The sequence below is a fragment of the Aestuariibius insulae genome (genome assembly GCF_040783535.2).
GTDB lineage: Bacteria > Pseudomonadota > Alphaproteobacteria > Rhodobacterales > Rhodobacteraceae > Aestuariibius > Aestuariibius insulae.
Genome location: NZ_JBFONW020000001.1, coordinates 550001 through 661025, shown reverse-complemented (window position 1 = coordinate 661025; position 111025 = coordinate 550001). Strand labels below are relative to the sequence as shown.

General features: G+C 62.9%; 106 protein-coding genes, 2 tRNA genes and 2 rRNA genes (1 of these 110 only partly in view). 36 read left to right on the top strand and 74 right to left on the bottom strand.

Annotation, left to right across the window (positions count from 1 at the left end; all coding sequences use genetic code 11):
• The first annotated feature begins 164 nt into the window (after positions 1-164).
• The 3 genes from AAD018_RS03170 (at position 165) to AAD018_RS03160 (ending at position 2300) form a co-directional block, all read left to right on the top strand.
• Complete coding sequence (locus tag AAD018_RS03170; RefSeq protein ID WP_367313584.1) at positions 165-458, top strand: DUF1244 domain-containing protein; 294 nt, start codon at positions 165-167, stop codon at positions 456-458.
• Positions 458-694 carry a hypothetical protein gene (locus AAD018_RS03165; protein ID WP_367313585.1) on the top strand — a complete coding sequence of 79 codons (237 nt, stop codon included), beginning with the start codon at positions 458-460 and terminating at the stop codon, positions 692-694. The genes AAD018_RS03170 and AAD018_RS03165 overlap by 1 nt, the downstream gene beginning before the upstream one ends.
• A gap of 130 nt (positions 695-824) precedes the next feature.
• A complete protein-coding gene (locus AAD018_RS03160) occupies positions 825-2300 on the top strand; it encodes a calcium-binding protein (RefSeq protein ID WP_367313586.1) in 1476 nt (491 codons plus the stop codon).
• A gap of 63 nt (positions 2301-2363) precedes the next feature.
• On the opposite strand, the gene AAD018_RS03155 is transcribed toward AAD018_RS03160, so the two are convergent.
• From AAD018_RS03155 to dgcN, 3 genes are all read right to left on the bottom strand, one after another.
• Positions 2364-3221 carry a D-amino-acid transaminase gene (locus AAD018_RS03155; RefSeq protein ID WP_367313587.1) on the bottom strand — a complete coding sequence of 286 codons (858 nt, stop codon included), beginning with the start codon at positions 3219-3221 and terminating at the stop codon, positions 2364-2366.
• Between the two features lie 217 nt (positions 3222-3438).
• Positions 3439-4401: an N-acetyl-D-Glu racemase DgcA gene (gene dgcA / locus AAD018_RS03150; protein WP_367313588.1), complete on the bottom strand. Its 963-nt coding sequence runs from the start codon at positions 4399-4401 to the stop codon at positions 3439-3441.
• A gap of 52 nt (positions 4402-4453) precedes the next feature.
• Positions 4454-5455, bottom strand: coding sequence for an N-acetyltransferase DgcN (gene dgcN, locus AAD018_RS03145; RefSeq protein WP_367313589.1), 1002 nt, complete (start codon positions 5453-5455; stop codon positions 4454-4456).
• 177 nt (positions 5456-5632) lie between these two features.
• Here dgcN and AAD018_RS03140 point away from each other — a divergent pair, with 177 nt between their 5' ends.
• Positions 5633-6592, top strand: coding sequence for an L-malyl-CoA/beta-methylmalyl-CoA lyase (locus AAD018_RS03140; protein ID WP_367313590.1), 960 nt, complete (start codon positions 5633-5635; stop codon positions 6590-6592).
• A 52-nt stretch (positions 6593-6644) separates the two neighbouring features.
• On the opposite strand, the gene AAD018_RS03135 is transcribed toward AAD018_RS03140, so the two are convergent.
• The gene (locus AAD018_RS03135; RefSeq protein ID WP_367313591.1) at positions 6645-7481 is read right to left on the bottom strand and encodes an AraC family transcriptional regulator; all 837 of its coding nucleotides are present in this window, start codon (positions 7479-7481) and stop codon (positions 6645-6647) included.
• A 120-nt stretch (positions 7482-7601) separates the two neighbouring features.
• Here AAD018_RS03135 and AAD018_RS03130 point away from each other — a divergent pair, with 120 nt between their 5' ends.
• Positions 7602-8564, top strand: a complete 963-nt coding sequence (locus AAD018_RS03130) for an acetyl-CoA carboxylase carboxyltransferase subunit alpha (protein ID WP_367313592.1) — start codon at positions 7602-7604, stop codon at positions 8562-8564.
• An 82-nt stretch (positions 8565-8646) separates the two neighbouring features.
• Here the strand turns inward: AAD018_RS03130 and AAD018_RS03125 are convergent, their stop codons facing one another.
• The 3 genes from AAD018_RS03125 to AAD018_RS03115 are packed head-to-tail and all read right to left on the bottom strand — an operon-like array spanning position 8647 to position 10942.
• Entirely contained in the window at positions 8647-9396 is a 750-nt protein-coding gene (locus AAD018_RS03125; protein ID WP_367313593.1) for a lysophospholipid acyltransferase family protein, read from the bottom strand.
• Positions 9393-10268: a cell division protein FtsX gene (locus tag AAD018_RS03120; protein ID WP_367313594.1), complete on the bottom strand. Its 876-nt coding sequence runs from the start codon at positions 10266-10268 to the stop codon at positions 9393-9395. The genes AAD018_RS03125 and AAD018_RS03120 overlap by 4 nt, the downstream gene beginning before the upstream one ends.
• A complete protein-coding gene (locus tag AAD018_RS03115) occupies positions 10265-10942 on the bottom strand; it encodes a cell division ATP-binding protein FtsE (protein ID WP_367313595.1) in 678 nt (225 codons plus the stop codon). Before AAD018_RS03115 ends, AAD018_RS03120 begins: the two co-directional genes overlap by 4 nt.
• 158 nt (positions 10943-11100) lie before the next feature.
• On the opposite strand from AAD018_RS03115, the gene AAD018_RS03110 reads away from it, so the two are divergent.
• Entirely contained in the window at positions 11101-11997 is an 897-nt protein-coding gene (locus AAD018_RS03110) for a zinc-ribbon domain-containing protein (RefSeq protein WP_367313596.1), read from the top strand.
• A 9-nt stretch (positions 11998-12006) separates the two neighbouring features.
• On the opposite strand, the gene AAD018_RS03105 is transcribed toward AAD018_RS03110, so the two are convergent.
• The gene (locus tag AAD018_RS03105) at positions 12007-14685 is read right to left on the bottom strand and encodes a DUF4175 domain-containing protein (protein WP_367314209.1); all 2679 of its coding nucleotides are present in this window, start codon (positions 14683-14685) and stop codon (positions 12007-12009) included.
• A gap of 87 nt (positions 14686-14772) precedes the next feature.
• Positions 14773-16038: a diaminopimelate decarboxylase gene (gene lysA / locus AAD018_RS03100; RefSeq protein ID WP_367313597.1), complete on the bottom strand. Its 1266-nt coding sequence runs from the start codon at positions 16036-16038 to the stop codon at positions 14773-14775.
• A 358-nt stretch (positions 16039-16396) separates the two neighbouring features.
• On the opposite strand from lysA, the gene AAD018_RS03095 reads away from it, so the two are divergent.
• Positions 16397-17071, top strand: coding sequence for a hypothetical protein (locus AAD018_RS03095; protein WP_367313598.1), 675 nt, complete (start codon positions 16397-16399; stop codon positions 17069-17071).
• A gap of 152 nt (positions 17072-17223) precedes the next feature.
• Here AAD018_RS03095 and AAD018_RS03090 read toward each other — a convergent pair whose 3' ends face one another.
• The 6 genes from AAD018_RS03090 to dctP (AAD018_RS03065) form a co-directional block, all read right to left on the bottom strand.
• On the bottom strand, positions 17224-18744 hold the full coding sequence (locus AAD018_RS03090) for a malonate--CoA ligase (protein WP_367313599.1): 1521 nt from the start codon (positions 18742-18744) through the stop codon (positions 17224-17226).
• Complete coding sequence (locus AAD018_RS03085; protein ID WP_367313600.1) at positions 18741-19997, bottom strand: malonyl-CoA decarboxylase; 1257 nt, start codon at positions 19995-19997, stop codon at positions 18741-18743. Before AAD018_RS03085 ends, AAD018_RS03090 begins: the two co-directional genes overlap by 4 nt.
• Positions 19994-21310 (bottom strand): TRAP transporter large permease, encoded by a 1317-nt coding sequence (locus AAD018_RS03080; RefSeq protein WP_367313601.1) that lies wholly within the window; start codon positions 21308-21310, stop codon positions 19994-19996. The genes AAD018_RS03085 and AAD018_RS03080 overlap by 4 nt, the downstream gene beginning before the upstream one ends.
• Complete coding sequence (locus AAD018_RS03075; protein ID WP_367313602.1) at positions 21310-21864, bottom strand: TRAP transporter small permease; 555 nt, start codon at positions 21862-21864, stop codon at positions 21310-21312. Before AAD018_RS03075 ends, AAD018_RS03080 begins: the two co-directional genes overlap by 1 nt.
• Before the next feature lie 112 nt (positions 21865-21976).
• Positions 21977-22963, bottom strand: a complete 987-nt coding sequence (gene dctP, locus AAD018_RS03070; protein WP_367313603.1) for a TRAP transporter substrate-binding protein DctP — start codon at positions 22961-22963, stop codon at positions 21977-21979.
• Between the two features lie 139 nt (positions 22964-23102).
• Positions 23103-24089: a TRAP transporter substrate-binding protein DctP gene (dctP, locus tag AAD018_RS03065; RefSeq protein WP_367313604.1), complete on the bottom strand. Its 987-nt coding sequence runs from the start codon at positions 24087-24089 to the stop codon at positions 23103-23105.
• Between the two features lie 141 nt (positions 24090-24230).
• Here dctP (AAD018_RS03065) and AAD018_RS03060 point away from each other — a divergent pair, with 141 nt between their 5' ends.
• Positions 24231-24887 carry a GntR family transcriptional regulator gene (locus AAD018_RS03060; RefSeq protein WP_367313605.1) on the top strand — a complete coding sequence of 219 codons (657 nt, stop codon included), beginning with the start codon at positions 24231-24233 and terminating at the stop codon, positions 24885-24887.
• Positions 24888-24897: 10 nt separating this feature from the next.
• Here the strand turns inward: AAD018_RS03060 and AAD018_RS03055 are convergent, their stop codons facing one another.
• Together AAD018_RS03055 and AAD018_RS03050 are read right to left on the bottom strand one after the other, a co-directional pair.
• Positions 24898-27015, bottom strand: a complete 2118-nt coding sequence (locus AAD018_RS03055; protein WP_367313606.1) for a TRAP transporter permease — start codon at positions 27013-27015, stop codon at positions 24898-24900.
• 63 nt (positions 27016-27078) lie between these two features.
• Positions 27079-28086 carry a TAXI family TRAP transporter solute-binding subunit gene (locus tag AAD018_RS03050; protein ID WP_367313607.1) on the bottom strand — a complete coding sequence of 336 codons (1008 nt, stop codon included), beginning with the start codon at positions 28084-28086 and terminating at the stop codon, positions 27079-27081.
• Positions 28087-28228: 142 nt separating this feature from the next.
• Between AAD018_RS03050 and AAD018_RS03045 the strand changes: the two genes are divergently transcribed.
• The gene (locus AAD018_RS03045; protein ID WP_367313608.1) at positions 28229-29602 is read left to right on the top strand and encodes a sulfotransferase family protein; all 1374 of its coding nucleotides are present in this window, start codon (positions 28229-28231) and stop codon (positions 29600-29602) included.
• Between the two features lie 8 nt (positions 29603-29610).
• Here AAD018_RS03045 and AAD018_RS03040 read toward each other — a convergent pair whose 3' ends face one another.
• The 3 genes from AAD018_RS03040 to argH are packed head-to-tail and all read right to left on the bottom strand — an operon-like array spanning position 29611 to position 31525.
• Entirely contained in the window at positions 29611-29934 is a 324-nt protein-coding gene (locus AAD018_RS03040; RefSeq protein WP_367313609.1) for a DUF2834 domain-containing protein, read from the bottom strand.
• Between the two features lie 5 nt (positions 29935-29939).
• The gene (locus tag AAD018_RS03035; RefSeq protein ID WP_367313610.1) at positions 29940-30143 is read right to left on the bottom strand and encodes a hypothetical protein; all 204 of its coding nucleotides are present in this window, start codon (positions 30141-30143) and stop codon (positions 29940-29942) included.
• A complete protein-coding gene (argH, locus tag AAD018_RS03030) occupies positions 30140-31525 on the bottom strand; it encodes an argininosuccinate lyase (protein WP_367313611.1) in 1386 nt (461 codons plus the stop codon). The genes AAD018_RS03035 and argH overlap by 4 nt, the downstream gene beginning before the upstream one ends.
• Before the next feature lie 22 nt (positions 31526-31547).
• Between argH and AAD018_RS03025 the strand changes: the two genes are divergently transcribed.
• Both AAD018_RS03025 and AAD018_RS03020 read left to right on the top strand, forming a co-directional pair.
• The gene (locus tag AAD018_RS03025; RefSeq protein WP_367313612.1) at positions 31548-32090 is read left to right on the top strand and encodes a TlpA disulfide reductase family protein; all 543 of its coding nucleotides are present in this window, start codon (positions 31548-31550) and stop codon (positions 32088-32090) included.
• A gap of 323 nt (positions 32091-32413) precedes the next feature.
• Positions 32414-32498: transfer RNA gene (locus AAD018_RS03020), tRNA-Tyr, on the top strand.
• Positions 32499-32704: 206 nt separating this feature from the next.
• Here AAD018_RS03020 and AAD018_RS03015 read toward each other — a convergent pair.
• Positions 32705-33256 carry a DNA-3-methyladenine glycosylase I gene (locus AAD018_RS03015; protein WP_367313613.1) on the bottom strand — a complete coding sequence of 184 codons (552 nt, stop codon included), beginning with the start codon at positions 33254-33256 and terminating at the stop codon, positions 32705-32707.
• Positions 33257-33355: 99 nt separating this feature from the next.
• Between AAD018_RS03015 and AAD018_RS03010 the strand changes: the two genes are divergently transcribed.
• The 5 genes from AAD018_RS03010 to gcvA all read left to right on the top strand — a co-directional run bounded on the left by AAD018_RS03010 (position 33356) and on the right by gcvA (position 38359).
• The gene (locus AAD018_RS03010) at positions 33356-34192 is read left to right on the top strand and encodes an EAL domain-containing protein (protein ID WP_367313614.1); all 837 of its coding nucleotides are present in this window, start codon (positions 33356-33358) and stop codon (positions 34190-34192) included.
• Between the two features lie 111 nt (positions 34193-34303).
• Positions 34304-35479, top strand: a complete 1176-nt coding sequence (locus tag AAD018_RS03005) for an acetyl-CoA C-acetyltransferase (RefSeq protein WP_367313615.1) — start codon at positions 34304-34306, stop codon at positions 35477-35479.
• A gap of 90 nt (positions 35480-35569) precedes the next feature.
• The gene (locus tag AAD018_RS03000) at positions 35570-36421 is read left to right on the top strand and encodes a patatin-like phospholipase family protein (protein WP_367313616.1); all 852 of its coding nucleotides are present in this window, start codon (positions 35570-35572) and stop codon (positions 36419-36421) included.
• Between the two features lie 19 nt (positions 36422-36440).
• The gene (phbB, locus tag AAD018_RS02995; protein ID WP_367313617.1) at positions 36441-37166 is read left to right on the top strand and encodes an acetoacetyl-CoA reductase; all 726 of its coding nucleotides are present in this window, start codon (positions 36441-36443) and stop codon (positions 37164-37166) included.
• 254 nt (positions 37167-37420) lie between these two features.
• Positions 37421-38359, top strand: coding sequence for a transcriptional regulator GcvA (gene gcvA / locus AAD018_RS02990; protein WP_367313618.1), 939 nt, complete (start codon positions 37421-37423; stop codon positions 38357-38359).
• On the opposite strand, the gene AAD018_RS02985 is transcribed toward gcvA, so the two are convergent.
• From AAD018_RS02985 to AAD018_RS02975, 3 genes are all read right to left on the bottom strand, one after another.
• Positions 38356-38523 carry a YdcH family protein gene (locus AAD018_RS02985; protein ID WP_367313619.1) on the bottom strand — a complete coding sequence of 56 codons (168 nt, stop codon included), beginning with the start codon at positions 38521-38523 and terminating at the stop codon, positions 38356-38358. The two genes, gcvA and AAD018_RS02985, sit on opposite strands and share 4 nt — an antisense overlap.
• Positions 38524-38644: 121 nt before the next feature.
• Positions 38645-39412 carry a tRNA1(Val) (adenine(37)-N6)-methyltransferase gene (locus AAD018_RS02980; protein ID WP_367313620.1) on the bottom strand — a complete coding sequence of 256 codons (768 nt, stop codon included), beginning with the start codon at positions 39410-39412 and terminating at the stop codon, positions 38645-38647.
• The gene (locus AAD018_RS02975) at positions 39409-39624 is read right to left on the bottom strand and encodes a putative signal transducing protein (protein WP_367314210.1); all 216 of its coding nucleotides are present in this window, start codon (positions 39622-39624) and stop codon (positions 39409-39411) included. Before AAD018_RS02975 ends, AAD018_RS02980 begins: the two co-directional genes overlap by 4 nt.
• 58 nt (positions 39625-39682) lie before the next feature.
• Between AAD018_RS02975 and AAD018_RS02970 the strand changes: the two genes are divergently transcribed.
• Positions 39683-40681 (top strand): polyprenyl synthetase family protein, encoded by a 999-nt coding sequence (locus AAD018_RS02970; RefSeq protein ID WP_367313621.1) that lies wholly within the window; start codon positions 39683-39685, stop codon positions 40679-40681.
• Here AAD018_RS02970 and AAD018_RS02965 read toward each other — a convergent pair.
• The 3 genes from AAD018_RS02965 to AAD018_RS02955 form a co-directional block, all read right to left on the bottom strand.
• Positions 40657-41541: a 4-(cytidine 5'-diphospho)-2-C-methyl-D-erythritol kinase gene (locus tag AAD018_RS02965; RefSeq protein WP_367313622.1), complete on the bottom strand. Its 885-nt coding sequence runs from the start codon at positions 41539-41541 to the stop codon at positions 40657-40659. The two genes, AAD018_RS02970 and AAD018_RS02965, sit on opposite strands and share 25 nt — an antisense overlap.
• A gap of 12 nt (positions 41542-41553) precedes the next feature.
• A complete protein-coding gene (locus AAD018_RS02960; protein ID WP_367313623.1) occupies positions 41554-43266 on the bottom strand; it encodes a tetratricopeptide repeat protein in 1713 nt (570 codons plus the stop codon).
• Between the two features lie 159 nt (positions 43267-43425).
• On the bottom strand, positions 43426-45075 hold the full coding sequence (locus tag AAD018_RS02955; protein WP_367313624.1) for an electron transfer flavoprotein-ubiquinone oxidoreductase: 1650 nt from the start codon (positions 45073-45075) through the stop codon (positions 43426-43428).
• A 238-nt stretch (positions 45076-45313) separates the two neighbouring features.
• Between AAD018_RS02955 and greA the strand changes: the two genes are divergently transcribed.
• Together greA and AAD018_RS02945 are read left to right on the top strand one after the other, a co-directional pair.
• A complete protein-coding gene (gene greA, locus AAD018_RS02950) occupies positions 45314-45784 on the top strand; it encodes a transcription elongation factor GreA (RefSeq protein ID WP_367313625.1) in 471 nt (156 codons plus the stop codon).
• 13 nt (positions 45785-45797) lie between these two features.
• Positions 45798-46709 carry a hypothetical protein gene (locus tag AAD018_RS02945; protein WP_367313626.1) on the top strand — a complete coding sequence of 304 codons (912 nt, stop codon included), beginning with the start codon at positions 45798-45800 and terminating at the stop codon, positions 46707-46709.
• On the opposite strand, the gene AAD018_RS02940 is transcribed toward AAD018_RS02945, so the two are convergent.
• The 5 genes from AAD018_RS02940 to fdhD are packed head-to-tail and all read right to left on the bottom strand — an operon-like array spanning position 46706 to position 51363.
• On the bottom strand, positions 46706-47290 hold the full coding sequence (locus tag AAD018_RS02940) for a GNAT family N-acetyltransferase (protein ID WP_367313627.1): 585 nt from the start codon (positions 47288-47290) through the stop codon (positions 46706-46708). The two genes, AAD018_RS02945 and AAD018_RS02940, sit on opposite strands and share 4 nt — an antisense overlap.
• Entirely contained in the window at positions 47287-49398 is a 2112-nt protein-coding gene (locus AAD018_RS02935; protein ID WP_367313628.1) for a molybdopterin-binding protein, read from the bottom strand. Before AAD018_RS02935 ends, AAD018_RS02940 begins: the two co-directional genes overlap by 4 nt.
• Positions 49395-49886: a molybdopterin-guanine dinucleotide biosynthesis protein B gene (mobB, locus tag AAD018_RS02930; protein WP_367313629.1), complete on the bottom strand. Its 492-nt coding sequence runs from the start codon at positions 49884-49886 to the stop codon at positions 49395-49397. Before mobB ends, AAD018_RS02935 begins: the two co-directional genes overlap by 4 nt.
• Positions 49883-50488 (bottom strand): molybdenum cofactor guanylyltransferase MobA, encoded by a 606-nt coding sequence (gene mobA, locus AAD018_RS02925; RefSeq protein WP_367313630.1) that lies wholly within the window; start codon positions 50486-50488, stop codon positions 49883-49885. The genes mobB and mobA overlap by 4 nt, the downstream gene beginning before the upstream one ends.
• Positions 50485-51363 carry a formate dehydrogenase accessory sulfurtransferase FdhD gene (fdhD, locus tag AAD018_RS02920; protein ID WP_367313631.1) on the bottom strand — a complete coding sequence of 293 codons (879 nt, stop codon included), beginning with the start codon at positions 51361-51363 and terminating at the stop codon, positions 50485-50487. Before fdhD ends, mobA begins: the two co-directional genes overlap by 4 nt.
• A gap of 62 nt (positions 51364-51425) precedes the next feature.
• Between fdhD and AAD018_RS02915 the strand changes: the two genes are divergently transcribed.
• Together AAD018_RS02915 and AAD018_RS02910 are read left to right on the top strand one after the other, a co-directional pair.
• Positions 51426-52121: an AzlC family ABC transporter permease gene (locus tag AAD018_RS02915; RefSeq protein WP_367313632.1), complete on the top strand. Its 696-nt coding sequence runs from the start codon at positions 51426-51428 to the stop codon at positions 52119-52121.
• Entirely contained in the window at positions 52118-52453 is a 336-nt protein-coding gene (locus tag AAD018_RS02910; RefSeq protein WP_367313633.1) for an AzlD domain-containing protein, read from the top strand. Before AAD018_RS02915 ends, AAD018_RS02910 begins: the two co-directional genes overlap by 4 nt.
• Here the strand turns inward: AAD018_RS02910 and AAD018_RS02905 are convergent.
• The 5 genes from AAD018_RS02905 to AAD018_RS02885 all read right to left on the bottom strand — a co-directional run bounded on the left by AAD018_RS02905 (position 52450) and on the right by AAD018_RS02885 (position 56882).
• Positions 52450-53037 carry a hypothetical protein gene (locus AAD018_RS02905; RefSeq protein ID WP_367313634.1) on the bottom strand — a complete coding sequence of 196 codons (588 nt, stop codon included), beginning with the start codon at positions 53035-53037 and terminating at the stop codon, positions 52450-52452. The two genes, AAD018_RS02910 and AAD018_RS02905, sit on opposite strands and share 4 nt — an antisense overlap.
• 1 nt (position 53038) lies before the next feature.
• Positions 53039-53176, bottom strand: coding sequence for an aa3-type cytochrome c oxidase subunit IV (locus tag AAD018_RS02900; RefSeq protein WP_367313635.1), 138 nt, complete (start codon positions 53174-53176; stop codon positions 53039-53041).
• 59 nt (positions 53177-53235) lie between these two features.
• On the bottom strand, positions 53236-53715 hold the full coding sequence (locus AAD018_RS02895; RefSeq protein WP_367313636.1) for a hypothetical protein: 480 nt from the start codon (positions 53713-53715) through the stop codon (positions 53236-53238).
• A 259-nt stretch (positions 53716-53974) separates the two neighbouring features.
• On the bottom strand, positions 53975-55003 hold the full coding sequence (locus AAD018_RS02890) for an MBL fold metallo-hydrolase (RefSeq protein WP_367313637.1): 1029 nt from the start codon (positions 55001-55003) through the stop codon (positions 53975-53977).
• A 175-nt stretch (positions 55004-55178) separates the two neighbouring features.
• Positions 55179-56882 carry an acyl-CoA dehydrogenase gene (locus tag AAD018_RS02885; protein ID WP_367313638.1) on the bottom strand — a complete coding sequence of 568 codons (1704 nt, stop codon included), beginning with the start codon at positions 56880-56882 and terminating at the stop codon, positions 55179-55181.
• Positions 56883-56933: 51 nt separating this feature from the next.
• Between AAD018_RS02885 and AAD018_RS02880 the strand changes: the two genes are divergently transcribed.
• Positions 56934-57938 (top strand): L-threonylcarbamoyladenylate synthase, encoded by a 1005-nt coding sequence (locus AAD018_RS02880; protein WP_367313639.1) that lies wholly within the window; start codon positions 56934-56936, stop codon positions 57936-57938.
• Positions 57939-57963: 25 nt separating this feature from the next.
• On the opposite strand, the gene AAD018_RS02875 is transcribed toward AAD018_RS02880, so the two are convergent.
• The 10 genes from AAD018_RS02875 to AAD018_RS02830 all read right to left on the bottom strand — a co-directional run bounded on the left by AAD018_RS02875 (position 57964) and on the right by AAD018_RS02830 (position 69995).
• Positions 57964-58896 carry a type IV pili methyl-accepting chemotaxis transducer N-terminal domain-containing protein gene (locus tag AAD018_RS02875; protein ID WP_367313640.1) on the bottom strand — a complete coding sequence of 311 codons (933 nt, stop codon included), beginning with the start codon at positions 58894-58896 and terminating at the stop codon, positions 57964-57966.
• A 198-nt stretch (positions 58897-59094) separates the two neighbouring features.
• Complete coding sequence (locus tag AAD018_RS02870; protein ID WP_367313641.1) at positions 59095-59892, bottom strand: hypothetical protein; 798 nt, start codon at positions 59890-59892, stop codon at positions 59095-59097.
• 33 nt (positions 59893-59925) lie between these two features.
• Positions 59926-60306: a hypothetical protein gene (locus tag AAD018_RS02865; RefSeq protein WP_367313642.1), complete on the bottom strand. Its 381-nt coding sequence runs from the start codon at positions 60304-60306 to the stop codon at positions 59926-59928.
• Positions 60307-60377: 71 nt separating this feature from the next.
• On the bottom strand, positions 60378-61436 hold the full coding sequence (locus AAD018_RS02860; RefSeq protein WP_367313643.1) for a dynamin family protein: 1059 nt from the start codon (positions 61434-61436) through the stop codon (positions 60378-60380).
• Positions 61437-61439: 3 nt separating this feature from the next.
• On the bottom strand, positions 61440-63527 hold the full coding sequence (locus AAD018_RS02855; RefSeq protein WP_367313644.1) for a dynamin family protein: 2088 nt from the start codon (positions 63525-63527) through the stop codon (positions 61440-61442).
• 168 nt (positions 63528-63695) lie between these two features.
• Positions 63696-65150: a hypothetical protein gene (locus AAD018_RS02850; protein ID WP_367313645.1), complete on the bottom strand. Its 1455-nt coding sequence runs from the start codon at positions 65148-65150 to the stop codon at positions 63696-63698.
• Positions 65147-66400: a PP2C family protein-serine/threonine phosphatase gene (locus AAD018_RS02845; protein WP_367313646.1), complete on the bottom strand. Its 1254-nt coding sequence runs from the start codon at positions 66398-66400 to the stop codon at positions 65147-65149. Before AAD018_RS02845 ends, AAD018_RS02850 begins: the two co-directional genes overlap by 4 nt.
• Positions 66384-67214, bottom strand: coding sequence for an FHA domain-containing protein (locus AAD018_RS02840; RefSeq protein ID WP_367313647.1), 831 nt, complete (start codon positions 67212-67214; stop codon positions 66384-66386). Before AAD018_RS02840 ends, AAD018_RS02845 begins: the two co-directional genes overlap by 17 nt.
• A 60-nt stretch (positions 67215-67274) precedes the next feature.
• Positions 67275-69203 (bottom strand): serine/threonine protein kinase, encoded by a 1929-nt coding sequence (locus AAD018_RS02835; RefSeq protein ID WP_367313648.1) that lies wholly within the window; start codon positions 69201-69203, stop codon positions 67275-67277.
• 240 nt (positions 69204-69443) lie between these two features.
• Positions 69444-69995, bottom strand: a complete 552-nt coding sequence (locus tag AAD018_RS02830) for a YqgE/AlgH family protein (RefSeq protein WP_367313649.1) — start codon at positions 69993-69995, stop codon at positions 69444-69446.
• A gap of 93 nt (positions 69996-70088) precedes the next feature.
• On the opposite strand from AAD018_RS02830, the gene AAD018_RS02825 reads away from it, so the two are divergent.
• Positions 70089-70874: a protein-disulfide reductase DsbD domain-containing protein gene (locus AAD018_RS02825; protein WP_367313650.1), complete on the top strand. Its 786-nt coding sequence runs from the start codon at positions 70089-70091 to the stop codon at positions 70872-70874.
• Here AAD018_RS02825 and AAD018_RS02820 read toward each other — a convergent pair.
• From AAD018_RS02820 to AAD018_RS02805, 4 genes are all read right to left on the bottom strand, one after another.
• Entirely contained in the window at positions 70871-74452 is a 3582-nt protein-coding gene (locus tag AAD018_RS02820; protein ID WP_367313651.1) for an efflux RND transporter permease subunit, read from the bottom strand. The two genes, AAD018_RS02825 and AAD018_RS02820, sit on opposite strands and share 4 nt — an antisense overlap.
• Positions 74453-74455: 3 nt before the next feature.
• Positions 74456-75907 (bottom strand): efflux RND transporter periplasmic adaptor subunit, encoded by a 1452-nt coding sequence (locus tag AAD018_RS02815; protein WP_367313652.1) that lies wholly within the window; start codon positions 75905-75907, stop codon positions 74456-74458.
• Between the two features lie 121 nt (positions 75908-76028).
• Entirely contained in the window at positions 76029-76568 is a 540-nt protein-coding gene (gene moaB / locus AAD018_RS02810) for a molybdenum cofactor biosynthesis protein B (RefSeq protein WP_367313653.1), read from the bottom strand.
• Positions 76565-77362, bottom strand: coding sequence for a uracil-DNA glycosylase (locus AAD018_RS02805; protein ID WP_367313654.1), 798 nt, complete (start codon positions 77360-77362; stop codon positions 76565-76567). Before AAD018_RS02805 ends, moaB begins: the two co-directional genes overlap by 4 nt.
• Positions 77363-77442: 80 nt before the next feature.
• On the opposite strand from AAD018_RS02805, the gene AAD018_RS02800 reads away from it, so the two are divergent.
• The 7 genes from AAD018_RS02800 to AAD018_RS02770 are packed head-to-tail and all read left to right on the top strand — an operon-like array spanning position 77443 to position 82203.
• Complete coding sequence (locus AAD018_RS02800; RefSeq protein WP_367313655.1) at positions 77443-78393, top strand: aspartate carbamoyltransferase catalytic subunit; 951 nt, start codon at positions 77443-77445, stop codon at positions 78391-78393.
• A complete protein-coding gene (locus AAD018_RS02795) occupies positions 78390-78935 on the top strand; it encodes a hypothetical protein (protein ID WP_367313656.1) in 546 nt (181 codons plus the stop codon). The genes AAD018_RS02800 and AAD018_RS02795 overlap by 4 nt, the downstream gene beginning before the upstream one ends.
• Before the next feature lie 13 nt (positions 78936-78948).
• Positions 78949-80235: a dihydroorotase gene (pyrC, locus tag AAD018_RS02790; protein WP_367313657.1), complete on the top strand. Its 1287-nt coding sequence runs from the start codon at positions 78949-78951 to the stop codon at positions 80233-80235.
• On the top strand, positions 80228-80842 hold the full coding sequence (gene plsY, locus AAD018_RS02785; RefSeq protein ID WP_367313658.1) for a glycerol-3-phosphate 1-O-acyltransferase PlsY: 615 nt from the start codon (positions 80228-80230) through the stop codon (positions 80840-80842). Before pyrC ends, plsY begins: the two co-directional genes overlap by 8 nt.
• Positions 80843-80902: 60 nt before the next feature.
• Positions 80903-81424 (top strand): GbsR/MarR family transcriptional regulator, encoded by a 522-nt coding sequence (locus tag AAD018_RS02780; protein WP_367313659.1) that lies wholly within the window; start codon positions 80903-80905, stop codon positions 81422-81424.
• 50 nt (positions 81425-81474) lie between these two features.
• Positions 81475-81885: a hypothetical protein gene (locus AAD018_RS02775; protein WP_367313660.1), complete on the top strand. Its 411-nt coding sequence runs from the start codon at positions 81475-81477 to the stop codon at positions 81883-81885.
• A 12-nt stretch (positions 81886-81897) separates the two neighbouring features.
• Complete coding sequence (locus AAD018_RS02770) at positions 81898-82203, top strand: hypothetical protein (RefSeq protein ID WP_367313662.1); 306 nt, start codon at positions 81898-81900, stop codon at positions 82201-82203.
• 15 nt (positions 82204-82218) lie between these two features.
• Here AAD018_RS02770 and AAD018_RS02765 read toward each other — a convergent pair whose 3' ends face one another.
• The 3 genes from AAD018_RS02765 to AAD018_RS02755 are packed head-to-tail and all read right to left on the bottom strand — an operon-like array spanning position 82219 to position 84881.
• The gene (locus AAD018_RS02765; RefSeq protein ID WP_367313663.1) at positions 82219-83589 is read right to left on the bottom strand and encodes a glutamate--cysteine ligase; all 1371 of its coding nucleotides are present in this window, start codon (positions 83587-83589) and stop codon (positions 82219-82221) included.
• Between the two features lie 60 nt (positions 83590-83649).
• A complete protein-coding gene (locus AAD018_RS02760) occupies positions 83650-84165 on the bottom strand; it encodes a hypothetical protein (RefSeq protein ID WP_367313665.1) in 516 nt (171 codons plus the stop codon).
• Complete coding sequence (locus AAD018_RS02755; protein WP_367313666.1) at positions 84162-84881, bottom strand: 16S rRNA (uracil(1498)-N(3))-methyltransferase; 720 nt, start codon at positions 84879-84881, stop codon at positions 84162-84164. Before AAD018_RS02755 ends, AAD018_RS02760 begins: the two co-directional genes overlap by 4 nt.
• A 12-nt stretch (positions 84882-84893) precedes the next feature.
• Here AAD018_RS02755 and ubiA point away from each other — a divergent pair, with 12 nt between their 5' ends.
• From ubiA to AAD018_RS02740, 3 genes are read left to right on the top strand one after another with little or no spacing between them, the layout of a single operon-like run.
• Positions 84894-85859 (top strand): 4-hydroxybenzoate octaprenyltransferase, encoded by a 966-nt coding sequence (ubiA, locus tag AAD018_RS02750; RefSeq protein ID WP_367313667.1) that lies wholly within the window; start codon positions 84894-84896, stop codon positions 85857-85859.
• 58 nt (positions 85860-85917) lie between these two features.
• Positions 85918-87861 carry an OmpA family protein gene (locus tag AAD018_RS02745; protein ID WP_367313668.1) on the top strand — a complete coding sequence of 648 codons (1944 nt, stop codon included), beginning with the start codon at positions 85918-85920 and terminating at the stop codon, positions 87859-87861.
• On the top strand, positions 87848-88177 hold the full coding sequence (locus AAD018_RS02740; RefSeq protein ID WP_367313669.1) for a hypothetical protein: 330 nt from the start codon (positions 87848-87850) through the stop codon (positions 88175-88177). The genes AAD018_RS02745 and AAD018_RS02740 overlap by 14 nt, the downstream gene beginning before the upstream one ends.
• Here the strand turns inward: AAD018_RS02740 and AAD018_RS02735 are convergent.
• From AAD018_RS02735 to AAD018_RS02695, 9 genes are all read right to left on the bottom strand, one after another.
• Positions 88174-88623 (bottom strand): molybdenum cofactor biosynthesis protein MoaE, encoded by a 450-nt coding sequence (locus tag AAD018_RS02735; RefSeq protein ID WP_367313670.1) that lies wholly within the window; start codon positions 88621-88623, stop codon positions 88174-88176. The genes AAD018_RS02740 and AAD018_RS02735 overlap by 4 nt on opposite strands.
• Before the next feature lie 4 nt (positions 88624-88627).
• Positions 88628-88873 carry a molybdopterin converting factor subunit 1 gene (moaD, locus tag AAD018_RS02730; RefSeq protein ID WP_367314211.1) on the bottom strand — a complete coding sequence of 82 codons (246 nt, stop codon included), beginning with the start codon at positions 88871-88873 and terminating at the stop codon, positions 88628-88630.
• A 2-nt stretch (positions 88874-88875) separates the two neighbouring features.
• The gene (gene pgsA / locus AAD018_RS02725) at positions 88876-89541 is read right to left on the bottom strand and encodes a CDP-diacylglycerol--glycerol-3-phosphate 3-phosphatidyltransferase (RefSeq protein WP_367314212.1); all 666 of its coding nucleotides are present in this window, start codon (positions 89539-89541) and stop codon (positions 88876-88878) included.
• A gap of 170 nt (positions 89542-89711) precedes the next feature.
• A complete protein-coding gene (gene uvrC, locus AAD018_RS02720; RefSeq protein ID WP_367313671.1) occupies positions 89712-91607 on the bottom strand; it encodes an excinuclease ABC subunit UvrC in 1896 nt (631 codons plus the stop codon).
• A gap of 298 nt (positions 91608-91905) precedes the next feature.
• Positions 91906-92682 (bottom strand): SDR family oxidoreductase, encoded by a 777-nt coding sequence (locus AAD018_RS02715; protein ID WP_367313672.1) that lies wholly within the window; start codon positions 92680-92682, stop codon positions 91906-91908.
• Positions 92682-93647, bottom strand: a complete 966-nt coding sequence (locus tag AAD018_RS02710) for a calcium/sodium antiporter (RefSeq protein WP_367314213.1) — start codon at positions 93645-93647, stop codon at positions 92682-92684. Before AAD018_RS02710 ends, AAD018_RS02715 begins: the two co-directional genes overlap by 1 nt.
• A 154-nt stretch (positions 93648-93801) precedes the next feature.
• Positions 93802-94590, bottom strand: coding sequence for a S49 family peptidase (locus tag AAD018_RS02705; RefSeq protein ID WP_367313673.1), 789 nt, complete (start codon positions 94588-94590; stop codon positions 93802-93804).
• 42 nt (positions 94591-94632) lie between these two features.
• Positions 94633-95394 carry an ABC transporter permease gene (locus AAD018_RS02700; protein WP_367313674.1) on the bottom strand — a complete coding sequence of 254 codons (762 nt, stop codon included), beginning with the start codon at positions 95392-95394 and terminating at the stop codon, positions 94633-94635.
• Positions 95391-96317: an ABC transporter ATP-binding protein gene (locus AAD018_RS02695; protein ID WP_367313675.1), complete on the bottom strand. Its 927-nt coding sequence runs from the start codon at positions 96315-96317 to the stop codon at positions 95391-95393. The genes AAD018_RS02700 and AAD018_RS02695 overlap by 4 nt, the downstream gene beginning before the upstream one ends.
• Positions 96318-96464: 147 nt before the next feature.
• Here AAD018_RS02695 and AAD018_RS02690 point away from each other — a divergent pair, with 147 nt between their 5' ends.
• Positions 96465-97007 carry a CBS domain-containing protein gene (locus AAD018_RS02690; RefSeq protein WP_367313676.1) on the top strand — a complete coding sequence of 181 codons (543 nt, stop codon included), beginning with the start codon at positions 96465-96467 and terminating at the stop codon, positions 97005-97007.
• Here the strand turns inward: AAD018_RS02690 and AAD018_RS02685 are convergent, their stop codons facing one another.
• From AAD018_RS02685 to AAD018_RS02665, 5 genes are all read right to left on the bottom strand, one after another.
• On the bottom strand, positions 97008-97778 hold the full coding sequence (locus AAD018_RS02685) for an endonuclease III domain-containing protein (protein WP_367313677.1): 771 nt from the start codon (positions 97776-97778) through the stop codon (positions 97008-97010). It lies immediately after the preceding gene.
• Between the two features lie 142 nt (positions 97779-97920).
• On the bottom strand, positions 97921-98709 hold the full coding sequence (locus AAD018_RS02680) for an IclR family transcriptional regulator (RefSeq protein WP_367313678.1): 789 nt from the start codon (positions 98707-98709) through the stop codon (positions 97921-97923).
• Between the two features lie 9 nt (positions 98710-98718).
• On the bottom strand, positions 98719-100077 hold the full coding sequence (locus AAD018_RS02675) for a TRAP transporter large permease (RefSeq protein WP_367313679.1): 1359 nt from the start codon (positions 100075-100077) through the stop codon (positions 98719-98721).
• A 1-nt stretch (position 100078) separates the two neighbouring features.
• Entirely contained in the window at positions 100079-100747 is a 669-nt protein-coding gene (locus AAD018_RS02670; protein WP_367313680.1) for a TRAP transporter small permease, read from the bottom strand.
• A 55-nt stretch (positions 100748-100802) separates the two neighbouring features.
• Positions 100803-102038, bottom strand: a complete 1236-nt coding sequence (locus AAD018_RS02665; RefSeq protein WP_367313681.1) for a TRAP transporter substrate-binding protein — start codon at positions 102036-102038, stop codon at positions 100803-100805.
• A gap of 114 nt (positions 102039-102152) precedes the next feature.
• Between AAD018_RS02665 and AAD018_RS02660 the strand changes: the two genes are divergently transcribed.
• Both AAD018_RS02660 and xsc read left to right on the top strand, forming a co-directional pair.
• Positions 102153-103784, top strand: coding sequence for a GMC family oxidoreductase (locus AAD018_RS02660; protein WP_367313682.1), 1632 nt, complete (start codon positions 102153-102155; stop codon positions 103782-103784).
• 35 nt (positions 103785-103819) lie between these two features.
• Positions 103820-105598 carry a sulfoacetaldehyde acetyltransferase gene (gene xsc / locus AAD018_RS02655; protein WP_367313683.1) on the top strand — a complete coding sequence of 593 codons (1779 nt, stop codon included), beginning with the start codon at positions 103820-103822 and terminating at the stop codon, positions 105596-105598.
• Between the two features lie 48 nt (positions 105599-105646).
• Here the strand turns inward: xsc and betA are convergent, their stop codons facing one another.
• The 6 genes from betA to AAD018_RS02625 all read right to left on the bottom strand — a co-directional run.
• Positions 105647-107311, bottom strand: a complete 1665-nt coding sequence (betA, locus tag AAD018_RS02650; protein WP_367314214.1) for a choline dehydrogenase — start codon at positions 107309-107311, stop codon at positions 105647-105649.
• 5 nt (positions 107312-107316) lie between these two features.
• A complete protein-coding gene (gene betB, locus AAD018_RS02645) occupies positions 107317-108768 on the bottom strand; it encodes a betaine-aldehyde dehydrogenase (RefSeq protein ID WP_367313684.1) in 1452 nt (483 codons plus the stop codon).
• Positions 108769-108846: 78 nt separating this feature from the next.
• Positions 108847-109437: a choline-binding transcriptional repressor BetI gene (gene betI, locus AAD018_RS02640; RefSeq protein WP_367313685.1), complete on the bottom strand. Its 591-nt coding sequence runs from the start codon at positions 109435-109437 to the stop codon at positions 108847-108849.
• A 179-nt stretch (positions 109438-109616) separates the two neighbouring features.
• A tRNA-Met gene (locus AAD018_RS02635) sits at positions 109617-109693 on the bottom strand.
• Positions 109694-109768: 75 nt separating this feature from the next.
• A 5S ribosomal RNA gene (gene rrf / locus AAD018_RS02630) occupies positions 109769-109883 on the bottom strand.
• Between the two features lie 85 nt (positions 109884-109968).
• A 23S ribosomal RNA gene (locus tag AAD018_RS02625) occupies positions 109969-111025 on the bottom strand; it runs 1775 nt beyond the window's last position.

Sequence of the window (111025 nt, the reverse complement as noted above, 5' to 3'; positions counted from 1 at the left end):
ATTCCTGCTTTTAAAGGGCGAGTATGCCGACACCTTTATTAGGTTGTCGGACATTAAGGACAGACTTGCCGTTCTTGCCGCGCTCAGTTCCAGCGAAGACATCTTTGTTTTCCCGGCGATGTAACCCATATCAAGGAAAGAGATCGAAGCGCGAGGAGCCCGGCATGGATGATCAGACGCAACTTGAGATAGAGGCCGCTGCGTTTAGGCGCCTGCGCGATCATCTGGCCGAGCGGACGGATGTCCAGAATATTGACATGATGAACCTGGCCGGGTTTTGCCGGAACTGCCTGAGCCGCTGGGTGCAAGAAGCCGCTGCCGAACGCGGGATCGAGATGTCCAAGGAGGAGGCTCGCGAGGCGTTCTATGGGATGCCTTATGCGGAATGGCGAGAGCGGTATCAGACGGATGCGAGCGCCGAACAGGCGAAGGCCTTTACCGCGCAGGAGCACACCTGATGAGACGCCTCGCCATAGTCCTTTGTGTTATCAGCGGTCCGGCCCTGGCAGAGCCTAACCCCCAGCTGTTGCGGCAGATCGAGCATAATCTGAGGGTCTTCGACGTCTCTGTCGATACCAGTCAGCTGACGACAGCGCAGGCCGCGCAGCTTCACCTGCTGCTGACATCGGATTCAGACAAGCTGGGATATACGCGGACGCGCAGCCGGATCCGAGCGATCCTGCGCCAGGACTGATCGGGCGGAATACCGCTTATCTCTCATGATCGGTTAACGATATCTTAAGACTTTAAGCTCCGGAGGTTCTTGACCTTCCCGGTGCGGTCCGAGAAGTCTTCCCTCATATTTCAACCGAGGGATGATTTTCATGGATCCGACCTATTTGCTTCTTCTTCTGGCTCCTCTTGCTTTGATCGGTCTCGCGGGAGGGGGCGGCGGCGGTGGAGGCGGAGGCGACGATGAGCCTTCCAACAGCGGTGACGACGAGGTGAGCGGGACAACCGGCAACGATCTTCTCGAACTCGGCGATGGCGATGACGTGATCCTGAGCGTTTTCTTCGACGGCGAGACCGCAGGCAACGATATCGTTCGGGGGCAAGGCGGCGACGATATCCTTTTGGATCCGGACGGATCGAACGAGCTGGATGGCGGAGACGGCGATGATGTTCTGGTCGGTTTCGATCGCGATGGAACCGAAGGCGCCGATCTTCTGATCGGCGGCGACGGCGAAGACCGGTTTTATGCCGATGATGGCGATACCGTGCGTGGCGGCGATGGAGATGATAGGATCTCGGTGCTGTTCGACCCGGACGAGGATCCTGTGATTATCGAAGGATATGATGAGGGCGGGGATGTTGATCGTATCACTTTCGTCCTGCCCAGCGGAACGCTTCCAAGCGACGACGGCGTCAGAGGAACCCCCGATGGTTCGACAACCGATTTTGTGCAGAACGGCGCGGATGTAGAGTTTACCCTGGACGGCGAGACGCTTGCTGTCTTTCGGGATATGGATGCCGAGGATCTTCGTGAAAAGGCCGGTTTCAACGATCCCGAGATCCTCAATAACCGATTCATCTTCATTAATACCCCCGAGAATATCTCGATCCCGGATCTCTATATCGAGACGGTCCAGCTGGAGGATGGAGGCGATCGGTTCGGGACAGTGGGTCTTGGGTCGGGGCCTGCCTTTGATATTCGCGGCGGCGATGGAGATGATAGGATCAACACCCTCGGTATCGGGGACAATCGTGTTCAAGGCGGCGAGGGCGATGACAGGATCGGCGGCTTCTCTGGCGACGATGTTCTCTTCGGTGAGGCCGGCAACGACATCATAAGCGGTGGCGCCGGCGATGATGAGATCCGTGGAGGCAGTGGTGACGACCGGCTGAGCGGCGGATCGCAAGGTGTGGATCTTCTGGTGGGAGAGGATGGAAACGACTTCCTGAGCGCGAGCGATCAGGCCGACGAGCAGGTCGGGCCGATCACATCGTCGGCCCAATATGCCGACCGTCTGATCGGCGGCGCGGGCGATGATGAGCTGACCGGGGACAATGGCGATATCCTGAACGGCGGATCCGGCGCCGATTTGTTTGCTGTCTCCGAAAGCGGTTTTGCCGAAGAGCTGGGGATCGAGGATGAGGCGGTCGTTATCCAGGATTTCAATCCCGCCGAGGACAGGCTGGATATCTTCGACAACAGGGACTCTTTCGATCGCCTGACGAACGAGGAACTGTCCTTTCGCCAGTCCGGCACCAGCGTCGAGATCGTGGCCAGGGGACGTGTCTTTGCGATCCTTGAAGGCGTGACCGTGGCCGATCTGGAGGGCGCCGATATCAGGACCTGATCGGCCCTGCCCAAAGCCGCGAAGCGGCGCCGCCCGGTATCAGGGGTTCAGGCGCCGCTTCGATCAGACCGCGGCCTTGCGGCTTTCGTCAAGATAGATCTCGCGCAGGCGCTTTGCGACCGGACCAGGCGTGCCGTCTCCGATATCAGTGCCGTCGATCGAGACGACCGGCATGACGAAGGTCGAGGCGGAGGTGATGAAAGCTTCGTCGGCGGCCAGCGCCTCGTCCAGGGTGAAGGACCGTTCCTCGACCTTCATCTGCGCCTCGCGGGCAAAGCGCAGGACGGCGGCGCGGGTGATGCCGTGCAGGATCTCGGTGCCGAGGTGACGCGTGATGAGTGTGCCGTCCTTGACGATATAGGCGTTGTTCGACGTCCCCTCGGTCACGTGCCCGTCCTCGATCATCCAGGCATCGTCAGCGCCTTCGGCCTTGGCCTGCATCTTGCCCATCGACGGATATAGAAGCTGCACCGTCTTGATATCGCGGCGGCCCCAGCGTTCGTCGGGGATCGAGATAACCTTGATCCCCTTTTTCGCGACGGGGCTATCGGCGAGGCCTGGCTTGGTCTGGGTGAAAAGCACGACCGTCAGCGGAGTGTCCGGCGCCGGATAGGCGAAGTCGCGGTCGGCGGCGCCGCGGGTGATCTGAAGATAGACGAGGCCGTCCTCGATCCCGTTGTCGTCGACAAGGCGGCGATGGATGGCGAGCAGATCCTCCTCGGTCATCGGCATGTCCATCCCGAGCTCGGTCAGGGATCGTTCGAGCCGTTTCGCGTGGCCCGCGAAATCGATCAGCTTGCCGCCGAGAACCGACGTGACCTCGTAGACGCCGTCGGCAAAGAGAAAGCCGCGATCGAAGACCGAGACGGTGGCCTGATGTTCGGGCAGGTACTCTCCGTTGACATAGACGGTGCGGGTCATGGCGGGGCTCTCCTTAGGGTCGGTTCCTTCACCTGAGCGAGAGGGCGAAAGCTGTCAAGCGATGGCGGCGGGCGGTTATGCGACGCCGGTATGATTCCCACTAGCCTTGTTGTGACGGGCGGGTCTCCGACCATTCGGCCCGGAAACGCTCCACGTTCGGAGGCGCATCGTTCCTCGAACGATGCTCAAATCCTCCTCACCGTTTCCGAGACGGGCCTCATCCCCATAGCTCCGGCTCGGGCGGGTGAACGAGGCTGCCGTCGTAGTGGAGCGGCGGATCTCGATCCTCGGCCAGCAGGAGCGGGCCGTCGAGGTCGGTGATCTCGGCGCCCTGGGCCAAAAGGACAGCAGGGGCCATGGCGAGGGAGGAGCCGACCATGCAGCCGACCATCACAAGGTAGCCCTCGGCGCGGGCGGCCTCGCGCAGGGCCAGCGCCTCGGTCAGGCCGCCGGTCTTGTCGAGCTTGATGTTCACCATGTCGTATTTGCCCTTGAGCAAAGGCAGGGAGACGCGGTCGTGGCAGCTTTCGTCGGCGCAGACCGGCAAGGGACGCTCGATCCCGGCGAGCGCCTCGTCGGCGCCGGACGGCAGAGGCTGTTCGACCATAGCGACGCCAAGGCGGAGCAGATGGGGCGCCAGGTCGGCGTAGATGTCGGCGGTCCAGCCTTCATTGGCATCCACGATAATCGTCGTGTCGGGCGCGCCGCGCCGGATCGCCTCGAGCCGGGCCATATCGCCCTCGCCGCCAAGCTTGATCTTCAGAAGCGGGCGATGGGCGTGGGCGCGGGCCTTGCGCTCCATCTCCTCCGGCGTCTCGAGCGACAGTGTGTAAGCCGTCGTCACCGGGGCGGGATCGGGCAGGCCCGCGATGTCCCAGGCGCGATGGCCGGTCTGTCTGGCCTCCAGATCCCAGAGCGCGCAATCGACGGCATTGCGGGCCGATCCCGGCGGCAGGGCCTCCTGCAGCGCGGCGCGGGAGATATCGCCGGGCAGAGCTTCGATCTGGGCGGCGACGCTATCGACCGTCTCGTCATAGCGGGCGTAAGGCACGCTTTCGGCGCGGCCGGTCGCGCCGTCCCGGGTGATCTGAACCGTGATCACCTTGGCTTCGGTGCGGCTGCCGCGCGCGATGGTAAAGGTCTCGGCCAGCCGGAATGTGTCTTTCGAGACGGTGATCATCGGGCGGCTCTCTTCATCTTGTCATAAATATGCACTGGCGCTCCACTCGCCGTCAGAGCGACAGCAACGCATCGACAAGCCGGCCCGCCCCGTGCCGGACCGGGTCGGCGGTGGGAAGGCCCATCCGTGCCTCGATCTCCTCGACGCAGGTCTGTGCGGCCTCGGGCGTCAGGGCCCGGGTGTTGACCGAAATGCCCGCGACCTGGCAGTCCGGATTGGCCACGCGCGCCAGCGGCAGGGCCGTATCGCGCAGCGTCTCGAGGCTTGGCAGGCCGTAATCGGGCAGACCGCGCATATGAGTGCGCGTCGGCTCGTGGCAGAGGATCAGGGCGTCGGGCTGGCCGCCATGGATCAGCGCCATCGTCACGCCCGAATAGGAGATGTGAAACAGACTCCCCTGCCCTTCGATGTGATCCCAGTGATCGGGATCGTTGTCGGGGGTCAGCCATTCCACGGCCCCGGCCATGAAATCGGCGATCACCGCATCCAGCGGGATGCCCGCGCCGGTCACCAGAATGCCGGTCTGGCCCGTCGCGCGCATCGTGGATTTGAGGCCACGGCTTTGCATCTCGCGGTCCATCGCCATGGCTGTGTACATCTTGCCGATGGAGCAATCGGTGCCGACGGCCAGACAGCGTTTGCCCGTGCGCTTGCGCCCGTCAGCGATGGGGAACGCGGTTGAAGGGATCCGCACGTCGTATAGCTGGCGGCCTGTCCGGGCCGCGGTATTGGCCAAGAGCGGCTGGTCGCGCAGCAGCGTATGCAGGCCGCTGGCAAGATTGTAGCCCTGCTCGAGCGCGTCGGCGAGGACATCCAGCCACAGATCCGAGATGACGCCGCCGCGATTGGCGACGCCGACGACGAGGGTCTTGGCACCTGCGGCGAGCCCCTCCTCGAGGCTCATGTCGGGCAGGCCCATATCGGCCTGACATCCCGGCAGGCGTAGCTGGCCGACGGCGACATCGGGGCTCCAGTCGCGGATGCCTTGGGCGACCTTTGCCGCAAGCGGATCGGGCGCATCCCCGAGAAAGAGGAGATAGGGCGTTGGAATCATTGGACGCTCCTGGGCTGACTTTGAGGGGGAGGATGGCCAGATTTTTCGCGCGGGGCTAGGTGGATTCTGCGCCGGGAGAAATGCTGCATATGCGAAAAGTCGCTTGCCGGGGTCTGCGCAATAATCTACCCGTTGGCGCAACTCTTGCGACAGATCCTTACCCGGAGACCCTGCCTCATGTCCTTCCGCATCCAGCCTGCGCCGGTGGCGCGTCCGAACCGGTGTCAGCTTTTCGGGCCGGGCTCGCGGCCTGCCATCTTTGAAAAGATGGCGGCGAGCGCGGCGGATGTGATCAATCTGGATCTGGAGGACAGCGTGGCGCCCTCAGACAAGGAGAGCGCGCGGGCCAATGTGATTGCGGCGATCTCTGAGGTTAACTGGGGCGACAAGACGCTGAGCGTGCGGATCAACGGGCTGGATACGCCGTTTTGGTATCGCGATGTCGTGGATCTGCTGGAACAGGCGGGAGAGCAGCTCGACCAGATCATGATCCCGAAGGTCGGCAATGCGAGCGATGTCTATGCGGTGGATGCTCTGGTGTCCGCCATCGAGGCGGCGAAGGGGCGGTCCAATCGGATCACCTTCGAGGTCATCATCGAAAGCGCTGCCGGGATCGCGCATGTCGAGGAGATCGCGGCGGCCTCTCCGCGCATGGCGGCGATGAGCCTCGGGGCGGCGGATTTCGCAGCCTCGATGGGGATGGCGACGACCGGGATCGGGGGCACGCAGGAAGACTACTACATGCTGCGCGGAGAGGACCGGCACTGGTCCGATCCCTGGCATTGGGCGCAGGCGGCGATCGTCGCGGCCTGCCGGACGCATGGGGTTCTGCCGGTCGATGGGCCGTTCGGGGATTTCTCGGACGACGAGGGCTACCGGGCGCAGGCGCGGCGCTCGGCGGTGCTGGGCATGGTTGGCAAATGGGCGATCCATCCCAAGCAGGTGGCGCTGGCCAACGAGGTTTTCACCCCCTCCGAAGAGGCGGTGACCGAAGCGCGGGAGATCCTCGCGGCGATGGAGGAAGCCAAGGCCAAGGGAGAAGGCGCGACCGTTTATAAGGGGCGGCTCGTCGATATCGCCTCGATCAAGCAGGCCGAGGTCATCGTGCGGCAGTCCGAGATGATCGGCGGCGCCTGATGCTGTTCGGGCGGCCTCCTTCGGGGAGGAGGGAGGCCGCCGGGGATGCGCGTTACTTGAGCGGCAGGCAGATCTCGGTCTTGAGATCCTCTGGCCGGGTGTCGAGCGGGGAGTTCAGGTAAAGCTCGAAGGACGGCGTGTCGGACGGCTCTTTGCCCGATCCCTCGAGCCAGTCGCCATAGAGGTGGTGGTAGGCCTGTTGCAGGCCGGAATAGGGGCCGGTGAAGTCGAGGACGGCATGGCTCCCGGCAGGCAGCGTCACCTCTTCGAACCCGTCCGGAAGCGGCGCATCTTCGGTCAGCACCACACCGGCGTGGCTTCTGAGGTCTTCGGGCGCCACGCTCATCGGGTCGTCGTAATAGACGCCGACCATGCCCCGGGTCTGCGGCCAGAGGTTGCGGCCCGAGATGATGGCGCTGGCCTTTTCGAACGCGCGTCCGATCTTGTCATAGGCCCCTCGGTGCGGGATGGCGGCGAGGCGGTGGGCCGGCAGGGTGCGGATCTCGATTGGATACACGGGATAGTCTCCTTGTGGGTCTGGAGGGTCGGGATGTCTGAGCTGGCCGCGACGGCGATAGGCGCCGGGCGGCAGGCCGTGGTGGTCGCTGAAGGTCCGGGTGAAACTGGCGATATTCTGGTAGCCCACATCGGCGGCGATCCCGGCCAGAGGTCGGTCGGTCGTCACCAGCCAGACGGCGGCGCGCGTCATCCGGACGCGCCGAACCGCCTCGGCCACAGTCTCTCCGGTCAGGGCGCGAAAGACGCGGTGCCAGTGAAACCGCGACATGGCGGCGACATCGGCGAGCCGGTCGAGCGACAGGTCCTCGGCCGGGTGATCGTGGATATAGTCCAGAACGCGGCAGATCCGGTTCTCGTAAGCGCCTTGCATGTCACCCTTCCCTTCGGTCGTGATCCGGCTATCGCATGGAAGGACATTGCAGATCTTGCCGAGTTGCAAATCTGGCGGGTCGCCGCGATATAGAAGGCCACCCGAGACGAAAGAGCGCCGATGACCCACTATCTCGACTTCGAAAAATCCCTGGCCGAGATCGAGGGGAAGGCCGAGGAGCTGCGCGCGCTGGCGGCGGGCGATCCGGAAATGGATATCGAAAAGGAAGCCGTCGCGCTGGACGAGAAGGCGGGCAAGCTTCTGAAGGATCTTTATGGTAGCCTGACGCCCTGGCGGAAATGCCAGGTCGCGCGCCATCCTGACCGGCCCCATTGCAAGGATTATATCGGCCAGCTGTTCACCGATTACACGCCGCTGGCCGGGGACCGGAACTTTGCCGACGATCATGCGGTGATGGGCGGTCTGGGGCGGCTGAACGGCCTGCCTGTCGTGGTGATCGGGCATGAAAAGGGGCACGACACGCGCACCCGGATCGAACGGAATTTCGGCATGGCGCGGCCCGAAGGCTACCGCAAGGCGATCCGGCTGATGGATCTGGCGGACCGGTTCCGCCTGCCTGTCGTGACGCTGATCGACACGCCGGGCGCATATCCCGGCAAGGGCGCCGAAGAGCGCGGCCAGTCCGAGGCGATTGCCCGCTCGACCGAGCGGTGTCTGGCGCTGGGCGTGCCGCTGGTGTCGGTCATCATCGGCGAAGGGGGATCGGGCGGCGCGGTGGCGTTCGCGACCGCCGATCGCGTGGTGATGCTGGAGCATTCGATCTATTCGGTGATCTCGCCCGAAGGCTGCGCGTCGATCCTGTGGAAGGACGCCGAAAAGATGCGCGAGGCGGCCGAAGCGCTGCGGCTGACGGCGCAGGAGCTGCATGAGCTGGGCGTCTGCGACCGGATCGTGACCGAACCTTTGGGCGGTGCGCACCGGGACGCGCCCGCGACGATCGCGGCGGTGGGACGCGCGATCGAGGATCTGCTGGCGCAGCTTGGATCCGGCTCCCGCAAGGAGCGGCGCGCGGCGCGGCGGCAGAAATATCTCGATCTCGGCTCGAAAGGGCTCGCGGCCTAGGCCCCCTCACCTTCCTCCGTTTCAACGCGCGCCGGACCGGCTGGGCGCCAAACGAAAAATGTCGTGCGGCGCAGCCGCTCCGTCAGGTTGCGTCCGGTTCGGGGAGGGCTGTGAAGCCCGCCTCGGCCAGAAGCAGGTCAGAGGCGGCCTCCACCTCCTGCTCGAGCCGGGCGGTGAAGTCGGCCACCTCAAGACCTGCCGGGATCGTCGGCAGGAACTCCACGACCGCCAGCCCCGGTTTGCGCATGATCCCGATGCGGGGCCAGAAGACGCCGACATTGGTGGCGACCGGCACGCAGTCCTGGCCCGTCTCCTTATAAAGGATCCCGGCCCCGACCTTGTAGGGCTGCTTGACGCCCGGAGCCACGCGGGTCCCCTGGGGATAGATGATCAGTTGCCCCGGCTCGAGCCGCCCTTTGTCGACGTCCGCGACCATCTTGCGGATCGCCTCGGACCGCTTGCCGCGATCGACGGGAATGCAGCCGATCCGGAGCCCGTATTGGCCGATCACGGGCATATACATGATCTGGCGTTTCATGATGAAGCGGCCCCGGGGGATCGCGCCGAAGATCATGAGAATGTCGAGAAAGCTTTGATGTTTGGCGGCGACGATCACCTCGCCGGTGGGCGGCGTGCCCCGCACCTCCGTCTTCAGCCCGACCATCCAGCGGGCGGTCCAGCGCACCCAGCGGCAATAGGCATGGCAGCCCGCATAAGCGCCCTCCTTCGAGATCAGGACCCAGGGCAGGTAGGCCAGTCCGATCACGACCATCATCAGGTACATCTGCCCGACAAAGACGAGCGACTGGAGATATTGCAGGGCGTCTTTCATGTCATTTCCTTCAGAACGGACAAGGCGGCGGCGCGGGTCGCGGCAAAGGCGGCGAGCGCGGCCAGGATCGGGATGAGAAGCGGTAGCAGCCAGCCTGCGCCGCGAAAGCCGAGGCCGGGCAGCACGGCATCGCCTGCTGGCAGCAGCAGGATGGCGGTGCAGCCCAACACGGTGCCCGACGCCGCGCCTAGAAGCGCGCGCAGGGTGAAGCGACGCACGAAGGCGCGGGCGATCGTCACGTCGCGCGCCCCGACAAGGCGCAGGACGCCGATGACCTGATTGTTGGCGGCCAGCGACGCGCGCACGGCAAGTGTGATGATCGCGACCGTGACCCCGGCGATGAGGGTCAGGCAGATCCAGCCCAGAAGCCGCAGCCGGTCCGCCGCCGCGACGAGCGGGCCGCGCCAGGCATCGTGGGTGTCGAGGACGGCGCCGGGAAGCTCTCCGGCGAGGCGGGCGCGGAGACCTTGAAGGTCGGCGCCGTCCTCCGTGATCTCGATCAGTGTGGGCAAGGGCAGATCGTCCAGAGGCAGATCGGGGCCGAACCACGGAGCGAGCAGCGCCTGTTGTTCCTCGGGCGGGATGAGGCGCGCCTGCGCGATGCCGGGCGTCGCCTGCAGGAGGGCGAGCGCGGTTTCGGCGGCGTCCGCATCGGGAAGACGCAGGGTGGCAGTGCCTTCGAGCTCTCCGGCCCAGTCGGCAGCTAGACGTCCCATCGACAGCGACAAGGCCAGCGCGAAGACGGCGAGAAAGGCCATCGCGGCGGCGGATAGGATCGTGAGCCGCGCGGTGAAGCCGCTGGGCGGGACGATGCGGTCGGCCTGCGGATCGCCTTTGAGAAAGGCCGCGACCTGGGCAAGGAGCGCTTTCACAAGGCAGCTCCGGCCATGTCGAGCTGTCCGTCTTTCAGGCGCAGGATGCGGGCATCGACGGCGCTTTTCGCCTGCCGGATCAGCGCCAAATCGTGGGTCGCGATCAGTACCGCCTTGCCGCTGCGGTTCAGCTCGATCAGAAGCTGGAGGAGGCGCTCGGACATTTCCCAGTCGATATTGCCCGTCGGCTCGTCGGCGAGCACAATCTCGGGCGACATGATGACGGCGCGGGCGAGCGCCGCACGCTGACGCTCTCCACCCGACAGCTCCGGCGGGCGCTGGTCCTGCTGCTGGGTCAGGCCGACCCAGGCGAGAAGATCGCCAAGCTGCGCCTCTTCCTCGCCGCCCATGCGATCGGCCATGGCGAGCGGCAGCGCGACGTTGTCGCGCAGCGGCAGGTGATCGAGGAACCGCGCCTCCTGATGGACGACACCGATGCGGCGGCGCGAGAGGGCCAGCCGGTCGCGGTCCATCCCCGCCAGATCGCGGCCAAAGAGCTGCACGGCGCCTTCGGTGGGCGTCAGATCCCCATAGCACAGCCGGATAAGCGTCGTTTTCCCCGTCCCGGATGCGCCGGTGAGGATGTGGAACGAGCCGGGTTCCAGCGTCAGGGAGACGCCCGCAAAGAGCACTCGCCCGCCATATCCATAGGCGATATTTTCGAGCTCTATCACGGGGCGGGCCTTTCTTGCGCTGGAGGTGTTGTGCCCGAAGGCCTCATAGGTTTCAATCGGAGGGTTGGTTTGCCTTTGCGCGGGTCTTTTAAGTTGTTAAGATTTCGTTGGAGTTGCTGGGGAGTGCGCGACGTTTCTCGCGTAACACGTGGAGCGCTATGAGGCTGACCTGTCCGAATTGCGGGGCAAAATACGATATCGCTGATACCGTGCTCGCGAAACGGGGCAGAGACGTCCAGTGCTCGAACTGTGGCAAGACCTGGTATCAAGAAGCGATCAAGGCTGAGCCTGAGAGCAAGGCCGAAGCGCCCAAATCGAAGAAATCAGTGGAAACGGCGGTGCCTGCGACAAGTGCAGCAACGGCTGCCGCCGAGCCCGCCGAAGATGTGATCAGGCGCGCTATGGCCGGATCGATTGCCGTGGAGGAGCAGGAGCCCGAGCCGACTGAGGCCGAGCAGCGCAAGAAGCGCGTGGCCGAGGCGATCACGCGAATCGAGAAGCATGGCGAGGAGACCGACAAGGAGCTGGCCCGCGAATTGGGCGAGGTTCTGGATCCGGAGCCGGAGCCGCCCTCCATCGATCCGGCGGTCGCGGCGATCCTGCGTCAGGAGGCCGAATACGAGGCCGAGGCGCGGCGTCAGGACGCGCTCGAGGCGTCGGGCGGTTCCGGGAAGGTCAAGCGCAACGGCGTTTTTGGATCCGGCAGTTCAAAGCTGCCCCGGATCGAGGATATCAATCCCACTCCGCGCATCGACGATGACGAGGAAGACGACGACGATATCGATATCGAAATGGGCGATCCTGAAAGCCTGCCGCGCAGTTCGGGGTTCCGGCTTGGCTTTGCGCTGACGGTCATCATCTTTGGGCTGCTGGTGGGGGTCTATGTCTTCCACGGCAACCTGACCGAGGTCTTTCCCGCGCTGAGCCCGGTCCTGTCCGATTATGTGGGCACCGTGGACACAGCGCGGATGTGGATGACGGACAAGATGCAGGCCGTCGTCGACAATGCGAACACGGGCGGCGGCGCGCCGCGTCAAAGCAACATCACCGAATAGCGAAGCGCTTTAGAAGCGGTCGAGGAGGCGGCGCAGGTAGTCGCGTTCGATGATCGAGCGGTCCTGTTCGGAGGAGCGGCGGCGGATCTCGTCGAGCAGCTCCCCGGCGCGGCGGGCGATCTCCTGGCGTCCTGTCAGCTCTTCGTTGGTGCCGAGCTGGCCGTTGCTGCCTGCCTCGCGGCCCAGCGGATCGGTCCGGTTGGCCTGCTGCTGCGGATTGGCCTGTCCGCGGGCCTCGCCCTGTCCGGGCTGGCCGTTTTCCTGCTGGTTGTTGCGGGCCATCTGCTCGCCCAGACTGCGGATCCCGTCGCGCAGAGCGTCCATCGCCTCGGCTTGGCGGTCGATGGCTTCGGCCAGATCGTTGTTGCGCAGTGCGTCCTCGGCATCGTCCATGGCGCCTTCGGCCCGGCCCAGCGCATCGCGGGCGGCCTGACCTTCCGGGCTGTTACCACCGGGGAGCCCGTTGCGCTGGCGTTCGAGCTCTTGGCGGAGGGCCTGCTGGCGGCTGGCCAGATCGCCTTCGGATCCGGCGCCGGGGCGCTGACCCTGACCTTGCTGGGTGCCCTGCCCCTGCTGCTGGTCTTGCTGGCCCTGTTGCCCGGGCTGTTGTCCCGGTTGCTGGCCCTGACCCTGCTGGCCTTGGCCTTGTTGCTGGCCTTGCTGACCCTGTTGCCCTTGTTGGCCCTGCTGACCTTGCTGGCCGGGTTGCTGACCTGGCTGTTGGCCGTCCTGTTGACCCGGCTGCTGGCCCTGGTCGCCTTGCTCGCCGTCCTGGCCGAACTGCTCTTGCAGATCGCGGAAGGCCTGATCCGACAGGTCCTGCTGATCACGGAGCGTTTCGGCCAGATCCTCCATCGATTGCTGACCGGGGGTCTGGGGGCCGCCCTCGCCCGGCTGGCCCTGGGTGATCTGCAGGTTCTCCATCAGCTGATTGTATTGCTCCATCAGCTCGGCGGCTTCGGCCATGCGGCCTTCTTCCATCAGTTCTTGTATGCGGTCCATCAGGGCCTGGAGTTCGTCCTGAGTGAATTCGAAGCTTTCGCCGTCGTTATTGTTGGCCTGATCGGTGCCGTCGCCAGGTTCCATCTGGTCGGCGAGCATCTGCATGTAATCATTGGTGGCATCGCGCAGCTCTTGCATAAGCTCGGCGATTTCCTCCTGGCTGGCGCCGTTGCGCATGGCTTCGGAGAGACGCTCCTGCGCGCGGCGCAGGCGTTCGCGGGCATCGGCGAGGGTGCCATCCTCGAGCTGGATCGCCAGCTCCCAGAGGGCTTCGGCGATCTCCTCCTGCGCTTCGGTATCGAGGCCATCGGCGCGGACCATCGTTTCGAGGCGCCGCAGGATGAAGCGCAGGCGCAGATAGGTCGTGTCGGAGCGGAAGAGCTCCTCGGGGCGGTTGGAGACAGCCTTGAGGACCTGCAGAACGCGGGGGGCGTTGTCGCGCGACCAGAGCAGGTCGCGGCGCTGTTCGATCACGGCGCGGGCGACGGGCTGGAAGAAGCCGCGGCCCGGCAGGACGAGGTCGATCTCCTCGGTACGGCCGGTCTGGCCGGTGCCATCCTCGACCTCGAGCACCATGGTGACGGGCATGCGGGCGAAGGAATGTTGGCTGAGATTGTCGATCAGCTCCTGATCGAACTGCGATAGATCGCCGGTGAAGGGCATCGGCAGATCAAGGACCACTGGCTCGCGCGGGTCGGGATCGATCTCGAGGCCATAGCGGCGGTCGGTGGCGTCCAGATCGCGGGTGAAGGTCGCGGTGCCGGCGAGGACGGCATAGTCGTCGCTGGCGGTGAAGGGCTGGTTCAGCTCTCCCATCGCGTCGGATTGGATCGGGCCGTTCGCGGCGATCTGCGGCGGCAGGTCGGGCAGAAGCGTGATGTTCCAGGAGGCGCCGCCTTGCCCGTCGATGGCAAGGACCCCGGCCTGCGTGACCTCGAAGCTTTGCATCGGGTCGGCGACGCTTCCGACATCTTCGGTGCGGCCCGAGACGGTTTCGTTGACGGTGAGCGCGCCGACCTCTCCGTAGACGCGCAGGGTGATGCGGCTGCCGACGGGCACCTCGAGCGGGCCGGGCGGGATGTCGGCGAGGTACAGCGTGGGCTTGCCGGTATAGCGCGGCGGCTCGACCCAGCCTTCCCAGACAGGACTGTCGATCACCGCATCGCCGGCCGCAACCGGACCCAGATCAGAGACGGTGCCGATGCGGAGGAAGGAGCCGAAGAGGATCGCGACGGTCAGGAACAGCAGCGCCATGTAGCGCAGGCCGTAGGGGTCGCGGCGCGCGAGGCGAAGATTGGCCGGGGCGGGCTGCGCCTTGCGGGCGCGTTCGGCCATGCGCGTGCGGTGCGCCTCCCAGACGGCGCGGGAGGCGGGATCGGTTGCGCCGATGGCCTGACTGTCGCGCAGGGCGGCGATGGGGCGGCCCGGCATGGTGGCGTCGAGGCGGTCCAGCGCATCCTCTTCGCTGGGCCAGTCGAAGCGGCGATAGCCTCTCGCGAAGGTCAGGACGATGGCAAGTCCAGTCAAGACGACGAAGGTCCAGAGCGCCTCAACCGGCAGGACGTCCTGAAGGCCGAACATCAGCGCCGCGATGACAGAAGCCGTCACGACCCAGAACGGCCAGAAGGCCTGCACCACACGCTCTGCGACGAGGCCCGAACGGGTCGCGAAGAGCGGCCAGCGCAGGGCCTTGTCGGTTGCGCTATCGGTCTTGGTCGGTGAGGTCAGAGCCTCTCTCCCATCGGAATGTCGGTTCGCTGCAATATAGGCCCTTTAGAGCCATGGGGGAATGGTATCGCGTCCGATCATCTCTTCATAGCTGGGACGGGGGCGGATAACCGCGACGTGATCGCCTTGGACCAGCACTTCGGGGACCATGGGGCGACTGTTATATTCGCTAGACATTACAGCACCGTAGGCGCCCGCAGAGCGGAAGGCGACGAGGTCCCCGGGGCAGAGCGGCGGAAGGTCGCGCCCCTTGGCGAAGGTGTCGCCACTTTCGCAGACCGGGCCGACAACGTCATAGGGCTGCTTTTCAGTGCCGGGGAGCGCCTCGCGGGCGGGGACGATCTCGTGCCTGGCGCCGTACATGGCGGGGCGGATTAGATCGTTCATGGCGCCGTCGAGGATCAGGAAATCGCGATCCTCGCCCTCTTTCACGAAAAGGACCTTGCTGACCATGATGCCCGCATTGCCCGCGATCAGGCGGCCCGGTTCGATCTCGATCTCGCAGCCGAGATGTTCGAGTTCCTCGCGGACGAGCTGCCCGTAATCGGAGGGCAGCGGGGGCTGGCGGTTGGAGGTCTCGTAGGGAATGCCGAGGCCGCCGCCGAGGTCCAGACGGTCAATGCTGTGGCCATCGGCGCGGAGCGCTTCGGTGAGCTCGGCGACCTTGCGGTATGCGGCGCGGTACGGCTCCAGATCCGTGAGCTGGGAGCCGATATGGACGTCGATCCCAATGACTTGCAGGCCGGGGAGATCTGCTGCCTCGCGGTAGATATCGCGGGCGCGGGAGATCGGGATGCCGAACTTGTCGCCTTTGCGGCCCGTCGCGATCTTCTCGTGCGTGCCTGCATCGACATCCGGATTGACGCGCAGCGTGATCGGCGCGGTGACGCCCATCGAGGCGGCGATGTCACTGAGCATGCGCAGTTCGGGTTCGCTTTCGACGTTGAACTGGCGGATGCCGCCTTCGAGGGCCATGCGCATCTCGTCCGGGGTTTTGCCGACGCCGGAAAAGACGATGCGGTCCCCGGGCACGCCTGCGGCCTTGGCGCGGGCATATTCGCCGCCCGAGACGACGTCCATCCCGGCGCCCGCATCGCCCAGAAGCTTGACGATGGCCAGGTTTGAGGCGGCCTTCATCGCGTAGCAGACAAGGTGCGGGCCCCAGGAGAGCGCATCGTTGAAGAGGCCGTAATGGCGCAGGAGCGTCGCGCTGGAATAGCAGTAGAACGGAGTGCCGACGCTGGCCGCAATCTCGGCGATCGGGACATCCTCGGCGTGGAGTTGGCCGTCTTTGTAAAGGAAATGGTCCATGCCTGATCGCCGTTCGTGGAGTACCGTCAGCCGGGCCATAGCCGAGCGCGCGACACGGGTCTAGGCCGGGCTTTGCCGTAGGGTGCAGGTGTCGAGGGAAGAGTAGTTTAGGGAAAGAGAAGGATGCGGACGAAGTGAGCTTTCGCTCACTCAAGATCAATGGCTGCTATGGGATTGAAGCTAACTTGTCTTTTTTGATGCCGGACGGCTATGACAAAGGATGCTGTTCTCTTCGGATGAATCTGAGCTCTTTCGAGAGTTGATAGTGCAAACACTCTATGGCTGCACATCCGTGAGGATGTCTAATCAAGCGACCGATGTGGATCTTCGCAACTGCTATGTCGGTGGGCTCGCGGATATGAGCGATTTTTTCGAAATCCATTGGATGATGCGGCGCATGGGTATCATCTCGCCAGATTTGATCTGCAAATTCACCGAAAAGGAAGTGCGAGACTTGCTCGGGACAGATCCGGGCCGATTCAAAATCGACCTGCTGTGGGTGATTGGGGCGTTTTGCGTTTCAAACCTACGCTTTCAAAAGAACGAGGTTCTTGACTGCATCGGGAGGGCCAAACCAACCGATATTTTCGTTGTTCCTCACCGTCTGACCAGCACATTTCAATTAATGGAAGCTTGCGGTTATGTGGCAAATACAGGCTCAAACTATCGGTGGGTAGAAAAAGCATCACCGGTTATATGCTCGCTCGGAACATGGTCGTTCTTCTTGGAAGAGGGTCAGGCTGCTCGCACCTATGTTCAGCGCATGTTTGAAACAATGCCAGAGCAATTCCTTGCCCTCTTCAAACCTTCTAGGGACTCGTGGTGGCCTGAGGATACTGAGCCTGGCTCTTCCGCACATCAAAAAGCCGTTTGGTGTGTTTCCAATCATTGGTACAGGGAAAGCTGGCACCTCGAAGGCGTATTCGGAGAAGAAGACAAAAGACAGTTATCTTACGGCTTTTCAATTGCGACTGATCTTGCAGAGTGGCTAAATACCTCAATACGTGCCGAACCGATAAACGAACGCCTTTAGATGTGAGCCAGGGCAGCTTATAGCATGAGCGCTGGTTAGCCGGAAACGGTCATTTATGCGGCGCGCAGCAGCTGTCAAAATGAACCTAGAGCAGTCGTTGAGACTATTTCTGCAATCGACCCGCGCTCTGGCCGGGGCGACCGCAACACACCTCACGTCTCAGCAGCCGCAAACAACCCCGCATGGGCCTCGCGCAGGACGTTCTTTTGGACCTTGCCCATCGTGTTGCGGGGAAGCTCGTCCGCGAGGATCAGTTTGCGGGGGTGTTTGAAGCGGGCGAGGGAGGGGGCGATGGCGGCGAGGATGTTGTCGGGGTCGGGGTGCGCTCCGCTTTCAGGGACGAGGATGCCGACGACGGTTTCGCCGAAATCGGGGTGCGGCACGCCGATGACGGCGCTTTCGCGGATGCCGGGCTGGTCGTCGAGGAGGATCTCGATCTCTTTGGGGTAGATGTTGTAGCCGCCCGAGATGATGAGGTCCTTATTGCGCCCGACGATGCGGATATAGCCGTCGGCGTCACGGGTGCCGAGATCGCCGGTGATGAAAAAGCCGTCGGCGCGCAGCTCGGCCGCCGTCTTGTCCGGCATCTGCCAGTAGCCCTTGAAGACATTGGGGCCGCGCACTTCGATCTGGCCGATCTCTCCGTCCGGGAGTGCGCCCCCCGTGGCGGGGTCAGTGATCTTGAGCTCGACGTCCGGGAGCGGGAAACCGACCGTGCCGGGGCGGCGGTCGCCGTCATAGGGATTGGAGGTGTTCATGTTGGTCTCCGTCATCCCGTAGCGTTCGAGGATGCGGTGGCCGGTGCGCTCTTCGAACCGGGTATGGGTTTCGGCGAGCAGCGGCGCGGAGCCGGAGACGAAGAGGCGCATGTGCCGGGTGAGACCCGCGGTGAAGCGCGGATCGTCGAGGAGGCGGGTGTAGAAGGTGGGCACACCCATCATCGCGGTGGCCTGCGGCATGTGGTCGATCATGGCGTCGAGGTCGAATTTCGGCAGGAAGATCATACTGCCGCCCGCGATCAGCGTGACGTTCGTCGCCACAAACAGCCCATGCGTGTGGAAGATCGGCAGGGCGTGGAGAAGCGTGTCGTCTTGGGTGAACCGCCAGAGCTTTGCGAGGGTCTGCGCATTGGAGAGCAGGTTCGACTGGGTGAGCATCGCACCCTTGGAGCGGCCCGTCGTGCCGGAGGTGTAGAGGAAGGCGGCCAGATCGTCTTTGCTGCGCTCGGCTGTTTGGAAGGTGGTGGGGTTGGTCGAGGCCGCCTCTGCCAGGGTTCCGCCATCCGCGTCGAGCGTTTCGAGCCGGGTGCCAAGGCGGCCTGCCATCGGGGTGAGCGCCTTGGCGGCTTTGCCGGACGCCACGAGGAGGCGCGCGCCGCTGTTTTCGACGAAATAGCTCAGCTCGCCTTCGGTATAGGCGGTGTTGAGCGGCAGGAAGATCAGGCCGGTCTGGGCGCAGGCGGCATAGAGCGCGAGGGCGTTCGGGGATTTGTCGATCTGGGCGGCGACGCGATCACCCGCCTGAAGGCCAAGATCGGTGAGGGCGTGGGCCATCTGGGCGGTTTGCGCCAGGAAAGCCGCATGGGTGATTGTCGTGCCACCTGGCAGGTGCAGAAAGGGTGTGTCCTTGCCCGCATGGGCGCCGAAGAGGGTGTCGTAAAGCGGGTTGGTCATTCGGCCTGCCTTGCTTTTGCGCGACGGCCCGGGGCGGGGGCGGCGAGCGATGCCACCTCGGGGGAGGCGATCACCTTGCGCGTCGCGGCGAACTGTTCATGGTTCTGCGCGATCCGGGTCAGGTCGTAAAGGTAGTTCACCATCGCCCCGCCGGACTGCGCGCGCCCCTTCGCGGAGGTGTCCGCCTCGGCGTGGAGGGCGTGGATCACCGCGCCGTTGCCCAGATGGAAGCGGGCGACGGGATCGAGGGGCAGATCCTCGCGGCCTTTGGCGGTCATCAGGTAGCGGGCGGCGAGCGATTTGATCTCGGCGGGGTCGGCTTCGATGTTCTGGCTGCCCAGCCAGCGGGTCAGCCCGGGGATGGGCGAAAGGGTGACGAAGGTCTTGAGATGCGTGAACTCGGCGGAGAGATCGGAGGCGACCTGCTTGATGAGTGAGCTGCCGAAAGAGATGCTGGCAAGCCCGGCCTGGCAGTTGGAGATCGAGTAGAAGACGGCCGTGTCGGCCTCTTCGGGGGGCATAGCCTCGCGGTCCTCGGCGAGCAGGTCCTGGACCGAGCCGGGGATGCCGTGGGTCAGGGCGACCTCGACGAAGATCAGTGGCTCATCGGGCATGGCCGGGTGGAAGAAGGCGAAGCAGCGGCGGTCTTTGGGGGCGAGGCGGCGGCGCAAGTCGTCCCAGCTACCTATGGCGTGGACGGCCTCGTAGGCGATGATCTTTTCGAGGATATGCGCGGGGCTTTCCCAATTGATCGGGCGCAGGACGAGAAAGCCGCGATTGAACCACGATTTGAAGAGGTGGCGGAAGTCGAGATCGAGGGCGTCGAGCGCAGGCTCTCCCTTGCCGAGGCGGAGCAGATCGGCGCGCATCCGGACGAGCGATCCGGTGGCTCCGGGAATGCGGTTGAGGCGGCGGATCAGTTCCTGCCTGGGCGGCTCGGCCGCGCTGGCGAAGGCGAGGTAGGAGGCCCGGGAGGGGTCCTTTTCGTAGTGATCGAGCGTGGTGCGGACCGCTTCGGGGTCGATGTTCATCTCGGTGGCGAGATGGCGGAAGAAGGCGAGCTTGTCAGTATCCGCGAGGGCGTCGTAGCGGGCCAGGATGCGGGTGCCGAGATCGCGGCCCGACGTCTCTCCGGGCGCGCCGATGAGGGCGCTGGCCAGATCGGTGAGCAGCCTGTCATCCTGCGCAGAGGGCGCGGGCTGGCGGTGGCGCCGCTCGAAGACGGTGGAGAGCAGGTCGGCCAGAAGGGTCACGGGATCTTGCCCATCACAGCGTCAGGCAGCCAAGTCGCGATGCCGGGAAAGAGGCAGAGGACGATGATGGCGATCACCATGCAGGCGACGAAGGGGAGTGATCCGGTGAGGATCGTGCGAAGCGAGATGTCGGGCGCGATGCCGTTGATGACGTAGAGGTTCAGCCCGACCGGCGGGGAAATCAGCCCGATCTCCATATTTATGGTCAGGATCACGGCGAACCAGATCGGATCGAAGCCGGCGGTGATGATGATCGGCAGCAGGATCGGGGCCGCCATCAGGATGACGGCGACGGGGGGCAGGAAGAAGCCCGCGATCAGCAGGAAGACGTTGACCGCGCCCATCAGGACCCAGCGGTTCACGTCGAGCGTGCCAATCCATTCGGCGATGGCCTGCGTGATGAAGAGCGAAGAGAGCATGTAGGAGAAGACGCCCGCGGCGGCGATGATGAAGAGGATCATCACCGATTCTTTGGTGCTGTCGCGCAAGACGACCCAGAGATCGCGGGGATTCCAGAGCTTGTAGACGATCATCGCGATCATCAGGCAGAGGAGCGCGCCGACGGCCGCCGTTTCCGACGGCGTCGCGATGCCGCCATACATCGCGTAGAGAACGCCGACGATGATGGCGAGGAACGGCAGGACGCGGGGTAGGATCTCGAACTTCTGGGCCCAGGTGTAGCTGCCTGTGGCCAGAAGCTCGGTATTGCCCGAGCGCCAGGTGGAATAGAGCGACCAGGCCATAAAGAGCCCGACGAGCAGCAGGCCTGGGAAGACGCCCGCCAGAAAGAGGCGCCCGATCGAGGTTTCGGTGGCGATGCCGTAGACGATCATCGTGACCGAGGGCGGGATCAGGATGCCGAGCGTGCCGCCTGCCGCGATGGAGCCTGCGGCGACACCGTCTGGATAGCCGCGTTTGCGCATTTCTGGGATGCCCATCTTGCCAATGGCCGCGCAGGTGGCGGGGGAGGAGCCGGACATGGCCGAGAAGAGCGCACAGGCGCCAAGGTTGGAGATGACGAGGCCGCCGGGGATGCGGGTCATCCAGCGTTCGAGCGCCTCGTAGAGGTCCGCGCCTGCCCGGGTCGAGGCGATTGAGGCGCCCATGATGATGAACATCGGGATCGACAGAAGCGCGAAATTGTCGAGCTTGCCGAAGAGAATTTCGGGCATGAGTTCGAGAGAGCGGACGCCGTCGAAGATGATCAGGAAGCCCGCCGAGACGATCAGAAGGCCGATGGCGACGGAGACGCCGGAGAAAAGGACGAGGATCGTCATGACCGCGACGAGCGCGCCGAGAACGAGGGGATCCATCAGCTGTCCTCCAGTCCGAAGGGTTTTTCGGTGCCGGTGATCACGGCGACGAGATCGGCAATCAGTTGCAGCATGAGAAGGCCGAAGCCGACGGGCAGCGCGAAATAGGGGATCCAGAGGCGCACGCCCCAGACCGTGTCGGAGCGCCACCCGCGATCCCAGGCGAAGTGCCAGTATTCGTAACCGTACCAAAGCATGACGCCGATGATCAGGATCGAGAGGCTGAGCGTGAAGACCGCGAGGGCCTTGCGAAGTCCCATCGGCAGGGCGAGCGGGATCAGATCGACATTCACATGGCCGCGCAGGAGCTGCACATAGGGCAAACCGACCAGTGTGGCGGCGATCACGAGGTAAATGACCATTTCGGTCTGCCAGACGGTGGACCAGTTCAGCACGAACCGCACGAAGATCATCTGGCAGGTAATGCCCACGGCGGCCACGATCATCGCGGCAGACGTCCATCCGGCGATGGTGCTGATCCAGGCGACGGTGCGGAAAAACGCACCTTTGTCGTCCAAGGCCACCGCCTTCGTCTCGCCCCCATGTGCTGCCATAGGGTCCCCTTCCCGGTTGGTGGCGGCAGGCGATTGAGGCCGCATGCCGCCGTTTCTTTATCTTTCCCCGGATCGGGGTCGGCTTATCGCGCCGTTTGGTCGTCCGCTGGCGTCACTCGACGTTGAGCGCCTTGTCCAGCAGGGCCAGACCGTCGGGCATGTCTTCGAGAAATGCCTCGTAGGAGGTCAGCTTGGCGACGCCGAACCAGGCGATGTAGTCGTCGAATGACATCTCTTTGATTTCGACGCCTTTCTCCTGAAAGACATCGCGCGCCATGCTGTCCTGCGCTGCGGCTTCGGAGAAATAGTAGTCCTGGGCGGCCTGACCGGCCTCCATCACAGCGGTCTGCTGTTCGGGCGACATGGCGTCGAACTTTGCCTTGTTCATCAGAAGCGGCATGTACATGAACCAAAGCGCGTAGTCGCCTGCCGGGGTGAAACAGGTGACCTGTTCGTAAATTTCGTAGCTGACGAAGCTTGCGGAGGAGGTGTTGGCGACCTGAAGGGTCCCGGCTTCCATCGCTTCGTAGATCTTGGAAGACGACATCGATTCGATGTTCGCCCCGGCGCCTGACACCATCGCCTCGAACGCGGCGCCTGCGGCACGCGCGGTCGTGTCTTTCACATCATCGGGATGGGTCACGCAGCCATTCGTTCCAGCGAAGCCACCTGCGAGATAGCCGTGGGCGAGGACCATGACGTCATCCTCGGCCATCAGCGCCTCGATATCGTCCATGAATTCTGATTCGGTCAGGCGCAAGGCGTGGTCGTGGTTCTGAACGAGGCCAGGCATCAGCGTGAGGCTGTATTGCGGACGCTCCCCACCCGAATAGGCGAGAGGATAGATCGTGAGATCCAGCTCGCCCGATTTGAGCGGTTCGTATTGCTCGCGCGCTTTGAAAAGGCTGCCCTTTTCGTGGATCGTGACATCGAGGCCGACATCAGCATTCGCCAGCTCAGTCGCGAAAACCTCGGCCACCTCGTGTCGGACATCGCTTGTCGACCATTGATGGCTGAGGTTCAGGTTTTGCGCGAAAGCGGCCATGGGTGTGGCAGCTATCGCGAGTGCGGCAATGGCCGCAGTCGTCAGATGGTTCATTGGGCGTCTCCAGCTCTCGTTCATGATCTCGGGGCATCCGATCGGTGCTGACCTAACGTAATAAGGTTAGCAAATTCCTGTTGAACCATATGAGCAGATAGAGGCAATCCGATGTCATCTTCAGACCGCTCAGCAGGCATTACTCCACCGATAGAGCCATATCGAGCAGCTCCTGGCCGTTCGGAACTTCCTCGACAAACGCCTGGTAGGAGGTCTCTTGCGCGAGAGCCCGCCAGGCCTCGAAATCCTCGGGCGTCATGCGCGCGATCTCCACACCGGCCTCGCGAAACACCTCTTCGGAAGCGGCGTCTTCCTTCTTGGCTTCTTCCAGGTAGAAGGCTTCTGCCTTTTCGGAGGCGGCCATGAGAGCGGCTTGCTGCTCTTCGGTGAGGTCCTCGAAAGTCGATTTGTTCATCAGGAGCGGCTGATACATGAACCACAGCGCGACATCGCCAGCAGGCGTGTAGCAACTGACCTGCTCGTAGATGCGGTAGGAGACGAAGGACGAGGACGAGGTGTTGGCCGCGTTCAGAACGCCGGTCTGCATGGCGTTGTAGATCTCGGACGACGCCATGGAGGCGATGGAGGCCCCTGCCCCGGCAAGCATCTGTTCGAAAGATTTGCCTGCGGCGCGGGTCTGGAGGCCCTGCACGTCATCGGGGCTGGTGATGCAGCCATCCTTGCCTGCAAAGCCCCCCGCGAGATAGCCGTGGACAAGGACCATGACGTCGTCTTCGGCCATTTTCTCTTCCAGTGCCTCCATGAAGGCGCTGTCGGAGAGGCGCGCGGCATGGTCGTGGTTCTTCACGAGGCCGGGCATGAGCGTGAGGTTGAAGGCGGGCTGCACGCCGCCTGCATAGCTGAGCGGCAGGACGGTCATGTCGAGCTGACCGCGGCTGAGCGGCTGGTACTGCTCGCGCGGTTTGAAGAGTGATTTGGACGGGAAGATCTTGATCTCGAGATCGACATCGGCGGCGGCGACGTCGTCGGCGACCATCTGGGCGACCTTGTGGCGGATGTCGTTGTTGGACCACTGGTGCGACAGGCGCAGTTCGGCAGCCTGAGCAGCCCCTGCCCCGACCGAGAGCGCGGCCACGGCGGCGACGAGTTTCAAAGCTGATGTCATGATGAGCCCCTTCCCAAAGACTGACCGGTCGTTTGACCTTGTTCTTATGTCGAGTATGTCTTGATTGCGCAGGACGTCAAGAATTTTGTATACAAATTTGATGTTCTTGAATTCAAGAATGTGTGGTTGAGTGGTTCACAGATGACAGAGCGACATGCGGACAGAATTGCGAAAGCGCTGGAAGAGCTGATCTTCGACGGGACCTTCGCGAATGGCGAACGGCTTGACGAGGTTCGGCTGGCCGAGCAGTTCGGGGTGTCGCGCACGCCGTTCCGCGAGGCGTTGCAGCGGCTGTCGCTGTCGGGTCTGATCGAGCTGATCCCGCATCGCGGGGCCTTCGTGCGGCAGCCGGGTCCCGTCGAGCTGATTGAGATGTTCGAGGTGATGGCCGAGCTGGAAGCGGCCTGCGGGCGGCTGGCGGCGATGCGGATTGCCGACGAGGCGCTGGAGGATCTGCGCGAGGCCAATGAACGCTGCCACGAGGCGATCGAGCGGGGCGATCCGGATGCCTATTACGCCGAGAACGAGCGCTTTCATCAGATCATCTATGCGCAGTCCGGCAATGCCTTTCTGGAGCAGGAGACGACGCGGCTGCACAAGCGGCTGCGGCCGTTCCGGCGCCAACAGCTGCGATTTCGCGGACGCATGGCGCAGTCGATGGACGAGCATGAGGCGATCGTGGAGGCGCTGGTCGCGGGCGATCCGGAAACAGCCTCAACGCGGCTGCGTGGGCATGTCGCCGTTCAAGGCGAGAAGTTCCATCGCCTGATGGCGAGCCTGAGGAGCGCGGCGGAGTAGTCGCTGGCCGCTAGCTGTCGGCGCTTTGGACCGGCGGGGCCTCTCCTGACATGAGCACTGGGAGCTGGCGCAGTAACGCGGGCAGGACCAGAGCGACACCGAACAGCGTGGCATAGAGATCGGGCGCGACCAGAAGGATCGCGGAGATCGACAGCAGTACCCTTTCGTAGCCTCTGAGCGGCGCGAAGAGCCAGTTGGCGAAGGCCGCCGACAGCATCCAGATCCCCGCCATGGCGCCGAGCGTGGCGAGGAAGAATTCGCTCCACGTAAAGCCGTCGACGACCAGCAGCATCGAGGGCGAGAAGACGAAGACGAAAGGCACGAGCGCCTTGCCCATGCCGAGCCGGAACGCGGTGTTGCCCGCCTTGAAGGCGTTGGCATCGGCGATCCCGGCGGCCGCATAGGCGGCGAGCGCCACGGGCGGCGTGATGTCCGCGAGCACCCCGTAATAGAAGACGAAGAAATGCGCGACGATTGGCTGGACGCCGAGCAGACCCAGGATCGGCGCGGCAACTGCGATCATAATCAGATAGTTCGCCGTTGTCGGGATGCCGCAGCCCATCAGAACGCAGACGATGGCCGTCATGATGAGGGTGAAGAGGAGCGTCAGACCCTCGACGCTCATCACGTCGAAGGGGAGGAAGGCGAGCGTGGCAGAGAGATTTTCGGCCCATGTGGCGGCGACGCCGGTGACCATGTAGGCGATCTTGAAGCCGACGCCGGTCAGGGTAACGACGCCAATGATGACGCCCACGAGAGCGGCGGCGGCGGTGACGGAGAGCGAATATTTCGCGCCGACGACAAAGCCGTCCCAGGTTTCACGGACGGTTTCGGTGGCGGCCGTTTTCAGGTCGTGTCGGATGAGGTTCTGCAGGACCAGCACCAGCAGGCAGGAGGCGATGCCCCAGAAGGCGGCGAGATAGGGCGTCTTCCCGGACAGCAGGATCGCCACCAGCACGAAGAGCGGCAGGGTCGTCAGCCAGCCTGCCTTGAAGACGGTCCAGGCAACGGGAAGCTCGTCCTTGGTCAGCCCGCGCAGGCCCCGGCGGCGGGCCTCCAGATGGACCTGCACCAGAACGCCGAAGAAGTGCATGAAGGCGGGCACGAGGGCCGCAGTCAGGATCGTCGTCAGCGGCACGCCGAGATATTCAATCATCAGGAAAGCGACAGCGCCCATAACGGGCGGGGTGATCTGACCGCCGGTGGAGCTGGCAGCCTCGACGGCGGCGGCGAAATGGGGCGGGTAGCCGATGCGCTTCATCGCAGGGATGGTCAGCGATCCGGTGGTGACGGTGTTGGCGATGGACGAGCCCGAGATCGAGCCGAGCATGGCCGAGGAAACAACCGAGACCTTGGCCGGTCCGCCTGCGAACCGCCCCGCGAGCGCGGAGGCCAGATCGATGAAGAGCTGTCCCAGACCGATGCGGGTGGCGAGCACGCCAAAGAGGACGAAGTGGAAGACATAGGTCGAGATCACGCCCAGCGCGGTGCCGTAGATCCCTTGCGAGGTCAGGTAGAGGTGATTGACGATGCCTTTCCAGTCAGCGCCGGGGTGGACGAGGACGCCGGGCATGGATTGGCCGAAATAGGCATAGGCGATGAAGAGAAGCGCGATCACCGGCAGCGGCCAGCCCATGGAGCGGCGCGTCGCCTCCAGCAGGACGACGATGAGCACGGTGCCCATGAAGACATCGATGGGGAACGGATTGCCGACACGCATCGCCAGATCGGTGAAGATCCATGGCACATACATCGCCGAAACGATGCCCGCGACCAGCAGGACCCAATCGTAGATCGGCAGGCCGAGCGGGGAGAGAATTGTCGATTTCGGCTCCTTGCGTTCGCCCCAGACCACGAAGGACAGGAAGATCAGCGCAAGCGTGAAGGCCAGATGGGTGCCGCGGTGGGTCGTTGCCTGGGGGATGCCGTAACCGGCGGTGTAGAAGTGGTAGCAGGAGAGCACGAAAAGCGCGATGGCCGTGGCCCAGCTAAGGGTGGGCAGCAGGGGCCGGAAGCGCATTTCGGGATCGAACTGCTCTTCGAGCGCCTGCATTTCGGCTTCGGTCAGCGCCTCCGCGCGTTCGGTAGGGGTCTGCGCCTTGGCGCGGTCGGTGTCGCTCGCAGCCATCGGGTGCTCTCCGGTCGTAGAGTTAGAAAAGCCGGTCCCGAGGGACGGGACCGGCTGGGATCGTTACTCGAGAAGGCCTGCTTCGCGGTAGAAGCGTTCGGCGCCCGGATGGAGCGGGATGCCGATGCCGTCGAGCGCCGTTTCCGGCGTAATCTCACGGCCCTTGGAGTGGCCCGCATCGAGCAGCTTGCGCGTATTCTCGTTCCAGAGGGCGGCGGTAACCTCGTAGATCAGCTCTTCGGGCTGATCGGCGCTGGTGATCCATTGCGCACCGACCGAAAGGGTCGTCACGTCATCCGCCACGCCTTCATAGGTGCCGCCGGGGACGACGTTCTCGGCAAAGAACGTGTATTCGCCGGTGATCGCTTCGGCTTCGGCGCCCGAGATCGGAACGAGGGTGATGTCGTCCTGGCTGGCGAGCTCTGCGATGGCGCCGGCGGGGAAGCCGCCGACGAAGAAGAACGCATCCATTGCGCCGTCGCGCATCCGATCGGCGGCCTGGTTTGGCTTGAGGTATTCGGCGTCAACGTCATCTTCGCTGAGCCCGTAGGCTTCGAGGATGATACGCGCATCGACCAGCGTGCCCGATCCCGGCTCGTCGAGAGAGACGGTCTTGCCCGCCAGATCGGCGACGGTCGAGATGCCGCTGTCGGCGGAGGCGACGAGGTGGATCGTCTCGGGGTAGAGGCTGGCGATGGCGCGCAGGTTCTCGACCGGTTCGCGGTCTTCCCAGATGCCGGTGCCGGTCTGCGCCCAGGTGGCGACGTCCGATTGGGAGAAGCCGGATTCGAGCGTTCCGCCCGCGATGGCGTTCACGTTGGCAACCGATCCATTGGCCGAAAGCGCGGTGGCGATGAGACCCGGCACGCCGCAGGAGCCGCCCTCTTCGCATGGACGCGATCCCGGCGGGTTGGAGATCGCGTTCGCGATCAGGCCGCCGATCGGGTAGTAGGTGCCGGAGGTGCCGCCGGTGCCGATGCGGAAGAATTGCGGCGCCTGGGCCAGAGCGACCCCGCCCGCGGCCAGACCCATCGCGATGGCCCCGATGATCGTGAAGTGACGTCGGTTCATGGTAGACCTCCCAGTCCCAGATTTTGTCATCGGACCAGCTAACACCCGTTTCAAGCAAGGTTCAATCGGCGAAAGGGCATCGCTTGCCTGCGGCGCGTCTTGGCGGCAGGATGCCTGGCGGAGTGTTCGGTGGAGACCAGCTATGCGCAATTGTGTCGTGGTGACCGGGGCGGGGCGATCCGGAACCTCGATGGTAACGGGTCTTCTGAGCCGCGCGGGGCTGCGCCTGTCGGAAGACTTGATCGGCGCCAGCGAACAGAACCCGAAAGGCGCCTTTGAGGATCGGACGATCCTGCATCTTCAGCGCGATATGCTGGCCCGGTTTGCTCCGCCGAAGATCCCGCCGCCCGAAGGCTGGCTTTCCGATCCAACGGTACTGGAGACAGAAGCTGCGTTGAGATCTCATGTCGTCGCGGCCATCCAAGAGGATCCCGCGACACTTTGGGGCTTCAAGGATCCGAACACGGCCTACACCCTTCCTCTATGGAGCCGGATCTTCGAGGCTGAGCACATCACGCCTCGGATCGTTCTTGCCGTCCGCGATCCGGTGGCGGTCATGGCGTCGATGGCGGATCATTATGGAACCGAGGCCGCGATTGCCGAGATGTTCTGGCTGACGAAATATCTGGCCGCCTTGCGGGACACGAATGGAGAGGTTTTCGTCGCCCATTACGAGCGGCTGGTTGCAGGGGACGAGGATCACCGCGCGGCTCTGCTGTCCTTTTGCGGCCTGGAGCCGGAATTGGACAGAGAGACGAGTCCCTTCATCGATCCGGCGCTCAATCGGAGCGCGGCACCGGGGCAGGCCTGCTCCAATCCGCTGGTCGCGCGGCTCTGGACGGCGCTTCAATCCATATCGGGCGCGGAGTTCGACCGGGATGCGCTGTTGACCGAGGTCAAGGCGATCGAGACCGATCTGAACGCGGCGCGGGGCTGGCTGGAGCAGATCTATCGCGAGCGGGCGCAGTGGCTCGAGCGGGCCGAGGAGCAGGCGAAGCTGATCGCGACGCTTCAGGGCACCAAGGCTGCGCTGAAGAGCAAGCTAGACGACCGGACGGCAGAGCGGAATACCCATGTTGCGGAGGCTGCCCGGATGCGCCGGGAGCGGGACAAGGCGGTCGCCAAGAGCCGCCTTCAGGCCACCCAGATTGATGGTGCAAAGTCTCAGCTGGAGCAAGCAAGAGCTCGGATCGAACGTCTGCAGGCCGCTCGGCAAGCGGTGGCGGAGGAGCATCGGGGGCATCGGCAGCGGGCGATGGAGACACGAGACAGCCTACGCCGCAAGGTGGATGCACTAAGCCGCGAGATTGGGGCGGTGAAGGCCAGCCGCGCCCGGCACATCGCCGTTTTGACATCGGATCTGGAGGCCGTGCGGGGCAGCGCGAGCTTTCAGCTTGGCCATATCCTTATGCGCGGCCTGCGGCAGCCGGGACGGAACACCCTTGCCGTTCCCATCAGGGTGGCCCGGCTCTTTCGCAGCCGCAAAGCGAAAGGCGCAGGTTCGGGCGACGGTTGACCCTGAGGTCAAGCCGTTTCGGTGATGCGGGTTCTCAGGAAGAGATAGAGCGGCAGGCCGCAGCTGACGCCGATGCCGAAGGTTGCCGGAATGGCGATGAGGGCGAGCCAGTTCCGGCGGGCGAAGACCTCGGCCAATATCCAGATGGTCAGGGCGATGGCGGCGATGGTCAGATCCCAAACCAGGCCGGAGGTCGCGTCGTTCACGTACCACGCGTCGATCATCGGTTGCAGGTGCCAGCCGTTCTGCTGAAACCAGGAGACGAAGTAGTACATCGGGTGGATTGCGCCCCAGACCGCGAGGGCGAGGTAGATCATGCGTAGAGGTGACATTGCGATCAGAGGCCAACGAAGACTGTGACGGGCCCGCGTCCCAGACCGATGCTGGCGCCGACATCGGTGTTGCCCCGGCTGTCGATGCCAATGGAGACGTTCGGCCCGTAGGTCCGGGTCTGCTGATAGGTCGGAGGCTCGGGCGCGCCGTCCGCGCCGCAGGCGGCGAGGGTGAGCAAGGCGAGGGCGGCGGCGATGGAACGTGTCACAGGCGATCCTTCCAGGCAGCGATCTGTTTGCGGACCTCGGACGGCGCGGTGCCGCCATAGGAGGTGCGGGAGGCAACAGACGCCTCCACCGTCAAGACATCGTAGACGCTTTCGGTGATGCCGTCATGGACAGATCGCATCTGATCGAGCGTCAGATCGGGGAGGTCGCAGTTTTCCGCCTCTGCGAGGGCGACGAGCCGCCCGGTGATGTGGTGCGCCTCGCGGAAGGGCAGGCCAAGGACGCGCACAAGCCAATCGGCCAGATCGGTGGCTGTAGAGAACCCCGAGGCGGCGGCGGCGCGCAGGGCGTCCTGGTTGGCATTCATGTCCGAGACCATGCCGGTCATCGCGGCAAGCGACAGCATGAGGGCGTCGGCGGCGTCGAAGGTCTGCTCTTTGTCCTCCTGCATGTCCTTGGAATAAGTCAGCGGCAGGCCTTTCATCACGGTCAGTAGCGCGACATTGGCGCCGAGGATGCGGCCGATCTTGGCGCGGATCAGCTCGGCGGCGTCGGGGTTTTTCTTCTGCGGCATGATCGAAGAGCCGGTGGAGAAGCGGTCGCTGAGGGTGACGAAGCGGAACTGGGCGGAGGACCAGATCACGAGTTCCTCGGCAAATCGGGAGAGGTGCATCGCGGTGATCGAGCTTGCGGCGAGGAATTCCAGCGCGAAGTCCCGGTCGGCGACCGCATCGAGCGAGTTGGCGGCGGGCGCATCGAAGCCCAGCGCCTTGGCTGTCGCATGCCGGTCGATGGGGAAGGACGTGCCCGCCAGAGCCGCCGCCCCCAGCGGAGAGAGGTTCATGCGGCGGCGGGCATCGCCGAAGCGGGCGCGGTCGCGGGAGAGCATCTCCACATAGGCCATCATGTGGTGGCCCCAGGTGACCGGCTGGGCGGTTTGCAGATGGGTGAAGCCGGGCATAACCCAGTCGGCGCCCGCCTCGGCCTGCGCCAGCAGCGCGTGCATCAGCGCCGTGATTCCTTGCGTGGCCGCATCGCATTGGTCGCGCACCCACATCCGGAAATCGAGCGCCACCTGATCGTTGCGGGACCGGCCCGTGTGAAGGCGTCCTGCGGGCTCTCCGATCAGCTCGCGCAGGCGGGCCTCCACGTTCATGTGGATGTCCTCGAGCGCGGTGGAGAACTGAAATGTGCCGCCCTCGATCTCTGACAAGACCGTGAGGAGCCCTTCCCGGATCGCCTTGGCATCGCTACCGCTGAGGATGCCCGTATCGCCGAGCATCTGCGCATGGGCCCGCGAGCCGTCGATGTCCTGACGGGCGAGCCGCTGGTCGAACCCGATCGAGGCATTAATTGCTTCCATGATCGCGTCCGGGCCATCGGCGAAGCGTCCGCCCCACATCTGGTTCGAGGTGTCGGTCATAACGTAATCTTTCGGAGGTCACATGCGTCTAATCGTTCTCGCGGCTCTCTATATGGGGCTGACCGCCGGTGCAAATGCGGACCCGGCGCTGGAGGCCCTGAAGGACGGCGACATGCGCAAGCTGGTCGTCCATTCCGAGCCCGCGGCCATGCCGGAGGCGACGTTCACCGGCGAGGACGGGTCCGAGATGACACTGGCCGAGTATGAAGGGCAGGTCGTGCTGCTGAACTTCTGGGCGACCTGGTGCGCGCCCTGCCGCAAGGAGATGCCGCACCTGTCGGAGCTACAGACCGAGCTGGGCGGGAGTGATTTTCAGGTGGTGACGGTCGCGACGGGCCGCAACCCGCCCGAAGGCATGGTGCGCTTTCTCGAAGAGATCGGCGTGGACAACCTGCCGCTGCACCGCGATCCCCGCCAGAAGCTGGCCCGAGGGGCGGGCGTGCTGGGCCTGCCGGTGACGGTGCTGCTGGACCGCGAGGGCCGCGAGATCGCGCGGCTGCAGGGTGACGCCAACTGGGCGTCGGACAGTGCGAAGGCGATGATTGGGGCGGTGATGGCGCGGTAGGGGTTTTGGGGTGGTGAGGGGAGTTTGGGCCAAGGTCCGCTTGGAGCCCAAAGTACTGAAATTCCGCAATGCAGCCAATGTCCGGTTCAGGGGTTGCGCTAAAGTTTCTTTCATACTATCGCGTCCACATGAAACAGATGAACTATCATTACACCTATTATATCTAACGGGCGCGAAAGTGCCCGAATGATGGGTGCTGGTTGATTGTTTCATACTCCAATACGCTGCTAGACCCATCTATTGCCTTGGTAGCTTTAACTATCGTTGTAGCATGTTGAGATCGTGCTGATCGGTAGTTTAGCCGGTGCCGAGGCACCAACTCAGGGGAGTTGGCAGAGCGGTCAAATGCGGCGGACTGTAAATCCGTTGGGGCAACCCACCTAGGTTCGAATCCTAGACTCCCCACCAAACTTAGTTTTCCGAGACGCCAAATGAGCATTCAGGTTTAAACCGTGTGTATTCATTTGAAAGCTCGTTCTTGTATATGGCAACTGACACAGTCAGTCATCTACATCGCTGATCGAACCAGACTTTCATCATTGAAATGTCAACGGCAGCAAAGTCCGCCTATCGGTCATTGCGAGACCGTGCACGTTTTCCAAAGCAGCCAGACCTCAAGCCAAAGCTTCATATCTTTCACAGCGTACTACATGGTCGTTCACCATGCCGACCGCTTGCATGAAGGCGTAGACGGTCGTAGGGCCGCAAAATTTGAAGCCCTTGGACTTGAGAGCTTTGGAGAGGGCGGTGGAGGTGTCCGTTTTGGCGGGGACGTCCGAAATGTCCGTTCGGGCGGGTTGGAGAGGGTCTCCGTCCACGAAAGACCAGATGAAGTCGGAGAAGGGCTCGTCCATGGCGCGATAGGCGCGGGCATTGCCGAGGGTTGCCTCGATCTTGCCGCGGTGGCGGACGATGCCGGGATCGGCGACGAGGCGGTCGATCTCGGGCGCGCCCCATCCGGCGAGGGTTTCGGGATCGAAGCCCGCAAAGGCGGCGCGAAAGCCCTCGCGTTTGCGCAGGATCGTGATCCAGCTAAGGCCGGACTGGAACCCTTCGAGGCAGAGGCATTCGAAGAGCCGGACGGGATCGCGTTCGGGCACGCCCCATTCGGTGTCATGATAGGCAATGTAGAGCGGATCGTTCCCGACCCAGTCGCAGCGGCTCATCGGCGGGATCCTTCAAATGCGATCTTTTACCTCCTCTTAGGATGTCTGCCCCAAGGATCGCTCGCAAGGAGCAATTCCCCGGCCTTGAAGGACCCGATCATGCGCGACAGCGACCCTTTCGTCCCCGTGACCGATACGATCCCGTCCGATCCGCTGAGCTATGCGGTCGACCGGCGCGATCAGGGCGTGTTGAAGATGGTGCGCGATGCACTGTCGAGCAATCGGACGCAGCTGGCGTTTCAGCCGGTGGTCTACAACACCGACCCCCGGCGCGTCGCGTTCTACGAGGGATTGATCCGGATCATCGACCCGACCGGGCGGCCGATCCCGGCGCATCAGTTCATGCCGGCCGTAGAGGCGACGGAAATTGGGCGCGAGATCGATGTGGAGGCGCTTAGGCACGGGTTGGTCGCCCTGCGCAACGATGCGAGCCTGCGGCTGGCGGTGAATATGTCCGCGCGGTCGATCGGCTATGGTCCCTGGCGGCGGGTTCTTGATGATGGTCTGGCGCGCGACCGGCATATCGGCGAGCGGCTGATCCTGGAGATTACGGAAAGCTCCGCGATGCTGATGCCCGAGATCGTCATCGCCTTCATGGCCGAGCTGCAGGATCTGGGAATTGCCTTTGCCCTCGATGATTTTGGCGCGGGCTATACCGCGTTCCGGTATCTGCGGGATTTCTACTTCGACATCCTGAAAATCGATCAGGATTTCATCAACGGGGTGCACGAGAGCGCCGATAATCAGGTGCTGGTGGAGGCTTTAGTCTCGATCGGGCGGCATTTCGATATGTTCACCATCGCCGAAGGGGTCGAGACGGCGGAGGATGCCGAATTCCTGGCGGGTGTCGGAATCGATTGCATTCAGGGCTTCTATTACGGACCGCCGCGGTTGAGCGCTCCGGGCTATGGCGCCGAACATCTCGAGAGCGCCTGAGCCCGGGGGGCGTTTGCCCTTCCACATTGCGCCTCTGAGCTCCAATGCCTAAACCTGATGCGACTGCGGGGGCGGCGAGTGCCTTCGCGCGGACGGACAAGGAGCCCTGCCATGACCAATGTCGTAATCGCCTCTGCCGCCCGGACTGCCGTTGGCAGCTTCGGTGGATCTTTCGCCAGCGTGCCTGCCCATGACCTGGGGACAGCAGTGCTTGAGGAGGTCGTTGCGCGCGCAGGGATCGACAAAGGCGAGGTCGAGCAGACGATCCTGGGTCAGGTGCTGACGGCGGCGCAAGGCCAGAACCCAGCGCGCCAGGCGCATGTGAATGCGGGCCTTCCGATCGAAAGCGCGGCCTGGGGGATCAACCAGGTCTGCGGATCGGGCCTGCGGGCGGTGGCGCTGGGCGCGCAGCACGTGATGCTGGGCGATGCGGCGGTGGTGATTGCGGGCGGTCAGGAATCGATGACGCTGTCGCCCCATGCGGCGCATCTGCGGGCCGGTCACAAGATGGGCGATGTCAAATATATCGACACGATGATCCGGGACGGTCTGTGGGACGCCTTCAACGGCTATCACATGGGCCAGACGGCCGAGAATGTCGCCGAGAAATACCAGATCAGTCGCGAGCAGCAGGACGAATTCGCGCTCGCCTCGCAGAACAAAGCCGAGGCGGCGCAGAAGGCGGGCAAGTTCGGGGACGAGATCGTACCCTATACGGTCAAGGGCCGCAAAGGCGATACGGTCGTCGATCAGGACGAATATATCCGTCATGGCGCGACGATCGAAGGTATGCAGAAGCTGCGCCCGGCCTTTGCCAAGGACGGATCGGTGACGGCGGCGAACGCCTCCGGCCTGAACGACGGCGCGGCCGCGACGCTTCTGATGACGGCGGAGGCGGCAGAGAAGCGCGGGATCGAACCCCTCGGACGGATCGTGAGCTTTGCGACGACCGGGGTGGACCCGTCGATCATGGGTACTGGGCCGATCCCGGCAAGCCGCATGGCGCTGGAAAAGGCGGGCTGGAGACCCGAGGATCTCGACCTGATCGAGGCGAACGAAGCCTTTGCCGCGCAGGCCTGCGCGGTCAACAAGGATATGGGCTGGGATACGGACAAGGTGAACGTCAATGGCGGCGCGATCGCCATCGGACATCCGATCGGTGCCTCTGGTGCGCGCGTTCTGAACACGCTTTTGTTTGAGATGAAGCGGCGCGATGCCAAGAAAGGTCTCGCCACGCTTTGCATTGGCGGCGGGATGGGTGTCGCGATGTGTGTCGAGCGGGACTGATCCGGGTCTTTGGCGGATCGGGTATCCGGATCGTGATTGCGGGGGCTCGATGGAGCGCTTGTTTGCTTTGTTTTGATCGGCGCGCGCGGCATGACGGATAGCGCTGGGCCTCCCCTGCCTTACGAGCAGCTGGTCTTCTCGGGCGGCGGGATCCGCTGTTTCTGGCATGGTGGCTGGATCGAAACGGTGACGGCAGGGCGGGCGCTTAAGCCTGCCCGCGTGATCGGCGTCTCTGGCGGCGCGCTGTCGGGCGCGGCCTGGCTGGCCGGGCGGGAGCGGACGTTGTTGGACGTGATGTCCGAGGCATTCTCGCGCGAGACGAGCAATGTCACATGGCATGATCTTGAGGGAGAGAACGGACTGACGCCGCATCAGCGGGTCTATCGCTCGGTCGTGGAGGAGGTTCTGGACCAGGCCGCACAGGCGCGGATCGCGGAGGGGCCTGCCTTTCAGGTCTTTCTTGGTCGCCCGCCCGAAGGAGCGCTGTCGGATCTCGCCGCGCTTTTGGGCGGCAGCGCCTACGAGCTGGAGAAACGCCTGTTTGCGCGCGGGACGTCGGACTGGTCGGTCAAATTCGGGCTGACCGGCGAGCGGATCGATGCGCGAGCGGCTGCGAAGGAGGGCCGACTTGTGGATCTGGTGGCAGCGGCGGCGACGATCCCGCCGGTCTTTTCGATACCCGACTGGGAGGGTGCCCCGGTGATCGACGGGGGCATGGTCGACCAGACGCCGTTTCCCGATCCTGATGAGGGGCGTACCCTGGTGCTATCGACGCGCAGCTACAGCGACCTGCCTCATGCGTCGGAGCGCGATTTTGTCGAGCCGTCGGAACCGGTTCTGGATCAGAAGATTGACTTTACCGATCCCGCCAAGCTTGAGGAGGCCTGGCGGCTCGGACAGGAGGATGGTGCGACGTGGCTTGCGGCGCATCGCGGTGGCTGAATTCAAGGGAGGAGAGACCATGGCCAGAACGGCAATCGTGACCGGAGGATCGCGCGGTATCGGAGCGGCGATCGCGAAAGGGTTGAAGGAGGCGGGCTGCGAAGTCGCGGCGACCTATGCGGGCAATGACGAGAAGGCCAAGGCCTTTATGGACGAGACCGGGATCAAGACCTACAAATGGGATGTCGGCAGCTATGAGGCCTGCAAGGACGGGATTGCGCAGATCGAAGAGGATCTGGGGCCGATCGATATTCTGGTGAACAATGCCGGGATCACGCGGGATGCGCCGTTCCACCGGATGAGTCCGGAGCAGTGGAACGAAGTGATCGACACGAACCTCACGGGGCTTTTCAACATGACGCATAACGTCTGGGGCGGCATGCGCGAGCGGAAGTTCGGGCGCGTCGTTTCCATCAGTTCGATCAACGGGCAGAAGGGTCAGTTCGCGCAGGCAAATTACTCGGCGGCCAAGGCGGGGGATCTGGGTTTCACCAAGGCGCTGGCACAGGAAGGCGCGCGGGCCGGGATCACAGTGAACGCTGTGTGCCCGGGTTATATCAACACGGACATGATGGCGGGCATCAAGGACGAGGTGATGAAGGATGTGATCCTGCCCGCGATCCCCGTCGGGCGGCTCGGCGAGGCAGAGGAAATCGCGCGCTGCGTGGTGTTTCTGGCCTCGGACAAAGCCGGGTTCATAACCGGATCAACAATTAGCGCGAATGGCGGTCAGTATATGGTCTGACCTGTTCGGGCGGGGCCATTAGCAGCCCCGTCCTTTTTCAGCCGAAGAGGCGGGTCCAGACGCTGCGCAAGACGGCGCCGCGCGCTTTGTGGGCGGCTTTCATGGCGTGGCGCAGGCGGGTGTCGGTTTCGATCTCAAACATGGGTGGACTCCTTTGGCGGGGTGACGTGTGACTTGCGCTTAAGATGCGCTTGGGCGCGGCGCCTGACAAACGAGACTTTTCAAGCGTTCGGTTAAGTTCTACTTATGTGATCATGAGCGAGCGCCTACCTCCGTTGACGGCGCTGCGCGCCTTTGAGGCAGCAGCGCGGCATCTGTCCTTTGCCAAGGCGGCGGAGGAACTGTCAGTGACCCCCGCGGCGCTGTCATTTCAGATCAAGTCGCTGGAGGAGCATCTGGGTCAGCCGGTCTTTCGCCGCCTGAACCGCGCGGTGGAGCTGACCGAAGCCGGGCGGGCGTTGCAGCCTGGGATGCAGGAGGGGTTCGCGGCGCTTAACGGCGCGTGGCGGGTGGCGCGAAAGCTGAACGATACCAAGCGTTTGACTGTCACGGCGGGGCCGGGCTTCACGTCGAAATGGCTGGCGCCGCGGCTGTTCAAGTTTGCGCAGGAGAATCCGGATCTGGAGCTGCGTTTTTCAGCCAGCCTGCGGCTGATGGATTTCGACCGGGACGAGGTGGATCTGGCGATCCGGTTCGGTCAAGGCGGGGATGAGGGGCTTTATTCCCGCACGCTGATCCGGGAATGGCTGACGCCGATGATGACGCCGCAGATGGCGAAGGGCCTTCGGGCGCCTGAGGATCTGCTCGACCTGCCGCTTATCCATCAGGACGATATAGGATTTCTTGAGCCGCCAATGGGTTGGCCCGCCTGGTTCCGGGCGGTCGGGGTGGAGCCACCCGAGATGGCGGGGCCACATTTCAGCCAAGCCGATCATGCGGTCAACGCCGCGCTTGCGGGGGCCGGTGTGGTTCTGGGGCGGGTGTCGTTAGCGGAATCGCATCTGCGCGAAGGGCAGCTTGTCATGCCCTTCGCCCGGGCGCTTTGGGCCAATGCGACCTACCGGATCATCTGCCCCGAGGGGGCGGAGACCCGTCCTCCGGTCGCGCGGTTCATCGAATTGATCACGCGCGAGGTCGAGGATATCGACGAGCTGACCGCGACGCGCGATTTCGGCGGCGCGGACGAGACCTAGCCTGCGCTGAGGCGGCTGATCTCTTCCTTGAGGTGGAGCTTTTGCTTTTTCATGCTCGCGATGGCGAGATCATCGTATCCGGGACTGCGTTGCGCTTCTTCGACCTGTGCGGAGAGGGCTTCGTGCTTTTTCCTCAGTTCCTCGACATGCGATGTCAGGCTCATGGGCATCCTCCTATGCTTTGGTGTCAGATCCTCAGCGGATCACAGAACGGCAACCAAGTCACGCCGCAGAGCAGCGCAGGGCGGCCTTGATTACGAAATCATAACATAGGTTGACGTAGGGTTAATTCCAAAGGGGGAGAGGTGCGGTTTTTCGCAGCACTTTGGAAATTGTCTGGGTGTAATCGTCTGTGTCCGAGAGGTGTTCGGGCCCGTCATGGAGCGGGAGGGGCGCGGCAAGTCGCAGGGGCGCACGGCCGTCCTTGACCGCGCGAACAAGGACGAGGTTCGGGTCGCGACCGGCGCGGGGTGCGAGAGGGGCGATCTGCATGCTCCCCAGGCGCCCCTCCAGCGCGGCGAGGATCTGGGGCAGTCGGTCGGGCTTTTGGATGAGCGTGAGCGCGCCTCGCGGAGCGAGCCGCCGGGCGGCGGTGTCGATCCAGTCGGCGAGCGTGGCCTCGCCAGAGCGGGCAGTGGCGCGGCCCGGGTTCGTCGAGGGGGTGGTTTTCGAGCGTTCGAAGTAGGGCGGATTGGCGATGACGTGGGTGAATTGCCGCTGACGCAGGGCAGCAGGCAGATCGCGCAGATCCGCCTCCACGATGGTAGCGGGAATGGCGTTGAGATTGGCATTGCGGCGGGCGAGATCGGCATAGGCCGGTTGCAGCTCGACCCCGGTCAGGTCGATCCCGGGGACCCGGCGGGCGAGACAAAGCCCAGCGATGCCGCCGCCACAGCCTAGATCGAGGACGGTGTCGCCCGCCTTGGCCGGACAAGCAGCGGCGAGCAGGACCGGGTCGATCCCTGCGCGGTAGCCATCTTTGGGCTGGAGCAGGCGGAGCGCACCGCCCAGGAAGGCGTTCTCGGTCAGGTAGTCCTCGGGAAAGACCGTCACCGACCCAGATCGATATCGTTATCGCGCAGGACCGCTTCGGCCATGAAAAGGTCGGCGCTGCGCACCATGAGGCGGCGCGGCAAAACGCCTATGCTGCCTTCGAGGACGCTCATATTTACGTCCATCTCAAACCACCGTATATCCTCCCCGTCCAGGAGGGCCTTGGCAAAGGCGATGATCGTCGGGTCGTTGCTGCGCAGAAGCTCTTTCATATTCATGACGTAGTGGCTTGGCCCTCCGGTTGTCGAGCCACATTGACGAAAGTGTCAGATGAGCCTCGATCAGCCCTCGCAGAAACCCCATGACCGTCTGGCGGCGGCGCTGGCCGAGGAAATGGGCGCGGTCAATGCGCTGATCCGCGACCGGATGGCATCCGAGCATGCGCCGCGCATCCCTGAGGTGACGGCACATCTGGTGGAGGCGGGAGGCAAGCGGCTGCGGCCGATGCTGACGTTGGCAGCGGCGAAGATGTGCGGCTATGCCGGACCCTATCACATCCATCTGGCGGCGACGGTGGAGTTCATCCACACGGCGACGCTGCTGCATGACGATGTGGTCGACGAGAGCGAGCAGCGGCGCGGGCGGCCCACGGCGAACCTTTTGTGGGACAACCAGTCAAGTGTGTTGGTCGGCGATTATCTGTTCGCGCGGTCGTTTCAGTTGATGGTCGAGACAGGGAGCCTTCGGGTTCTCGATATCCTCGCGAATGCGGCGGCGACAATTGCGGAAGGTGAGGTTCTTCAGCTGTCGGCGGCGCGAGATCTGGGAACGGATGAGGGCGTCTATCTCAAGATCGTGCGCGGCAAGACGGCGGCGCTGTTTTCGGCGGCGATGGAGGTCGGCGGTGTGATCGCGGAGCGGTCCGAGGCGGAGGTGCGGGCGCTTTACGATTATGGCGATGCGCTGGGGATCGCATTTCAGATCGTGGACGATCTGCTGGATTACGGCGGTTCGGATGCGACGGGCAAGAATATCGGCGACGATTTCCGTGAGCGGAAGCTGACGCTGCCGGTCATCAAGGCCGTCGCGGCTGCAACGGGTGAGGAGCGGGCATTCTGGGTGCGCGTGATCGAGAAAGGCGACCAGCGGGACGGTGATTTGGAACATGCGCTGGAGCTGCTGGCACGGCATGGCGCGATGGAGGCGGCGCGGGCCGATGCTTTGGGCTGGGTTGCCACGGCGAAAGCGGCGATGGCGACGCTGCCGGAGAGCGATCTGCGCGGGATGCTGGTCGATCTGGCTGATTACGTGGTGGCGCGGATCAGTTGAGGGGCGGCCTTGGCTTGCCCGTCGAGGCGAGTCGGGGCGATCCACCAGTCGGGATGCGTTTCGGAGAGGGTGTTGGCGGCGGCTTGTGCCTCGCCCTCTGACGCGTAGAGGCCGAAGCAGGTCGCGCCGGAGCCGGACATGCGGGCGAGCTGGCAGCCTTGGGTTTCGAAGATTTCGGTGAGCGTCTGCTCGATGATCGGCTGGCGCAAGATCGCGGGGGCCTCAAGATCGTTGCATTGGGTTTTCAGCCAGTCGAGCAGCAGCTCTCCCGTCGGGAGGGAATCTAGCGGCGGGTTCTGTTTGGTTTCGAGCGCGGCGAAGACGGCGGGGGTCGGGATGGTTACGCCAGGATTAACGAGCAGGATCGGGAGCGGCGGGATGTCCTGGAGCGGGGTCAGATCCTCGCCGATGCCGCGCATGCGGGTGGGCGCGCTGGCGATGCAGGCGGGGATATCGGCACCGATGCCGAGAAGCTTTGCAAGATCGGCTTGGGAGGGCTTGGGAGGCGCATCGGTGAGGGCCGCCATCGCTCGGTAAAGCGCGGCGGCATCGGCGGAGCCGCCGCCGATGCCGGCCATGGCGGGCAGGTGCTTGTCGAGTGTGATCCGCGCCTCCACGCCTGGCCATATCGCGGTCAGGGTTTGAAGGATCAGGTTGCGGGCGTCGGTTGGCACACCCTCGGCTCGAGGGCCGGTGACCTCGAGCCCCGACGGACCTGAGAGATCGACCGTGAGCAAGTCCCCGATCCCGGCAAAGGCAACGAGGCTGTCGAGTAGATGATAGCCATCCTCGCGCTGCCCGGTGACGTGAAGCGCGAGGTTGATCTTGGCCGGAGCGAAGACGCGGGCGGACCGCGTCACTGGGTCGTGGCCCTAGCCATCGTCGCGGGACGATCTTTCCGCTGCCAACCGCTGCACCGTGTCGAGTTCGGCTCCGCCCGTGAAGTCGAGACCCCGGTCGATCTTTTGCTGAAGCTCGCTCGCCAGCTCGGGCTCGGGCTTGAAGGAAAGGGCGCGGCGCCACTGAAAACGGGCCTCCTTGGCGCGGCCAACGGACCAGTAGGCGTCGCCCAGATGATCGTTGATGGTCGGATCGGTCGGCTCGAGCTCGGTCGCGCGCTCGAGCTGGCCCACGGCCTCTTCCACGCGGCCAAGGCGGTAGAGCGCCCAGCCGAGGCTGTCGATGATGTGGCCCGCATCGGGCCGCGCGCGGGCGGCGCGGTCGATCATGTCGAGCGCTTCGGACAGACGTTCGTTCTTTTCGACCAGCGAATAGCCGAGATAGTTCAGGACCTGCGGCTGGTCGGGATTCTTGTCGAGCGCGGCGCGAAGGTCGGCTTCGGCTTCGGCCCAGTTTCCGCTGCGATCCTTGGTGATGCCGCGATAGTAGAGGATTGTCCAAGGCGCGGCATCGCCCATCAGATTGAGCGCGCGATCATAGGCGCGGCCTGCCTCGTCATAGCGGCTGAGGCGGCGCATTGTATCGCCGAGCAATGCGTGGACACGCGGCAGGGCGCCGTGGGTTTCGGTGAGCTGGCGCAGCACCTCGATCGAGGCCTCGACCTGACCCGATTGGCGGAGCGCCTCGGCGCGGCCCATCTCGGCCGAGGCAAAGGCGGGATCGTCGCGGGTGATCGTGTCGTAAGCGGCCGTCGCAAGGCCGTGCTGGCCAAGCCGGTCGAGAAGGCGCGCAGACATCAGGATCGCATCGGTGTGGCCTGGATCGATATGGGCGGCGGTACGGGTGTAGAGCAGAGTGTAGTCGTCGGCCATCTCGCCATCGAGCGCCGTGGCGACGGAGAAGAAGACTTCGGCCAGACCGCTTCGGGGTGTGGGGATCAGATCGAAGCTGAGGCCGTTGCCCTTGGCGAGCGTTGTCTGCATCCTGAGGACAAGCGGGTCGCGGCGGGCGCCGAAGACCTCGGTCAGGAGCTGGGCGGCTTCGACGTCGCGGTCGAGTTCGCTGAGGATCTGCGCGCGGGCTATGGCGCCCCGGCGGCTGCGGGCGATGATCTGTCCGGTTTCGGAGGTCATGACGGCCTCGGCCGCGTCGAACCGGCCGATGGAGGCGAGGGCGAGCGCCTTGTGATAAAGCGCAAAGCCGGTCAGGCCTTCGGTATCGGCCACTTCGTCGAAAGCGTCGATCGCGGCATCTATCTTGCCTTCGGCAATGAAGGCCCAGGCTTGCAGAAGACCGTCGACCAGCGGGCCAACGGTGTGGCCGGATTCAAGAGAGGTGAAGATCTCCCGGTAGTTGCCGGTGAGAATGTCGTCTGCGGCGAGCGCCATGGAGGCGACCTGGCTGGTGCCGCCGCTGGCGCGCAACCGCTCTGCGATGGAGATGGCCTGGGGGACCCGGCCTGCGGCCATCTGGGCCGCGATGCCTTTTTCCATGATCTCAAGGTGGCCCTGATTTTCGAGCATTGCCTGCACGAAATAGCGCGAGGCGGCTTCGAAGTTCTTATCGAGCCCGGCCTGTCTGGCGGCAAGGTAGGCCCCTGCCCCGTCCTGCGCTGTCGCTCCCGACGTCAACGCAATTGCAAACACTGCTCCGAGGCTCCACGAGCCCCTTCTATATATTGTCATTCGGACCGTCCCCTCGGCTGAATGTCGTTGGTTCCCCCAGAATTCAGCCTAGTGAGGCGATTTCTGGGCGACAACCGGGGAGATGCGTGAATTCCGGGGGGCGCGCTGCTTTTACGCAACGGATCGGGGCATATGCCTGCGAAAGAGGCAGGCTTTAACTCACATATTCGGGTAGTTAGGCCCGTCACCCCCCTGCGGAACCGTCCAAACGATGTTCTGGGAGGGGTCCTTTATGTCGCAGGTCTTGCAGTGCACGCAGTTCTGGAAGTTGATGACGAAACGCGCATCCTTGCCTTCTTCTTCGACGAATTCGTAGACGCCCGCCGGGCAATAGCGCTGTGAGGGGCCTGCATATTTCGGCAGGTTCACGTCGACCGGGACGCTCGCGTCTTTCAGCGTGAGGTGGGCGGGCTGTTGCTCTTCATGGTTGGTGAAGGAGAAGGCGACATTGGTCAGGCGGTCGAAGCTGATCGTGCCGTCGGGCTTGGGGTAGTCGATCGGCTTGTGATTTGCGGCGTCGCCGGTGGCTTCCGCGTCGGTCTTGCCATGTTTCATCGTGCCCATGAGGGAGAAGCCGAACGTGTTAGTCCACATATCGACGCCGCCGCCGACAAGGCTCGCCATCAGGCCGTGCTTGGACCAGAGCGGTTTGACGTTGCGGACAGGCTTGAGGTCTTTGGCGATCTCGCCGGTGCGCACGAGGGCGTCGTAGCCGTTCAGGAGATCCCCGCTGCGATCTTCGGAGAGGGCCACGGCGACAGCCTCGGCCGCGGCGATGCCGGAGAGCATGGCGTTGTGGTTGCCCTTGATCCGGGGGACGTTGACCATGCCGGCGGAGCATCCGAGCAGTGCGCCGCCGGGGAATTCCAGCTTGGGCAGGGACTGCCAGCCACCCTCTGAGATAGCGCGCGCGCCGTAGGCCACGCGCTTTCCGCCTTCGAGCAGCTCCTTGACCATCGGATGGTGCTTGAACTGCTGGAAGGACAGGTAGGGGTTCACATAGGGGTTTTCGTAGCCGAGATGGACGACGAAGCCGACATAGACCTGATTGTTGTCGAGGTGGTAGATGAAGGATCCGCCGCCTGCATTGCTGCCCAGCGGCCAGCCCATCGTATGGGTCACGGTGCCGGGCTTGTGCTTGGCGGGGTCGATCTCCCACAGCTCTTTCATGCCGAGACCATATTTCTGCACGTCGCAGTCGGCATCGAGGGCGTACTTCGCGATCACCTGCTTGGAAAGCGAGCCGCGCACGCCTTCGCCTAGAAGGACGTATTTGCCGTGCAGCTCCATCCCCGGCTCATAGCCGTCGCCGGGCGTGCCATCCGGGTTCTTGCCGAATTCGCCCGCCACGACGCCTTTGACCTCGCCGTTTTCGCCGTAGACCAGTTCGGAGCAGGACATGCCGGGGAAGATCTCGACCTCGAGCGCCTCAGCCTGTTCGGCGAGCCAGCGGCAGACATTGCCCATGGAGACAATGTAATTGCCGTGGTTCTTCATCAAAGGCGGCATCGGCCAGAGCGGGATACGGATCTTGCCCGCTTCGCCCAGCATGAAGAAGTTGTCGTCCTTGACCGCCACATCGAGCGGGGCGCCTTTGTCCTTCCAGTCGGGGATCAGCTTGTCGAGGCCGATGGGATCCAGCACCGCGCCCGACAAAATATGCGCGCCAACCTCGGAGCCTTTTTCGAGCACGACGACGGAAAGATCGGGATTGATCTGTTTGAGCCGGATCGCCGATGAGATGCCCGCGGGACCTGCCCCCACGATCACGACATCATATTCCATCGCTTCGCGTTCGATCTGGCTCATCTGGCTCTCCTGTCGCGCGGCGCGGCGCTGGTCATAGTTGGTCAACGTTTTGAGCGGTATAAAGGGATGCGGGGGCGCGGGGTCAATCGGAACGGGACGTTAAAAGCCGTTTCCGCGACCTTGAGACGCCGTGGCGGGCGGTCTGGCGGGAATGTCGCCTGCCGCCACGCTTCTCGTTGGGATTCCCGAAACGGGCTGATAGGCTCAGCCGGATCGACAGACGTGCAGAGGACGAGGAATGGACAAGATCCCGCTGACCAAGACCGGGTATGACGCGGTGAATGTAGAGCTGAAACAGCTCAAGAGCGAGGAACGCCCGGCGATCATCCGGGCGATTGCCGAAGCGCGCGAGCATGGCGATCTGAGCGAGAATGCGGAATATCATTCGGCCAAGGAAAAGCAGAGCTTCATCGAAGGCCGCATCAAGGAGCTTGAGGCTGTGATCTCGCTCGCCGATGTGATCGATCCGGCGAAGCTGTCTGGCACGGTGAAATTCGGCGCGACGGTCAAGCTGGTCGACGAGGATACGGACGAAGAAAAGACCTACCAGATCGTGGGCGAGCACGAGGCCAGCATCGAGAAGGGCAAGCTGAACGTGAAATCACCGCTTGCGCGCGCTTTGATAGGCAAGGATGAAGGCGACAGCGTCGAGGTTCGGACGCCGGGCGGCGAAAAGTCCTATGAGATCCTGGAGATCGTTTACAAGTAACGGGTGAGGCGGGTTGGCCGAGCAGTCCTCTTCCAGTGACAAGGCGAATGCGGCGTTCCTGAAGAACGCCCCCGCCGTCAGCGCTGTATCGCCCGCCGAGTTGATCGCGGGCGGGGCGGCGGCGCTGTGGATGGTGATGTCGGTGCTGCTGCTTGTGGTTTGGGGGATCGACAGCGGGATCGGGCGGATCTTTCTGGTGGTCGCGATCGCGATTTACCCGGCGATCTGCATTGCCGCCCTGGCCATTGCTTTTCGCGCGCAGAGGCTCGCCGCCGAAGAGGCGGAGCGGCTGGGCGCGGCGATTACAGCGCTGAGGCAGACATACCTGCTTGACCGGCAAAGCAGCGTCGGAGCGATCCGCCCCGCCTCTGCCCCCGTTTCGGCGCCGCGCCTTGAAGCCGCGCCGCTTGAAGTGCAGGCGGATCTGCCGCTGGATCCTGCACCGAAGGCCGCGCCTTTGACGACGGTCGAGGTGATCCGGGCGCTCAATTTTCCCGATACGGCCGAGGACAAAGTCGGGTTCTCCGCGCTGGCCAAGGCGCTGCGGGACCGGGACTTCGGCAATCTGGTCCGGTCAAGCCAGGATCTGCTGACGCTGCTCAGTCAGGATGGGATCTATATGGACGATCTGCCGCCGGACCGCGCCCGGATCGAACTATGGCGGCGCTTTGCCGCCGGAGAGCGGGGGAGCGCCGTGGGCGATGTAGGCGGGATCCGCGACCAACGGAGCCTGGACAAGATCGCCGCACGGATGCGGGACGACATGATCTTTCGCGACACAGCGCATCATTTCCTGCGCCGGTTCGATCAGTTCGTCACCGATTTCGAGGCGGAAGCGAGCGACGAAGAGCTGTCAGTGATGGCCGAGACGCGGTCGGCGCGGGCCTTCATGCTGATCGCGCGGGCCTCAGGGACGTTCGATTAGGCCAGCGTCTTGACCATCGTGGTGGCCGAGGAAAAGCCGAAGAGCTTGCTAAAGGGGCCCATATCGGTGGTGCCTTTCGGCTCGAATCCCTCGCGTTCGTAGAGGGCGCGGGCGCGTGGATTGCTGTCGATCACGTCGAGGCGCAGCTTGCGGTAGCCGCGGCTGAGCGCCTCTTGGCAGATCGCGTTCAGAAGGGCTGTGCCAATGCCCTGCCCGCGCGCCTGCGGCGAGACAAAAAGACCGTCGAGCAGGAAGCGTTCATTGTCGGTATCCCGCTCGAGCAGCATCAGGATGGCGGCGCGCCAGGTGGCGCCAAGGATGCCGTAGACCCGCCGCAGATCATGGAACCCGCCGCCGACAAGCGCGCCTTCGTAGGTCTTGAAGCCGACGACACCGAGCATTTGCCCGGCCTCGGATCTCGCGACCAGCGCATGATCGGGTCTGAGGTTGTCGACGATGAACTTGAGGGCGAGGCGCTTGGGGCCAAGGACGCGGCCCAGCTTGCCGCCGAAGGCGCCCCAGTAAAGCTTGGCTACGGCGGGGCGTTCTGTCTCGTCGAAGCCGGGGGTGATCCGAGTCATAGCCCGAAGCTGCCGAAGGGTAGGAAGCGGACGGGGTCTCCGGGGGCGAAATCGCGGGCCTCATCCGGCAGCTCCACGAGGCCGTCCGCCCAGGTAAGGCCCCGGATGCGGCCCGAGCCTTCGGACGGGTAGACCTCAGCGCGGCCATCACGAATGCGGGCGCGCAGGTATTCGCGGCGGCCCTCTTTCTTGCGCTTGGAGAAGGCGGCGGGCAGGTCGATCCCCTGCGGTTCAGGCCAAGCGCCGCCTGCAAGACGGACGAGCGCGGGACGGGCGAAGATAAGGGTCGTGACGAACGCGGCGACCGGATTGCCGGGCAGGCCGAAGACGGGCGTTCCGTCCCAAAGGGCGAGCGCGAGAGGGCGGCCGGGTTTGACGGCGATACGCCAAAGCTCCATCGCGCCGGTCTGCTCGAGAAGGGCCGAGATATGGTCTTCGTCGCCCGCCGATGCGCCGCCGCTGGTGAGGATGGCGTCTGTCGTGGCGGCGCCGGTGTCGAGTGCGTCGCGGATCGCGATGCGATCGTCGGGCAGGCAGCCCAGATCGACGGCGTCGAAGCCCCATTGGTCGAGCAACGCGAGCAGCATCGGGCGGTTGGCGTCATGGATCTGGCCAGGGGCAAGATCGCTGCCCGAGGCGCGCAGCTCGTCACCGGTCGAAAGGACACCGACGCGCAGGCGGTCGTGGACGGTTGCGGTGCCATGGCCCGTTGCGCTGAGGAGGGCGAGGTCCTGCGGAGCGAGGCGATGACCGGCCTCGAAAATCTGCGCGTTTTGCTCGACATCTTCGCCCGCCGGGCGGGTATTGGCGCGGGGTTTGAGCGGGCCGCGAAAGGCGATGGCGTGCCCGTCGGTGGTCGTATCCTCCTCCAGAACAACGGTATCGACGCCGTCGGGCAGGACGGCTCCGGTCAGGATGCGGAGGGCCTGACCCTCGGGCAGCGTTCCATCGAAGGGCGCTCCAGCGGCGGCGCGACCTTTGGCGAGCGGGAGGTGATTGTCGTCAGGCCTAAGAACCGATGCGGAAAAGCCATAGCCATCGACCGCCGAATTGGCGGCGGGCGGATGGGCACGGCGCGCGTGGATCGGCGTTGCGGTATAGCGACCGGCGGCCTCCTGCAGGGGAAGCGTGGCCGTCGCGGTCACCGGGGTCATCGTCCGCCTGAGATGGGCGAGCGCGTCATCGACCGGCGTCCAGTGCGCGCCGCGCGGCATGGCGAAACAGTCGTCGCGAAGGGGCGGCGGTTTGAGGGGGCTGGTTTGCGCGGCGAGCGCGTTCAGCTCATCCTCGTGGCCGACCCCGAAGATCCAGCCTTCCTCGGTCGGCTCGACGTTCAGGATATCGGTCAGGCGATCCGACGGAAGGCGGGCGATGGTCTCGGCCAGGATACGGACCTGCACCTCGTCCTTGATGTCGCCGGATTTGACCTGGGGAGTGATCGCCTTGGAGAGAAGCGACGGCCAGATCTCGACAAAGGCGACGGGGCGATCCAGCGGCTCGAACGGCCAGACGGCGACCTTGCCCTCCAAGCGGTGGCGAAGGCGGTTGAGGACCGGCAGACCGGTGAAAATCTGGCTGCCGACGGCCCCTGCCCCGCCCATCTGCCAAGACGGAAAGGAGCTTGTCGCGAGTGTTTCGGCCTTCCGCTTCTCTGGCAGGCCATGATTTTCTCGATGTGTGCCCTTCCTTGGGAGGCTCTCGATGTCGCGGGATAGGCCGTTGAACCAGAATGGGCCAATGCCAGGGAAGCGGGCATTGATCTCCCCAGCGAGATCGAAGCGGTTGTTGGATTGGGGCGTGTCCTGCATCCGCTCTTCGAACCAGTCCCAGAGCGTGAGCGGATCGTCCGCGCCGGTGAGGGCCTTGGTGAAGCCTGTCGCGAAGGCGAAGCCGAAATCGAAGCCTGCAAGGACGGTGCGGCCTGCCTTGGTCTCCTCGTCCAGCAGGGTTGCCAGCGTCTCTTCGGCGATCTGGCGGTTGCGTTGGTAGAGCGTCTCAGTGGGGGCTCCGCCCCGGCAAATGGCGATCCAGATCGCGTCCTTGCGCGGGGTGGGGCCGGTGTCGTTGCCGCCGGACCAGTCGACCATGAGGATCGTGTCGGGCGTCACAGACCGGTCTCGCGCAGGATGAAATCGGCAATCTCGCGCGTTGCGTCGAGATGGAAGAGCGGGCGGTCGAGGTCGAGAGCGCTGTCGCTTGCGACTGCGCGGATCGTGGGATCACCCGGCGCGATCAAGGGCTGACGCGTGGCGGCGCGATGCGCCTCGATCTTGGGGTGGCTGTCGCGCTTGAAGCCCTCGACCAGCACCAGATCGACCGGATCGAGCCGGGTCAGCAGATTAGAAAGCGGCGGCTCGGGCGCGCCGCGCAGTTCGGACATCAGCGCCCAGCGGGTCGCGGACGAGAGCAGCACCTGACCCGCCCCGGCGGTGCGGTGGCGATAGCTGTCCTTGCCTTCCTGATCGAGATCGAAGTGGTGATGAGCATGTTTGACGGTCGAGACGGTCAGGCCGCGCCCGGTCAGATCGCTGACGAGGCGTTCCATGAGTCCAGTCTTGCCGGAGTTTTTGTAGCCGACGACGCCGAAGATAATCACAGCATGGCCTCGGCTTTGGTCAGGTCCTCGGGCGTGTTGACGTTGAAGAAGGCCGCATCATCCGGGAAGTCTGCCGTCGCCGCATTGTGGCGGTCGGTCCAGAGGACGACTTTCCGAGTGCCGTCCTTCAAGGCTGTGCGCAGGTCGTCGCGGAGGGCGGTAGACCAGAGGCCGAAGGTCGGATGGCGTCCGCCGGGGCTTGCGGCGAGCGCGATGGGGGCGCCGGCCTCGCAGGCTTGCGTCAGATGCGGGACGAGATCGCAGGGGAAGAACGGGGTGTCGCCGGCGACGGTGACGATGGCCTCGGCGCCGTGGGAGGCAGCCCAGTCGAGACCGGCGAGGACGCCCGCGAGAGGGCCGGGATGATCCGCGACGCTGTCAGGCAGGACGGGCAGGCCGAAGCGGGCGAGGCGACCGGGATCGCCGTTGGCGTTGATCGCAAGGCCGCCAACCTGCGGGGCGAGGCGGTCCAGGATGCGCTGGAGGATTGAGCTCTCGCCGAGCTTTAGCAAGGGTTTGTCCCCGCCCCCCATCCGGCGGGCCTGACCGCCCGCGAGGACGACGCCGAGCGGCGGGTTTGCGGTGCCGAGAGTGTGCGTCATTGCGCACCTTTCCGGATCTGGCGGGGGTCTTCCTTCCTATCTCGCGGCGCTACGTCGCGGATCAGGCGCTGTTCGCCGGAGAGGCAGACGAACCGCTCACCGCGCAGGCGTCCGATGAGGGTGAGGCCGACCTGCCGGGCGATCTCGACCCCCCAGGCGGTAAAGCCCGAGCGCGAGGCGAGGATCGGGATGCCCATCAGGGCGGTCTTGATGACCATTTCCGAAGTTAAGCGGCCTGTGGTGTAGAGCATCTTGTCCGACGCGGTTGCGCCCTCGGACAGCATCCAACCCGCGATCTTGTCAACGGCGTTATGGCGTCCGACATCTTCCATATAGACGAGAGGCTGCGCATCCTTGCAAAGGACGGTGCCGTGTATCGCGCCTGCCTCCAGATAGAGGGACGGCATCCGGTTGATCCGGGCGGAGAGCGCGTAAAGATCGGAGAGCTTCAGCGTCGTCTGAGGGAGCTGCACCTCGTCCAGCCCCTCCATCATGTCGCCGAAGACGGTGCCGACGGCACATCCACTGGTGCGGGTCTTCTTCTTCAGCTTCTCCTCATGGCGGGTCGTTCCATCGGTGCGGACGACGACCGTTTCCAGCTCCTCGTCATAGTCGACGCCCTTGATGGTCTCGTCCGGGGAAAGCATCCTCTGGTTGAGGAGAAATCCCAGGGCCAGATAGGCCGGATAATCGCCGATCGTCATGGCCGTCACGATCTCGGTGCCGTTGAGGAAGATGGTCAGCGGACGCTCCTCGACGACCGACGTTTCGACCGGCTCACCCTGCGCATCGATGCCGGTAACGGCACGTGTCAGGCCCGGTGCCTGCGGATTGGGCGCGATCAAAACGCCATCGAGATCGTGAGAAATTGCCAATTGCGGTTCCGTCTTGGGGTCGATATTCAGTCGGTCATGTCACGCCAGACTAAGGTCTTCGGATGACCGTCACCACCTCGAAATCGGCCTATGCGTTGGGTCTTCAGGATGGCTTTCCGTTCATCATCGCCGTGATCCCCTTCGCCGTCCTTTTCGGTGTGGTTGCGACCGAGGCGGGGCTCGACCTTTTGCAGGTTCTGTCGTTCAGCGTCGTGGTCATTGCTGGGGCCGCGCAATTCACTGCGCTTCAACTGATGATAGAGGAAGCGCCGACCCTCATAATCCTGGTGACGGCACTTGCCGTGAACCTGAGAATGGCAATGTATTCGGCATCTCTCACGCCCTATCTGGGCGACGCGCCGCTTTTGACGCGGGCCTTCGTGTCGTATTTTCTAGTCGATCAGAGCTATGCCTGTTCGATCGTTCGGTTTGAGGAAAATCCCGAGTGGAGTACGGCAACGCGGGTCTCCTACTTCTTCGGAGCGATCACCCTCGTTTGCCCAATGTGGTATGTAATGACCGTCGTCGGAGCCTTGATTGGAACGTCCCTGCCGGAATGGCTCGCGCTGGATTTTGCGGTGCCGATCACCTTCCTGGCACTGATTGCGCCGATGCTGCGGACAATTCCGCATCTGGCGGCGGCTGTCACGTCGATCGTGCTGGCGCTGGTCTTTGCCTTTTTGCCCTATAATCTGGGACTTCTCATTGCGGCCGTCAGCGCGATGGCGATCGGAGCGGAACTGGAGCGGCGTACGTGATCGCCGATGATGGCCTTGTCTGGACGGTCATCTTCGCGCTCGGTGCGGGTAGCTTCCTGATCCGGTTTTCATTTCTGGGCATCGTGGGCAGACGGCCCTTGCCCGAATGGCTGCTGCGCCATTTGCGCTATACGGCTGTGGCTGTTTTGCCGGGTCTGGTCGCACCGCTGATCTTCTGGCCTGAGGCGACCGGGGGAGAGCTTGATCCGGCGCGGCTTCTCGCGGCGGGCTTTACGGTGATCCTAGGTCTTCTGACGCGCAATATTCTGGCGGCGATCATGGGGGGCCTGTCGACGCTTTACATCGTGCAGATCGCCCTGCGCCTTATCTAGCGCGGCGCTTCGATACCTTCGGCGATGTCGCGTTCGTAGAGGCGGCTTTGGATGCCCGGAAGCTCCGCGAAGGCGCGGTGAAGGCGCATGGGGAACCATGTGCGGGGCAGACTTTCGAAGCCGGGAATGTCCTGAAGGATGTCGGTCACGGATTGCGCGCAATGGGCTTTTGGGACGGCGCCATAGGCCATTGCAGCTTGCATAATCTGCTCAGCGGTTTGCGGCGGAACGATGAGCGTCTGGGACAAAAGCTCAAGGTTTTCATTGGTATAGAAGGCGATATACGTCTCGAGCATCGAGTCGGTCATGCCGAAGATGACGTCATTGCGTTCGGCAAAGGATGCATGCGCGAAATTGCCAGCGGGATCAAAGACAACGCGCTGGGAGCCGTTTATGAGAAGCCCGGTGTGGGCGCCGGAGCCGTCGCGGCCGCGGGCGGTGAAGAGGGTGATCGAGGTGGGGCCGGGGTGTTGGTAGACGGCCCGGGACACGACGTCGTCGCTGGCCCAGCGGGGTTCTGCCCCACCGCAGGCCGCAAGCAAAAGGACGCCGCAAAGCGCCGTCACCGCACGAAAGCCGGTCATGTCAGGAAGCGAAAAGCGCCAGGAAAACAAGGATACCGACGATAATTCCGACGCTCCACATGGTGAAGCTGACGAAGCGTTCGAACGTCTTTTCCTGCTCGGTGATGTCCATCTCACCTTCTTTGTAATCGTCGGCCACGGGTCAGGCTCCTTGAAAACGGGTGTTGCAGAGGTCTCTAGACGATTCCGGCAGCTCTGTCACGCCGTTGAAACGTCATTGTTTTCAGATAGTTGCTCTTCTTCCAGCTCTTGAAAGAGACGAAAGCCGATCCGGTTGGGTTCGGCAGCATCGATATGTTTAGGCAAGGCGCGGAGCGTCACGTTCATCTGGGTGACATGCTGGATCATCTGGGTCTTGGCGCCGGTTGGATCAGTGCCGTAGTAGGTAACGATATCGGGGTCGAAATAACCCATCCCCTCGATCTTGAGGGTGCCGCTGGTGGAGCCGACAAAGCCCATGGCCAACTCGTGCTCGTTGTCGAGAGTTTCCTCGAATTTCTTGATATAAAAGATAATTCTTTCATAGGCCCAGCGTGCGGGGCTTTTCTTTTCGGCGGATTTCTTCAGCTTTTCGGGCACGTCGGGGCATTGCCCTTCGGGGGTGACATGCACCTCCCGAATCTTGGGAATAGCGTCGGCTTCGAGGGCTTCGGCGGAGGTTTGGATCGGGCTGGTCATGGGCGCTCCGGCTTGGGGTCGGAAGGTCAGTCTAATGGAGTGTTGCGCGGCGGGGCGAGGGCGAAATTGTCGCTTCGGTATCCGGTCGGTATCGCGTCGGTATTTGGTCGGTGGATTTCCTGGTGCTTTTACCAATTCCTAAGACACCGTCCGGTAGTCTCGGCCTTGATCTTACGAACGAATTGGAGGCGCCGAATGAATCTGAACAACACATCACCGCAACGGGTGTTACAGGGATCTGTTTCTTAGCTTGCGACAATCAGCCGGTGATACGCTGCCAAAGCCAGGTTTCGTCACCAGTTAACGTTCTGGTCACACGTCCCGTGGCGAGGAGGTGGTTGAGATGCGCGACCGCCTCGGCCAAAGCAAGGCCGTATTCACCGCCTTTGATCTCGCGCTTGAAAAGGATGGGGAAGCAGTCGGCGGCGCTGTGCGGCTCTTCGAGAAAAAGCGCGAGCCGGTCGAGAGCGTTCTCGTGGTTGTCGATGAGTTGCTTGAGCCGGAAGGGAAGTCCGGTGAAGGGAAGCTTGTGACCGCCGAGGACAAGGTGATCGTCTTGCGCCAAGGTCGCGAAGTAGCGGCAGGAGGTGAGCCATTCGTCGAGAGGATCGGCCTCGGGCTCGTTCGGGTGGACGCCGATATTGGGCGAGATCGAGGGGAGAAGCTGATCGCCCGCGAGGATCAGGTTATCCGTCTCGGACCAGAGAACGGCATGTTCGGGGGCGTGACCATGGCCGATCTCAATCCGCCAGGTGCGGCCTGCCGCCTCGACCCGGTCGCCTTGCTGAAGGCGGCGGAAGCCGGGCGGGAGGGGGGCCACGGCGTCGGCGAAGTTGAAGGGGCGGGAGGCAGCGCGGTCCTCGTAGATGTCCTTTGCCATTCCTGCGCGGCGGTAGAAGGTCAGGGCTTGCTCGCTAGGGCGGTCCTGCTCGTCCAGCGTCAGCATCCGGGCGTAGAGCCATGAGGTGCGGGTGGTCCAAAGCTCGGTGCCCTGCTCCTGAAACCAGCCGGCGAGGCCGATATGATCAGGATGGTAATGGGTGACGATCAGGCGGTGGACCGGTTTGCCTGCAAGCGGGCCGGTGAGGATGGCGGTCCAGAGGTCGCGGGTCTTTTGCGAGGCGAAGCCGGTGTCGATGATCGTCCAGCCGTCCCCGTCATCGAGCGCGTAGACGTTGACGTGATCGAGCGCCATGGGAAGCGCGAGGCGGAACCAGAGGATGCCGGGCGCGACCTCGATCCCGTCGGGGCCGGTGGGGGGCGTGTCCCAGTGGTAATGGATGGTCATGCGAAACCGACCAGGGACGAAAGGATCTGTGACGGCGCTGCAATGCGGTGAGGATCGCGCCCGGCCCGAGGGTGGGTGCATCGCACCCGCCCTGGGGGGCGGGTCGGGTGCGATCCGGGGCTGACGCCCCGGAAGAAGCTATGAGCAGATGAGCCGGATCTCACCCGAACCAAAATCACGCCGCCAGATCGTCGTTTGTCAGGGCAAAGATCGCGTCGGCTCCGTCGCGGGTCTGGGCGAGAAGCGCCGTATGCTCGGGCAGGAGGCGGCGGATGTAGAAGGCGGCGAGGCGCTGGCGGCTGTTGTCTCCGTGCAGAGCAGAGGCGAGGTGATAATGCGCGCCAAGGATCCGGGCGAAGGCCTTGAGATAGGCGGTCGCGCCGACGAAGCGCTCGTTTAGATCCGATTGCCCGACCAGCCACTCGGTGGTCTCGCGCAGGGATTCGGCGGCCTGCCAGACAGCCTCTCCCAATTCCTTGTGAGTCTTGCGGGCGTGTTCGGCGCAGTCGATGACCTCGTCGATCAGGCGGAAGGCGGCATCGCCCCCATCCATCAGCTTGCGGGCGACGAGGTCCATCGCCTGAATGCCATTGGTGCCTTCGTAGATTGCGGTGACGCGGACATCGCGGGAATATTGCGCGGCGCCGGTTTCCTCGATGAAGCCCATGCCGCCATGGACCTGGACGCCCTCATGGGCGACCTCCATGCCGACCTCGGTGCCGAAGGATTTGGCGATCGGCGTCAGGAAGGCGGCGCGGGCCTGCCAGTCGGCGTCATCGGTGGCGGTGGCCATGTCGATCGCGACGGCGCAAGACAGGTTAATGGCGCGGGCGGCGTAGGTGTCGGCCTTCATGGCCGAGAGCATGCGGCGCACATCGGCATGTTCGATGATCGCGCCGGTGCCGGGCGCCTTGCCTTGCTTGCGGTCAACGGCATAGGCCAGCGCGTGCTGATAGGCGCCTTCGGCGACGCCGACGCCCTGGACGCCGACCCCGAGGCGGGCGTTGTTCATCATGGTGAACATGGCGGCCATGCCCCTATGCGGCTCGCCGATCAACCAGCCCTTGGCCTCGTTATACTCCATGACCGCGGTCGGGGATCCGTGCAGGCCCATCTTGTGCTCGAGGCTGACGACCTTGAGATCGTTGGCGACGCCCGCATTGCCGTTCTCGTCGGGCAGGCGTTTGGGCACCATGAAGAGCGAGATGCCCTTTGTGCCCGGCACGCCGTCCGGCAGGCGGGCGAGGACGAGATGGCAGACGTTTTCGGTGAAGTCGTTGTCGCCCCAGCTGATGTAGATCTTCTGGCCGGAGATGCGGTAGGTGCCGTCATCGTTCGGCTCCGCCTTGGAGCGGAGGGCGCCGACATCGGATCCGGCCTGCGGTTCGGTCAGGTTCATGGTGCCGCACCATTCGCCGGAGATGAGCTTGGGCAGGTAGAGGTCCTTGATGGCGTCCGAGGCGTGATGCTCGAGCGCCTCGATCTGGCCTTGGGTCATCAGCGGGTTAAGCTGAAGCGACAGGCAGGCGGACGACATCATTTCGTTCACCGCCGTCGTCAGCGTCATCGGCAGGCCCATTCCACCATATTCGGGATCGGCGGACATGCCGATCCAGCCGCCCTCCGCGATGGCCTGATAGCCGTCGCCAAAGCCCTTGGAGGTACGCACGACGCCGTTCTCGAGCCGGGCGGGGTCGGTGTCGCCATTGCGCTGAAGAGGGGCGAGGATCTCTTCGCAGAGTTTGGCGGCCTCGGTCAGGATCTGATCGGCGAGTTCGGGCGTTGCCTCGGCGAAGCGGTCGGTCGCGGTGACGCGGTCAAAGCCGGTGACATGGTCCATCAGGAAGCGGAAGTCTGCAACGGGGGCGCGATATGGCATGGTTTGTCCTTCGGACGGCGTGTAACTACGGGGCTTGACGAGAGGGTAAAGATGGACAGCGACCCCGCAACCGAAACGCAGCGTCATAGCTCCGCGACGCTGGGGCTTGGGCCGGATGATGCCGGTCTGGCGCAGGCTGTGGAGATCCTGCGAGACGGCGGTCTGGTCGCGTTTCCGACCGAGACGGTCTACGGGCTGGGCGCGGATGCGCGCAATGGTGAGGCGGTCGCCCGGATCTACGAGGCGAAGGGGCGGCCGAGCTTCAATCCGCTGATCGTCCATGTGGCGAGCCTTGAGGCGGCGGGTGAGATCGCGGAGCTGGGCGGCGCGGCGAAGGCCGTGGCGCGGGTGCTGTGGCCCGGGCCGCTGACACTGGTTTTGCCGGTGAAGGAAGGCTCCGGTCTGTCATCACTGGTGACGGCGGGACTGGCGAGCGTTGCGGTGCGGATGCCAGCGGGCCGTGTGGCGCGGCGGCTTCTGGAGGCGTTCGGCGGGCCGATTGCGGCGCCGTCAGCCAATCCGTCCGGACGGATCAGTCCGACGACGGCCACCCATGTCTTTGCCGGTCTGAGCGGAAAGATCGATGCCGTGATCGATGGCGGGACCTGCCGTGTTGGGCTGGAATCGACGATCATCGATCTGAACGGGACGCCCCGGCTCTTGCGCGCTGGAGGGGTGCCGGTCGAGGAGATCGAAGCGCTTTTGCGTCTGCCGCTGGTTGCGCCCCTTCCCGGGGAAGTACCGACCGCGCCGGGGCAGCTTGCTTCGCATTACGCGCCGAAGGGACATATGCGGCTGGAGGCGGAGAGTGCCGAGCCGGGAGAAACACATCTGGGGTTTGGCCCCGTGGCAGGCGATCTGACGCTGTCGGCGACCGGAAATCTGACGGAGGCGGCAGCGCAGCTCTTTGACTGTTTGCATAGGCTCGATGCGATGGGGGCGGAGCAGATTGCCGTGGCGCCAGTGCCCGATGAAGGGCTGGGCCGGGCGATCAATGACAGGCTGCGGCGGGCCGCAGCCCCGCGCGAGGAGGAGGCGGTCAGCGCCGCCCGCTGAGAATGCGGCGCCGTGTTCGCATCATTCAGAGCGCCCGCTTTGCGAAGTTTGTATAGAGCCAGACGACGGAGTTCATGTCTCTCAGCAATATATTGAGCTCATCAAAGATCTGTTCGGTTTCTTTGGCGGTGAGCGTTCCGCCTGCTGCGAGGCGATTGAGTTTGACTTTGGTGGCGGTCCATTTTTCTTCCACTCGCGCAAGACCGGCCTCGATCTCGGGCGTTGGCGGAGGCGCGATATCTTCCTCCGGTGCTCCGGTCATGAGGGCGGCCAGCGACGTTTCGAACAAGGACATCGTGGCTTTCAGGTCATCGGTCGACGCCTGTGCGATGTCCTCGCTCCACAGGTAGCAGGCTTCTTTGGAGATCTTCTGCGTGAGCATGCGTTGCCGGCCCGATAGATCGATGAGCCGCGCATCGGAGCGACGCATCTTTGCCGGATCCGAATATTGTGCTGACATCTCGCTCACCAGATGCTGCGCCTTTTCGAGAAGAGCGAGGTTGCCCGAAAAGATTGCATCCAGATCTTCGGTGGACAAACCACTCAGTGTGATCGTCTCAGCGGCCTGCTTGATCGGGCCCCATTGCTCGCGCAGATCGGTGATCGCGAGACGGGTTTCATGGCGCTGCTCGGTACCGATGATATTCAGATCGGCATTTCCAAACTCCAGAGCGCTAATAATGACCTCGAACTCGAACACGGTAGAGGCGAGGATCTGCTTGGCCGCAGCTGTCTTGTTCCCAGCGGACAGATTGCAGGCCGCCGCTGCGATCCTTTGGGATAGCATCCGAAGCTTGCCCGAGAAATCGACACGCTCGCTTCCCCCGATGTCATGGGGAACTGGCATCTTCGCGAGAGGCAAAGCCGACCGCTCTGCCGAGATCGGGGTGGTCACAAGCAGGATCGCAAGTCCGATTCCTGTTGCGGCCCGAGGCTGTCGGGAGCTTGGAAAACGCATATGATACTCCCTGACAGACGACCTGAAGCCTGCGGGGCAGGACGGCGCGGATCCTTTCTTCTCGTCGTTTTTCGTCAGGATTGAGATGCGACGGGTGCAGCGCGATGGCCTATCGTTAAGATTGTCGCTTTCTTCAACGTGCTCAATCTCAAGAGGACCCTATGCTGAGACCATGGTCACCGTGCCGGGCGTCTTCCTTTACCCTTGGGTTTCCGACCATGCCGAGAGAATTGACCCGATGCTGCCGGAGGGAAAGACGAGCACTGCCGCTTCGTCTGCGGTTTCGGCGAAGGCGACCTGAACGGCCCCGTCGGCGGATGTCCCGCACATCATCAGGCGGGCCTCCGGCAGGCCGCGCCGGATCCCCGAAATGCCGAGCGCGAGCGCCGGTCCGGTCGATTGGAGGATCGTTTTGAGCTGAGGGCCATGGGCGGTGCTGCCCGTTTCCTCAATCTTGCCGTCGGGCGTGCGGCGGAGAGACCCCTCGAGATGGCGGCCGCAGATCTGAAGAAACGTGCCCAGAGGCGAGCCCGGTTCGGCATTGAGATCGACGGACCAGGCTTGCGCCAGCGACTGGACGGAGAGGCCGCTTTCAACCTGGCTGCCGGGGCGTTCGGTTTCGGCGGTTTGCACGGTCAGCGGGCCGGAGGCATTCTCGAAGCGATCAACGAGGGCCGTCAGGGCCGCAAGCTGCGCCCGGTCACCGCTTTCGAGCGGTACCATGATCAGCTCTGTCGTCTCGGCTGTGGCGATGTCCTCGCTCGTCTCGGCGATGCCGAGAAGGCGGCGGCCTGCGACGAGGAGGGAGAGCGTCGTTCCGGCGCGGCGGAAGACGAGCTTTCGCAGGAGGACCGTTTCGTCGATTTCCGTCAGGAGCGCCTGAAGCGGCGGGGGAATGACGCCGCGAGACAGCACGCGGGCGCCATCCTCGCGGTATTGCGTCGTTGTCGCGGCGAGAGCCGCGAGTTTGCGCGCGATATCGTCATTTTCTTCCATGGGATCAGACCCGGCCGGAGGTGAAGCGCCGCATCATCCCACCTCGCCGCTGCTGATGCGGTCGAGGCTGGGCCGCGCCTGGGCCAGGAGGCCCGCGGTATCGACCTCGGGGCTGCAAAGAAGGCAAAGCAGATCGGCCGGTTCGGCCGTTGCCCGGAGAAAGAGATTGATTCCATCTGGCGTTGCAACGACGGCCGTGTCGGAGACGTCGCCGGTGACAGAGAGCGCGGAGGTGCCGCCCGCCCCTTCGAATAGCAGCGACGCCTCGGCGCATAACGCGTCGAGCGCTTCCTGGCGCAGGATTTTCCGGCTGCTCGTGACAAGGACCATCCGGGCCGACAGGTCCGCAAAGGCGATGGCGCTGCATTCGGGGAACTGCTCTCTCAAGCTGTCAAGGTCGTCCGATATGCTCATGGATACCATTACAGAGGGGGTCTACTCCCCTCGCATATGTCAAACGGACGGCGTTTGAAACCCCGGCCCTGTCACCTGTCGTTGGAGGCTGCTTCGCTGTCGTCTTCGGATCTGGTTTCGGCAAATGTGGACCGAAGGCCCGACAGCTCTGCCGATGGGCGTTGCGGGCGTTCGCGAGGGGGCTCTTGTGCCTCGGCGCCGATCTTGAGAGCGCCGGCGGTATCCTCTGACTCGCGCCGGGGTCGGGCGGTTCGCTCGCCGGTTGCGCGAACGCGGCGGGGCGTGACGATATCCTCCTCGCGGACGGCTTTGAGCGCGCCGGGCTTGGACTGCTTGAGCGGCTGGATCCGGCGGGTTTGCGTGGGGGGCAGCCGGGATTCTGGCGGCTCTGCCGCGTAGAGGGGGGCGACGCTCCGCGAGACAACCTCCGTCAGGCGCATCACCAGATCGATGAGGTGGTCGGCGAAGGCGTTGGCACCGCTGGCCGCCCATTTCTGCTCGTCCTCGCCAGCGGCGAGGGCTTGGGTCAGGGAGATCGGGAAGACCGCTTCGAACAGGCCGTCGGTCTCTCGTTTGACGCGGCCCAGGACGCGGTTGCGGTCGCGGTCGGTCAGAAGCTTGTCCCAGCGGGTTATGAGCAGCGCGCTGCGGGCGCGGACATTGACTGGCATCGTCTCCCAGACGCCTGCCTCGCTTTGGCGCCAGGCTTGGGTCGCGTGGGTGCACCAGAGCACGGCATCCACTTCGGACAACATGCGCTGCCAGACATCGGCGGACATGTTGGGGTCGGAAATACCGGGGAAATCGATCAGATCGCAGACTTCGAGGATGTCAGCCTCGAGAAAGAGGCGGATGACGCGCGTCTCCTCGACCGGGATTTGCCCGATATCGGAGAGCGAGACCTCGTATAGCTCGCCGTCGACAGTCTCGCGATAGGCCGGATCGTTGCCATGGGCGATCCAGACGGGAGACAGGCGGGTCGCCGTGACCTTTTCGGGCAAAGGGCGCGCGCCGAGAAGGAGGTTCGAGAGGGTGCTTTTGCCGGCGCTGAACTCTCCCATCAGGGCGATGCGCGGTTTGCGCTTCCTGCTGGACGTGTCCGCGATGGTCTGCATCTCCGTATCGCTCATCGATCAGGCCTCGGCTTGTTCTTCGGCCTGAACGCCGCCCAGTTCCTCGTACATGATGCCGAGAAGTTCGTCCCGCTCCTGCTGGGCGGTGACGCCGAAAAGGCTGTTGAGCTCGTCCAAGCTGACATCGGCCTTGTTGCTGATATCCATCAGGATTTCGCGCTGTTCGTCGATGAAATCGTTCAGGACCTCATAGGCGGCCTGGCGAATTTCCTCGGTCTGTTTCTGCTTGAGCTCTTCGACGATGGGCGAGGTTTCAGCTTCGATCAGCTCGTAGAAGCTTTCGGCGAAGGCGCGGTAGCCCTTGCGGCGCTGCCACCAGCCTTTCCACCACGCCGTCTGCAGATCGAGCGCGATGGTCTGGCCCAGCGAAACGGGTGCGGGAACGGGCGGAGCGCTGGGGGGAGAGATCGCGAACCCTTCGACCGAGACGCCGCAGACGTCCTTGTAGGTCGCGGCGGCGTCGAAGGCGGCTTCGGAGAAGACCTTTTCACAGGTGGCTGTGTAGTTGCGGCGGAGCACCTGATAGCTGGAGCGCAGGAGCATCCGAAGGCCGTTGGGGCTGTATTGCCACAGCTCGTTCTCGCCATGGGTTTCCAGATGCGTGATCAGCGATTCGAGCGCGCGGTCGAGGAAGCGCTTGTGCGACTGATCGATCCGGCTGGAGAATTGCGCGAAGACAGTATCGAGCCGCTCGTGCAGGACCTTGATGGCGTTCGCCTCGATCAGGTCGAGCCGCTCTTTGAGCGCGGTCTTGTCCAGCGGGGCAATCGTATCGCTTTCGAGCCGCATGGAGACGACCTTGGACGACGTCATGAGACCGTTGACCACGTTGAGCGCGCTCTTGCGCACGTTTTCCAGCACGTCGCGGCCCGGCCCTTCAATCACGCGTTCGGACAGCGCGTCGAAGAGGTGCGGGATGCCGGAAAGCTGCCAGACCAGCTCGGCGGGCGAAAGGCTGGCGGCGGCATCGCCGAGCATGACCTCTGCCCAGTTGAACATCGCATTGGCGCTGTCATCGACGATCTCGTGCAGGTCGCCGGAGACGGCCATATTGGCCCAGTAGGCGCTGCCGAAGACGATTTCCGGGTTGTCCGGACCGTCATTGGCGGCGAGCGTTTCGAGGATGCTTTCGCGGATCTCAAGGATCTGGGTGCTCGGCTCTGACAGCTCGTCGATCCGGTTGACGAAGATCACGACCTCGCGCGCCTTGATGTTCGAGATGAGACGCATAAGCGCCATGTCCATCGAGGTCAGCGCCTGGTGGGCGGAGAGGACCACGACGCAGATGCGGCTGTCGCGCAGGGCGTTGATCGTCACCTGCTCGCGCATCATGAACGTGTCGTTCACACCCGGGGTGTCGCGGAAGCAAAGCGGGATCGGGAATTCGTCCTGCTCGAGATAGAGGTCGGCGGACTTGGTGATGTCGGCGAAGCGGCCCTGCTGGTCGCGGATGCTTTCCTCGTCGAAATCGTCGCCCATGCAGACGTAGCGCTGGACGAGCGCCTCGTCGATATGGCCGTAATCGTGTTTCTGACCGAGAAGGAGTTCGAATTTACGGCCCAAACGTTCCTTGGTTTTTTCGCGCATATAGGCGATCTGCTGGCGGACCTTTTCAAGCTCTTCATCCGCGCCGGCGCGGCTCGACAGCTCGCCCAGGCGGCCACCGTTTTCGACAAGGTGATCCCACTCGTTCCGGTCGAAGAACTGGAAGGACGCCATCGGGCTGTCCTCGGATTCGGGGGCGTTCATGTGCAGCGAGGTGACGACCGAGGTCCACGGGTTGACGTCCGCAGGCAGGAAGTCGGGGCGACCGATCATGGCATTGACGAGCGAGGTCTTACCCGCCTTAATCTGGCCGATCATCGCGATACTGGGCTCGATGCTTCTGAGGGTCCGCGACAATTTGCGCGTCTTCTTCGACACGTCCTCACCGCCGATTTCGGCAATCGTGCTGAGCGTATCCTCGAGATCGGCGATCTCGGCGCGGAAATCCTCGAGTTTATCGAGCCCAATCGACAGCAGAGCTGTCTGCGGCTTGGCCTTCGGCTTTACGATATCCATCGCTTGTGGCTGGCTCAGGTCTTTCATTTTCTGCTCCATCCTCGATCTTAGTGGCAAATGGCCTACCGATTCGTGAACGACGAACGACAAAACCTTGATCAGCCCGGTTAATCGCCTCTTTTTTCAAGAAAAACAAGGCTTAAACGTGGCAAGATTATGTCTGCGCGGCCATCCGCGTCTTCTGGGACGCAACGTTCAGGCGGCCAGCCGCGACTCGAATTCGCGCTTCATCTGCAGCAGGACAGCGAGTGCTTCGACCGCTGCATTATCCTCTTTTTCGATCTGCATCAACTGGAGGAGGTCGGCAGCATCGAACGACATCTCGGCAGCTTTCGCCAAGGCAGGATCGTCATGCATGCCGAGCATGCCCAGTTGATCGACCAGTTCATTCGCGATCTCGATCGTCTCGTCGATGATCCATTTCGGCGCGGCCGGTCCCATCTTGGGGAGTTCCTCGGCCAACTCCTGCCCCTTGTTCGCCAGATAGCCCACCGCCTTTTCGAAGGCTTCGCGGGTCTCGGGATGCAGTTCAACCACGTTGGAGGGGGATGCATCTTCCTTGGTCTCGGCGGCGACCTCGATTTCAGGGGCCGGTTCGTCCTCGGGCTCAGGCTCCGGCGCCGGCTCTTCGACCGGTTGGGCGACCTGAACCTGATCGGCGATGCGCAGCAGCATCCGAAGGTCCGACTTTTGACGCGGGCGTCTGCGGGTCCGGGGATCGAGCGTTTTGCTTTTCTCCTCGTCCGCCTCAGGCTCCGGATCCGGCTCGGGCATCGGGGTTGCCGCCGCCGGAGGCGGTGCGGGGGTCGGAGCGATCGCCCGGGACAGGGCGTCCTGATACTGGCGCAGCAGGATGCCCGCATTGTCGAGGGCCGACTGCCGGCCCTGTTCCACGATCCGGAGGATGGCTCCGATCAGGGCGCGCCCCCCGCTCGATGTGAGCTTGGCTTTGTCGACAGATCCGTCGGGCGCGCGGGCGTCCAGTGCCTGAAGCGTCGCAATCGGATAGATCCCCTGGAAGTCTTCGGCCGCTGTCGCGCCGAGATCGGCGAGGCGGTCCTGCAGGATGCCTGAGGATGCAAGCTCATCGGCCTTGCTGATAACGAGGAACGCGTGGTCTTTGATTCGGTCCGGCATGGTGGACCAAAGCTCTTGTTCCTCATGATCGAAGGCCTGGGAACACCAGATCGCGATATCGGTGCGGCGCGCGGCCCAGCCAAGGGCGCGGCGGCGGTCGGAGATCTCCGGGCCCATGACGACCTCGAGCACTGAGATCTTGTCGAGCGCAGGAAGCCGCATTTCGAGGCGAACGAAGACGGGCGCACAGGCGGCGATCTCGCCTGCATCGATGGGTTCGATGACCTCTTCGGTGCCGTCGCGCAGGGTGCAGATCGCGCGATTGCGCTCGCCCCGGACGACCCAGAGGCTTGGCAGGCGGATGCCTTCGGGAACCACGGAGGCGCCGGTCAGGAAGTTCGTCAGCGTGGATTTTCCGGTGCCGGGCAGGCCCATGACCGACAGCCGGACAGGGTCCCGCAGGTGCATCAGGTAAAGCTTCGCCTGTTCGGCGACGGGATCAGGAAAGATCCCGGTCTGTATCCCCTTGTCGAGGGCTGCGCAGATGTCCTGTTCGGATCTGGCTGCGCTCATTTAGTTCCTCCGGCCACGCGCAGCGGGGCCTCTTCGGACTGGATGACGTCCTCGTCGCTTACCGGCTCGTCACTCGCCGATGTCTCCGCGGCCGGAGCCTCGGTTGCTTCGGTCGTCGGTGCAGGTACAGGCGCATCGCCGGAAGCGGCTGGCTCTTTGGACTGGACTTCGGTGCTTGCCTCGGCCTCTGCGGGCTCGGGCTCTTCAGCGGCATTGTCGCTTGCGGCCTCTTCTTTCGCCTCGGGCGGGGGGGCCGAGACGGGAGGGACCTGGATCGGTGGGGCCTTGCCGGTTGGCTCTGATGCGTTGGAGGCAAAGACAGGCGGGGTCTGAACCTTCCGCTCGATCGGGGCCTCGGGATCGACCTTGATCGCGACCTCGGGCGTGACGAGACGCGTGGTTGCGGCGCTGGCCTCGACATAATCGATGGGCTTGGGCGCGACCTTTTGCTCGGTCGGTTTCATGTGGTTCATCTTGATGACCGAGAAAGAGATATTGTCCTGATCGGGATCGGCCAGACCATCGAGCGCCTCGAGCAGGTAGCCTGCAATCTCCGCGCTGCGGCGGCGACGGTAGCGGTGGAGGATCTTCTCGATCTTGGCTTCCTCGAGATATTGCAGACCGTCGCTGGAGACGACGACGATATCGCCCAGCTTGAGCTCGAACGGCTTTTTCGGGCAGTCACTGCGCGCGACCTTCTCACCGAGAATGACCGAGGTCAGGCAGTTGCGGTCCGGATGATTTTTACCAGTTTCGGGATCGAGCAGGCCGGACTGGACCATGAAGTCGATCTGAGGGGCCATCGAATGGTCCTCGTTCAGTTGGCTCATCTTGCCGCTGCGGTAGTGATAGAGCGGGGAATCCCCGATCGACATCCAGTACATGCGGTTCTCGACCAGAACGAGGGAGACGAGCGTGGCGCCCATCCCGCGCGTTTCGGGATTTTCCTGAACGTGGCTGCGGACGCAATCATTCGCGATCGTCGCCGCCTCGGTCATCATGTCCGGGATTTGGTGTTCCAGCTGGAAGAGGTTCGCGCTTTGGAACTTCAGCTCGCTGAAGACCTCGGTCACGACGATCTTGCTGGCCACATCACCGGCGGCATGCCCTCCCATACCGTCGGCCAGGACGGCCAGACCGGTATCGGCACCGAACGGGAAGTCGGTGATGATGGCGTCTTCTTGGTAGTCACGTCCGCCCTGGGCTATCGCCGAGGCGACATCAAAGCGGGGTTCAGGCGATCGCCACATCGTCGCTCTCCTTGGAGTCTGGCTTGTCGGACCAGTTGAAAGTCTCGTTGCAGAGGCCGACGAAACGCAGCGTCGTGTCCCCGATTTTGATGGAGTCGCCGTCGGTCAGCGGTTCGGTGCTGACGACGGGGGCATCGTTCAGGCGAACGATGTTCGATTTGCCGCCATGGCCGAGCAGAAACTTGTGCGTTTCCGAATCGTAGACGATGGCAGCGTGGTTGGTACGCGAGATGGCGGTATCGCCAAAATCAAGCTGAACGGTCTGATCTTCACCGCGTCCGATCTGGCTCATCCCGGAATAGAGCGCGAAGGATTCGCCGCGGCCAGGACCATCGGTGACGACGACCCATCCGACCGGGAAGGTCGCGCGCTGGGTGACACGGACGGTGCTTTCTGGATCGAAGAGATCGACGACATCGGTCGTGGACTTTTCGAACCCGATGAGACGTGTCTTGGCGCGGCCCGGCCTGCGGCGGCTGCGGCCTGCAATGGGTTCGGGAATGCTGACGGTATCCTGCGCAGACGCGGCCGAGGTCGGCTCGGGCAGGGCATCGCTTTCCTCGCCGTCCATGTCCCAGATGTTGACCGGGGCGGGCGCGACGGGTGCGGCAGGCTTGTCGTCCTGAACTTCGGCGCTGACCTTGCCGATGACCTCGGTCGACTTCTGCTCGCCCACGAATGGCGGGATTGTCGTGTGCGGAGGCACGCGAACAGTCGGATGAGCCTGCGGTTCGAGCCGACGCGACATCGCGCTGTCGTCGACATCCTTTTTGGGCGACGACTTCTTGGCGATCAACTGGCGAATGAACTTCATCGTTACATCTCCTCTGACTGAGCGGGGTCGGGACGTGATCTTTGGGGATCCCGGACCATACTACTCAATAGCGCCTTTCGGAATATTTAGCGACGCCACCCACATGGAGCCCTCGCGTTGAACTGCAAAAGTAAGCCGGTCGAGCGAGGACGAGAGTTCGCGCTTTGCGATGGACTCGACCGCTTCGGGCTCGGTGATCCGACGATTAGTCGGCATGTAGGCGACGAGAACGTCCCCCACGGCAAGATCGGTTTCGATCCCTTCTGAGAGGGCCGTGACCGTTGTGATCCATGTCTCCCCGTCGAAGCGCGATTGGAAGCGCGCTGCGTCGTAGATGGAGGTTTCGTAGACCACCGGCAGGACGGTGTCGTTCGACAGGGCCTGCCCGGAGGGGTCCTGAACGCCCAGTTTGACGGACGTCTCGGACTGGTCCGCGAGGGCGATCGTTTCTGCAATCGCGGGGGCCAGCGGGGTGTTGTTGCCCAGGGCGATCCCGTTGAAGGAGACGATCCGCTGCCCGACAGATGCCCAGTCCGGAGCAGAAGCACGCAGTTCGGACACCACATTGTCGCCTGCAAGCTCGAACGGGAGGACGACGCCCCACCTGCCCTCGATAGGAGATGTCGCGGGCTGCGGCGCAGCTGCGCTGGCGTCCGGTTCGGGGGCCAGGATGGTGATGGCCGACTGTTCGGGCGCGGCCTGGCTTGACGCCGCCTCGGGTTCTGCAGCCGGGGCGGGTGCGGGCGTGGCGGGAGCGGGTTGCTCTATCGCGGCAGCGTCGACGGGAGCGGTTTCGACGGCAGCCGGGGCTGGAGCGGATTCGACGGCAGGGGCAGGCTGGACCGGCGGAGCTTCGCTATCCCCGAACTGGGTCAGGGCAATGCCGCCGATGGCGATCAGCGCGATGGCAGCGACAGAGGCCATGAGAACGGGACGCGGCAGATCGGCGACAAACGCAAGAGGAGATACCTTCTCCGGCTCTGGGGCAGGCTTTTCGGCCTGGGCCTTGGGTGCGCCAGCGTCGGCGGGCTGGTCCGAAGCGAGGGGAAGCACGATCGCTTCTTCCCCGTCCATCATACGGATCCAGTCCTTGACCGATTGTAGCCGCTTCTTGGGAAGAACGGCGAGCGCCTTGTCGATGGATGCGAGGACAGGCTCGGGGTAGTCGTCGAACCGTCCCACGAGAGGCTCGTAGGGGTCGGCGTCGCCCGAGGCGATGGCCGCGAGGCGGGCCTGGCTGTTGGACGGAACCTCGCCGGTGATGACGTGGTAGAACGACGCGCCGAGGGCGTAAAGATCGCTCCACGGGCCCTGCTCGCTGCCAGCGATGTAGAATTCCTGAGGGGAATAGCCGTCCTTGACCACGCGCATGGCAGACAGCACGCGCGTCGCCTTGGTCGCCTGTTCGCGGGCGGCGCCGAAGTCGATGAGGACCGGCTTGCGGTTGTTGTCCAGCAGGATGTTATCGGGGGAGATGTCGCGGTGCAGCATCTCCTGGCTGTGGATGAAGCCCACGGCATCGAGGAGCTGGCGGAGGATATCCTCGATCTCGGCCGGGCTGAGCGGGTCTGACGAATCCTCGATCCGGTCGAGCATGTCCGGACCTTCGACGAAATCGAGCGCCATGTAGGCGGTGTCGTTATCCTCGAACACCTGGTGGACGCCGACGATGTTCGGGTGGTCCAGCTTAGCGAGGCTGCGCGCCTCCTGGACGAAAAGCTTGACGATGGATTTCAGTTCGGACTGATGCGCGCGGGAGCGGGCCTGCACGATGGCGCGGCTGCGGCGGCAGAAGGCACCCGGAAAGCATTCCTTGATGACGATCTTCCGGTCCAGGCTATCACGCGCGAGGTAGGTGATGCCGAAGCCGCCTGCGTTCAGGAAGCACTCGATCGTATATTGCCCATGCATGAGCTTCGTGCCGGGTTCGAGTTCGTCAACGACGTCCTCTGGATCTCCCGACTGATCGACTTTCTGCGCAGTTACCATTTCATATCCAGGTTCTTGAGAAACACTGACTCTGACACTCGTACACCAAGGCTTTCGCGCTTATCGAAACCAAATCAGGCTAAAGCGTGATCCTAATCTGTTTTTTCGACGCCCCTAATACCCGGATTTAGACGGGAATTGTTTGCGATTCCAACACACAAAGCACGTATACGAAGGAAGTGTGACATAAAACTGCGTCGATGCGTTGACATTTTCTCAAAAGTATACCGCGCCCTCAACCTAAGCGTGTCCGGCCTCGCTCGAGAGGAGAAGAGTGTCGATTCCCATCGCGACCAAGGCGGCGTTCCAGCGCTCTTCGATCGGCTTATCGAAAACGAGGTCGGTTTCGGCCGGGCAGGTCAGCCAGTCATTTCGCGCGATCTCGGATTCGAGCTGCCCCGGCGCCCAGCCTGCATAGCCCAGCGCAAAAAGAGCGCGTGACGGCCCCTGCCCTGCCGCAACCTCCTGAAGGGTTTCGAGCGACGCGCTGAGACCGAATGGTCCGGACTTCTCCTCCGCTTCGGGATCGGGGCTGTCGTGGAGCACGAACCCCCGCGCCATCTCGACCGGGCCGCCGAAATGAACCGGAAAGCGGCGCCGCGTCGTCTTGATCCCGAGCGTGTCGAGAACGTCCGAAAACTTGACGGTGTTGGAGACCTTGTTGACGATAATGCCGAAGGCGCCGTCTTCGGAATGCGCGTAGAGATAGATCAGCGATCGGTAGAATCGGGGATCGGACATCGCGGGCATGGCGATGAGAAGAGAGCCTGTGAGATCGGTCGGACCGTCCATCCTTTGAGGATGGCGGGCGCGGCGGGGCCTTTCAAGGGATCGCTCGCCCCATCGTGACTTTATCGTCAGCACAGGCCGTGGCATGGGGACGCAATGACCCGATCTGCCCTCTTTTCCGCCGTTCTGCTGGCTCTCCTGCCGGTCGCTGCTGCGGCCGAGCGCCTGAGCGATGTCGCTGAGCTGGATGTTCTGACTGGTTGGCGCGAGACCTCAGGCCGGCATATCGCAGCGGTGCGGATCCGACTGGCGCCCGGCTGGAAGACCTATTGGCGCGCGCCGGGGGATGCGGGGATACCGCCGGATTTCACCTTCGAGGGCGCGCAGAACATGACCGGCGTGGCGTGGCACTGGCCAATCCCCGACGTCTTTGAGACCAGCGGGATGCGGTCGGTCGGCTATGCGGACCAGGTGGTGCTGCCGGTCGAGATTACGCCCGGCGGGCCGGGACAGATCGAATTTGCAGGATCGGCACAGATCGGGATCTGCAAGGATATCTGCATTCCGGCCTTCTTCGAGTTTTCAGCGATCCTGCCCGATAGCGGGGCGCGCGATGCGTCTATCGTGGCAGCTTTGGTCGACAGGCCGATGACGGCAGACGAGGCGGGCGTGCGGGGTGTGACCTGCCGCTTCTCTCCGCTGGCGGACGGGTTGCGCCTGACGGCGAAGGTCGAGATGGCACCGATCGGAGACGAGGAGCTGGCCGTGGTCGAGGCGGGTCCCGGCATCTGGGTGTCGGAGCCCGATGTGATGCGGTCCGGCGGGACGCTGACGGTTGGGGCCGATCTGGTTGGAGCCAAGGTTCTGGACCGAAGCGATGTGCGGCTAACGCTGCTGGCCGGTGGTCAGGGCGTCGATATCCGGGGTTGCACGGCGGGCTAGGCCCGGCGGCGGATCGTTAGCGCAAGGGCGTAGATCACAACGAGCGACGCAGCGAGGCTGGCGGCAAAGAGGCCGGCGGCCTGAAGGGGCGCCGCGGGCAAGGCTGGCAAGAGGGCGGTTCCCGCAACGAGCGGCGGGCCGAGGATCAGCGCGAAGAGCAGGGCTGCGAGGATTTGCGCGGCGAGAACCGGCCGGGCCGCGCGGGCGGCCGAGGGTCTGCCGATGGCGCGAGAGGCGCGGCGGCTGGCGCGCAGCATCTTTCCGATATCCTGCTGCATCGCCATCAGGGCGGGGACGACCAGAAGAACGAGGAGCATCCCGAAGCCAAGCCCGTAGACCAGCGTGATGACGGTGGGCTTGAGGAACTGCGCTTGCGATGACCGCTCGAACAGGAGCGGAGCGAGGCCTAGAACCGTTGTGAGCGTCGTCAGAAGGACGGGGCGGAGGCGGTCGGCGGCGCCGTCGATGATGGCGGGCAATATCCCCCGATCTTCGGCATAGTCGTCGATCGTCGTGACCAGAACGATGCTGTCATTGATGACGATACCGGTCATCCCGATGATGCCGACCACGCTGAACATCGAGAGTGGCACATCATGCATCCAATGGCCGAAGATCGTTCCGACAAGGCCGAAAGGGATGATCGCCATCACGACGGCGGGCCGGGTCCAGCTGGCGAAGATCCACGAGAGGGTCAGGTAGATCCCGAGAAGGACGAAGATGAGGCCAAGACGCGCATCGGCGAGGAACTCGTCCTCCTGTTCGGAGAGGCCGGAAAGGCGGGTTTCGACGCTGTGGAGCGTTTCAATCTCGGGGAGGATCACCTCTTCGATGCGGCTGGCGATTTCGGCGGCGCGGTCGGCGTTGTCCTCGTTCAGGTCTCCGGTGACCGAGATCAGCTGTACGCCGTTTTCGCGGGTGATCGTGGAAAAGCCGGTGCGCCGCTCGACCGAGACGATATCGGCGAGGGGCACGTAGTCGCCATTTGCGGTGCGAAGTTGGGTGCGGTCGAGGAAATCGGCGGTGAGTTCATCCTCAGGCAGCTCGACCCGGATCGCGCCGGAGCGGGGGCCATCGGGGAAGGTCGCGGCTTCGATCCCGGCGAGGCGGTTGCGAAGGGTGCGGCCCAGATCCTCGATGGTAAAGCCGAGTGCCTCGCCTTGGGCGGTCAGGTTCAAGATCAGCTCGTCCTTGTCATAGGCAAGGCTATCCTCAAGCGCCGAGACTTCGGGAAAGAGGGCAAGACGGGTCTTGAGAGCCTCTGCGGCGTCCTTGAGCGTATCGGAATTGGCGCCGTAGATCTGGACGTCGATGGCGTCGCCGCCGGGACCGCCGCGCCAGGAGCGGAAGGAGATGTTTTCGACCAGCGGAAGGCGGGTGACGCGGTCCTGAAGCTCTCCGGTGAAGGCGAAGGAGCTGTAGGGGCGCAGATCGGCGTCGATCAGCTCGATCGAGAGGCCGCCGAGCAGATCGGCGTCCTTGTTGTCGGTGCCGGACATGCCCCGGCCCGCATTGCGACCGACCTGCCCCATCGCGAAGTCGATGGGGTTGAGGCCGTAGCGTTCCTCGTATTCGGCACCAAGCTCTTCAGTGGCGCGCTGCATTTCGCGCATCATCGCCAACGTGTCTTCTCGGGTCGCGCCGTTCGCCATGGCGAAGTTGCCGGTGATCGAGCCTTGTTCGGGGGAGTTGAAGAAGCGCCACTGCACCTCGCCCGATAGAAACAGGGCGATCTGGCTGGAAAGGACGAGGACGGTTCCGGCGAGGACCGGGTAGCGCGCCCAGATGACGGCGCGGATCAGCGGGCGGAAGGCGCGTTCGCGGGCCCAGTTGAAGCCGCGCGTGATGCGGCGGGACGGGAAGTCGTACCAGTCGCGGCGGAGGGCCTCGACGATGCGCAGTTTGCGGGGGCGCGGCAGGATCAGGAAGAGGGCGAAGGGTGCGGCGAATGCGATGGAGCCTGCCGTGAGCGCCTGTGCGCTGGTCCAGGCCGGGACGATCTGCGGCGCTACCATGTGCAGGACCGCGACAGTGGCGAGGGCGGTTGCGGCGGGGATCAGCAGAATGGCGAGGGCGAGGTTCCAGGGGCTGCCTTTATCTTCGCGCCGCGCGAGGGCGTGGCTCATGTGGTTGGGCAGGATCAGGAAGCATTCGATCAGCGAGGCGATGAGGACCACGATCACCGTGAACGGGATATCGGCGATCAGATCGCCGAAGCGGCCCCCGATCACGACAAGGCCGAAAAAGGCGATGACCGTGGTTAGAGTGGAGGAGAAAACCGGTGTGAACATCCGCTTGGCGGCGTTTTCGGCGGCGGTGACGGGATCCTCTCCGAGCCGGGTGACCCGGAAATCGGCATGTTCGCCGACGACGATGGCGTCATCCACAACGATGCCGAGCGTGATGATCAGCGCGAAGAGGGAGATCATGTTGATCGTCAGGCCTGCCAGCCACATCAGGGCGATGGCGGCCAAAAGCGCGACCGGGATGCCCGCGGCCACCCAGAACGCAGTTCGCGCGTTTAGGAACAGAAAGAGCAGCGTCATCACCAGCGCGAGGCCGACCAGCGCGTTGTCGAGCAGGATCTCGAGACGGCCGGAGATGTATTCGGCGCGCGCCCGGATCAGATCGATGGAGACACCGCTGGGCAGGGTCGCCTGAAGCTCTGCCGCGACCTCTTCGACGGTGCTTTGGATATCTATCGCATCCCCTTGAGCGGAGCGGTCGACGCGCAGGGTGATTGCCGGATTTTTGCCGACGAAATAGGCGTCCGAGCGGTCGATCTGCTGGCCGGACACGAAGGCGACATCGCCGACGGTCAGGGAGGAGCCGTCGGGATTGGTGCGCAGGGTGATGCGCGCGATATCCTCGGCCGTTCTGCGGGCGGTGCCGGTCCGGATCCGTTCAGCGCCGGGGACGTCGCCGGCGGGATCAGCATCTGCTTCGGAGGCGACGGCGGAGGCGATCTCGGCCATCGTGATATCGTTTCGGATGAGCGAAAGAGACGGCACCTCAATGAGGATCTCGGGCGCGGCGATGCCCCGGATCGTTGTGCGGGTGACGCCTGCGGCAAAAAGGCGGGTCGTCAGCTCGTCAGCGAAGCGGCCGAGTTGATCGACGCCGACCGGGCCGGTGATGACGATGTCCGTGACACGGTCGCGCCAGGCGCCTCGGCGGACTGTCGGATCGTCTGCATCGTCAGGCAAGGTGGTCAGCGCATCGACGGCCTGCTGCACATCCTCCGCGCCGCGGGCGACATCCCAGCCCGGTTCGAATTCGAGATCGACAGAGGCGCGGCCTTCGCGGGCGGTGGAGGTAGAGTTTTCAACCCCTTCGACGGCGAGTAGGGCCGGTTCGAGAACCTGGACGATGGCGGCGTCAACATCCTCGGCCCCTGCCCCGTCCCAGGAGACGTTGACGGAAACGCTGTCGACGATGACATCAGGAAAGAATTGCGCCCGCATGTTCGGGAAGGCAGCAAGGCCGCCCGCGACCATGAGGACAAGGAGCAGGTTGGCCAGCGTTCGGTGACGCGTGAAGTAGGAGAGAAGCCCGCCTGCCTTGAAATCCCGCGCCATCCGCTACCCGTCCATCCGCGATTCGATGCGTTCGACCATACGGACCGGCACCTCGTCCGCTTCGAGTTGGGAGAGGGCGCGGGCCTTTGCCTCTGCGGGCATGCGGGGATTGGCCTCGATGAAAGCGACGAGGCGCGCGCGGCGTTCGGGGGTCAAGATGACGGTCGCCGCCTGTTCGGGGGCGGCATCGTCGCGCAGGGGGCGGACCTTGATGCCCGCGCCCAGAAGCGGCGAGCGTTCGGCTACGGCCTCGCGTCCGGCCAGATCCGGAGCGCGGATCAGAACGTCGTCGCCCTGACGCCGCATGAGGGTGACAGCGGCCAGTTCGAGCCGGTCGTCAGCGTCGATCAGAAGGAGCGAGCCATCCGAGCCGAGGGCGGAGGCGGGGATTTGGGCGACATTCTCGAGCGGCGGCTCCGCGATGCGGACGGTCACGAAATCGCCGGGGCGGAAGCCGCGGGTTTCATCCAGACGCGCGAAAAGAAGGCGCCCGGTCTGGCCGTCGCCGACGGCAGCGCTTTCGCGCGTGATCTCTCCGCTCGCGGTCAGATCGACGGCCCCGACATCAAGCGAAGCCTCGACCGGCAGGCCGATGAGCGCGCCGCTGTCATCGAGCAGGCGGGCATATTGGGCGGTCGAGACGCGAAAGGCGACCTCGAGCCGGGTCGGATCGATGAGGCTTCCGATCTGCTCGTTTGCGGTCAGCCGCAGGCCCGGGACAACCTGAATATCGGCGAGCGTGCCATCGAAGGCGGCGGTGAGGGTCGTGTCGGTCAGCGTGCGCTCGGCTTCAGAGAGGTTGATACGCTCGCGGTCAAGGCGGGTTCGCGCCTGATCGAGCGTCGCTTGCGATTGCGCGAGCGCCTGACGGCGGGACAGCACCGCCTGATCGGCGGAGGAGGCGGAGATCTCGGCCGCCTCGATAGCGGCGGTCGTGCCGACGCCGCGTTCGGCCAGATCGCGCTGGCGGTTGAGAGCCTGTTCCTGCAGGCGGGCCTGATCCTGCGCGGCGGCCAGTTCGTCCTCGGCGAGAACCAGACGGATCTCGGCATCCCTGAGCCCGGCCTCTGCGTCCTGCACGTCGGCGCGCACGCGCGACAGGGCCGCTTCGGCCTCGGCGCCGTCAAGGCGGAGGATCAGATCGCCCTGATTGACGGTGCCGCCGTCGAGCGCCTCGGGTCCGGTTTCGATGATCGTGCCGCCCACGGGCAGACGTAGATCGATGGTGCGGCGGCTTTGCACCTCTCCGAAGGCGGTGAGGATGGGAGTGATCATCTGCGGCGTGATCTCGGCCACGTTGACGGCGAAGACCCGTTCCTCGGCCTGACGCCCGGGGCGATCATCGGCCATCTGTTCCTGAACGGCGGATATCACGGTGCGTCCAGCCACCGCAAAAAGCGCGACGGTCAGTGCGAGAAGAAAGACACCTATCAGGCTGCGGCGAAGGAAGCGCATGAGACCTCTGGGTTGCTTGCCTTGGGAGGTAAGGCAAATTCGTGAGTATCCAAGATAACAGAAGTTGGACGACGTGAAGATAGATCACGTCGTTCTGATACAATTTTGTACATTTGAGGGGCTATTTGCGGCGCTGCTTTTCGGTCAGGCGCGGCAGGATTTCGACGAAGTTGCAGGGTCTGTGGCGGTAATCGAGCTGAAAGAGCAGGATCTCGTCCCAGGCGTCGCGGCAGGCGCCGGGGGATCCAGGAAGCGCAAAGAGGTAGGTCCCATTGGCGACGCCTGCCGTGGCGCGGGACTGCACAGCGGAGGTGCCGATCTTCGCGATGGAGATATGGGTGAAGAGTGTGCCGAAGGCGTCGATCTCTTTCTCGTAGACGTCGCGGTGGGCCTCGACCGTGACATCGCGGCCGGTTAGGCCGGTGCCGCCGGTGGAGAGGACAACATCGATGGCCGGATCCGCGCACCATTCGCGCAGTTGGGCCGCAATCTCTGTGCGTTCGTCGTGGAGCATGGCGCGGGCGGCGAGTTCATGGCCCGCGTCCTCCAGCCGGGCTGCGAGCGTGTCGCCGGAGCGGTCATCCTCAGGCGTGCGGCTGTCCGATACGGTGAGGACGGCGATGCGAACGGGGATGAAATCGCGAGTGGTGTCGAGGCTCATTTGGTCTCTCTCAGGCGGGCCTTGAGCGACAGAAGGTCGGCCCAGGCGTCGCGTTTGGCGGCCGGTTGGCGCAGAAGGTAGGCGGGGTGGAACATCGGCAAGGCGGGCCGGTCCAGAACGTCGGTCCAGTTGCCGCGCAGGCGGGTGATCCCGGCGCGGCCAAGCAGGGTCTGGCAGGGCGTATTGCCCATCAGAACGAGCAGATCGGGCGCGGCGAGGCGGATATGAGCCTCGAGAAACGGCAGAAACATCGCGATTTCGGACGGCTCGGGCGTGCGATTTTGCGGAGGACGCCAGGGCAAGACGTTGGTGATGTAGACGGATTGGGCAGCCTCGGGATGCGCGCGGTCCATGTCGATGGCCGCGAGCATCCGGTCCAGCAGCTGACCGGCTTTGCCGACGAAGGGCAGGCCCGCGAGATCCTCGTCGCGGCCCGGCGCTTCACCGACGATCATCACGCGCGCTGCCGGGTTGCCATCGGCGAAGACGAAGTTGCGCGCGCCCTCTTTCAGGTCGCAATGGGGATAGGCCGTCATCGCAGCGGCCAGCCCTTCGATATCCGAGGCGGCCTCTGCCGCGGCGCGGGCGACGGCGACGGAGTCGACCTCGGTAGGGGGCGTATGGGCTGCCGACGTCTGGGTTTTGGCTGGGGCGGCTTTGGGTGGTTTGGCCTTGGCGGGCGCCTTGTCCTCGAGCGCATAGCGGTCTACCGGCGCGTCGAGGATCGCCTCGTCCGCGCCAAGCTCGACCTGCCAGTCGAGGGCGGCCAGATCGCTCCAATAGGTGTCGGTCATGGGCGGACGCTATGCCCGCGCGGGCCGAAGGGCAACGGGAACGATTGCCGCGCGGGACGGGCTGCGTATAAGAGGCCGGGATGGGATTTCGCGCACGACATCTTTTGGGCATCGAACACCTTGCCCCGGACGAGATCACCGACGTTCTGGATCTTGCCGAGGACTATGTCGGGCTCAATCGGTCCGGCACGAAGCACAGCGATGCGCTGGCGGGGCTGACGCAGGTCAACATGTTCTTCGAGGCCTCTACCCGCACGCAGGCCAGTTTCGAGCTGGCGGGCAAGCGGCTGGGCGCGGATGTGATGTCGATGGCGATGCAGGCCTCTTCGGTCAAGAAGGGCGAGACGCTGATTGATACGGCGTTGACGCTGAATGCGATGCATCCTGATATTCTGGTGGTCCGGCATCCTCAGTCCGGCGCGGTCGATCTGCTGGCCGAGAAGGTGAATTGCGCGGTTTTGAACGCAGGCGATGGCCGTCATGAGCATCCGACGCAGGCGCTGCTGGACGCTCTGACGATACGGCGGGCGCGCGGGCGGTTGCACCGGCTGTCGATCGCGATCTGCGGGGACATCGCCCATAGCCGGGTGGCCCGGTCGAATATCATGCTGCTCGGCAAGATGGAGAATCGCGTGCGGCTGATCGGACCGCCGACGCTGATGCCCGCGGGGATCGGGGAATTCGGGGTCGAGGTCTTCGATGACATGCGCGAGGGGCTTGCCGGGGTCGATGTGGTGATGATGCTGCGGTTGCAGAAAGAACGGATGGATGGCGGGTTCATCCCGTCGGAGCGGGAGTTCTATCACCGCTACGGTCTGGATGCCGAGAAGCTGTCCCATGCCAAGGACGACGCGATCGTGATGCATCCCGGGCCGATGAACCGCGGCGTCGAGATCGACGGGACAATCGCGGACGACATCAACCGGTCGGTTATTCAGGAGCAAGTCGAGATGGGCGTAGCATTGCGGATGGCGGCGATGGATCTTCTGATGCGCGTGCGCCGCGCAGGACCGAGAGAGGTGGCGATATGATCGAAGATCTGACGATATCGGCCCATATTCACGACAGCGTTCATGTCTTCGCGTTGAACCTGCCGCCCGAGCAGGTTCCGGCTTTTGTCGAGGCGGGGCAAGATCGCTGGCCACTGAAAGAGGCGCTCGGCGCAGAGGCGCTGGATCCGGCGGGGGTCGACGTGATCCGGGTGGAGGATCTGACGGGGGTCGGGCTGCCAGGGTATCTCATTGAAGGCAGCGGCATGGATCCCGACGCGATCGAGGCGGACCGGGCACGGCTCGCGGCCTTGTCTGGGCATGTCGTTCTGATCCATGCGAGCGCCTTCGAGGGCACGGCGCAGACGCTGCTTCCGGGGCCGGAGCTGACATTCATCGCGCGGTATTCAGGGCCGGGTGGCTCTTTTGTCTCCGAGCCGCTGCGGTCGGCCTCTGCGGAGGGACAGATCAGCGGGACGGCGGAGGCTCCACCGTCGGAAGCCAAGATGAGCGGGCGCGTGGCGACGATTGCACTTCTTGTGCTGTTCGTGCTGGTGGCGCTGATGATCTGGGTGGCCGTATGAGTCAGCGCCGCCCATGAGAACGGTTCTGGCGAACGCGCGATTGATCGATCCGGAGGCCGGGCGCGAGATCTTTGGCGCCGTCGCGCTCGAGGCTGGCCGGATTTCGGAGATCGTGGACGGCGACTGGAGCGGAGACGGGCCGGTTCTGGATTGCAGCGGAAAATGCCTGGCGCCGGGGATCGTGGATGTTGGCGTGAAGGTCTCCGAACCCGGGGAACGCCACAAGGAAAGCTTTGCCAGTGCCGGGCGCGCGGCGGCGGCAGGCGGTGTGACCACGATCGTGACGCGCCCGGACACGACGCCCGCGATCGATACGCCCGAAGTGCTGGAATTCGTCTCGCGCCGTGCCGCGGAGGACAGCGTCGTGCGGGTCGTGCCAATGGCCGCGCTCACCAAGGCGCGGGCCGGGCGGGAGATGACCGAGATCGGGTTTCTGCGCGATGCGGGAGCGGCGGCCTTTACCGATTGCGACCGGGTTATCGCGGATACCAAGGTGGCGAGCCGGGCGCTGCGCTATTCAGGCGCGCTGGGGGCGCTGGTGATCGGACATGTGCAGGATCCGGGGCTGAGTGCGGGGGCTGCCGCAACGAGCGGGAAGTTCGCCTCGCTCCGCGGGCTGCCGGGAGTGTCGCCGATGGCCGAGCGGATGGCACTGGACCGGGACATCGCGCTGATCGAGATGACGGGGGCGCGCTATCATGCCGATCAGATCACGACAGCGCGCGCCCTTCCCGCGCTGGAGCGGGCCAAGCGAAATGGGCTGGACATCACGGCGGGCGCGTCGATCCATCATCTGACGCTGAACGAGCTGGATGTCGGGGCGTACCGGACCTTTTTCAAGATCAAGCCGCCTCTGAGATCCGAGGAAGATCGGCTCGCGATCATTGAAGCCGTGGCAAGTGGGCTGATCGATATCATCTGTTCGATGCACACGCCGCAGGACGAGGAGAGCAAACGCCTGCCCTTCGAGGAAGCGGCGAGCGGGGCGGTGAGTCTGGAGACCCTTCTGCCCGCGGCGATGCGGCTGGTTCATGGCGGGCATCTGGATCTGCCGACGCTCTGGCGCGCGCTGTCGCTGAACCCCGCCCAGCGGCTGGGCCTGGAGGGTGGGCGGCTGGCCAAGGGCGCTCCCGCGGATCTGGTGCTTTTCGATCCGGACGCGCCGTTTGTGATGGACCGGTTCACGCTGCGGTCGAAATCGAAGAACACGCCGTTCGATGGTCAGCGGATGGAGGGCCGGGTGCTGGGCACCTGGGTCGCGGGACGGCGGGTGTTTCCGGAGGAGATGAGCGATGCCTGATATCCCTGAACAGACCTACCTTCTGGGGATCGTGGCGCTGGCCGCCTACCTTCTGGGGTCGATCCCGTTCGGGTTATTGGTGGCGCGGATGTTCGGGCTGGGCGATGTGCGCCAGATCGGGTCGGGCAATATCGGGGCGACGAACGTTCTGAGGACCGGCAACAAGTCAGCGGCGGCGGCAACGCTCGTTCTGGATGCGCTAAAGGGGGCAGTGGCGGTTCTGATCGCCAAGGCCGCGATGGGAGAGGCGGCCGCGCAAGTGGCCGGGCTGGCGGCTTTTCTGGGCCATTGCTTTCCGGTCTGGCTACGGTTCAAGGGCGGCAAGGGCGTCGCGACGTTCATCGGCGTTATCTATGCGCTGTCTTGGCCGGTCGGGATCGCGGTGAGCGTGACATGGATTGCGGTGGTTGCGATCTTTCGCTGGTCATCAATGGGAGCGTTGCTGGCCGCTGGGCTTGCACCGGTCTGGGCGATCATTCTGGGATACGGCGCCGGGGTGGTCCTGCTGATGGCGCTTTGTGTGCTGGTCTATATTCGGCATTCGGCCAACATCTCCCGGCTTCGCGTGGGGACAGAACCCAAGATCGGGAAAGCGAAGAGCGGATAGCGCTTGCCTTTCCGGCGCATTCGATTATTTCTGTATTAACAGAAACTTTGGAAATTGAAGATGCATCTTACGCCGGCGATGAAAGACTTCATCCTTCACTGGGGGGAGATGGGTGCAAAATGGGGCACCAATCGGTCGGTGGCACAGATCCATGCGCTGCTGCATATCGCGCCGGAGCCGCTGACGGCTGAAGAGATCAGCGAAGTTCTGTCCCTGGCTCGGTCCAATGTGTCCACGGGGCTCAAGGAATTGCAAGGTTGGAACCTTGTCGAGGGCAAACGGGAGATCGGGGAGCGGCGTGATCGCTTCCATTCGGTGCGGGATATGTTCGAGCTGGTCACGCGGGTGATCGAGGAGCGGCGGGCGCGGGAATTTGCGCCCACCCTCGCGGCGCTTCAGCGGGTGCGGGAAGAGGCAGAACAGGATGCGACGCCGCAGGACGTGAAGGAACGGATCGACGAGACGCTGCAGACGATGGAGCTGTTCGACGGATGGTATCAGGACGTCTCGAAGCTGCCGAGGCGTGTTCAGATGGCCGCCCTTAACTTGGGAGGGCGGATTGCTCGTCTACTGCCTAAGTAGTTATTTAACAATGTATTTCTTTAATTACAGAAATTTTGGAAAGACTGGAAATGTGGCAAAGACTGACCTTTCATGATCGAAAGATCGATCCGGCAGCGTTCTTCTTTGCGCTGGTTGCCGCCCCTCTAGCTCCGACCGCCGCTGTCCTGGGCATCGATTTGTATCCGGCTTTTGTCGCAGTGGCTTTGATCTCGATCGTTGCAGTCTATCTTGGCGTCGTTCCCTACCTCATTCTTGGCACGCCACTATTTCTCTGCGCGCTTTTGCTCGGGCTGCGACACTGGCTTGGTATTGGACTTGTCGCCGTTTTTGCCAACGCGGTCTTCTGCGCCTCCATTTTTCTCAGTGGGGAAGACGTCGATCTCTATCTGAGCTTCGGAACGATCTTCGCCTTCATCTGGGGAGCTTTATTTGCCGTTTTCTATCGGACGACTGAGCGCCCACAATCTCAACCAAAATAAAGGATATACTCTATGACCACGACTATGATGATGTATCTCGCAGTATCCGGTAGCGTTCTCTTCATCCTGGCGATCTCGCTCTATCTGACGGGATGCCGAATGGAGGGGTGCAAGCCCGGACTGAGACCTTTGGCGGCATTTTCGGCAAGCGTGTCTTATCTCGTCGTAGGGATAGGAGCGCTTATGCTGCTCGGAGTGCTTGTGCCTGTCGGTGGACCCGTCGGTCTCACTCTAGCTCTGGGCGTGGCTTTTGTCGGGATAGGTCTTGGGTATGGTTTGGCCCTTTACCGATTGAAGATCATTCTTGCCCATGATTGAGCGGTCCAGCCCCCGTCAGTAGCTATATTCCGCAAAGACGGGGCGGACGTTTTCGCTCCAGTCCCCGCGGTACTTTGCCAGAAGTTCGTCGGCGGGGACCTGACCGGTTTCGATGCTCTCTTTGAGCGCATTGAGGAAGTGGGTCTCGTCCGGGACGAGGCCCCCTGCCCCAGGTCTGGCGCGGGCTTTCAAGCCTGCCTCGGCGATCGTGACAACCTCTAGCGCCAAATCGTGCATCCGGACGCCCTCAACCTGCGCCTGCAGGCCGTCGACGGAGGCGGCGATGCGGAGCGCCTCTCGGGTCTCGGTGGACCAGCCCTTCGCCAGATCCCAGGCGGCATCGAGCGCGGATTGATCGTAGCACAGGCCGACCCAAAGCGCGGGCAAAGCGCAGAGGCGGCGCCAAGGGCCGCCATCGGCGCCGCGCATCTCCATATAGTTCTTGATCCGGGCTTCGGGGAAGAGCGTGGTCAGATGGTCGGCCCAGTCGCTGAGGGTCGGCGTTTCCCCCGGCAGGGCGGGCAGTTCGCCGTTCAAAAAATCGCGGAAGGACTGGCCCAGCGCGTCGATATATTCGCCGTCGCGGTAGACGAAATACATCGGCACATCGAGCGCGTACTCCGCCCAAGCCTCGAAGCCGAACCCGTCCTCGAAGACGAAGGGGAGCGTTCCTGTCCGGTCCGCGTCGAGATCGCGCCAAATGCGGGAGCGCCAGCTTTTATGGCCGTTTGGCTTGCCCTCGAAGAAGGGGGAGTTGGCGAAGAGGGCAGTGGCAACAGGCTGCAGGGCAAGGGCCACGCGCAGCTTTTGCACCATGTCCGCCTCGGATTCGAAGTCGAGGTTCACCTGAACCGTGCAAGTGCGATACATCATCTGCGTGCCGTGGGTGCCGACGCGGCCCATATAGTCGGTCATCAGCTTGTAGCGGCCCTTGGGCATCACCGGCATCTGCTCGTGCGTCCAGTGCGGCGCGGCGCCGAGGCCGATGAAGCGCGCCCCGATGCCGTCGGCGACGGTCTGGACCTCGCGTAGGTGGGTGTTCACCTCGTCGCAGGTTTCGTGGATCGTCTCGAGCGGGGCGCCGGAAAGCTCGAGCTGGCCGCCCGGTTCGAGCGAGACATTGGCGCCGTCCTTTTCGAGCCCGATGATGTTGCCGGCCTCTTCGACAGCGCTCCAGCCAAAGCTGTCGCGCAACCCCTCGAGCATCGCCTTGATCGAGCGGGGGCCATCATAGGGCAGCGGCATGAGGCTGTCCTTGCAGTAACCGAACTTCTCATGCTCGGTCCCGATGCGCCACTGGTCCTTGGGCTTGCAGCCCGATGCGAGGTATTCGGCGAGCTGCTCGTGTCGTTCGATCGGGCCGCCGCCGGATTGAGGAATGGACATGGGCGCTGCTCCGGAGCCGTGTTTCGAGATGGCAAGAGGTGACCCGTTGGCCCCGGGCTGTCAATGCGGAGGTGCGGAGAGGCTGGGGCGAGCGGTGCGATCGGACTGCCAGAGGATCACATCTTCGTGCGAGCGGAGGGCCCGGACGGTGCGGGCAGCGTCGAGGCCGGGCAGAAGCAGGATCTCTTCGAGCAAATCATGCGCGTTGCGGGTGTCGGTCGGGATGTCGAGCCGATTGCCTTCGCTGTCGGTCAGGTGCCATCTGCCTTGGGCCAGGCGTACTTCGGTCAGAAGATCCATGGAGAGCAGGCCGCCCCCGTCGGCTGAGAGATAAGCGAGCTGGCGTTCGTTGATCTCGACCACGCCCGCGCCGTCTTCGTCGGAGGCAAGACGGACGCGGCGGATGGCCGGGATCAGGAGCGCTGCGGCAGTGACGATCAGCGCAAGGCCGACGATGGTAATGGCGGTGCCTGACCGTGTGGCGATCCAGAGGCCAAGGAGGCAGGCGACTGTGAGCGCGATGGGCTCACGCCATTTGACGATGGTGGCCTGAAGCTCGGGGCGGATCGGGGTCATGACCAGTCTCCAGCCGCGGCCTGCCAGAGGGTGAGCGCCGCGACAGCAGCGGTGTCGGCCCGCAGGATGCGGGGGCCGAGGCGGATTGCGGTGCCAAGACGTGCGAGGCGTGTGCGTTCGGCTGCGGAGAAGCCGCCTTCGGGGCCGATCAGAATGGCGCAGGGGCCGGGGGTTTTGGCGAAGCCGGACGAGCCGTCATCCTCGGCGAGGGCTTCGTCGCAGAAGAGCAGCTGGCGCTCCTCTGGCCAGCGGTCAAGGAGGGCGGAGAGCTTTTGCAGGCCCTCAACCTCGGGCACGTAGGTGCCGCCGCATTGCTCGGCCGCCTCGATCGCGTGGGTCTGGAGGCGGTCCTGACGGATCCGCTCGGAATTGGTGTGATCGGTCTGGACGGGGAGGATCCGCGCCGCGCCAAGTTCGGTCGCCTTTTCGACGATGAAGTCGGTCCGCGCCTTTTTTATCGGAGCGAAGAGGAGCCAAAGATCTGGCGGGGGTCTGAGGGGGCGGGTCTGAGCCATAACGCGCAAGCTGGCGGCGCGTTTGGAGATGTCGGTCAGCTCTGCGCTCCATTCTCCGTCCGCGCCGTTGAAGACTGCGACGGTCGCGCCTGCAGAGAGCCGCATCACATTCACGAGATAATGCGCCTGGTCACGCTCCAACGGGACGAGGTGTCCCTCGGCCAGTGGGTGATCTACATAGAGGCGGACGACGGATACCATGAGAGATCTTCTATGACCGGGACGGGGCAGAGGCCAGAGACGAGCGACGCGGTTTTCGATGCGGTGCCCGACAACTGGGTCGACCGATATGCGCCGCCTCGGGCGCGCCCGTTCCTGCGGCTAAGCCGGGCAGACCGGCCCATCGGAACATGGCTTTTGCTGCTGCCCTGCTGGTGGGGCCTGTTGCTGGCGATGATGGCGACGGGCCGGCCGGGGTGGGGCGATCTGTGGATCGCGGCGGGATGCGCGGTCGGAGCCTTCCTGATGCGGGGTGCCGGATGCACCTGGAACGACATCACGGATAGGGACATCGACGGACAGGTCGAACGGACCCGCTCGCGACCGATCCCCTCAGGGCAGATCGGCGTTCGGATGGCGCTTGGCTGGATGCTGGTGCAGTCGTTTCTGGCGCTTCTCATCCTGCTGACCTTCAATAGCACCGCGATCCTGCTTGGCTTTGCCGCGATCCTGCCCGTCGCGATCTATCCTTTTGCGAAGCGGTTCACCTGGTGGCCTCAGGTCTTTCTGGGTCTGGCGTTCAACTGGGGCGCGCTGCTGGCCTGGACGGCGCATGCGGGCACGCTGAACTGGCCTGCCGTCGCGCTTTATCTCAGCGGGATCATGTGGACGCTGTTCTATGACACGATCTACGCACATCAGGATTCGGAAGATGACGCGCTGATCGGAGTGAAATCCACCGCCCGCCTTTTCGGAGAGAAGACCCCGGCCTGGCTCAGACGGTTTCTTGTGATGGCCGTCGTGCTGATGACCGCCGCGGTGATGAGTGTCGCGCTGTCGAGATCCGTCCTGTCCCTGGTGCTCGGCCTGTGCGGGGCATGGGTCATGGGGTGGCATCTGGCCCTTCAACTGGTGCGCTTCGACGCGGACGATAATCCGAAGCTTCTTAAACTCTTTCGATCGAACAGGACGGCGGGTCTTATCCCCGTGCTCTTTTTCGCCGGTGCGCTGCTCGTTTGATTGCACCCCCGGACCTGCGCGACTAGATAGGTCGAACCCTTAGCGAGCCATCCGAGATATGCGCCTCTCCTCTGTCTTCGTTGTTCTTTTAGCCTTCCTGCTGGCAGCCGGAGGATCGATTCTTGCTGCCCGTGTGGCGGTGGACCGGGTCGAGACCATGTCGGTCGAGGCGGTCAGCGCAACATTGGCAGAGGAAGGCTATGACTGGGTCTCGGCCCAGGGTGACGGGCTGCAGGTCATTTTGGAAGGCACAGCGCCCTCAGAGGCCATGCGGTTCCGCGCGATTTCGACGGCGGGAAGCATTGTCGATGCCTCGCGGATCTTCAGCACGATCAATGTCGACGAGCCGCGCGTTCTGGCGCCGCCACGCTTTTCGGTGGAGATTCTGCGCAATGCCAGCGGGGTTTCCCTAATCGGATTGATCCCGGCGAGCGATGACCGCGAGGGGATCGTGGCCCAGGTTCGGGACAGCGTGAACGGCATCCCGGTGACGGATCTGCTGGAGACGGCGAGCCATACCGCGCGGGACGGCTGGACCGAATCGCTCGATTACGGATTGCGCGCGCTGGCGATGCTACCCCGGTCCAAAATCTCGGTGGAGGCGGGCCAAGTCTCCGTGACCGCGATCAGCGACAATGAGGAGCAGAAGTTCCGCTTCGAGAATCAACTCCGACGCCGGATCCCGGGGACGGTCGATGTCACGCTCGATATTTCGGCGCCGCGTCCGGTTATCACGCCGTTCACGTTGCGCTTCGTCATCGACGAGAACGGCGCTCGGTTCGATGCCTGCTCGGTCGATGCGGTGGCAACGCAGCGGCAGATCGAAAGCGCTGCACGGCAATCGGGATGGAGCGGGACGAATGCCTGCACCGAGGGGCTGGGTATGCCGTCGCGGACCTGGGGGGCTGCCGTTTCGATGGCGATCAAGTCGCTGGCCAGCATCGGTCGGGGCAGCGTCACCTTCTCGGACACCGATGTCACATTGGTGGCTGCGGAGGGCACGCCTCAGGATCTTTTTGACCGTGAGATCGGCGAGCTGGAAAATGCGCTTCCCGAGCTTTACCAGCTGTTCCCTGTTCTGCCGGTCGCCCCGTCGGATGACACCGTGGAAATCCCCGAATTCACCGCAATCCGGTCTCCGGAAGGGTTGGTGCAGTTGCGGGGCCGCGTCTCGGACGAGCTGATGAACCAGGCGACGGAAACCTACGCCCTTGCGCGGCTCGGGACTGATGAGATCACGATGGGCACGCGGATTTCCGAAGACGTACCACCCGGGTGGTCGGTTCGCGTTCTGGCGGGGATCGAAGCCCTGGCGGAGCTGTCGAACGGATCGGTTATCGTTCAGCCCGATATTGTCACGGTTCGCGGCAATACTGGGAACACGCAGGCGAATGCGGAGATCGCCGGCCTTCTGACGGACAAGCTGGGGGATGGCGAGGAGTTCGAGATCGACGTAACCTATGTCGAGCAGCTCAATCCGATTGCTGGTCTGCCGACGCCGGAGGAGTGTATCGAACAGATCGAATCGGTGGTGGCGACCGCCAAGATCAGCTTCGAGCCCGGCTCGGCGACAATCGATGCGACGGGTCTTCCGGTGATGGACAACCTCGCCACGATCTTCCAGCGCTGTTCGGACAACCGGATCGAGATTGCCGGTTACACGGATAGTCAGGGCCGCGAGGTCATGAACCAGCAGCTGAGCCAGGAGCGCGCCCAGGCAGTTCTGAACGCCCTCAGGGCGCGGCGCGTGCCGACCGGGCGGTTCACGGCGATCGGTTATGGTGAAGCCGATCCCATTGCCGATAACGGGACCGAAGAGGGTCGCGAGGCCAATCGCCGGATCGAGTTCCGCCTGATCCGGCCAGAGCCTATCGACGAGACGACGGCTCTCGAAGAGCTTGAACCGCCTTTGGAAAGTGTCCAAGAGGAAGCACCGAGCGAGACGCCCGAGGCGGCTCAGACCGACGAACCGGAAGACGAGGCCCCGGATGAACAGAACTGAATTCATCCTCGCGACGGCGGTCATCCTGTTCATCGCGTTTTGCGTCGGATGGTTCGCCAATTGGCTGATCTACCGTTTCACCCGCGTCAGCCAAGCCGAGATCGGAGAGCTCGACCGGATGGCGCAGGCCCTTCATGAGGCCGAGGAAACCCGCGATCAGGCAATTACCTATCTGCAGCAGCGCGAGGCGGAAATCACCAATCAGCTGACCCAGACCGAAGCAGAGCTGCGGGCGGCAATGGACGGTTTGCGAGATGCGCGGCAAGAAGCGGAAGAGCTGCGCTCTTATATCGAGCGACAGCGCAACGCCTCCTAGGGCTTGGACCAGCGCGCGAGAGCGGCTTCGTCTTCGTTCTTTGCCGCAACCCAGCTTTCCCGGCCCTCTGTGACTTCCTTCTTCCAGAAGGGCGCGCGGGATTTCAGATAATCCATCAGAAATTCTGCGGCCTCGAAGGCGGCGGCCCGGTGGGCAGAGGCTGTTACCACCATCATAATCGGCTCGGCGGCCGCCAAGCGTCCGTAGCGGTGCAGGATCAGGCTGCCGGTCAGAGGCCAACGGTCGGCAGCCTCTTGGGAGATTTGCGTGAGTGCGCGTTCGGTCATGCCCGGATAGTGCTCGATCTCCATATGGGTCAGCCCGCCCGAGATGTCGCGTGTGATGCCGGTGAAGCTGACGATGGCGCCTGCCCCCTCTTGCGCGGCGGTGAAGGCATCCAGCACGTCGCCCGCCGAGAAGCTTTTCTGCTGAACACGGACGTCCATGGCCCTAGCCCCCAGTCATGGGCGGAAAGAACGCGACCTCGCGCACGCCGGTCAGCGGGCTGTCCCATTCGGCCAGCTCCTGATCAAGGGCGACGCGGAGCGCGCGCCGATCGGAGAAGGCCGCAGCATAGCGTTCTTCCCGCGATGCAAGCTCGGTGACGAGATCCTCGACCGTCGCGGCCTCGGTCGTCACTGTCTCTCGCGGCAAGCCGATCCGTTCGCGCACCCATGCAAAATAAAGAAGATCCACGGTCATTTTGCGCCCTTTAGAAATGGGAGCGCCTTGCGGAAATAGTCAAAGCCGGTGATCACCGTCAGCGCGGCGGCCAGCCAAAGCAACGCGACCCCGAGCCAGCCGATGCCTGTCATGGCCATCTCGCGCAGGCGCAAGCCCGCTTCGTCCGGCTCTAGTCCCGAAAGGATCGCCTCGATCATCGCGGGATCCATTCCGGCAGTCGCTTCGATGCGGGCGTGAAAAAGAATGCCATGCGCGAAGAGCGTTGCGATGGCGACCATCTGCGCGGTGGTCTTCCATTTGGCAAGCTGAGTGACCTTCAGCGTTCCGGCCGTGTCCCCCAGAAACTCGCGCAGACCCGAAACAAAAACCTCCCGGAAGAGGATCAGGACGGCAGGCAGAAGGATCGTGTAGCCCAGCGTGGAAAAGACACAAAGCACCAGAAGGGCGATGGCGACCATCGCCTTGTCGGCAATTGGATCGAGCATGGCGCCGAACTTGCTCTCCTGCCCCCAAGAGCGGGCAAGATAGCCGTCGATCCAGTCGGTTATCGCGGCGCCTGCGAAGAAGATCAGCGCCAGCCAGTCTGCCAGAGGGCGGGCGACGAAGAGAAACAGTACCGCGACGCCCGGCGCAGCCAGAAGCCGCAGGGTCGTCAGGATGTTAGGCAGGGTCCATATCATTCCAGTGATGTAGCGCGTCCCTGCAGGAGACAAAAGCGGGACGAGGCTCTGCGGGTCAATCGGAGGAAACCGGACCGATGTCGGCCAGTGGCTTTCAGGCAATGCGAGCCGGTCGATCACGGGCTGACAAAACATGTCGTGGCTCGCGTCAGCGAGCCTCAATTTAACTGTCAGCCCTTTTCGTGGAAATGATCGTAGATCTTCTGGGCGAGGCTGGCCGAGATCCCATCGACCGCCGTCAGATCTGACAGGTTTGCCCGGGATACGGCCTTGGCCGATCCGAAATGGGTCAGCAGCGCCCTCTTGCGGGTCGCTCCGACCCCGGCGATCTCGTCGAGTGGTGTCGCTCCTATCGCCTTAGAGCGCTTTGCCCTATGCGTGCCGATTGCGAAACGGTGCGCCTCGTCGCGCAGCCGCTGGACGAAATAAAGAACCGGATCATTGTGCCGGAGCGCCTTCACCGATTGTCCGGTGCGGTGGAATTCCTCCTTGCCCGCATCCCGGTCGATGCCCTTAGCGACGCCAATCATCGGGATATCCTCGACGCCCAGCTCGCGCATGATCTCGTTCACGGCGCTGACCTGTCCGGCCCCGCCGTCGATGAGCAGAAGATCGGGCCAGGTTCCTGACTGCCGTTCTGGGTCCTCCTTGAGGAGCCGTTTGAACCGGCGGGTCAGGACCTCTTTCATCATTCCAAAATCATCGCCCGGCGTCAGTTCTTCACCCCGGATGTTGAATTTGCGGTACTGGTTCTTTTCCAGCCCATCCCGCCCTGCGACGATCATGGCGCCGACTGCGAATTGACCCTGAATATGGGAGTTGTCGTAGACTTCGATCCGTTCGGGCGGTTCGGGCAAATCGAAGGCTTCGGCCAGACCGCGCAGCAGCTTGGCTTGGGTGGCCGTCTCGCTCATCTTGCGGGCGAGGCTTTCGCGGGCATTGCGCAAGGCGTGGCCGACCAGATCGGCTTTCTCCCCGCGCTGGGGCACGGCGAGATCGACCCTGCGTCCGGCTTTCTGGGCGAGCGCGTCGCAGACCAGATCCTCGTCATCGACGCCGTGGGAGGTAAGGACCAGACGCGGCGGTTCCTTGTCGGCGTAGAACTGAAGCAGGAAGGCCTGCATCACCTCGGCCGCGTCTACATCGTCGCCGACGCGGGGGTAGTAGTCGCGATTGCCCCAGTTCTGGTTCGCCCGAACGAAGAAGACCTGCACGCAGGCCTGACCCTGCTGCAGATGCAAAGCCACGATATCCGCCTCGGCCACGCCTTGCGGATTGATGCCCTGAGCCGATTGCACCTGCGTCATGGCGCGGATGCGGTCGCGCAGGGCGGCGGCGCGCTCGAACTCCATCGCCTCGGCGGCCCCTTCCATCTCGCGCGCCAACTGTCCCTGAACGGCGGTCGTCTTGCCTTGCAGGAACCGGTCCGCATCCTTGACGAGCGCGCCGTATTCGCTTTCCGAGACATATCCCACGCAAGGCGCGCTACAGCGCTTGATCTGGTAGAGTAGACAGGGCCGGGTCCGGCTTTCGAAGGTCGCATCCGAGCAATTGCGCAGCAGAAAGACCTTCTGAAGCTGATTGATGGTCCGGTTCACGGCCCCCGCACTCGCGAAGGGGCCATAGTAGTCGCCTTTCTCGCTCTTGGCGCCCCGATGCTTCTTGATCTGAGGGAAGTCGTGCTGGCGGCTGACGAGGATATTCGGAAAGCTTTTGTCGTCGCGCAGCAAAACATTGTATTTCGGCTTGAGCTGTTTGATGAGGTTCTGCTCGAGCAACAGGGCCTCTGTCTCGGTCTTGGTCGTCAAAAACATCATCGCTGCCGTCTCGCGGATCATGCGGGTGATCCGGGCGGAATGCTGATTGGACGGGCGGCTGTAGCTGGTCACCCGGGCTTTGAGATTGCGCGCCTTGCCGACGTAGAGAACGCGGGCCTGATCATCGAGCATGCGGTAGACGCCGGGCGAGCTGTCCAGCTGCCGGACATAGCGTTCGATGCAGGCATAACCCGTCGGCCCCGAGGCGAAGCCAGACTGTTCGGCGGAGAGGTTGTTGTTATGCGCCATCGCTTCTCAGATATGATTCTGCGCCGGGCGCTGCAATCCTGCGCAGCCAGGCTCAAGAGGAATTGCGTCCACGACTTCTGTGGATAACGTCGTGGGAAAGTTCAGCAGATATCGAATTTTCCGTTATCGAACGGGTGCTTCGTTAAAATGCTCAAAAATTAGGCGTATCTATAAGTATCTGTTTTCTTATTATTAATTTTTATTCATGCGGCAAATGACTGAAAAGACAGGGAAACTGTCACCCTTATGTGAATGTCCTGTGACAGAGTGGACAAGTAAAGGTTGAACCCCGGCCCTGCTATTCCGGACCGATGATATCTGGCGTTTCCCACGCGAGATGCTGACCGCCATCGACGCAGATCAGCTGACCGGTCACGGCCCTGGCATCCAGAAGATAGCCGAGCGCGGCAATGATGCCATCGGGATCGGCGCCGCGTTTGAGGATTGTCGCCTGTCGCTGCGCTTCGAAGTGCTCTTTGCTTTGCCGGTCGCCCTGCATGGTTGGTCCGGGGCCGATGGCATTGACCCGGACCCGGGGGGCCAGATCCTGAGCTGCGGTCCGGGTGAGCGCCCAGAGACCCATCTTGGCTATCGTATAGGTTGAGAAGTGCGGCGTCAGTTTGAGAACGCGCTGGTCGACCATGTTGATGATGAGACCCTTGGCCACCGGCTCTCCATTCGTGTCGGTGTCAGGGTCGGGGACCTGCGCGGCCATCTGCTGGATCAGGATGTAGGGCGCCCGCAGGTTCGAGCCGATGTGGCGGTCCCAGCTTTCCTTGGTGGCGGACGCTATCCGGTCGGGTTCGAAGATCGAGGCGTTGTTGACGAGGCACGTGATCGGGCCGCCCAGTGCGTCAGCCGCGTGAGAAAGAAGCGCGGCAGTCTCGCTCTCGTCCAGAAGATTGGCCTGGAGCGGGACCGCTTTCTGGCCTGAAGCACGGATGACCTCTGCCGCTTCCTTTGCGCCTTTGTCGGAGCTGGCGTAGTGGATCGCCACATCATAGCCGCGTGTGCCGAGATATTCGGCCATGGCTCGTCCGAGCCGGCGGCCCGCGCCTGTCACAAGCGCGCGCATCAGGTGAGCACGATGACCATATAGGCCAGATAGAGGCCGCTTAGCGCGATGCCCCAAAGGCGAGTGATGTCTTTCTTGAGGAAGACAAAGGGGATCAACAAAAGGGCTGCGCCGAGCATGATCCACAGATCGAAGGCCAGGAAGGCCGGATCGACGGGGATCGGTCCAACAAGGGCCGCGATGCCGATGATGGCCAGCAGGTTGAACATGTTGGACCCAATGACATTGCCGAGTGCCACATCCGCCTGACGGCGCAGGGCGGCCATGACGGTGGTGGCCAGTTCGGGCAAAGAGGTTCCGATCGCCACCAGCGTCAGGCCGATCACGCTTTCGCTGAGACCGAAAGTACGGGCGATGTTGACGCTGCCACTGATTAACAGCTCTGCGCCGAGCGGCAGGCCGACGAGCCCAAGCACAAGGTATATGGCAATCCGCCGACCGGAGATGGAAGGGTCTGCGCCTTCCACCTCTTCTTCTTCCGTCTTTCCGTTCTTCCGATGCCGTCTGGCATCGAGAAAGGCTGTGATCAGCATGATGACCAGACCTGCGAGCAGGATCAGGCCGTGCCACCAGCGGATCGGGCCGAAGAAACAGATGGAGATGAAAAGGAATGTCGCGAAGAGCATTTGCAGATAGCTCTTGCGGGTCTTGCATTCACTTGTGTGCATGGTGGCCAGAAGAGCGGGCACGCCGAGGACGAGAAGGATGTTCGCGGTGTTTGATCCAACGACATTGCCCAGCGCAATGCCGGGGACGTCGTCGAGGATCGCGTTTATGGAGATGATGAGCTCTGGCGCGGATGTTCCGAAGGCGACGATGGTCAGCGAGACGATGAGAGCGGGAACGCCAAGCCTGAGCGAAAGATTGACCGCTCCTTTCACAAGCGCATCGCCAGCCAGAACGAGGATGACGAGGCCCAGGAGGGTCATCCCCCAATCGAGTAGCGGCCCTTCAGGCAAACCCATCACACACCTTTCCTACAATCGCATGGGCCGCGCCCGATCTTGGGGCGTCCGCATTTTGAGCACCGTGACGATGTCAGCCGAGGCATCTTCAAGCGGCCGAACATAGCGAGGACGCCCATGCCGATCAGAAAGAGGCTGACGATCTTGAGGATCACTAGAGGCCGAACCGGGCATAGGCGGCGCGTTCCTCGAACGAGCCGACGGCTCCGTCAACAACTTCGGCGCCGAAGCGGCTGAGGAGAGACTTGCGCTGACCGAAGCGGCGGATCTTTACCTTGTCACCGAGCCGCCGCTTCATCTCTGGAACAAGATGACCGGTCGCATCTGCAAGACCGACCTCGACGCCTTGCTCGCCGACCCAGATTTCTCCGGTAAAGAGGTCGGCCTCGGCGAGTTTACCCTCGCGGCGAGAACGGATCTGAGTTTTGAACGCTTCGTGAATGCGCTCAAGAAGGGTTTCCAGACGCGCCACGTCTTCCTTCTTTTCCGGTCTGAACGGATCGAGCATGCTTTTGCTCTCTCCCGCAGTGTGAACGCGCCTTTCGATCCCGTAGCGGTCTATGAAATCATGCAAGCCAAAGCCTGCCGAAATGACGCCGATCGAACCGACAACCGAGCTGTGATCGACAAAGATCTCATCGGCCGCGCTGGCCAGCCAGTAGCCGCCGGACGCCGCGACGTCTTCGACGAAGGCCACCACCGGGATCTTTTTTTCATCGGCAAGGCTGCGGATATGACCGGCAATCAGCGAAGACTGCACGGCGCTTCCGCCGGGCGAGTTGATCTCGAGCGCGATGGCATCCGGTTTGGACCGGAAGGCTTTGTCGATGACAGGGCGGAGGCTTGCGAAGTCAATGCCGCGGGCGCCTACCCCGATTGCACCGCTTAGGCGGATGACCGAGACCGAGGGCGGGGTCTTGAGGAAAGGGATCCATCTTTTCATTCCGTCCCACATAGGCCGCCCCTCCCCCGGGAACAACCGCCGCTATTGCCGGATCCTCCATCCCGTCTTGAAGATCCACCAGATGACGCCGAGACACAGGCAGGTGAAACCGGCGATTGCGAGAAGCGACAGCCAGATATCGACATCGGCCTGGCCGAAGAAGGCCCAGCGGAAGCCCGAGATGAGATAGACCACCGGATTGAACAGCGTAATCGTCTGCCAGACGGGCGGAAGCATCGAGATGGAGTAGAAGGAACCGCCCAGGAAGACGAGCGGCGTGATCACCAGAAGCGGGATCAGCTGGAGCTGTTCGAAATTGCCCGCCCATATGCCGATGATGAACCCCAGAAGGGCGAAGCTAAGACAGGTGAGGACGAGGAACAGAAGCATCGCGACCGGATGGGCGATCGTCAGGTCCACGAAGAAATAGGCGGTGCCGAGGATCACCAGACCGATGAAGAGTGCCTTGGTCGCCGCCGCGCCGACATAGCCGATCACAATTTCGATGAAGTTTACGGGCGCCGAGAGCAGCTCGTAGATGGTGCCGATGAATTTCGGGAAATAGATCCCGAAAGAGGCGTTCGATGTGGCCTGTGTCATAACTGAGAGCATGATCAGGCCGGGGACGATGAAGGCGCCGTAGCTGATCCCTTCGACCTGATCGATCCGGGAGCCAATGGCAGCGCCGAAGACGACGAAATAGAGCGCCGTGGAGATCACGGGCGAGATGAAGGACTGGGTGAGCGTCCGGAAAAAGCGGGCCATCTCGAATTTATAGATGGCGCGAATGGCATGGATGTTCATGCTGGCTCCTTCACGAGACCGACGAAGATATCCTCGAGCGAGCTCTGCTCGGTCTGCAGATCGGCGAGTTGCAGATCCGTCTTCTGCAGGTTCGCCATAAGGCTGGTGATCCCGGTTTTCTCGCCGCGCGTGTCGTAGGTGTAGACCAGACATTCGCCGTCTTCGCTGAGCGTCAGATCGAATTCGCTGAGCTCCGGCGGGATTTCTGTCGTTGGCTGCGCGAGAGAGATGCGAAGCTGCTTCTGGCCCATCTGACTCATGAGCTCGGCCTTGTTCTGGACCAGCAGAATGTCACCCTTGTTGATGACGCCGATCCGGTCGGCGATGGCCTCGGCCTCTTCGATGTAGTGGGTTGTCAGGATGATCGTGACGCCGTCTGCCTTCAGCTCGGCCACGGTATCCCACATGTCGCGTCTAAGCTCGACATCGACGCCGGCTGTCGGCTCATCGAGAAAGAGGATCCGGGGCTCGTGGCTGAGGGCCTTGGCGATCATCACGCGCCGTTTCATGCCGCCCGAAAGCTCCATGATCTTGGAGGTCTTCTTGTCGGACAGGGATAACTTGCCGAGGATCTCATCGAGATAGGCGTCATTCCGGGATTTGCCGAAGAGACCGCGCGAGAAGCGCACCGTGTCGATCACGCGCTCGAAGGGTTCAAGATTAATCTCTTGCGGAACAAGGCCGATCAGGCTGCGGGCGGCGCGGAAGTCCGAGAGAATGTCATGCCCGCCGACCGTCACGGTTCCGCTCGACGGGGTGATGATCCCGCAGATCGTGGAGATCAGTGTGGTCTTGCCCGCTCCGTTCGGGCCAAGCAGGGCCAGGATCTCGCCCTCCTCGATCGCGAGCGAGACACTTTTGAGCGCCTCGAACCCGCTCCCGTAGGTCTTCGTCAGGTTTTCTACCGAAACGATTGCAGCCATTATCGGCCCTCCATTATCGGTGCACCCTAGCGGCTGGATCGCGTCATGCAATCGCTCCCGGGTAGGCGTCACGCGCGGGCTTTGCTTTTGCCCTGCCGAGGTGGCGGTCTAGGTAAGCACTAGACAAGCCTAAGAAGGAGCTCGCCTATGCCCGAAGCCGGAGAACGCCCCGGGACGCGTCTCATGGACCGCCCGGAATACAAGTCCAAGCAACGCCCCCTCACGCGCGGCCCGGACGGAACGGTGGCAGAAGCGGTGAGCGCCATGTCCGATCGGAATTACGGATCGGTCATTATCGTGGACGAAGATGAAAAGGTCGTGGGCGTCGTGACCGAGCGGGACATCATGACCAAGATCGTCGGTAAGGGGCTGGATGCCAAGACGACGAAGCTGTCGGAAATCATGACGTCCGATCCGCGTCTGGCGCGGGAGACGGATGATATGGTGGATTGGCTGCGGATCATGTCGAATGAGCGCTTCCGCCGGTTGCCTGTCGTCGATGCCGATGGACGGATCAAGGCGGTGTTCACGCAAGGCGATTTCGTCAGCTACACATGGCCGGATTTGATCTACCAGATGAAGAGTATCGCCTCTGCCACTGTGGGGCGGAACTGGCCCTATTTCCTGATTGGCGGGGGCATTGCGCTTTATTCGATCATCATGGTGGTCGTCATCACGCTGGCGACCTAGCTAACCGCGTGCCTGTCGGCGGCGCGACGGGTCGGCTTGACGGCTCTGGGTGACTGCGGGTCGATCTTTTCCTTGCCCGCTCGCGGTTCCGGTCGGGCATAGATCCTTTAACGGACAGGATCGACATTGCGGCAGACCGTGGCGACACGTCGTTTGCCCGAGCAGCTTCATCATCTGATGGTGTGCATCCAGATCTTCAGCGGACCAAGCCTTGGGCAGTGCGGGCATGATCCTGTCATATGCTTCGGCGAGATCCGCGTTCTGCCGCACAAGGCGGAGCCGTTTGAGGATCCTCAGATGATGCGTGTCGATGACGAGCGTTCGTCGGCGCATCATGCTGAAATTCAGGGTCGCGGCAGATGCCTTCCGTCCGACGCCAGGCAATTGTTCAAGCCAGTAGAGGGCTTCTGAATCGGTTTTGTCCAAGAGCGGCGTCAAGGTCAGGCGACCGAACAGACCCGTGATCTGTTCGAGGGCGGATTTGAGACGCGGTGCTTTGACGTCGGCAAAGGTCACGCTTGAAATAGCGTGCTCGATCTCGCGGACCGGGGCATCGCGCACAGCCTCCCACGTCCCGAACCTGGTCCGAAGGACCTGAAGGCTTTCTTGGGTGACGTGGGTGTAGGTGCGGCCGCTGAGGATGCCCCAGACCAGCTGACTGATTGGATCGAGAAGCGGAGCCCGGTGCGGACGACCGAATTTCTCTGCCAGCCGCTCATCTATATCGGCGAGAATGCGGTCAGAGTTATGGAAGAAGAACGAGCTTTGCATAGGCCCATTTTCTACTCAAGATAGATAGGAACACAACAGGAACATTTGAGGATAAGCCAAATATTGCCTTCCTTTTCTCTCGTCGAACTCTAGGGGGAGCATGGAGGGGCGAGCTTACCCGCTCGCCAAGAAAGAAAGCGCTTTAATTATAGTCAGCTATCGTTTGGTCCGAGACCAGAGTGGACAACTCCGTCGCCGTCCGTTGTAGGGGGGCGAGAAATCGAATGGCCTTTTGCGTATCGAACCGCGGAGTAGGAGCGTGAAACGACAGGGTCGCCATCAACCTTTCATTGTGGTCGTAGATGGGAACTGCGAGGGCGATCATATTCTCCATGAATTCTTCGCGGTCGAGCGAATAGTGCTGTGTGCGGATCTGCTTGATCTCTTTGAGGAGCTCGTGCGGATCACAGATCGTATTCTCGGTTCGCCGCGTCAGCTCTGTGGCGTCGAGGTATCGCTGCAGGTGGTTCTGGGTCAGCGAGCTGAGATACATCTTGCCGCTTGCCGTGCAGTAAAACGGAACACGCGTGCCCGCCGGAAGCTGGATCCGAAGGGGCCATTCGGTTTCCACCCGCTCAAGGTAGATCATGGCATCGCGGTCGGGCAGCGCGATGTTACAGGTCTCTCCGATCTCGCGGCTGAGCTTTTTCAAAAGGGCCTGACGCGCCGTTCGAATGCGAAGCGATGACAGGACGCTGCCTGCCATCCGGCGCAACCTCGGGCCGGGCGAATAGGTTCGGCCATCGAGGTCGCGCTGCAAAAATCCCTCCTCTTCCAGCGTCGAGAAGAGCCGGTGGATCGTCGGTTTGGGCAATCCCAGTTTGGCGTTGACCGTCGTAGGTGTGACGGGCACCCCGGCGCGCGCAGTCTCTTCGATCACGATTAGGAGCCTGAGGTTGGTCGGGATGGTCTCGCCTTTGCCGTCAGCCATGCTTTGCTCCTACCGTTGCGGCAGGAGAGCCGTCGACAGTTCCGGGACCAGGGCGACGACAAACCAAACGGAGATCAGCGCGATGAGATACGGCACCGTATAGCGCAACAATCGGAAATAGGGCACGCCGGTGACCCCTGAGGCGACGTAGAGGTTCAGGCCATAAGGTGGCGTGATGAAGCCAATCGACGCGCCGACGAGGAAGATGACGGCGAACTGCACCGGTTCTACCCCGATGGAATGGGCAATGGGGGCGAGGATGGGCGCAAGGATGATCGTAACCGGCAGGCTTTCGAGAACCATCCCGGACACGAAAACGATGGCCATCGAGGTGAAGAGGATCGCGTGATAGCCGCCCATCGAGGTGACGAAATTGCTGATAGCCTCTTGCGCGCCAAGGACCGAGAGAAGCTGCTGCATGACGACTGAAACGGCGATGAGCGGAGCGAGGATGCCTGTGATCTGCGCCGAGCGCATGGTGATGCTCGGAAGCTCGAGAGGGCTGAAGCCTTCGACGACCAGCATCTGGCCGATGGATTTTTCGGAAGGATCGGCATCCGCCCGACCTCCAATCATCCTGTGCAGTGGCAGGGAGATGAAGCCGACGATGACACAGAAGCCGACAGTTACTCCGGCGGCCTCCGTTGGCGAGAATTTCCCGGTATAGATCCCCCATAGCACAAGGCCGATTGTGAAAAAGCCGAGCCATGCGCCGATCGCGGTTTTGAAGACACGCGAAAGGCTGAGCGGGATGAGATAGCCCCAGCCGTTGCGCCAGCAGATGATGAAGCATGCGAGCATCATGCCGGCCACCATCATTGCGCCGGGGATGATCCCCGCCACGAAGAGATCCGAGATCGGCAGGTTCAACAGAAAGCCATAGACGATGAAGATGATGGAAGGCGGAATGATAATACCGACGGTTCCGCCTGCCGCTGCGGTGGCGGCGGAGAAGCGTTCGTCATAGCCGCCTTTGACCATCTCGGGGTGGAGCATGGATCCGATGGTTGCGGTCGTTGCGGAGTTCGATCCCGAGATGGCGGCGAAGAGCCCGCAGGCGCCGAGCGAGGCCATGCCCAGACCGCCCCGGATCCAGCCGAGGCAGGCATAGGCGAAGTCAGACAAACGCCGGGCGATCCCGGAGCGGTTGATGAGATCTCCAGTCAGGATGAAGAGTGGCATCGCGAGAAGCGCGAAGCCATCGGTGAAGACGTCGGCGAGTGCAGCTCCGATATTGTCGAGCGGCAGGCCCAGAAGGAAGGACATCCCGATGACCCAGTAGCCGATGACCAGAAAGACGGGCACGCCCAGCATAAAGAGGATCGTGACGCCGACCGAAAGAAGAGTGATGATGGTGTTGTCGGCCATTTTAGTCGCCGCCGATCACGGCGGGACGGATCAAGACATCGCCTGATCTGTAATTCGCCAGATCGATTATGAGGTTTTCGAGAACACGGGCGACCAGCAGAATAAAGGCCAGCGGCACAGAAATCAGGAACCACCATTGCATGAGATTGTCGGTGCCGAGCATGATCTGGAAGTTCATTGCGGAATTGACCGTGACGCGCGTGGCCGTGATGACGACGATCCAGCAGAACCCTATCCAGAGCGCGGCATCCAGAAGCAGACAAGCGAGTTGGCCTGCGCGGGGCATCATTGTCCGGAACTCGGCGAAGGCCAGATGGGTGCGCAGCTTGACGTTATAGCTGCAGCCGAACCACGTCATGATGAGGAAGAGGAACGGCGGAATGGTGGTCGACCAAGGCGCCTGTTCTTGCAGGACAAAGCGGCGGAAGACCTCGACGAAGATAATCCCGCCTATAGCGAGGTAGGAGACGACCATGATGGTCGCCTCCAGATTGCGTTCAACCCACGGGATGAACCGGTAGATCAGCAGTATGAGGGTCGCACCTGCCAGCATGACGATCAGACCAAATGGCCAGACTGCCGGTTGGCGCAGCGCCTCGCTCAGCATCCACGAGTCGCCAGAGAACAGGGCACTCAGGATCTCAGCTATGCCGTCGAACCAACCGGTCATGCCAGTTCCCTTCCCAAGGATATAGGATCTACTGAGCCGTGAGGTTCACGTGCAATCAGGCGGACCGCCACCAGCGGCGCGGCTCGACATTCTCAGCCTTGGTATCGACCGGTATCTCGCGCGCAACGTCGTAGATCTCTTGATAGGTATCGAGACCGCCAGACCATCCGTTGAGCCGCTCGCGCCACTGCGCCCATGGCTCGGGATTGAATTCGGGCGAGCACATCTCCTCGGCCATCTTGATCTGGTCGTCGGCGAGGAAAGCGGGGCGCACGCCGTTCTCGGCAAAGATCGTGCCGGGGAGCTGCGGATCGGTATAGCCGACCGTGTTGACGAGCGCCGCCTCGTTCGCAGCCTGCACGTGGACTTGCGTGAGATAGGCGGATTCCATGATGGCATCCTGCAGATGCGGCTCCATCCCGTCGAAGACTTTCGCGGACATCGCCGTGTGCTCGGTTCCGCAGAAGAATCTCAGATCGACGGACTGGCTGACGACCGGAGCCATATTGGCGTAGGCTACGGCGGAGGCCCACGTCTCAGCGCCATCGATCAGGCCCTGCTTGAGGCCGTCGAGTGTCTCTTCCCAGGCGACCGGCACAGGATTGAGGTTCAGAAGCTGCATCGCGATGCGACCAAGCTGGGTGCCTGTCACGCGGTTCTTCGTGCCGAAGATCTCCTCAAGCGAGGTAACGGTCGGCTTGTCCGCGAAGGACTGCCCCATATGGATGCCGCGCAGCTCGCAATGGCTGAAGAGGAATTTGAGCCCATGACGCTTTTCAAACGGGTCGCGCAAGACCCTCTGGGAGGCGGGGCTATAGAGGAAATAGTACTGCGCTGCGCGGCTGGGGAACATATAGGCGTAGTCCAGCACATTCAGATACGGGGCACCGCCCGCGGAATTCTGGGTCGAGGCGGCATACATGTCCACGACGCCGAGCTGGGCCTTCTCTACGCAATTGAGCTGTCCGCAGATTTGGTTGTCCCCGATGAACTCGATCCGGATCTCGCCTTCGGTCCGCTCCTCCAGATCACGGGCGAATTCCAGGACGCCCGCGCGCTCGATCAGCAGATTACGTTGGTTGAAGCCGGCGGCGCCAAGCTTAAGCGTGTGTTTCGGTTCATTGGCGAACCGCTTGTTGTAGGTCGACTCGGCGGCGGCCACGAGGGACGGAAGCGTGATGGCCCCCGTAAGCGTCCCCGCTCCGATCATCACCGATGAGAGGCCGAATTGACCGCTCAGCTTGAAAAGATCCCTGCGCGAAATGGCATTCAAGGCTTTCGAGACTTTCATTGCATCCTCCCCACTGAAGTCATTGAGACTTGAGGTCTCAATAGTGGGCATCTATGGATTTTTTTGGCAAGGATTTTCTTAAATTGCCTTGGATCCAAGCAGGGGCATCCGCAAGTGACTGATGAGGTGGCAGATTTCGTGATCGTGGGCGCCGGATCCGCTGGCTGCGTCCTGGCGAATCGTCTGTCTGCCGATCCGAGAAATCGCGTGGTCCTGCTCGAAGCGGGAGGGCGCGACTGGAACCCATGGATCCATATTCCGGTCGGTTACTTTAAGACGATGCACAATCCATCAGTCGATTGGTGCTACAAGACGGAGCCGGACCCGGGGCTGAACGGGCGACGGCTTGATTGGCCCCGCGGGAAGGTTCTAGGCGGATCGTCGTCGCTGAATGGTCTGCTTTATGTTCGCGGGCAGCCGCAGGATTATGACCGCTGGCAGCAGATGGGAAATCCGGGATGGGGGTGGAGCGATGTGCTGCCGCTCTTCAAACGATCTGAATGTCAGGAGCGCGGCGCAGACGAATATCACGGCGATAGCGGGGCGTTGTCGGTGTCAAATATGCGAATCCAGCGGCCGATCTGCGATGCCTGGGTCGCGGCGGCGCAGGCTGCGGGCTATCCTTTGAACCTCGACTACAACGGAGTGCAGCAGGAGGGGGTCGGGTACTTCCAGCTGACAACCCGCAAGGGTCGCCGGTGTTCGAGCGCGGTCGCCTTTCTCAACCCAGTCAGGGCGCGTTCAAATCTGACAATCATCACACACGCACATACACAGCGTATTCTAATCGAAGACGGGCGCGCCGTCGGAGCGATTTATCGGAGCCGAGGCGGCGAGGAGAAAACGATTCGGTCGCGTGGGGAGGTCATCCTCTCTTCCGGGGCAATCGGATCACCACAACTTTTGATGCTGTCTGGTATCGGGGATGGAGAGCATCTCCGCCATCTTGGTATTGATGTTCATCAGGACAAACCGGCCGTTGGGCAAAACTTGCAAGATCATCTGCAGGCGCGGCTGGTTTACAAATGCAACGAACCCACGCTCAACGACGAGGTCCGAAGCCTCGCCAACCAGGTGCGGATCGCGGTGCGCTACGCGATGTTTCGATCCGGTCCGATGGCGATGGCAGCAAGTCTCGCGACGGGGTTCTTGCGCACCGAACCGCATCTGGAGACGCCCGACATTCAGTTTCACGTCCAGCCCTGGTCCGCCGATAGTCCGGGTGAGGGCGTTCATCCGTTTTCCGCCTTTACCATGTCGGTCTGCCAGCTGCGCCCGGAAAGCCGCGGGGAGATCCGCCTTTCCTCGAACAAGGCGTCCGACCATCCGAAGATCCAAACGAACTACCTGTCGACCGACACCGACTGCAGGACGATCGTCAACGGAATCCGGATCGCGCGACGTATTGCGAGGCACGCTCCCCTGACGTCGAAAATTTCGGAGGAATTCCGTCCCGACGCATCGCTCGAGATGGATGATTACGACGGCACGCTTGACTGGGCGCGCAATTTCTCGACAACGATTTATCACCCGACCGGGACCTGCCGGATGGGCTCTGATCCGCAAGCGGTCGTCGATGCCCGCCTTCGCGTGAAGGGGGTCGATGGACTCCGGGTCGCTGACTGCTCAATTATGCCGGAAATCGTCTCCGGAAACACGAATGCCCCTGCGATCATGATCGGTGAGAAAGCATCCGACATGATCCTCGAAGACCAGAAACGAGGCCCGGATCGCGCCGTCGCCTGAACGCCATACTGATTGCCGAGAAGGAATCGCAATCCATGAAAATGACCACCGAAGAAGCCTTTGTGAAAACCCTGCAGCGGCACGGGATCGAGCATGCATTCGGGATCATCGGCTCTGCCATGATGCCGATTTCCGATCTTTTTCCGAAGGCAGGCATCACGTTCTGGGACTGCGCTCATGAGGGTAGCGCGGGGATGATGGCAGATGGCTACACGCGGGCGACCGGGAAAATGTCGATGATGATCGCCCAGAACGGGCCGGGCATCACGAATTTCGTGACTGCGGTGAAAACGGCGTATTGGAACCACACGCCGCTTCTTTTGGTAACACCTCAGGCGGCCAACAAAACCATCGGTCAGGGCGGCTTTCAGGAAGTCGAGCAGATGAAGCTGTTCGAGGACATGGTCGCCTATCAAGAAGAAGTGCGCGATCCATCCCGCATGGCCGAGGTTCTGGCGCGCGTCATCTCAAAGGCCAAGCTGACATCTGCTCCGGCGCAGATCAACGTACCGCGGGATTTCTGGACGCAAGTGATCGATATCGAGATCCCTGACCCGATCGAATTTGAACGCTCTTCGGGCGGTGAGAACTCCGTCGCTAAAGCGGCCGCACTGCTATCGGAGGCGAAGAATCCGGTGATCCTGAATGGCGCGGGTGTCGTTCTGTCCGAGGGTGGCATCGAAGCCAGCAAGGCGTTGGCTGAGCGGCTCGATGCGCCGGTCTGTGTGGGCTACCAGCACAATGATGCTTTCCCGGGCTCGCACCCGCTTTTCGCGGGACCGCTCGGCTATAATGGGTCAAAGGCCGGGATGGAGCTCATCAAGGAGGCTGACGTCGTCCTTTGCCTAGGAACCCGTCTTAATCCTTTTTCGACGCTGCCTGGCTATGGAATGGAGTATTGGCCGCAGGACGCGAAGATCATTCAGGTTGACATTAATCCCGACCGGATTGGGCTGACCAAGAAAGTGACGGTCGGGATTGTCGGGGATGCCGCCAGGGTTGCGGAAGGCATTCTGGGTCGGCTTTCCGAGACTGCGGGAGATGATGGGCGAGAGGCCCGAAAAGCGAAGATCGCCGAGACCAAGTCGAAATGGGCGCAGCAGCTGTCTTCGATGGATCATGAAGAGGACGATCCCGGCACGACCTGGAACGAGCGGGCGCGCGGCGCAAAACCCGATTGGATGAGCCCGCGTATGGCCTGGCGCGCCATCCAAAGCGCGCTGCCCAGAGACGCGATTATCAGCTCGGATATCGGTAATAATTGCGCGATCGGAAATGCGTATCCGTCCTTTGAGATTGGCCGGAAGTACCTCGCACCAGGTCTTTTTGGCCCTTGCGGTTACGGCCTTCCCGCCATTGTCGGCGCAAAGATCGGCTGCCCCGAGGTGCCTGTTGTCGGCTTCGCCGGAGACGGCGCGTTCGGGATTGCGGTGAACGAGCTGACGGCAATCGGGCGCGGCGAGTGGCCGGGGATCACGCAGATTGTGTTCCGCAACTATCAATGGGGTGCCGAGAAACGGAATTCGACCCTGTGGTTCGAGGACAACTTTGTCGGAACCGAGTTGGACGAAGAGGTATCCTTTGCCGGGATCGCCAAGGCTTGCGGCCTAAAGGGTGTTGTCGCGCGGACGATGGAGGAGCTGACCGAAGCATTGCGACAGGCGATCACGGACCAGATGGAGCATGGGAACACCACTTTGATTGAAGCGATGATTAACCAGGAGCTTGGCGAGCCGTTCCGTCGAGATGCAATGAAGAAACCGGTTGCCGTCGCGGGGATCGATGCGTCGGACATGGTGTCTCAAACCGCCTGATCCAAGTGAGCGCTCGGTTAAGTCTGCTCCGGGCGTTCTAACTGTTGGTTAGCGTTGTTCGGTTCGCCAGTGCGGGTGGATCCAAGGCTCTGCATTGGATGGTGGCAGGGGATCCCGGCCCAAGATGTGGTCCGCTGCTTTTTCGCCGACCATGATCGACGGGGCATTCAAGTTGCCATTCGTGATGCGTGGAAAGATTGAACTGTCGGCGACGCGGAGCCCATCCACGCCGATCACACGACACTCCGGATCGACCACGGCCATCGGATCACTCAGGTCCCCGATCCGGGCGGTTCCGCAGGGGTGATAGGCACTTTCAGCATGATCGGCGATAAAGCTGTCAAGCTCGGCGTCCGACTGCATATGCTCCCCGGGCTGCAACTCTCTGCCCGCGAAGGGGGTGAAGGCGCTCTGACCGAAAATCTCTCGGGTGAGATGGATGCATTTGCGAAAGACTTCCCAGTCTTCAGGATGGCTCATGTAATTAAAGACGATCCGGGGCGGCACCGCGGGATCTGATGAGCGCAAGGTGATCTCTCCGCGCGAGGGGGATCGCATCGGCCCGACATGGGCCTGAAATCCATGCTCTTTCGCGGCGATCTTACCGTCGTATCGCACAGCGAGAGGCAGGAAATGATACTGAATGTCGGGATAGTCGATACCGGCAGCGGATCGGATGAAAGCTGCAGACTCGAACTGGTTTGTCGCCCCGGGCCCCGACCGGCTGAAGAGCCATTGCGCCCCGACCCACGCTTTTCCGAGGGCAGACCAATGCTTGTAAAGCGTGACCGGCTGAAGGCTTGCCATCTGGACGTAAAGCTCAAGGTGATCCTGAAGGTTCTGCCCCACCCCAGCCCTGTTCGCCGCGACCGGAATGCCAAGCGAAGCCAGATGGTCCGCGGGCCCGATCCCGGACAGCATGAGCAGCTTCGGAGTGTTGATGGAGGACGCCGCCAAGATGACTTCGCGGCGGGCCCGAATGGTGTTTATGCGTCCACGCTGCTCAATTTCGACACCGACCGCGCGCCCTTTTTCGATGACGACCTTGCGGGCGAATGCCCTGAAAAGACGGCAGTTGTCACGTTTCAAGGCAGGCTTGAGATAGGCATTGGCGGCTGACCATCTTTGACCGCGATGGATTGTATGCTCCATCGGGCCGAAGCCTTCCTGCTTCTGGCCGTTATAGTCCTCGGTCGTCTCGTAGCCTGCTTGCCGACCCGCCTCGACAAAGGCGGTGACGAGAGGATTGTCGCGCCGCCCGCGTGTGACATGGAGCGGTCCGGTTTGACCTCTCCACCCCGGATCTCCCCCATGATCGTTCGGATCCCAGCTCTCCATCCGCTGGAAGTAGGGCAGAACGTCCGCATGGGCCCATCCTGTCGCGCCACTCTCAGCCCAATGGTCGAAGTCGCGCGCATGGCCGCGCACATAGACCATCCCGTTGATCGAAGATGATCCGCCGATCACCTTGCCACGCGGCGTGGCCAGCCTGCGCCCGTTCAAATGCGGCTCGGGCTCGCTTTTGAAGCCCCAATCGTATCTCTTCATGTTCATCGGATAGGACAGCGCGCCGGGCATTTGAATGAAGGGACCGGCATCTGTCCCACCGAACTCGATCCCCAGAACACTGTAGCGGCCATTTTCCGATAGACGGTAGGCCAGCGCGCAGCCTGCTGAGCCTGCGCCGACGATGACGTAATCCGCCTCTAACATCGCTTTCAATACGGCGCGTCGACTGGACCGGTCGCGACGTAGACAGATTTGGTCTGCGTGTAGTGCTCGATCGCCGCCGTTGCATTCTCGCGTCCGATCCCCGAGGCTTTGGTTCCGCCGAACGGCATCTCAACCGGCGCAAGATTATAGGTGTTGATCCAGCAGGTCCCCGCCTCGAGCGCCCGGACCACCCGGTGCGCGCGCGCCAGATCCCGCGTGAAGACGCCTGCCGACAGGCCGAATTCGGTCGCGTTTGCGCGTTCGATGACCTCTTCCTCGGTCTCGAAGTCTAAAACTGACATGACCGGTCCGAAGATTTCTTCTTTGGCCAGGGTCATCTCGTCGGTGACATCGGCAAAGACGGTTGGTTCAAGGAAGTATCCGACCAAATCCGCCGGACGCGTGCCGCCGTAGACAAGGGTCGCCCCCTCTTTCTGACCGATCTCGATATAGCCCATCACTTTTTGAAGCTGCGCTTCGCTGACGAGAGGACCCATTTGCGTTGTCTCATCCAGCGGATCACCAAGACGGATTTTGGCTGCCCTTTCGGCGAAGCGCTTTAGAAATTCCGTCTTGATCGAGCTGTGCACGAAGACCCGGGTGCCATTCGAGCAGACCTGACCTGACGAGTACATATTCCCGAGCATGGCGCCGCTGACCGCATCGTCTATGTCGGCATCCTGGAACACAATCAGAGGCGACTTGCCGCCAAGCTCCATCGTCACGTGCTTCATCTGGGCCGCGGCAGCGGCATAAACCGCCCGCCCTGTCGGGACGGATCCGGTCAGCGATACCTTGGCGACGCGCGGATCGGTCACGAGCTGATTGCCCACATCGCCGAGGCCTTGGACAACGTTGAAGCAACCTGCCGGAAGGCCCGCCTCATACAGGATTTCGGCAACCTTAAGCGCGCAAAGAGGTGTCGTCTCCGAAGGCTTGAAGATCATTGCGTTTCCGCAGGCGAGGGCGGGAGCTGCTTTCCAGCAGGCGATCTGGGTCGGGTAGTTCCACGCCCCGATCCCGACGCAGACGCCCAATGGTTCGCGGATCGTGTAGCCAAAATCTGTACCGAGTGGGATGTAATCTCCGGTTACACTCGCTGCGAGACCGCCGAAATATTCCAGCGCGTCTGCACCGCTGGTGGCGTCTGCGACGAGCGTTTCCTGAAGCGGCTTCCCGGTGTCTCGCGTCTCTAGAACGCTAAGATCGCGGTTTCGTTCGCGCATCAGATCCGCGGCGCGGCGGAGGATCCGTCCCCGCTCGGTGCCGGTCATCGATGCCCACTTCGTCTGCGCGTCAGCCGCGGAGACTATGGCCTCGTTGATGATAGTAGGCGTAGCGCTGTGAACTCGCGCAATGATCTCGCCGGTTGCAGGATAAATGACATCGATCTGCGTGCCGGAGGTATCTTCGACGTAAGCGCCGTTGATGAAGTGGCTTGCAATAGGTTGGGTCATTGCAAACTTGCCTCGCGGTCATTGACCACCCATGTCACCTCTTTTGCGAGCCTTCGGATGCGCAGGGGGCTAGCGAAGTCAGTCAATTGACTTACTTCTCGCCAATGCGTCATTGAGATATGCGCTGACGACCTCATGCGCGTCCGTTGCGTTCAATTCGCGGGGACGCAGAGCATATCGAAGATAGAGACCGTCAATCATCGCTGCGATTCCGCGTGCAACCGGTTCGGGGTCACGGTCCGTGAGTTGCCGGAGATTGTAGCGCAGGTTTGAGGACAGCCTCTTGTGGTAAACGCTTAGAAGGCGCGATGCGCCGCTTGATGTTTGCGCTAGGACATAAAAGTTGAGCCAGGCGCTGATGGTCTCGGGTTGAAAATTTCTTAGCGAGAAGCTGGCCCGGATAATTGCGTCCAAGCGCTCCCTCGGGGTTGTGGCAGCGGCCAATGCCTCGCGCACCTCGTCTCCGAAAGCTGTCAGGATATGACGCATCGCAGCGAGAAACACATCCTCCTTGCCGCCAAAATAATGATGAACCAAAGCGCTCGAGACGCCAGCCTTATCGGCGATCTGGCTCACCGTTACATCGAGCGATCCGACGCGCCCGACCTCAGCGATCGTAGCTGTGACGACCGAAGTTGTCCTGATCGGTCTCATTCCGGTTTTTGGCATTAGGCGCCCTTATATTTCGCTTCCCTGTTTGTATTTTTAATTGATTGGTCAGTCAACAAAAGAGCAAGATGTAGTCCATCATCTCAATCGATACGAAACCCATCCCTGGTGTTTGTCGCTTAGGAAATGGCTCAAACGCAAACGGCCCACCGCAAGGGTGGGCCGTTTGCGTTACAGGTTGGTTGCGGGAGTAGGATTTGAACCTACGACCTTCAGGTTATGAGCCTGACGAGCTACCGGGCTGCTCCATCCCGCGCCAACTGACGCCTCAGATTATGTGAACAGAAACTGAGGCAACATCGAAGAGAGATACGTTTGAGTTTCTTACTAGGTTTGGCGGTGACTTACTCTCCCACGCCTTAAGACGCAGTACCATCAGCGCAACGGTGCTTAACGGCCGAGTTCGGGATGGGATCGGGTGTTTCACTCGTGCTATGACCACCAAACCGAGAAAGAAACTCAACATCAGGCGTCCAAGCCAACCTTGGTGTGTATGACTTCTGACCAGCGAAGACCTTGCTTCTACTGGATCAAATCAAGCCTATTGGACAATTAGTACCGGTCAACTGAACGCATTGCTGCGCTTACATCTCCGGCCTATCGACGTGGTGGTCTACCACGGTCCTCAGGGATACCTTGTTTTGAGGGGGGCTTCCCGCTTAGATGCCTTCAGCGGTTATCCTTTCCGATCATAGCTACCCAGCACTGCCATTGGCATGACAACTGGTCCACCAGTGGATCGTTCACCCCGGTCCTCTCGTACTAGGGGCAACTCCTCTCAAGTATCCTACACCCACGGCAGATAGGGACCGAACTGTCTCACGACGTTCTAAACCCAGCTCACGTACCTCTTTAAACGGCGAACAGCCGTACCCTTGGGACCTGCTCCAGCCCCAGGATGAGATGAGCCGACATCGAGGTGCCAAACGGTGCCGTCGATATGGACTCTTGGGCACCATCAGCCTGTTATCCCCGGCGTACCTTTTATCCGTTGAGCGATGGCCCTTCCACTCGGGACCACCGGATCACTATGGCCGTCTTTCGACTCTGCTCGACTTGTCAGTCTTGCAGTCAGGCTGGCTTCTGCCATTGCACTCAACGAGCGATTTCCGACCGCTCTGAGCCAACCTTCGCGCGCCTCCGTTACTATTTGGGAGGCGACCGCCCCAGTCAAACTACCCGCCACACAGGGTCCCGGATCCGGATAACGGACCGCGGTTAGACATCAAGCAGAACAAGGGTGGTATCTCAAGGGTGGCTCCACGAAGACTGGCGTCTCCGCTTCAAAGCCTACCACCTATCCTGCACATGTTCGGCCTAATGCCAGTGTGAAGCTGTAGTAAAGGTGCACGGGGTCTTTCCGTCTAACCGCGGGAAGCCTGCATCTTGACAGGCAATTCAATTTCGCTGAGTCGATGTTGGAGACAGCGGGGAAGTCGTTACGCCATTCGTGCAGGTCGGAACTTACCCGACAAGGAATTTCGCTACCTTAGGACCGTTATAGTTACGGCCGCCGTTTACCTGGGCTTCAATTCGGAGCTTGCACCCCTCCTTTTAACCTTCAGGCACCGGGCAGGCGTCAGACCCT

Excerpts from the sequence above, each read along its gene's own strand:
- AAD018_RS03170 (WP_367313584.1), top strand. The coding sequence starts at position 165 with ATGGATGATCAGACGCAACTTGAGATAGAGGCCGCTGCGTTTAGGCGC.
- AAD018_RS03165 (WP_367313585.1), top strand. The coding sequence starts at position 458 with ATGAGACGCCTCGCCATAGTCCTTTGTGTTATCAGCGGTCCGGCCCTG.
- AAD018_RS03160 (WP_367313586.1), top strand. The coding sequence starts at position 825 with ATGGATCCGACCTATTTGCTTCTTCTTCTGGCTCCTCTTGCTTTGATC.
- AAD018_RS03155 (WP_367313587.1), bottom strand. The coding sequence starts at position 3,221 with ATGACCCGCACCGTCTATGTCAACGGAGAGTACCTGCCCGAACATCAG.
- dgcA (WP_367313588.1), bottom strand. The coding sequence starts at position 4,401 with ATGATCACCGTCTCGAAAGACACATTCCGGCTGGCCGAGACCTTTACC.
- dgcN (WP_367313589.1), bottom strand. The coding sequence starts at position 5,455 with ATGATTCCAACGCCCTATCTCCTCTTTCTCGGGGATGCGCCCGATCCG.
- AAD018_RS03140 (WP_367313590.1), top strand. The coding sequence starts at position 5,633 with ATGTCCTTCCGCATCCAGCCTGCGCCGGTGGCGCGTCCGAACCGGTGT.
- AAD018_RS03135 (WP_367313591.1), bottom strand. The coding sequence starts at position 7,481 with ATGCAAGGCGCTTACGAGAACCGGATCTGCCGCGTTCTGGACTATATC.
- AAD018_RS03130 (WP_367313592.1), top strand. The coding sequence starts at position 7,602 with ATGACCCACTATCTCGACTTCGAAAAATCCCTGGCCGAGATCGAGGGG.
- AAD018_RS03125 (WP_367313593.1), bottom strand. The coding sequence starts at position 9,396 with ATGAAAGACGCCCTGCAATATCTCCAGTCGCTCGTCTTTGTCGGGCAG.
- AAD018_RS03110 (WP_367313596.1), top strand. The coding sequence starts at position 11,101 with ATGAGGCTGACCTGTCCGAATTGCGGGGCAAAATACGATATCGCTGAT.
- lysA (WP_367313597.1), bottom strand. The coding sequence starts at position 16,038 with ATGGACCATTTCCTTTACAAAGACGGCCAACTCCACGCCGAGGATGTC.
- AAD018_RS03095 (WP_367313598.1), top strand. The coding sequence starts at position 16,397 with ATGAGCGATTTTTTCGAAATCCATTGGATGATGCGGCGCATGGGTATC.
- AAD018_RS03090 (WP_367313599.1), bottom strand. The coding sequence starts at position 18,744 with ATGACCAACCCGCTTTACGACACCCTCTTCGGCGCCCATGCGGGCAAG.
- AAD018_RS03080 (WP_367313601.1), bottom strand. The coding sequence starts at position 21,310 with ATGGATCCCCTCGTTCTCGGCGCGCTCGTCGCGGTCATGACGATCCTC.
- AAD018_RS03075 (WP_367313602.1), bottom strand. The coding sequence starts at position 21,864 with ATGGCAGCACATGGGGGCGAGACGAAGGCGGTGGCCTTGGACGACAAA.
- dctP (WP_367313603.1), bottom strand. The coding sequence starts at position 22,963 with ATGAACCATCTGACGACTGCGGCCATTGCCGCACTCGCGATAGCTGCC.
- dctP (WP_367313604.1), bottom strand. The coding sequence starts at position 24,089 with ATGACATCAGCTTTGAAACTCGTCGCCGCCGTGGCCGCGCTCTCGGTC.
- AAD018_RS03060 (WP_367313605.1), top strand. The coding sequence starts at position 24,231 with ATGACAGAGCGACATGCGGACAGAATTGCGAAAGCGCTGGAAGAGCTG.
- AAD018_RS03055 (WP_367313606.1), bottom strand. The coding sequence starts at position 27,015 with ATGGCTGCGAGCGACACCGACCGCGCCAAGGCGCAGACCCCTACCGAA.
- AAD018_RS03050 (WP_367313607.1), bottom strand. The coding sequence starts at position 28,086 with ATGAACCGACGTCACTTCACGATCATCGGGGCCATCGCGATGGGTCTG.
- AAD018_RS03045 (WP_367313608.1), top strand. The coding sequence starts at position 28,229 with ATGCGCAATTGTGTCGTGGTGACCGGGGCGGGGCGATCCGGAACCTCG.
- AAD018_RS03040 (WP_367313609.1), bottom strand. The coding sequence starts at position 29,934 with ATGTCACCTCTACGCATGATCTACCTCGCCCTCGCGGTCTGGGGCGCA.
- argH (WP_367313611.1), bottom strand. The coding sequence starts at position 31,525 with ATGACCGACACCTCGAACCAGATGTGGGGCGGACGCTTCGCCGATGGC.
- AAD018_RS03025 (WP_367313612.1), top strand. The coding sequence starts at position 31,548 with ATGCGTCTAATCGTTCTCGCGGCTCTCTATATGGGGCTGACCGCCGGT.
- AAD018_RS03015 (WP_367313613.1), bottom strand. The coding sequence starts at position 33,256 with ATGAGCCGCTGCGACTGGGTCGGGAACGATCCGCTCTACATTGCCTAT.
- AAD018_RS03010 (WP_367313614.1), top strand. The coding sequence starts at position 33,356 with ATGCGCGACAGCGACCCTTTCGTCCCCGTGACCGATACGATCCCGTCC.
- AAD018_RS03005 (WP_367313615.1), top strand. The coding sequence starts at position 34,304 with ATGACCAATGTCGTAATCGCCTCTGCCGCCCGGACTGCCGTTGGCAGC.
- AAD018_RS03000 (WP_367313616.1), top strand. The coding sequence starts at position 35,570 with ATGACGGATAGCGCTGGGCCTCCCCTGCCTTACGAGCAGCTGGTCTTC.
- phbB (WP_367313617.1), top strand. The coding sequence starts at position 36,441 with ATGGCCAGAACGGCAATCGTGACCGGAGGATCGCGCGGTATCGGAGCG.
- gcvA (WP_367313618.1), top strand. The coding sequence starts at position 37,421 with ATGAGCGAGCGCCTACCTCCGTTGACGGCGCTGCGCGCCTTTGAGGCA.
- AAD018_RS02985 (WP_367313619.1), bottom strand. The coding sequence starts at position 38,523 with ATGAGCCTGACATCGCATGTCGAGGAACTGAGGAAAAAGCACGAAGCC.
- AAD018_RS02975 (WP_367314210.1), bottom strand. The coding sequence starts at position 39,624 with ATGAAAGAGCTTCTGCGCAGCAACGACCCGACGATCATCGCCTTTGCC.
- AAD018_RS02970 (WP_367313621.1), top strand. The coding sequence starts at position 39,683 with ATGAGCCTCGATCAGCCCTCGCAGAAACCCCATGACCGTCTGGCGGCG.
- AAD018_RS02960 (WP_367313623.1), bottom strand. The coding sequence starts at position 43,266 with ATGACAATATATAGAAGGGGCTCGTGGAGCCTCGGAGCAGTGTTTGCA.
- AAD018_RS02955 (WP_367313624.1), bottom strand. The coding sequence starts at position 45,075 with ATGAGCCAGATCGAACGCGAAGCGATGGAATATGATGTCGTGATCGTG.
- greA (WP_367313625.1), top strand. The coding sequence starts at position 45,314 with ATGGACAAGATCCCGCTGACCAAGACCGGGTATGACGCGGTGAATGTA.
- AAD018_RS02940 (WP_367313627.1), bottom strand. The coding sequence starts at position 47,290 with ATGACTCGGATCACCCCCGGCTTCGACGAGACAGAACGCCCCGCCGTA.
- mobA (WP_367313630.1), bottom strand. The coding sequence starts at position 50,488 with ATGACGCACACTCTCGGCACCGCAAACCCGCCGCTCGGCGTCGTCCTC.
- AAD018_RS02915 (WP_367313632.1), top strand. The coding sequence starts at position 51,426 with ATGACCGTCACCACCTCGAAATCGGCCTATGCGTTGGGTCTTCAGGAT.
- AAD018_RS02905 (WP_367313634.1), bottom strand. The coding sequence starts at position 53,037 with ATGACCGGCTTTCGTGCGGTGACGGCGCTTTGCGGCGTCCTTTTGCTT.
- AAD018_RS02895 (WP_367313636.1), bottom strand. The coding sequence starts at position 53,715 with ATGACCAGCCCGATCCAAACCTCCGCCGAAGCCCTCGAAGCCGACGCT.
- AAD018_RS02890 (WP_367313637.1), bottom strand. The coding sequence starts at position 55,003 with ATGACCATCCATTACCACTGGGACACGCCCCCCACCGGCCCCGACGGG.
- AAD018_RS02885 (WP_367313638.1), bottom strand. The coding sequence starts at position 56,882 with ATGCCATATCGCGCCCCCGTTGCAGACTTCCGCTTCCTGATGGACCAT.
- AAD018_RS02880 (WP_367313639.1), top strand. The coding sequence starts at position 56,934 with ATGGACAGCGACCCCGCAACCGAAACGCAGCGTCATAGCTCCGCGACG.
- AAD018_RS02875 (WP_367313640.1), bottom strand. The coding sequence starts at position 58,896 with ATGCGTTTTCCAAGCTCCCGACAGCCTCGGGCCGCAACAGGAATCGGA.
- AAD018_RS02870 (WP_367313641.1), bottom strand. The coding sequence starts at position 59,892 with ATGGAAGAAAATGACGATATCGCGCGCAAACTCGCGGCTCTCGCCGCG.
- AAD018_RS02865 (WP_367313642.1), bottom strand. The coding sequence starts at position 60,306 with ATGAGCATATCGGACGACCTTGACAGCTTGAGAGAGCAGTTCCCCGAA.
- AAD018_RS02860 (WP_367313643.1), bottom strand. The coding sequence starts at position 61,436 with ATGAGCGATACGGAGATGCAGACCATCGCGGACACGTCCAGCAGGAAG.
- AAD018_RS02855 (WP_367313644.1), bottom strand. The coding sequence starts at position 63,527 with ATGAAAGACCTGAGCCAGCCACAAGCGATGGATATCGTAAAGCCGAAG.
- AAD018_RS02850 (WP_367313645.1), bottom strand. The coding sequence starts at position 65,150 with ATGAGCGCAGCCAGATCCGAACAGGACATCTGCGCAGCCCTCGACAAG.
- AAD018_RS02845 (WP_367313646.1), bottom strand. The coding sequence starts at position 66,400 with ATGTGGCGATCGCCTGAACCCCGCTTTGATGTCGCCTCGGCGATAGCC.
- AAD018_RS02840 (WP_367313647.1), bottom strand. The coding sequence starts at position 67,214 with ATGAAGTTCATTCGCCAGTTGATCGCCAAGAAGTCGTCGCCCAAAAAG.
- AAD018_RS02835 (WP_367313648.1), bottom strand. The coding sequence starts at position 69,203 with ATGGTAACTGCGCAGAAAGTCGATCAGTCGGGAGATCCAGAGGACGTC.
- AAD018_RS02830 (WP_367313649.1), bottom strand. The coding sequence starts at position 69,995 with ATGGACGGTCCGACCGATCTCACAGGCTCTCTTCTCATCGCCATGCCC.
- AAD018_RS02825 (WP_367313650.1), top strand. The coding sequence starts at position 70,089 with ATGACCCGATCTGCCCTCTTTTCCGCCGTTCTGCTGGCTCTCCTGCCG.
- AAD018_RS02820 (WP_367313651.1), bottom strand. The coding sequence starts at position 74,452 with ATGGCGCGGGATTTCAAGGCAGGCGGGCTTCTCTCCTACTTCACGCGT.
- AAD018_RS02815 (WP_367313652.1), bottom strand. The coding sequence starts at position 75,907 with ATGCGCTTCCTTCGCCGCAGCCTGATAGGTGTCTTTCTTCTCGCACTG.
- moaB (WP_367313653.1), bottom strand. The coding sequence starts at position 76,568 with ATGAGCCTCGACACCACTCGCGATTTCATCCCCGTTCGCATCGCCGTC.
- AAD018_RS02805 (WP_367313654.1), bottom strand. The coding sequence starts at position 77,362 with ATGACCGACACCTATTGGAGCGATCTGGCCGCCCTCGACTGGCAGGTC.
- AAD018_RS02800 (WP_367313655.1), top strand. The coding sequence starts at position 77,443 with ATGGGATTTCGCGCACGACATCTTTTGGGCATCGAACACCTTGCCCCG.
- AAD018_RS02795 (WP_367313656.1), top strand. The coding sequence starts at position 78,390 with ATGATCGAAGATCTGACGATATCGGCCCATATTCACGACAGCGTTCAT.
- pyrC (WP_367313657.1), top strand. The coding sequence starts at position 78,949 with ATGAGAACGGTTCTGGCGAACGCGCGATTGATCGATCCGGAGGCCGGG.
- plsY (WP_367313658.1), top strand. The coding sequence starts at position 80,228 with ATGCCTGATATCCCTGAACAGACCTACCTTCTGGGGATCGTGGCGCTG.
- AAD018_RS02780 (WP_367313659.1), top strand. The coding sequence starts at position 80,903 with ATGCATCTTACGCCGGCGATGAAAGACTTCATCCTTCACTGGGGGGAG.
- AAD018_RS02775 (WP_367313660.1), top strand. The coding sequence starts at position 81,475 with ATGTGGCAAAGACTGACCTTTCATGATCGAAAGATCGATCCGGCAGCG.
- AAD018_RS02770 (WP_367313662.1), top strand. The coding sequence starts at position 81,898 with ATGACCACGACTATGATGATGTATCTCGCAGTATCCGGTAGCGTTCTC.
- AAD018_RS02765 (WP_367313663.1), bottom strand. The coding sequence starts at position 83,589 with ATGTCCATTCCTCAATCCGGCGGCGGCCCGATCGAACGACACGAGCAG.
- AAD018_RS02760 (WP_367313665.1), bottom strand. The coding sequence starts at position 84,165 with ATGACCCCGATCCGCCCCGAGCTTCAGGCCACCATCGTCAAATGGCGT.
- AAD018_RS02755 (WP_367313666.1), bottom strand. The coding sequence starts at position 84,881 with ATGGTATCCGTCGTCCGCCTCTATGTAGATCACCCACTGGCCGAGGGA.
- ubiA (WP_367313667.1), top strand. The coding sequence starts at position 84,894 with ATGACCGGGACGGGGCAGAGGCCAGAGACGAGCGACGCGGTTTTCGAT.
- AAD018_RS02745 (WP_367313668.1), top strand. The coding sequence starts at position 85,918 with ATGCGCCTCTCCTCTGTCTTCGTTGTTCTTTTAGCCTTCCTGCTGGCA.
- AAD018_RS02740 (WP_367313669.1), top strand. The coding sequence starts at position 87,848 with ATGAACAGAACTGAATTCATCCTCGCGACGGCGGTCATCCTGTTCATC.
- AAD018_RS02735 (WP_367313670.1), bottom strand. The coding sequence starts at position 88,623 with ATGGACGTCCGTGTTCAGCAGAAAAGCTTCTCGGCGGGCGACGTGCTG.
- pgsA (WP_367314212.1), bottom strand. The coding sequence starts at position 89,541 with ATGATATGGACCCTGCCTAACATCCTGACGACCCTGCGGCTTCTGGCT.
- uvrC (WP_367313671.1), bottom strand. The coding sequence starts at position 91,607 with ATGGCGCATAACAACAACCTCTCCGCCGAACAGTCTGGCTTCGCCTCG.
- AAD018_RS02715 (WP_367313672.1), bottom strand. The coding sequence starts at position 92,682 with ATGCGCGCGCTTGTGACAGGCGCGGGCCGCCGGCTCGGACGAGCCATG.
- AAD018_RS02710 (WP_367314213.1), bottom strand. The coding sequence starts at position 93,647 with ATGGGTTTGCCTGAAGGGCCGCTACTCGATTGGGGGATGACCCTCCTG.
- AAD018_RS02705 (WP_367313673.1), bottom strand. The coding sequence starts at position 94,590 with ATGAAAAGATGGATCCCTTTCCTCAAGACCCCGCCCTCGGTCTCGGTC.
- AAD018_RS02700 (WP_367313674.1), bottom strand. The coding sequence starts at position 95,394 with ATGAACATCCATGCCATTCGCGCCATCTATAAATTCGAGATGGCCCGC.
- AAD018_RS02695 (WP_367313675.1), bottom strand. The coding sequence starts at position 96,317 with ATGGCTGCAATCGTTTCGGTAGAAAACCTGACGAAGACCTACGGGAGC.
- AAD018_RS02690 (WP_367313676.1), top strand. The coding sequence starts at position 96,465 with ATGCCCGAAGCCGGAGAACGCCCCGGGACGCGTCTCATGGACCGCCCG.
- AAD018_RS02685 (WP_367313677.1), bottom strand. The coding sequence starts at position 97,778 with ATGCAAAGCTCGTTCTTCTTCCATAACTCTGACCGCATTCTCGCCGAT.
- AAD018_RS02680 (WP_367313678.1), bottom strand. The coding sequence starts at position 98,709 with ATGGCTGACGGCAAAGGCGAGACCATCCCGACCAACCTCAGGCTCCTA.
- AAD018_RS02675 (WP_367313679.1), bottom strand. The coding sequence starts at position 100,077 with ATGGCCGACAACACCATCATCACTCTTCTTTCGGTCGGCGTCACGATC.
- AAD018_RS02670 (WP_367313680.1), bottom strand. The coding sequence starts at position 100,747 with ATGACCGGTTGGTTCGACGGCATAGCTGAGATCCTGAGTGCCCTGTTC.
- AAD018_RS02665 (WP_367313681.1), bottom strand. The coding sequence starts at position 102,038 with ATGAAAGTCTCGAAAGCCTTGAATGCCATTTCGCGCAGGGATCTTTTC.
- xsc (WP_367313683.1), top strand. The coding sequence starts at position 103,820 with ATGAAAATGACCACCGAAGAAGCCTTTGTGAAAACCCTGCAGCGGCAC.
- betA (WP_367314214.1), bottom strand. The coding sequence starts at position 107,311 with ATGTTAGAGGCGGATTACGTCATCGTCGGCGCAGGCTCAGCAGGCTGC.
- betB (WP_367313684.1), bottom strand. The coding sequence starts at position 108,768 with ATGACCCAACCTATTGCAAGCCACTTCATCAACGGCGCTTACGTCGAA.
- betI (WP_367313685.1), bottom strand. The coding sequence starts at position 109,437 with ATGCCAAAAACCGGAATGAGACCGATCAGGACAACTTCGGTCGTCACA.